Here is a 114,776-nt window from a genome sequence, read left to right as displayed (position 1 = left end):
CTTGGTCTCCTGGTAGACGTACGACTTGTTGGCCGAGCCGCCGCCCTTGGCCATGAAGAGGAACTTGTACGCGTCGGGCTGCCCGCCCGGGTCCTCGGCGTAGAGCTCGATCTGCGCCGGCAGGTTGGAGCCGGTGTTGCGCTCCTCCCACATCGTCAGCGGCGCCAGCTGCGAGTAGCGCAGGTTGAGCCGGGTGTAGGCCTCGTACACCCCGCGGGCGATCGCCTCCTCGTCGGTGCCGTCGGTCAGCACGTGCCGGCCGCGCTTGCCCATCACGATCGCGGTGCCGGTGTCCTGGCACATCGGCAGCACGCCACCGGCCGCGATGTTGGCGTTGCGGAGCAGGTCGAGCGCGACGAAGCGGTCGTTGGGCGAGGCGGCCGGGTCATCGATGATCGAGCGGAGCTGCGTGAGGTGGGCCGGGCGCAGAAAGTGCGCGATGTCGTGCATCGCCTCGGCGGTGAGCTGCGTCAGCACCGCCGGCTCGACGGTCAGAAAGCGCCGGCCGCCGGGGCCGTTGACGACATCGACTCCCTCGTCGCTGACCAGGCGGTACTCGGTCTGGTCGGCACCGGTGGGTAGCAAGGGAGCGAAGGAGAAGGCGGCGGCGCTGCTCATGAGCGGCAAGCCTAGGCCAGCGCCCGCGGTCCGTCCCACCCGGTCACTGCGCCACCGTCGATCGGTCCCGCTCTCTCACTTGCCCTGCCCGCAGAGGGGTTCCTTGGGGCCGTCGCAAAGCGAGGTATCGGCAGGGGTCGGGTCGCCGCCCGACGAGCCCGGTGGGGCGACCCCGTTGAACGGAATGAAGCCGATCTCGCGCTGCGCCCCGATGATCATGCCGGTCGGCCCGACGGCCAGGACCTTCGCCGACGACCGCACGTCGGCCAGCGTGCGTCCGTTGGCGGGTGAGAGCGCCACGATGCGGTCCGGGTCCTCGGGCGCGACGATCGCCGCGAACCGGGTGATCGCGGCGCCCGCCTTCGGGTCGGCCGTCGCGAAGCTCCAGCGCGCCCGCTTCACCCCGAGCTCGTACGAGGTGACGGCCTTGCCGCCGGACGGGCGCACGAGCGCGTACTGGTCGTCGACCGCGAGCAGCTTGTCTCCGTGGCCGCCGAGCCAGAGCACCCGTCCGTCGTACGCGTCGAGCACGGCCTCCCGCCCGTCCGCGGTCACGCCGACGATGACGTTCTGCCCGCCGGCGGGGTCCTCCCGCTGCGCGCATCCGGCCCCTTCGGCGGTACGCAGGTTGACCGCCTCGTGCCGCCACACCTCGCGCTGAAGCGCCGGGTCGGTGGCGACGACCGTGAAGTAGCAGGTGCCGTCCGCCGACCGGGCCTGCACCCGGATCACCCGGCCGCCCACCACCACGTGCCGGTCGTGGCGGTCCGGCTCGAAGTCCTGCACGACCCGGCCGGCCGCGGTGTCGACGACGCGCACGTTGCCGTCGATGGGAAAGCCCAGCAGCGACGGCATCAGCACCGGGCCGCCGGCGCCGCCGTCGACCCGGCGGGTGTTGAGTGGCTTGGCGTCGAGCAGGTCCGGGTTGTCGGCGAAGAGCACGAACCCGACGCCCGGCAGGTCTACCGTCCACATCGGACTGCTGCCGCGCGGCTCCCAGGCCGACAGCTGGCACTCCTTCGCGTCGTCGCAGTGCACGTCGAGCAGCGCGTTGCGGTACGTCCACACCGCCACCGCCCGCTTGTCGGTCCGCCGCACCGCTCCGGTGAGGGGGTCGAGCACCTCGTACCCCTTGGTCAGCAGCTCGCCCACGACGACGACCGAGTCGAGGCCCTCGCCGGCGACCGCCGCCCAGTCTTTGTCCCGCTCCCACAGTTGAGCACCCGAGCTGATGCCGCGCGCCTCGACCGACGTGCGGTGTTCGACCACGACCGCGTTGCCGGCGAACGTCACGCTATTTGGCCCACTGCCGAGCCGCTGCTGCCAGGCGACGCTCGGCGTGGAGAGGGGTTGGCTGGCGCTGACCCACTCCCAAATGCCCGGAAAAGGGTTCCAGGTATTAGTGCTAACCAGGATGACCAGCACAATCAGGGCGGCGACGATCCACCCTGTCCTGCCGCTGGCCGTCCCTTTCGCCACGCCGCCACGGTAACGACACGCGGGATCTAAGCCCGAGAGCGCGATCCGTCCGTGTCGATCCGATTTGAGGTGATCTTCCCGTAAGCGATCTGGGGCGCTGGCGCCTCGCGGAAACCTGTAACACTGTCCGCGTGACGCAACCGTCCACCCCTCCGTCCGCGCCACAGCAGGCAGGCTGGCAGCTGCCACCGCCGCCCTGGGCCACGCCGCCGCTGCGGCCGCCACCGCCGGCGCCCGCGCTGAGCCCCGCCGGGCAGCCGCTCGCGACGTTCGGCGACCGCTTCTTGGCGTACCTGATCGACTACGCCGTGTTCTTCGGCATCGCGCTCGTGCTCGCGGTCCCCGCCGTTCTGATCCTCTTCCTCACCGTCGCGCCAGACTTGTTCGAGGTGCAGCCCGACGGCACCCCGGTCGACCCGAGCTTCATGGAGTTCTTCGTCCCGCTGCTGCTGATCGAGGCCGGCCTCGTCCTCGTGCTCCTGCTCGTGTCGTACGGCTACTACGTGGAGATGCTCTTCCGCGGCGGGCAGACGCTCGGCAAGCGCGCGCTGAAGATCAAGGTCGTGCCGCTCGCCTCGGACGCGAAGCTGACCCGCGGGATGACGGCCAAGCGCTGGCTGGCCGGCTACGTCGCCGCCAGCTTCCTTCCGGGCTTCATCTACGTCGACGGACTGTGGCAGCTGTGGGACAAGCCATACCAGCAGTGCCTCCACGACAAGTTCGCCGCCACCGTGGTCGTTAAGGTTCCAACGTGAGCGAGCGAACTGGCGCGGCGGCGTCTGGACGGAGCCGCCCCGCCGACGAAGTCGGGGTTTCGGGGTGGCGAAGGAAGACGTCGCCTTCAGCGCCGCGTGAGCGGGCGAACCCGGAGGCAGAGTGAGCGTCGCACCTGGCTGGTACAAAGACCCGGCTGAACCGAACACCCAGCGTTACTGGGATGGCGAAGGCTGGATAGGCGATTCGCTGCCCGCGGACGCTACGCCGCCGCCGGGCCCGCCCCCGGTGGCCCCGCCGCCGCCCCCACCCCCGCCCGCGGCGCCGACGACACCGGCACCGCCACCGGCCCCGGCCGGGCCGCCCGCGGCTCCCGCTCCCCCGCACAATGGGGCGTTTCCGCCGGGCGCCCCCGGCCCTCAGCCGTGGCCGCCGATGACGCCGCCACCGCCCGGCATGCGGCCGCCACCTGGCTACCCCTACCCACCGCACGCGTATCGGCCGCCCGCCCCACCGCCCCGCCCGCACGGCCTGCGGATCGCCTCGCTCGGCCCGCGGGTGGTCGCCCGGCTGATCGACATCGGCATGGTGCTGCTGCTCAACGTGCTGGTCAACGGGTGGTTCATCTACCGCTGGATCCAGGAGTACGAGCCGGTGTTCCGCGAGTGGAACCGCCGGGTCGAGGCCCGCGAGCCGCTCCTGCAAAACCTGCCCCAGCCGGGCGGGCAGGCAGACGCCCTCCAGGTCGCCATCTTCATCATCGGCGTCGCGCTCTGGTTCGCGTACGAGGTGCCCGGCACGGCCAATACCGGTCAGACGCTCGGCAAGCGCATCATGCGGATCAAGGTGATGCGGGTGGAGAGCACCGAGCGGATGGGCTTCGGCCGTTCGCTGCGCCGGTGGAACCTCATGGGTTTGCCCACGTTCCTGTGGTCGTGCTTCTGCATCGGCTTCGTCCTTCAGATCGTCGACTGCATCTTCCCGTTCTTTGACCGGCCGCTGCACCAGGCGCTGCACGACAAGTCCGCGCAGACCGTCGTCGTCGAGGTGCCACAGACCGCGACCGCGGACGCACCTGGAGGTACCCAATGACCAAGTTGACCCGCGCCGACCTCGAGGCGTTGCCCAGCTACGTGCCCGGCCGCAGCCCGGCCGACCTCGCCCGCGAGCTGGGCCTGCCCGAGGCGATCAAGCTGGCCAGCAACGAGGTGCCGTACGGCCCGCTGCCCGGCGTGGTCGAGGCGATCACGGAGGCGGCCGGTGGCGTGCACCGCTACCCGGACATGGGCGTGGTGGCGCTGCGGGCGGCGCTCGCCGAGCGCTACGACGTGGCACCGGAGCGCATCGCCACCGGCTGCGGCTCGGTCGCCCTCTGCGAGCACCTGGCCCGCGCCACCTGCCTCCCCGGTGACGAGATCCTCTACTCGTGGCGCTCGTTCGAGGCGTACCCGATCATCGCCGCCACGACCGGTGCGGCGAGCGTGCGCGTCCCCAACACCGCCGGCCACGGCCACGACCTGGCGGCGATGGCGGCCGCGGTGACCGACCGCACCCGGATGATCCTGGTCTGCAACCCCAACAACCCCACCGGCACCTCCGTCCGCCGCGCCGACCTCGACCGCTTCCTCGACGCGGTGCCGGACGACGTGCTGGTGGTGCTCGACGAGGCCTACCGCGAGTTCGTCACCGACCCGGACGTGCCGGACGGCCTGCGGGTCTACGGTGACCGGCCCAACGTGGCGGTGCTCCGCACCCTGTCCAAGGCGTGGGGCCTCGCCGGCCTGCGGGTGGGCTTCCTGGTCGCGCAGCCCGAGGTGGCCGCCGCCGTACGCAAGGTGGTGACCCCCTTCTCCACCAGCGCGGTCGCCCAGGCCGCGGCGCTCGCGGCGCTGGAGCAGCACGAGGAGGTACAGCGCCGCTGCACGCTCGTGATCGCCGAACGCGACCGGCTCGGCGAGGCGGTGCGCAAGCTCGGCGTCGACGTGCCCGACAGCCAAGCCAACTTCATCTGGCTCCCGCTCGGCGACCGGTCCGCCGCGTTCGGGGCGGCCTGCGAGTCGCGCGGCGTGATCGTGCGCCCGTTCCCCGGCGACGGCGTGCGGGTCACCGTCGGCACCCCGGCCGAAAACGACGCCTTCCTAGCCGCGGCGGAGGCAGCCCTCTAGAGAGCGTCCGGCGCCGGGTAACTTCGGCCACAGAGATTGAGCTACCGCGATGTCCGTCGTGGTCCGGACCGCTGCTCCCGCGGCCTCACCCATCCGCCGCTGGTCACGCCCACCCCACCGACCTGGCCGGCCCCTTGCGGGCCCGGCGAGCTCCCCCTGGAGCGTGCGAGGCCGCGCGGACCCAATGCCACTCGCCGCAAGTCGACCATGGTCTGGCTCACCCTCGCGTTTGGTCGCAGTCGCCCCTCTTACCTCGGCGGATGCGCGGCCCGCGGTGCAGGGGTGTTTGCCTACGATGCCTGCCGCCGAACAGCCGGCGAGAGATTGGAACAGGGCCTTCGTCGCCCTGAGTAACCGCCGCCATCGTGCACGCTGCCCAAGATTCGAGATCCAGGAGAGTTAGGGCGCCATATCAACCCCAACTCTCCTAGCATCTCGAAGTTCTTACCCGAGCCTGCTGACGCCGCGTCACGGACGGTGGGGAATTGGGTCTAGACCACCGCAGACGTCGCGGTAGCTCAAATCTCGATTTTGCTCCGCTAGCTCCGGTCGACGGGGAGGTAGGGCTCGCGCCACATCGGCCAGACCGGGGCGCCGTCCGGCACGGCGAACATCTCGCCCGTGCGGTAGCCGTGCCGGGCGTACAGGTCGCGGCTGGGCGAGCTGCTCGCCTCCAGGTAGGCGCCGATGCCGGCCGCGTCCAGGCGGGCGTGGTGGTGGCGCAGGAGCATCGAGCCTATGCCCTCGCCCCGGCGGTCGGGGTGCACCGCCAGGTAGGTCAGGTGGTGGTGCGGCCGGCGGGGGTGATGTGCGGCGAAGAGCTGGTCGAGGGTGCGAAACCTGTCGGTCCACTGGCCGCACGCCTTCAGGAGCCGCTCCTCGTAGTCGGCCGGTGCGGGGAGGCGCCGGTCGTGCGGCAGCCACACCGCGACACCGAGCCGGTCGGCCGTCACGTGCACGTAGCCGTAGCGCATCGCGTGCTCGATGTGGATGCGGACCTGGCCGTGCAGCACCGCCCACCGCTCCGGCCGCCGGGGCACGAGCCAGACCGAGACGGCCAGGTGCTGGAACGAATCGGTGATCAAGTCGATGATGGCGTCGACGTCGCCGTGGTCGGCTCGCACGATCGACAGGTGCCTCAACGGCGTTCTCCCCCGATTTGGGCTTAATTATTGAGAACAGAACGCAGCGACTCGTGCACCGGGCGTAAGGCAGTTGACATATGCCAATTCACCCGGTAGCCACACCAGAATGCACCTAACACACATGCAACGCAACTCCCGTTTTGATTCGCGGACGACCTTGGTGGCGCGCCGTGGATAGAGGTGCGAAACTCGCGGTCGTGTCTGGAAGCCCTACAGTTCGCCGCCGTCGCATCGCCCGCGAACTCCGTCACCTGCGCGAGCGGGCCGGCATGAACCTCGAGCAGGCGGCGCGCCAGCTCGATATGTCCAAAAGCAACCTCTCCCGGATTGAAAACGCACAGATCGGGATAAAGCCCCGCGATGTGCGCGCGGCTCTGGCTTTGTATCAGGTGACCGGCACAGACGCCGAGGCGCTGATCGACATCGCCCGCGGCGCCCAGCAGCGTGGGTGGTGGCAAAACTACAGCGATGTACTTCCCGTCTGGTTCGAGTTTTATGTCGGCCTTGAGGCGGAAGCCGCCGCAGTTTGGACTTATGAGGCCGAAACGGTGCCAGGCCTCATGCAGACCGAGGATTACGCGCGTGCCGTTTACCGGCTCACCGCCGGCGAGGAGGACCTCGACCGCAAGGTCGCGGCCCGCATCCGCCGGCAAGAGGTACTGCACCGGGAAAATCCCGTCGAGTTGTCAGCAGTACTCAACGAAGCGGTTCTCTTGCGCTCAGTGGGCGGCCCCGAGGTCATGAGCCGGCAACTCGACCATCTGGCAGACCTATCGGAGCTACCTAACGTAACTATTCAGGTACTGCCTTTTTCCGTTGGTGGCCATCCGGCAATGACAACACCCTACGTGATCATAAGCTTTCCCGACGCAGCCGACGAGCCGGTCGTCTATCTCGAGAATTTGACAAACGGACAAGCCTTGGAAGAGCAGGATCACGTGCGCGGGTATACACTCGTGCACGAGAGGCTGCGCAAAATGGCGCTCGGTCCCGACGAATCGACTGCCTGGATTCGCAAGGCTTCTCGCAACCGTCCGTAATCAATCTAGGGACAAGGGGTGCGGAATGGCCGCCCTGGACCTGACCCGTGCCGCGTGGTTCAAGAGCACGCGCAGTAGCGGGAACGGCAACTGCGTTGAGGTCGCGATCCTCGACCGCGGGGTCGCGGTGCGCGACACGAAAGACCGGAGCGGACCGGTGCTGCTCTTCACGCCGGCCGAGTGGGACAGCTTCGTCGCTGGCACCAAGAACGGGGAGTTTGATCTTCACAGCTGACGACTGAACTGCACAACCGCGCGGCCTCTCCGATTCCCTAGGGGGCCGTAGTTTGCTTTTCGGGGGCACCTTACCGGGTGCCCCCGTTTGCTTGCTGTCGGTAAAGGCTTTCTAGGTGCGGGCGAGGATTACCGGCAACGCACCAAAATACTCATCCGCCTCATCGGCATCAGCGTTGTCAGCCTTGACCAGCCGCTCTACCGCGACGAAGCCGTCACCGGCTCGAACCAACCCCGGTTGCCAGTCGACGCCTTCCCGTCCGTACGCGAGCAGGAAGCGTGACTTCTCTCTTCCGGTCGCCGGATCGAGAGTGACGAGGTCGCAATTTTCAGTTAGCACATGCACGGATCCGGACTGCGCGCCGAGCAGTTCTGCGGAGCCGTCTCCACGCCACCGCCACACTTCCGCACCGCCGCGAAGAGCGCGTGCCACCATGTCGCCGCCGACGTACGTCACGCCGACCTCGCCGGCCAGCATGGCACCCGGTGGGTCGAGGGCGGGGGCGGCCGTGACCGGTGTCTTGCCGGCCGCGTCCGGCTCGCCCAGGAGCCAGCCGCGCGATCCGGCGGCGTCGAGCGTGCGCAGGGCGGTGCAGGCGGACTGGGCCGGCGCGCAGCCGAGCGGCTCCACCTCCAGCGCGGCACCGGCCGACGGCGGCTCCCACCGACCCTGCATGCGGCCGGTCGCCACGTCGTAGAACTCGACCGCCGGAGCTGTCCCACACGTGTCGGTGGTGACGAACCGCCCACCTGCCGTCGTGAACCCGCCCTCGCGGCAGTCGGCCATCGGCGTGCGCCACAGCTCCCGACCGGTCGCGATGTCGAGGGCGCGCAGCTCGGCGGCGTCGCGCACGAGCACGCGGCCGCCGGCGGTGTACAGCCCTTCGGGCTCGTAGACGGTCTCGGCCCCGGTGCTCCCGCCCTTGTATCCGGACTTTTCCGGCGGCTTGCCGGCGGTCCGCCAGGTGACCTTTCCGGTGCGGGCGTCGAGTGCGACGACATCGCCGTCGGACCAGCGCCCGACAACCGTCGTGCCGGCCGCTACGACCCCCAGAAGCTCCTGTGGCCACCGGCGGTAGGACCAGTACGGGGTGCGCTGCGTGCGCGCGTCGACGGGCCCGTCGGCGCGCACCTGTCGGGTGGCGGCGTAGATGCGCAGCCGGCCGTCGACGATGAGGGGTGCGGCGGGCAGCGAGCCGATCACGCCGGGCTGCGCGGCCGGCGCCGCGGGATAGGCGGTCGTGGCGACCGTGACGGTCTCCGCGGGTGCCAGCACGCGGTAGGCGACCACGCCGCCGACGGCAATGACACCGGTGGCCGCGACGGCGACCGCGCCCACGCGGATCCAGGTCGATGGTCGGATGCCCACGCCGGGCAGGTTACCTAACCTAGGCAGCCGCGGGCCGAACGGCGGCGGTGGCCAGGTCGGTGAGATCCTGCCGCAGCGCGCCCTCGACGGTGCGCGCGGCGAGGCCACCGAAGACCAGGACGAGCAGGCGGCCGCCCGGCGCGGAGGGCGCGCCCTCCTGCACCACCGTCACCGCGGTGCCGCCGCGGTGGCGGCCGACCTCGACGGGTGTAAGCGTGTACGTCATCCGGTAGTCGGCGCCGATCCCGGGCGAGGCGACCACGAAGCGGGTCGGCGGGTCGCACCGCAGCACCGTGAACTCCTCGGTCACCTGCACGTCACCCGGCATGGTGCGGGTCTCCCGCCACACGGTGCCGGGCGCGAAGGGCCCGGGTGTCATCACCTCGATCGCGTCCACAGTGGAGAGCCAGGCGGCCCGCGCCGGCAGGTCGGTGAAAACCCGCCACACGCGCGTCGCCGGAGCATCGATCAACCGCGTAACCGCCACCGTGGACATAGCGCCTCCCCCGACGGTTTACGGTACGCCCGTCACCCCCTGTATCCCAGCCAATTACCCGACAACGTCGATGTCTATTGGTAGCCACCGTTGACCAGGCCGAGGCGGATCAGGTCGGTGAGCGGCTCCACGACGCTGCACGAGCCGAAGCCGATCCAGAGTGGACGCGGCCGGTCGCGCAGCGAGCGGGCTGGCTCGATCAACGGCACCGGATCGGTCGCGGCGAGCAGCTCGGCCACGTCGGCCACCTCGGCGCCGTCGACGGCCGCGGCGGTGGCGACCAGCACGTTGAGAAACCCGTGGTGCACGAACCCGGTCTCCGGGTCGGTGTGCCGGATCGCGTGGTGCAGCCCGGCCGTGAGCTTGAACGGCAGCTCCCGGTCGCGGCAGGCGCAGACCACGGCGGCCAGCTCGACCGGAGTGGGGAAGAGCTCCGCGGCCAGCCCACCGGTGCGAAATTTGGCGGCCACCGCCACGCCGCTCGCCCGCGCCTGGGCGGCCGTGTCCAGGGCGGCCAGCAGGCCCCAGGTGAGCGGGATCTCCGCGTACCCGGTCAGGGACGGCCGATCGGCGAGCACCGCGAGCAGCCGGCGCAGGCCGGGCTCCGGATCCTCGCCACGCTTGGCGACCGCGACCTCGACCTGCCCGATGGCCAGCCGCGCGTCGGCGGCCTCGATGGCGGCGGGCAGGGCGTCGACGCCGGCATCGCCGATGAGGCCGACCTCGACCCGCTCGCCGGGCTCCAGGAGGCGGGCCGCGTCGGCCAGCGACGACGAGGGCAGCAGGAGACCGCCGACGAGTTCGGCGTACCACGCCGCGCGGTGCTCACGATGCCCGATGATCGCCTCAGGCAGCGGCGCGCTCCCCGGTGGGAACACGGCGGCGTCATCCACGAGGCGAGTGAAGAGCGCCGGAATCAGTCCGGTTGACACGAACAGAGAACCTAATGGACGCTACAAGGAGCGGACAACACCGTCCGATAATCGGACGCTATCGGCCGGTGAACAGGACATAACGGAGGGTAGGACATGCCCTACTACCGGAGTGTGGGGGACATCCCGCGCAAGCGACACACGCAGTTCCGGCAGCCCGACGGCAGCCTGTACGCCGAGGAGCTGATGGGTCAGGAGGGCTTTTCCTCCGACTCGTCCCTCCTCTACCACCGCCATCTGCCCACGGCGATCGTGGCGGCGGAGGAGCACGACCCGCCGGCCTGGACCCGTACGGCCAACCGGCCCCTCAAGCCCCGCCACCTGCGCACCCACAAGCTCGACTCGGGCGGCGCCGACCCGGTGCTCGGGCGGCAGCCGCTGCTGGCCAACGACGACGTGCGCATCTCGTACGTCGTGGCCGACCGCCCCTCCCCGCTCTACCGCAACGCGATCGGCGACGAGTGCGTGTACGTGGAGTCGGGCACCGCCCGGATCGAGTCGACGTTCGGGTCGCTCGACGTGGCCAGCGGCGACTACGTGCTGATCCCGACCTCGGTGATCCACCGCATCGTGCCCACCAGCGACCTCGTTCGCCTGCTCTCCATCGAGGCCACCGGACACATCGGACCGCCGAAGCGCTACCTCTCGGTGCGCGGCCAGTTCCTGGAGCACTCGCCGTACTGCGAGCGGGACGTGCGCGGCCCCGACACACCGCTGCTGGTCGAAGGCACCGACGTGGAGGTGTACGTCCAGCACCGGCGCGGCTGGACCCGCTACGTGTACGCACACCACCCGTTCGACGTCGTCGGCTGGGACGGCCACCTGTACCCGTGGGCGTTCTCGATCCACGACTTCGAGCCGATCACCGGGCGGGTGCACCAGCCGCCACCGGTGCACCAGACGTTCCAGGGGCCAAACTTCGTGATCTGCTCGTTCGTGCCCCGCAAGGTCGACTACCACCCGCTCGCGATCCCCGTGCCGTACAACCACCACAACGTCGACTCGGACGAGATGCTCTTCTACACCGGCGGCAACTACGAGGCGCGGCGCGGCTCCGGCATCGAACAGGGCTCGATCTCGCTGCACCCGGCCGGCTTCACGCATGGGCCGCAGCCGGGCGCGCCCGACCGGGCGATCGGGGTCGACTACTTCGACGAGCTGGCGGTCATGGTCGACACGTTCCGGCCACTCGACCTCTGCGCGCCGGCACTGTCCTGCGAGGACACCGGTTACGCCTGGACCTGGGCCGGCCGCACCACGGGGTAGGACACCCCAAGCAGATGGCCCGGGCCGCGTCAGCTGCGGACCGCCGCTCCCGCCGGAGACCGCGCAGGCCGGCGGCTCGCGGGGCGAGCCGAGATCCCCGGCCTCCGCTGCCACGCCCGCGGTGCAAGACCGGACTGCGGGACCAGCGGCGGACGGGTGAGGCCGCGGGAGCGACGGTCTGGACCACGGCGGACGTCGCGGTAGCTCGAATCTGTCTTGTGGGTCTTCAGCCCATGCGGGTCAGGAGGGTGAGTCCGGCGACCGCGGAGAGGATCGCGAGCACGAGCGGCCAGGGTGTGCCGATGAACGCGTAGAGCAGGATCAGGCACGGGCCGGCCGCCACGGCGAGCGTCGCCAGCCGGCCGGCGCGGCCGCCGAACCTGTCGCCGCGCGGAAGCCGGCCGACGAGCACACCGAGCGCGAGTAGGCCGATGCCGCCGAGCACGCCCGCCAGCAGCCGGGAGCCGGCACCGCCGGCCGCCGCCACGAACGCCACCAGGATCGCCGTCACCAGGCTGTGTGCGGCACCGAAGACCACCAGCGGCCGGATCCGCTCCACGGGACGCTTGACGGCTGGCTCGGGCGCCGGCTGGAAGGTCGGCATCGGCTGGAACACCGCGGTCTCGGAGACCTTCTCCAGCGCGCGGGCGTAGCGCCGGCGGTCGAGCCGCACGATGCCCGGCTCGCCGGCCGCCTCGGTGAGCGTGGGATCGAGCTGCAACGCCTCGTGGTAGGCCCGCTCGGCCAGCTCGAAGCGCCCCAGGCGGCCGGCCACGAGCGCGAGCACGAGGTGGGCGAGCGGGTCGCGGGGTGCGAGCTGCGCCGCCCGCCAGGCCGCGTCGATGGCGATCTGGCCGTTACGCGAGTCGGCGAGGACCGCGGCTGCGCTGCGCTGCGCGTACGCGTCGGCCGGACCGAGCCGCAGGATCTCTTCGGCGACGGCGGCGGCCTCCGCGAACCGGCGCAGGTCGGTCAGCGCCATCGCCCGGCTCACCAGCGCCGGCAGGTCACCGGGAGCGCCGGCCAGCGCCGCGTCGGCGGCCTGGAGTGCCTCGGCGGGCTGGTCGGCGGCGAGGTGGACGTTGGCCAGCGTCGCGTACGCCGCGGCGTGGTGCGGATCTAGCGCGAGCGCGTCGGCCAGCTCGCCGGCGGCCTCGTCGTAGCGGCCCAGATCGGCCAGGAGCGCGGCACGCTGCACGTAGCTGTCCGGGGTGGCGTCCCGGTCCGACGGCGCATCGCTGGGCACGAGGCCGAGCCTACGTCAGCGTGGGTAGACCACGGCCACCGCGAGACCGGCCAAGCCTTCACCCCGACCGGTGAGGCCGAGCCCGTCGGTGGTGGTGCCGGAGACCGTCACGGTGGCCGCCACGGCCGCCGAGAGCGCCGCCTCGGCCTCGGCCCGGCGCGGACCGATCTTCGGCCGCACTCCGACGACCTGGATCGAGACGTTGCCGATCTCGAAGCCGGCGGCGCGTACCCGTCTGGCGGTCTCGGTGAGCAGCGCGACACCGGAGGCGCCGGCCCACTCAGGGCGGTCGGTGCCGTAGTTGCCGCCGAGGTCGCCGAGACCGGCGGCGGAGAGAAGCGCGTCACAGGCGGCGTGCGCGGCCACATCGCCGTCCGAGTGCCCGGCCAGGCCGTCGACGCCGGGCCACTCCAGGCCGGCCACCCAGCACGGCCGCCCGGCGGCGAACGCGTGTACGTCGGTGCCGATGCCCACCCGAGGAATGATCACTCTAGGAGCTCCAGGAGCAGCTCGGCGACGGCCAGGTCGAACGGTCTGGTGATCTTCAGGGCGTGCTCGTGGCCGGGGACGCAGGTCACCGGCACCCCCTGCTTTTCCACCAGGCCGGCGTCGTCGGTGAGGGACGCGGCGGCGCTGGCGTGCGCGGCGGCGAGCACCGACCGGCGGAAGCCCTGCGGGGTCTGCACGGCGCGCAGCGCGGACCGGTCGACCGTGCCGAGGACCACACCGTCGGCGCCGACCTCCTTGACCGTGTCGACCACCGGCAGCACCGGAATGACGGCGGGGTTGCCGGCCCGCACGGCGGCCGCCACCGACTCGACGAGCGACGGCGGCGCGAGCGCCCGGGCGGCGTCGTGCACGAGGATGATGTCGGGCCCTTCGGGCACCGCGGCGAGGGCGGCGGCCACCGACTCCTGCCGCTCCGCCCCACCCGCCACGACGATCACAGGAGCCACCGGTGCGAGCAGGGCGCGCACCGCCTCGACGTCGGGCGGTGGCGCGGCCACCACGATCGCGCGCACGGACGGTGCGGCGGCCACTCGACGGATGGCGTGCACGAGCATCGGCTCGCCGCCGAGCTGGCGGAGAGCCTTGGGCCCACCGGCGCCCAACCGCACGCCGGCGCCGGCAGCAGGAACGAGGACCGCGACGTCACCGCGCGGATTGAGCTGCGCGGTCACGTCGCGGTCCCCGTGGAGAAGGTTGTAACGGGTCAGCCGGAGGATCAGGCCTCGGTGAGCACCTTGTCGAGGAGGATCTCCGCCTCGTCCTTGGTGCTCTTTTCCGCAAGGGCGACCTCGCCGACGAGAATGTCGCGAGCCTTGGCCAGCATGCGCTTCTCGCCAGCCGACAGGCCCCGCTCCCGCTCCCGCCGCCACAGGTCACGGACAACCTCGGCCACCTTGAGCGGGTTGCCAGAGGCCAGCTTCTCCAGATTCGCCTTGTAACGCCGCGACCAGTTGGTCGGCTCCTCGGTGTGTGGAGCGCGGAGGACGTCGAAGACCTTCCCGAGGCCTTCCTCGCCAACCACCTCGCGCACGCCAACGATCTCGGCATTCTCGGCGGGCACCCGCACCGTCAGGTCACCCTGAGCGACCCTGAGGACGAGATACTGCTTTTCCTCGCCCTTGACGACCCGAGTCTCGATTGCCTCGATGAGTGCGGCCCCGTGGTGGGGGTAAACAACGGTCTCGCCGACACTGAAAACCATAGGTTCGAAACCCCTTTCGCTGTGTCTAGGGTAACACGCTCAGGCACCGATGTCCCGTCCCGGTCCTGACCGTTAGCGCAGCTCAGGGGCCCTGTGAGAGGCCTTTCTCCAGCTTGACAAGAGGATTCCATCGACCATCCGCCACGCAGAGTAACTCTCAAATCAGCAATGCGCGACGCCGGCCGGCGCTTCCGGACGCACGGTAAGGACCGGTGCCCCCTAGCGGTCCCACCCCTCGGTGCGAGACCCTAGAGGTTGACCCCGATCGACTTCGCGGCGTGCCGCTGGGGGGATATGGGAATCGTGGGCGACGGCAATGGTGGCACCCCGTCCGATGGCGGCGGACGCCCCGAAGGCGTGCCCGACCTGCCCCCGGAGTGGGGCACCGTGGTCATTCCCGACGACCTGAGCGCGCTGGCCGAAGAGTCCGCGGCGGTGCGCAAAGACCTGCGCCGCCAGGCCCGCCGAGACACCTGGCGACGGCGGCTCGGCTGGCCGGTCCGCGGCGGGCCCAGCCGGTCCTCTCTGCGCATCCCTTTGCTGATCATGGCGGTCGCGGTGCTCGCGACCCTTACCAGCCTCTTCGCGGTCACCTGGCCGGGCCGGCAGCAGGTGCCGCCGCCCGCCATCCGCCAGTCCGGCAGCGCCCCAGCGCCGACCCGCACGATGCCGGCGCTCGACCTCATCGACGTCGACGGATCCCCGGTCTCGCTGCGCGGCCTTCTGCCGGCCGCCGTGATGCTCACTGACGGTTGCGACTGCGCGCGGCTGATCGCCGACACCGCCGCGGCGGCGAAGCCGGGAGTCACCGTGGTCACCGTCGCGAAGACGTCCGCGCCGCCGCCGCGCGCCAGCACGCCCCGCGCGCCGGGGACGGGTGCCACGAGCATCCGCACGCTCGCCGATCCGACCGGCGAGCTTCGCGGGAGCCTCCAGCTCGGCACGCAGGGCACCGGCCAGGTGGCCACCGTGCTGCTGGTCGCCCGCACCGGCGAGATCGTCTCCACGGTGCCGGCGGCGTCGACCATCGACCAGTTTCGCGGAGACCTCGCCAAGCTCGGCTGAGCCACCAGGGCCTAGTCGACGTCGATGACCTGGAAGCCGACGTCGGCCGGCTCCGGACCGGGCCGGCGCACCGAGATCACCACATGGTCGCCCGCCGACACGAAGGCGAACGCGCTGAGATTGCCCTCGCAGTCGACCCGTTGGTGGACGTCACCCTCGACCGTGCCCCGGATCAGCACCGAGAGCTCACCCGGCCCGAGGCAGACGAACTGGAGCCGGTACTCGCCGTCCTTTTCCGACGGGACCTGCATCGACTGCGCCGTCTCGGGCTCGATGCGGCCGACCTCGCGGCGCACCGTGTTGTCGAACTCGGGCAGGAAGCTCTCCAGATCGTTTTCCACCTGCTCGGGCGCGATCTCCTCGGGCACCACGACCGGCGGGATCGCCTGGGGCGGCTCAGCCCCGATCTCCGGAGCGGCCGCCACCCACCAGGCCACCCCGGCGGCGAGCACCAGGGCGGCGCCAGCGCCCAGCACAGCCAAGCTCAGGCGCCCGTCCGTCCGCTCGCTCACTGCACCTCCGGGTTTGCTCGCTCGCGCGGCGCTGAAGGCGACTCGCTCGCTCACGGGGTGACTGTAGCGGCTGGCGCCGATGTCAGGTGTGCTCCAGAAGCGTCGCGTACAGCGTCAGGCCGGGGCCGAAGGCCAGCGCGACCACCCATTTCGGCGGGTCGGTCCGCTGCCGCATCGCCTCCAGGATCAGCAGCACGGTGGGCGAGGAGCAGTTGCCGTACTCGGAGAGGGTGGCGCGCGAGTCGCCGAGGGCCGTGGCCGGGAGGGCGAGCTCGCGTTCCACCACGTTGAGGATGCGCGGCCCGCCCGGGTGCACCGCCCAGCCGTCCACATCGGACAGCGTGAGGTCGTGCCGGGCGAGCAGGTCGTCGACGAACCGGCGTACGTGCATCGACAGCACCTGCGGCACCCGGGGCGAGAGGCCCATCCGGAAGCCCAGGTCGGTGACGTCCCAGGTCATGTGGTCCACGGCCGAGGTGTCGGTGACCGAGGCGACCTCGCGGACCGTGTACCCGCCGGTGCCACCGGGAAGGAGCACGGCGGCGGCCGCGGCGTCCGAGAAGAGCGCGTGGGCGACGATCTGCTGGGTGTCCACCCGCGCGGACGCGGGCTGTAGGTGCAGGCTCGTCAGTTCGTTGCAGAGCACCAGCGCCGGGCGGCCGCGGGCGGTCACGAAGTCGGCCGCCGCCCCGATCGTCGGCATCGCCGCGTAGCAGCCCATGTGCCCCACGAAGAGCCGCTGCGTGTCGCTCGCCATGCCCATGTCGCGGGCGAGCAGGATGTCCAGCCCCGGCGTGACGTAGCCGGTGCACGAGCAGACCGCGAAGAGCCCGATGTCGCCGGCGGAAACACCCGCGTCGACGAGCGCGCGGTCGACCGCTTCCTTGCCGAGCGGGAGAGCCTCGATCAGGTACCTCTGCATGCGGCGCTCGGTCGGCCAGCCGGACACGTCTTCGATCAGCGGGTTGGCGACCGCGTGGCGGGTGCGTACGCCGGCGTTGGCGAAAATCCGCTCGGCGAGCGCGCGGGTGCTCCCCGAGTAGTGGCTGGCGAAGAAGCCTCGCCACAGCTCGTCTTGGTGGGCCTGTGCGGGTACGGCGATCCCCAGGCCGGCGATCGTGGCTGGGCTCACCATCGCGGGTTGGTCCCCTCGCGGTCCGGGTCGCCGCCGATCGCCGCCACACCCAGCCAGTCGGCGCACACGTCGGAGGTGGCCGGGTGCAGCGAGCCGCAGCGGGCGTCGCGGTAGAGGCGTTCGAGCGGATGGCCGCGGCGGGTGGCCGAGGTGCCGGCCGCCTCCAGCATCGACGCACCGACCTCGGCCGCGGTGGTGCCGGCCAGCAGCTTCGCGCGCCACACCCAGCGGTTGGTCTCCTCGGCGCCGGGCTCCTCGTCGACCCGGCGGGCGGCCTCCGCCACGACCAGGCGGGTGGCCGCCACGGCCGCGTCGGCGCGACCGATCCGGGACCGCACCGACGGCAGCTCGGACACGCCGCGCTTGACCACGTGCGCGACCGCGGCGTCGACGGCCGCCTGCGCGACGCCGACGTACACGGCCGCGTAGCTCGCGATCAGCCAGTGCGGCATCAGCTGGGCGACGACGAGCGCCAGCCCTTCGACGCCGCCGAGCAGGGTGTCTTCCGGCACGACGGCGTCGATGTGCAGGTCGTGCGAGGCGGTCGCGCGCATGCCGAGCGAATCCCAGGTCTGCTCCACCCGCAGCCCGTCCACCGTCGCCGGCACCAGAAACTGCGACACCACCGACTGGTCGGTGGCGCTGCGCGCGGCTACCAGGTAGGCGTCGGCGTGGCCCGCGCCGGAGCAGAACGTCTTCGCGCCCTTGATGTGGTAGCCGCCGTCGACCGGCTCGTAGATCGTGGCGAGCTTGGAGAGGCGGGAGCCGGCGCCGCGCTCGCTCATCGCCACGCCGTACCACGATCCGGCGGCCGCGCCGGCCAGCATCCGGTCGCGCGCGGCCAGCGCCTCGTCGGATACGCCCAGCGACTCGGCCACGTCTTCGTTGACCGCGCTCAGGGCACCGGTCACGGAGGCGTGCATGTTGAATACGAGGGCGGTCGCCCCGTTGCCCCGGGCCAGCTCGTAGGCAACGGTCGCGTACTCCGCGAAGCCAGCCTCCCGACCACCCAGCCGGCCCGGCACCATCAGCCCGAACAGCCCCGCGGCTCGTAGGTCGGCGAAGTCGTCGACCGGAAACGTGCCGTCCCGATCGTGTTCCGCCGCCCGCGCCGCCAGCCTCGGCGCCAACCGCCGCGCAGCCGCTATCGCGTCACCCGCCATTGCCTGCCCCTCTCCTGGGCGCTAGCCCTTCTTGATGCCCCGCCCCTGGTAGAGAATCGCGGCCGACCAGGTCGGGACGATCCGGCCGCGACCACCACCAATCCCGGCCAGCCAGGCGACCAGCCCTGGCACGCTCGGGCGTACGCCGCGAACGGCGAGCGCCACCCCGTGCCGAGCGCACTCGCGCTCTAATACCCGCGGATCGACGAAGAGTGCGGGGTCGTGCAGGCCGCGTGGTACGCCGCGGACGCGCTCGGCGAGCGTCACGGCGACGAGCCGGCTCAGCGCGGTGGAGTTGAGGGTGTCGAGCACGAGCAGGCCACCGGGACGCAGCACGCGGCACGCCTCGGCGACGGCGCGGGGTAGGTCCGGGACGTGTTCGAGGATCTCGCCCGCGACCACGACGTCGGCGCTGCCGTCGGCGAGCGGGAGGGCGCCGGCGTCGGCCCGGACCGGCGTGAGGCCGTGGTCCGCGGCGTGCTCGAGCGCGGACGTGGTGAGGTCGAGCCCGATGTGCCGGTAACCCTTTCCGTGCAGGTGCGGGGTGAGGAGCCCGCCACCGCAGCCCACGTCGGCGAGGATCGCGCCCGGTCGCGACGCCGGCGGCACGAGCCGCGCGCGGGCCTCGGCCAGCCAGTGCAGGATCGCGAAGGCGCCTTCGGGCCGCCACCATTCCCCGGCAAGATCGTCGTACTGCCGGGGATCATTGCGCGGCAGGATGCGCATGGGTTCGAGCGTGGCACGACTCCCCGGTAACGGCCAGACTTCCCGGTATGCGTAAGCCGTGGGCTCTCCTGCGCGCCAGCCACCCGGAGCCGGGTGCGGCCGTGACCGTCGCCGCCACCCTCCTCGCCATCGGTGCCGGCCACAGCGCCGCCGGTGCCGCCCTGGTCGGCCTCACCGTCCTCGCCACCCAGCTCGCCGTGGGCTGGACCAACGACTGGCTCGACGCCGAGCGGGACAGGGCGGTGGGGCGCACCGACAAGCCGCTCGCCGCCGGTGCCGTGAGCCGCCGCGCGGTGGGCATCGCCGGTCTGCTGGCCGCCGCCGCGACCCCGCTGCTCGGGCTCGCGTCCGGGCTGCCGGCCGCGGTCACGATTACGGCGGCCCTGGTCAGCGCGCTGCTCTACAACTGGCCGCTCAAGTTCACGCCGGCCTCGGTGGTGCCGTACGCGTTCTCGTTCGCGGCGCTGCCAGCGTTCGTCATCCTGGCTCTGCCGGACGCGCCCCGGCCGCCGCTGTGGATCGTCACCGCCGGTGGCCTGCTCGGCGCCGGCGCGCACTTCGCCAACGTGCTGCCCGACCTCGACGACGACGAACGCACCGGCGTGCGCGGGCTGCCGCACCGCATCGGGCCGGTCTGGTCACGCGCGGCCGCCGCCGGGCTGCTCTTCGCGGCGACGGTCACCCTCGTCTTCGGCCCGCCCGGACGCCCCAGCTGGTACGGCATAGCGGCCGTCGCCGCCGCCGTCGTGGTCCTACCCGCGGGGTGGTACGCGGGCCGCCTCGCCTCATCCCGCGGCGCCCGCCCGGTGGCGGTCTTCCGCGCTGTGCTGGTCGTGGCCCTGATCGACGTCCTGCTGCTCGTCACCAGCGGTCGTGTGGTCTGAGCCGGCGTTCGTCCGACACAAGTGGCGGGCCAGGCGCGAACGGGCGATCACGGGCAACTACGCTGGGCCCCGGTCAGACACGACAGGGAGGACCGACGTGAGGCGCTCGATGACGCTGCTTGCCGGCGCGGCCGTGATGACCGCCCTGCTGGCATCGGGGTGCGGCGCAGGACAGATCGCCGAGACGGCCGAGCAGGTGCCGGCGGTGCCTGGTGCCAACGGCCAGGTCGATGTGCCCGGCGGCACCGTGTCGGTCCGCAACGCGATGGTCGTCTACCACGCCGGGGGCTACGAAAAGGGCGAGGACGCCCCCCTTGAGCTGCACATCTTCAACGACACGGACAAGCCGGTAACGGTGACCGTGACGAGCGAGTCGGCCGAGTCGGTCTCCCTCGTCGCGGGCTCGAAGGGCACACCGTCGCCATCGGCTTCCCCCTCGGCCTCCCCGACGCCCACCACGTCGCCCACACCCACCGCCACGGCGACCGCGACGGCGACCGCGACGGCGACACCGAGCGGCACACCGACCGCAGAGCCGACGCCGAGCGCTGAGCCGACGCCGAGCGAGGCGCCCGCGCGGCCCGTGACGATCGAGATCGCCGCCGGCAGCTTCGCGGTGCTCAGTCCGAACGGCACGCAGTTCGTCCAGCTGATCGGGCTCAACGACGAGCTGACCGGTGGCAAGAGCGTCAAGCTGACCTTCGACGTCGGCGGCGCCACGCTGCCCTTGGAGGTGCCGCTGGGCGTGCCGCTCACGCCGGTGCCCCGGGGCTCGGCAGAGCCGGGCGAAGGCGAGCACTGAGCGCCTTTTCGTCGTACCCGCTGGTTAGCGTGCCCGCGTGACGACGTCGAGATCGATCCCGCGCGGCCCGGCCAAGGCCCGCCCCGCGGCGCGTGAGCCGCGCCCGGCGTATGAGTGCGACGCCTGCGGGCACCAGCCACCCAAGTGGGTCGGTCGCTGCCCCGAGTGCGGTGAGTGGGGTTCGGTCGTCGAGTCCACCGTGACCGGTCCGATGGCGGCCGGGCGCGTGGTCAGCTCGCGGATGCCGGCGGAGCCGGCCCGGCCGATCGCGGAGATCAGCGCCACGCCGGCCCGGGCCCGCCCCACGGGGGTGACCGAGCTCGACCGGGTGCTCGGCGGTGGCCTCGTGCCCGGCGCGGTCGTGCTGCTCGCCGGCGAGCCCGGCGTCGGCAAGTCGACGCTGCTGCTCGACGTCGCCCAGCAGTGGGCGGCCGGCGCGGGCAGCCCGTCGCTCGTGGTCAGCGGCGAAGAGTCGGTGAGCCAGGTGCGCCTGCGGGCGGAGCGGATGGGCACGCTCCACGAGCAGCTCTACCTCGCCTCCGAGAGCGACCTGAGCGCCGTGCTCGGCCACCTCGACGCGGTCCAGCCCGGCCTGCTGGTGCTCGACTCCGTGCAGACCATCTCCATGCCGGGCACCGAGGGCGTGCCGGGCGGGGTCACCCAGGTGCGTGCGGTCACCGCCGCGCTCGTCGCGGTCGCCAAGGAGCGGGGCATCGCCACGATCCTGGTCGGCCACGTCACAAAGGACGGTCAGGTCGCCGGCCCCCGGGTGCTGGAGCACCTCGTCGACGTCGTCCTGCACTTCGAGGGCGACAAGCACTCGTCGCTCCGGCTCGTGCGCGGGGTGAAAAACCGGTTCGGCACCGCCGACGAGGTGGGCTGCTTCGAGATGCACGAGAGCGGCATCTCCAGCCTGCCCGACCCGTCCGGCCTCTTCCTTACCCGGTCCAACGAGGCGGTGCCGGGCACCTGCGTGACCGTCGCGATGGAGGGGCGCCGCGCGCTGGTCACCGAGGTGCAGGCGCTGATCGGCGCGGCGGTGCCCGGCTCACCCCGGCGCACCGTGTCCGGGCTCGACAGTGCCCGCCTCGCCATGGTGCTGGCCGTCCTCCAGCGCCGCACCGACAGCCTCAAGCTGCACGACCGCGAGGTCTTCGCGGCCACGGTCGGCGGCATCCGCGTGGTCGAGCCGGCCGCCGACCTGGCCGTCGCGCTCGCCGTGGCCTCCGGGGGTCTCGACCTCGCGGTCGCGCCGCACCTCGTGGCGATCGGCGAGGTGGGGCTCACCGGAGAGGTCCGCCGCGTGGGAGCGGTCCCGCGGCGGCTGGCCGAAGCGGCTCGGCTCGGCTTTACGTTCGCGCTGGTGCCGGCGGGTTGCGGGCCTGACGCGACGGGCGTGCGCACCAAGGGCATGCGGGTCGTCGAGGTGGCAAATGTGCGGGCAGCGCTACAGTGGGCGGCACGCGCCTCTGCCGAGTAGCGTCACGCGTCAGATTCTCGACGTCACGCTACGGATCTGCCGCCGAACCGCAACAGCACAGGTCGGATGACGGTCCGTAGACTGTGCCCGTGCCGATCGACCGCGATGCGAATAGAACCGCCGCCGCCAGCCTGGCCGGCCGCGCGGGCGTGGTCGGCTCGCCCGCGCGCACTGTCAGCGCTGGAGCGGCCGCCCCGCCCGGCCCGGCAGCCGGCCCAGCCCCGGGAGGTGATCCCCTGCGCGCCAATCTGGCGTTGATGGCGCCAGGCACCGCCCTGCGCGACGGGCTGGAGCGGATCCTGCGGGGCCGCACCGGCGCGCTGATCGTCCTCGGCTACGACAAGGTGGTCGAGTCGCTGTGCACCGGCGGCTTCCCCCTAGACGTGGAGTTCTCGGCCACCCGCCTGCGCGAGCTGTGCAAGATGGACGGTGCGGTCGTGCTCTCCAGCGACGGCACCCGCATCGTGCGCGCCGCGGTGCACCTCATGCCCGATCCGTCCATCCCGTCCGAGGAGTCGGGCACGCGTCACCGCACCGCTGAGCGGGTCGCCAAGCAGACCGGCTTCCCGGTGATCTCGGTAAGCCAGTCGATGCGCATCATCGGGCTGTACGTCAACGGCCAGCGCCACGTCCTCGACGACTCGGCCGCGATCCTCTCCCGGGCCAACCAGGCGCTCCAGACGCTGGAGCGCTACAAGCTGCGGCTCGACGAGGTGTCCGGCACGCTCTCCGCGCTGGAGATCGAAGATCTGGTGACCGTGCGCGACGCGGTGGCCGTGGTGCAGCGCCTCGAGATGGTCCGCCGGATCGCCGACGAGATCGCCGGTTACGTGGTGGAGCTGGGCACCGACGGCCGGCTGCTGGCCCTCCAGCTCGACGAGCTGATGGCCGGCGTCGACGCCGACCGCACGCTCGTCATCCGCGACTACCTGCCGGCCGGGCGCAAGGCCCGCACGCTCGACGAGGCGCTTGTCGAGCTCGACCTGCTGACGGCCACCGAGATGATCGACCTCGTGGCGGTCGCCAAGGCGATCGGCTACCCGGGCGCCTCCGACTCGCTCGACGCGGCGGTCAGCCCGCGGGGGTTCCGGCTGCTGGCCAAGGTGCCCCGCCTGCCCGGCACCGTCGTCGACCGCCTGGTGGGCCACTTCGGCAGCTTGCAGCGCCTGCTCGGCGCCACAGTCGAAGACCTACAGGCCGTCGACGGAGTCGGCGACGCGCGGGCGCGCGGTGTCCGCGAGGGCCTTTCCCGCCTTGCCGAAGCCTCGATCCTGGAGCGCTACGTCTAAACCCGCTCTGCTATGTGAGCGTGAGCTTGACCGGGGTGCTGAGGTCGGTGCCCAGCCGGCCGAAGACCTGGTATTCGCCAGGGTCGGGGGCTTTGCCGGTGGCCGCGCCGTTTTGGCAGCCGGTGCTCTGGCGACCGTTCCAGGTGGCCTGAAACGCCATCTCGTGGTCGGGCGGGAAGGGCTTTATCTCCGAGCCGCGGAAGGTGCTGCACCGGTCGGACGACCAGATGACCTGCGCGCCCTTCTTGATGTAGATCTCCTGCTCGTCCGGGCCGACGTCGCGGTCGCACTGGCGGTTGGACTCATTTTTGATCCGCAGCTTGATCACGATGGTCTGGCCGGCGGGCGCGTTGGTGAGGCTCGGCGCCGCCGTGACCTTGATCTCGGCGTCGGTGCAGCCGCCCGCAGGTGGCTGGGCGGGTGCGCCGGTCGTGGCTGCGGGCGGCGCGACCGGCGCGCCGGTGGTGGGCGCCTGGCTCGGCGGCGGCGTGGCCGACTGCTCGGTGTCCGGTGCGGCCGGTGCCTCGCTGGTCTTGACGGTCGGGGTGCTGGTGGCGCTGGTCTTGGCCGCCCCGGAGCCGCCACCGCCACGGCACGTGGTGAAGAGCACCAAGAGGACGATGAACAGGGCACCGAGCACAATGGCGCGACGCCGCCAATAGACGGCGGAAGGAAGGGGACCAACCGTCAGTCTCATGATGCCCTCACGGTATAGGGGTGGACCGCGAGGATCCTGGCGACGCGCCGCCCTACAGGTAAACCTTGCGTTGGTGGATCGCGTGGGCGCCGGCGACGCGGTCGAGAAAGAGGCGGCCGGCGCAGTGGTCGATCTCGTGCTGTAGCGCCCGTGCCTCGAACGCGTCGGTGGTGAGCCGCACCTGCGCGCCCGTGCCCGGGAGCGCGGCCTCCACCACCACCCGCGCGGCGCGCTTCACGTCGCCGGTCAGGTCGGGCACCGACATGCAGCCCTCACGGCCTGGTCGCCAGCGGCTCGCCTCGACCACCTTGGCGTTGCAGAGGGCGAACGCGCCGTGCACCGTGGCCGCCTTCGGATGACCGGTGACGTCGACCACGAAGACCTGCGCGGAGACGCCTACCTGCGGCGCGGCCAGGCCCACGCAACCGGGCGAGACACGCATCGTGGCCATCAGGTCGGCGGCGAGGCGCACAACCTTCGGGTCGCTGGGGTCGACCTCGGGGCCGGGCCGGCTCAGCACCGCGTCGGGTGCGGTCACCACCGGCAGCACCTCGCCCGGGTCGCCGAGCGCGTCCGGAGTCCAGCCGTGGAACGGACCTGTCACAGGACATCCGTCTCCGTGGGGCGGAGCGTGACCTCGACGTCCATCCCGGCGGCGACCTCGGCCAGCCGCTTGGCGACCCGGTCGGCCGTGCCGGCCGGGAGGTCCACTTCGGCGACGAGCACGTAGAGCGGGCCGGTCAGCCGGGTGGTGAGGTCGGTGATGTTGGCGCCGGCCTCGGCGAGCACGCGGGTCACGGCCGCGACGATGCCGAGCCGGTCGGCACCGTGCACGCTCATCAGGTAGGGCTCGCCCGCGGCGGCCGCCTCGACCTCGCTGCCGACCTCCCGTACCGTCGCGAGCAGCCGGCCGTCGGCGGCGAGTGGGCCGAGCGCGGCCTCGACCTCGGCGGCACCGGGACCGCTGCACACCAGCGTCCACGTGAAGTGGCCGCGCAGGCGAGTCATCGTCGAGTCGGTCAGGTTGGCGCCGAGCCGGGCGAGGGCCTCGGAGACGTCCGCGACGATGCCCGGACGGTCCTGGCCGATCACGGTGATCGCAAGCTCGTTCACGGGTGGGAGTCTGCCCCATGTGACCGGTCGTGGCAGGATCGACCCGCTGTTTGCTGGTGGTGCTCGTCGCGTCGCGGGCCCGCGACGCGACGAGCACCCGCCTTGGGAGTGGAATGCCTGAGACCGACCTGGCCGACGCGGCCATCGAGTGGTTTGACGCCAACGCCCGCGACCTGCCGTGGCGCGCGCCGGGCACCACCGCCTGGGCCGTGCTCGTCAGCGAGATCATGCTCCAGCAGACGCCGGTGGCGCGGGTACTGCCGGCGTACCACGCGTGGCTGGCGCGCTGGCCCGAGCCGGCGGCGCTCGCGGCCGACACACCCGCCGAGGCGATCCGGATGTGGGGACGGCTCGGCTACCCCCGCCGGGCGATGCGGCTGCACGAGTGCGCGCTGGCGATCGTGGCGCGGCACGGTGGCCAGGTGCCCGCCGATCTCGACGCGCTGCTCGCGCTGCCGGGCGTGGGGGCGTACACCGCGCGGGCCGTGGCGGCGTTCGCGTACGGGCAGCGGCAGCCGGTGGTGGACACCAACGTGCGGCGGTTCGTGGCCCGGGCCAGCCGCGGCAAGCCGGACGCCGGCCCCAGCACCACGCCCGCCGACCTGGCCGACACCGAGGCGCTCCTGCCGGTCGAGCCGGGCCGGGCGGCGCGGGCGAGCGCGGCGTTCATGGAGATCGGTGCCGTGGTGTGCACCGCGCGGGCGCCACGCTGTACGGACTGCCCGGTGGTGGAGCTGTGCGGCTGGCGGGCGGAGGGCCGGCCGGCGCCGACCGGTCCGACTCGCCGGCCGCAGCAGTACGCGGGCACGGACCGCCAGGTTCGCGGGCTGTTGCTGGCCGTGCTGCGCGAGGCGCACGGGCCGGTGCCAGCGGAGCGGCTGGACCTGGTCTGGGCGGACGCGGTGCAGCGTGACCGCGCACTGCGGAGCCTGCTCGACGACGGCCTTGTGTCGACGGCCGGCGAGGGCCGCTACGCGCTGGCCGGCGAGGCATAGCAAAGGGGCGGCCCCTCTCGGAACCGCCCCTTTTCGAACCTGTCTTTACTCAGCTGCCTCAGCGGCGCTGCCGAGGTCGGCGGGCACCGCGTCGGGCACCTCGACCGGCTTGTCCGCACCGCGGAACACGAGCTTGGACTTGTCGACGTCGGCCGGGTCGCCCTCGCAGTCGACGACCACGATCTGGCCCGGCTTGAGCTCGTTGAACAGAATCCGCTCGGAGAGGTTGTCCTCGATGTCCCGCTGGATCGTGCGACGCAGCGGCCGAGCACCAAGCACCGGGTCGAAGCCCTTCTTCGCCAGGTACCGCTTGGCGTTGTCGGTCAACTCCATGCTCATGTCCTTGTTGCGCAGCTGGGTCTCGATCCGGGCGATCATGATGTCCACGATCTCGAGGATCTCGTCCTCCTTCAGCTGGTGGAACACGATCGTGTCGTCGATCCGGTTGAGGAACTCCGGCCGGAAGTGCTGCTTGAGCTCGTCGTTGACCTTCTGCTTCATCCGCTCGTAGTTGGACTCCGAGTCTTCGGATGCCTGGAAGCCCAGCGAGACGGCCTTGGCCACGTCGCGGGTGCCCAGGTTGGTGGTCAGGATGATCACCGTGTTCTTGAAGTCGACGATGCGGCCCTGACCGTCGGTCAACCGACCATCTTCCAGGATCTGGAGCAGCGTGTTGAACACATCCGGGTGAGCCTTCTCGATCTCGTCGAACAGCACCACCGAGAACGGCCGCCGGCGCACCTTCTCGGTCAGCTGACCACCCTCGTCGTAACCGACGTAACCGGGAGGCGCACCCACCAGCCGGGACACCGTGTACCGGTCGTGGAACTCGGACATGTCCAGCTGGATCAACGCGTCTTCGCTGCCGAACAGGAACTCCGCCAGCGCCTTGGACAGCTCGGTCTTACCCACACCGGACGGACCGGCGAAGATGAACGAGCCCGAAGGCCGCTTCGGGTCCTTCAACCCGGCCCGGGTACGCCGGATGGCCTTGGAAACCGCCTTGACCGCGTCTTCCTGACCGACGACCCGCTTGTGCAGCTCGTCTTCCATCCGCAGCAGCCGGGAAGTCTCCTCCTCGGTCAGCTTGTACACCGGGATGCCGGTCCAGTTGGCCAGCACCTCGGCGATCTGCTCGTCGTCGACCTCGGACACGACGTCGAGGTCGCCGGCCTTCCACTCCTTCTCCCGCTGCGCCTTCTGACCGAGCAGCTGCTTTTCCTTGTCACGCAGCTGGGCGGCCCGCTCGAAGTCCTGCGCGTCGATCGCGGACTCCTTGTCGCGGCGCACCTGGGCGATCCGCTCGTCGAAGTCACGCAGGTCTGGCGGCGCGGTCATCCGGCGGATGCGCATGCGGGCACCGGCCTCGTCGATGAGGTCGATCGCCTTGTCCGGCAGGAACCGGTCGGAGATGTAGCGGTCGGCGAGCGTCGCGGCCGCCACCAGCGCGGCGTCCGTGATCGAGACTCGGTGGTGGGCCTCGTAGCGATCACGCAAACCCTTGAGGATCTCGATGGTGTGCGCCAGCGAGGGCTCACCAACCTGGATCGGCTGGAAGCGCCGCTCGAGCGCCGCGTCCTTTTCGAGGTGCTTGCGATATTCGTCAAGCGTCGTCGCGCCGATGGTCTGGAGCTCGCCGCGGGCCAGCATCGGCTTGAGGATGCTCGCCGCGTCGATCGCGCCCTCGGCGGCGCCGGCGCCGACCAGAGTGTGGATCTCGTCGATGAAGAGGATGATGTCGCCCCGGGTGCGGATCTCCTTGAGCACCTTCTTGAGGCGCTCCTCGAAGTCACCGCGGTAGCGGGAGCCGGCGACCAGCGCACCGAGGTCCAGCGTGTAGAGCTGCTTGTCCTTGAGCGTCTCGGGCACCTCGCCCTTGATGATCCGCTGGGACAGGCCCTCCACGACGGCGGTTTTGCCCACGCCGGGCTCGCCGATCAGGACCGGGTTGTTCTTGGTGCGGCGGGAGAGCACCTGCATCACCCGCTCGATCTCCTTCTCGCGCCCGATGACCGGGTCGAGCTTGCCCTCGCGGGCCGCCTGGGTCAGGTTGCGACCGAACTGGTCCAGCACCAGGGAGGTCGACGGGGCGGCCTCGCCCGCGGCGGCGCCGGCCGCGGCCGGCTCCTTGCCCTGGTAGCCGGACAGGAGCTGGATCACCTGCTGGCGCACCCGGTTGAGGTCGGCGCCGAGCTTGACCAGCACCTGGGCGGCGACGCCCTCACCTTCCCGGATCAGCCCGAGCAGGATGTGCTCCGTGCCGATGTAGTTGTGACCGAGCTGCAACGCCTCACGCAGCGAGAGCTCAAGGACCTTCTTGGCCCGCGGCGTGAACGGGATGTGCCCGCTCGGCGCCTGCTGACCCTGGCCGATGATCTCTTCCACCTGCTGGCGGACGCCCTCCAGGGAGATGCCGAGGCTCTCCAGAGCCTTGGCCGCGACGCCCTCACCCTCGTGGATGAGACCCAGCAGGATGTGCTCCGTGCCGATGTAGTTGTGGTTGAGCATCCGGGCTTCTTCCTGAGCCAGGACGACAACCCGTCGCGCTCGGTCGGTGAACCGCTCGAACATGCCCTCGTGCTCCTCACGTGCCGTGCGCCATGATCTTGGCGGGGCCAGCGCCGGGGACGCCCCGTCGGAGCGCCCGTGTCAATACTCTATCGCCGCGGACCGACTCTGCTTGTGCCGTGCGTGCCGGACTGGCCCACGTCCGCGACCTTTTCCCCAACTGTGCGCCCTGGAGCGCTGTTTCCCCGACCCGACCGCTACGCGGAGAGCGAAATCCACAGCTCACCCATGCGGTCATCCACAGCCTGTGGACAACAGTGTCCACCTGTGGACAACGGGGGTGGGATCGACGGGTCACGGTCCGGCGACAGATGCGACCCGTACCGGGTAGGCAACGCCACGGGCCTCCGGCGAATTCCGGCCGAATTCGCTGGAGGCCCGTGGGGCTGCCCGCGGGGAGCCACCCCGCAGATGCGGGCGGGCCCGCGGCGCGCACTGCGCCACGGGCCCGTTGCCGGGTCCGGTCGCGACGGCGAGGCTCAGCGGCCCGCCTTCGCGTGGTACTCGTCGACGATCTCCTGCGGGATCCGGCCCCGGTCGGAGATCTCCTTGCCTTCCTTCTTCGCCCAAGCGCGGATCGCCTTGTTTTGCTCGCGATCGGCCGCTGCTCCACCACGACCACGCGCGGCACGCCCACCGACCACGACACCGCCGCGCCCGATCTTTGAACCGGCCGCCGCGTATGGGGCGATTGCCTCCCGCAATTTGTCGGCGTTCTTCTTGGACAGGTCGATCTCGTACTGAACGCCGTCGAGCGAGAACTTGACGGTCTCGTCCGCGTCGCCGCCGTCGAGGTCGTCGACCAACTTGTGAATGATCTGCTTGGCCACGGGCCGCTATCCTTCCGAGCAGGTTCCTCCCGCAAACAAGAGAACAATAGCTTGGAAGACGCTCCACCCGTCAATAGGATCGAAGAAATCTACTCGGGGCGGACCAGCGGGTAGAGGATGGTTTCCCGAATACCCAGGCCGGTGAGCGCCATGAGGAGCCTGTCGATTCCCATTCCCATCCCGCCGGACGGCGGCATCCCGTATTCCATGGCCCGGAGGAAGTCTTCGTCCAACCGCATCGCCTCGTCGTCACCCTTCGCCGCCAACTGCGCCTGTCGCACCAGCCGTTCGCGCTGCTCAACGGGATCGACCAGCTCGGAGTAGGCGGTGGCGAGCTCGACGCCGAACGCGTACAGGTCCCACTTCTCGGCGAGGCCGGGCTGGTCACGATGGGCCCGGGTCAGCGGCGACGTCTCCTCCGGGTAGTCCATCACGAAGGTGGGGAGCACGAGGTTTGGTACGACGAGCTCCTCGAAGAGTTCCTCGGCGAGTTTGCCCGGCCCCCACTTGGGCGACACGGGCAGATTGTGCTTCTCTGCGTACTGAACCAGCCGGGCCATGTCCGTACGGACCGTTACCTCCTCACCGAGGGCCTCGGAAAGAACCCCGTAGAGGGTGACGGAGCGCCACTGACCGCCAAGGTCGTACTCAGCGCCGTCCGCATGCGTAACAACATAGGACCCAAAGGTCGCACGCGCGGCTTCCTGTACCAACTCGCGGGTCAGCGTGGCCATGGTGTTGTAGTCGGCGTACGCCTGGTACGCCTCCAGCATCGCAAACTCGGGAGAGTGCGATGAGTCAACTCCCTCATTCCGGAAGTTGCGGTTGATCTCGAAGACTCGTTCGATCCCACCAACCACACAGCGCTTCAGGAATAGCTCTGGTGCGATTCGCAGATACAGATCAGTATCCAACGCATTGCTGTGAGTTACGAATGGCCGGGCCGCGGCGCCACCGTGCAGCAACTGAAGCATCGGTGTCTCGACCTCGAGGAAGTCTCGTGAGTGAAGCGAGTCACGCAGGCTTCGCACCACCGTGGCCCGGGTGCGGACCGTCTCCCTCGCCTTCGGGCGCACGATCAAATCGACGTACCGCTGGCGGACCCGAGCCTCTTCACTCAATGGCCGGTGCGCCACGGGGAGCGGGCGGAGCGCCTTGGCCGTCATCGTCCACGTGTCGGCGAGCACGGAGAGTTCACCCCGGCGGCTCGTAATCACCTCTCCGGTGATGCCCACAAGGTCACCTAGATCGACGAGGCGCTTCCAATCTTCGAGCCGCTCGGTGCCGACCCGATCGAGCGAGAGCATCGCCTGGAGCTCGGTGCCGTCGCCGTCCCGCAGGGTGGCGAAACACAGCTTGCCGCTGTTGCGGATGAAGATGACGCGCCCGGTCACGGACACCGTGTCGCCGGTGGCCGTATCGGTGGGCAGCTCGGCGTACCGCTCCCGGATCTGCGCGAGCGTGGCAGTACGCGGGTAGCCCAGCGGGTACGGCTCCACCCCGTCGGCGAGCATGCGGTCCCGCTTGGACCGGCGCACCCGCATCTGCTCGGGTAGGTCCTCGGCGGGGTCAGCGGCGGCAGGAGTCGACTCAGTCACGGCACAGCTTTCTCAATTAAAGGCGAACGGATTCGCCACGAGGGTACTCGTAACCGGGCTTTGGGTACCGTCGATAACCGATGGCTGATCAAACTCAGGCCCTGTCGTTCGGGGCCGCCGCGGCGGAGTACGACCGGTTCCGACCCAGCTACCCCGTCGAGGCGGTGCGGTGGGCGGTGGGCAAACCGCCGCCGGCCGAGGTCGTCGACCTGGGCGCCGGCACGGGCAAGCTGACCCGGGTGCTCCTCGCGGCCGGATACAAGGTCACGCCAGTCGAGCCGGACGAGGGCATGCGCGCCCAGCTCACGGCTTCGAGCGAGGGCGAGGGCGAGCGCGTGGCCGCGGTGGCGGGTTTCGCCGAGTCGGTGCCGCTGCCGGATGCGAGCGCCGACGCGGTGGTGGCCGGGCAGGCATACCACTGGTTCGACCGGGAGCGCGCCCACCCGGAGATCGCCCGGCTGCTCCACCCGGGAGGCCGCTTCGGCGCGATCTGGAACCATCGCGACGACCGCGAGCCGTGGATAGCGGAGCTGTCCCGGATCACCCACGACACGCCCGACAACCGGGGCAACTTCGACCCCGAGCCGACCGTCGAGCTGGAGCTGAGCGACATGTTCGGGCCGACGGAGCGCAAGGAGTTCACGCACCACGAGACGCGTACGCCGGAGAGCCTCGTCGCGATGATCTCGACCCGGTCGTACTTCCTCACCTCTACCCCGGAGCGGCAGGCCGAGATCGTGGCGGGTGTGCGCGAGCTCACCGCCACCCATCCCGACCTCGCCGGGCGGGAGAGCTTCGAGGTGCCGTACCGCGTGATCGTCTTCAGGGCTCAGGTATTGCGCTCGTAGACCATGCGCAAGCCGATGAGCGTGATCATCGGCTCGTGGTGGGTGATCGTGCGGCACTCGTCGATCACGACCGGCGCCAGCCCGCCGGTGGCGATCACCGCGCGCAGCGGCCCCAGCTCCTCCGACATCCGGTTGATGATGTGGTCGATCAGGCCGGCGTACCCGAAGTACATACCCGCCTGTAGGCACTCCACAGTGTTTTTGCCGATCACCGAGCGCGGCTTCGCCGGCTCGACCTTGCGCAGCTGGGCCGCCCGCGCCGCGAGCGCGTCGAAGGAGATCTCGATGCCCGGCGTGAACGCGCCGCCCAGGAACTCGCCCCGGGCGCTGATCACGTCGAAGGTGTTGGTCGTGCCGATGTCGACGACGATCGAGGGCCCGCCGTAGATCGTGTACGCCGCAAGGGTGTTGACGACCCGGTCCGGGCCGACCTCCTTCGGGTTGTCGATCGCCAGCTGCACGCCGGTCTTCACGCCCGGCTCGACGATCACGGTGGGCACGTCGCCGTAGTAGCGGGCCAGCATCATGCGCAGCGAACGCAGCGCCGCGGGCACCGTCGAGCAGGCCGCCACGCCCGTGATCTCCACGGCGTCTCCGGCGAGCAGCCCGCGGTAGATAAGGCCCATCTCGTCGGCCGTCGAGCGGGCGTCGGTCTTGATCCGCCAGGAGTGGACCAGCTTGTCGCCGTCGAACGTGGCGAGCACCGTGTTGGTGTTACCGATGTCTATGCAGAGCAGCACGCGCTACCTCTTACGGGCGCAGGTCCAGGGCGATATCCAAGATAGGCGAGGAGTGGGTGAGGGCACCCACCGAGAGGTAGTCGACGCCGGTCGCCGCGTACTCCGCCGCGACCTCCAGGGTCAGCCCGCCGGTGGCCTCCAGCTCGGCCCGGTCGCCGACCGCCGCGACCACCTCGCGCAGCAGGTCGGGAGTCATGTTGTCGCAGAGCAGGAAGTCGGCGCCGGCCTCGACCGACTCCACCGCCTCGGCCACGGTGGTGACCTCGACCTGCACCGGGACGTCGGGGAAGAGCTCGCGCACCCGCCGGTACGCCGCGGTCAGCCCACCCGCCGCCAGCTTGTGGTTGTCCTTGATCATGGCGACGTCGTACAGGCCCATCCGCTTGTTCGTGCCGCCGCCGGCCCGCACCGCGTACTTCTCCAGCGCCCGCAGGCCAGGGGTGGTCTTGCGGGTGTCCAGCACGGTGGCCTTGCTGCCGGCGAGCACGTCGGCCCAGGCGCGCGTGTGGGTGGCCACCCCGGACATGCGGCAGAGCAGGTTGAGCGCCGTGCGCTCCGCGGTGAGCAGGGCGCGGGTGGGGCCGGTCACGGTGGCCAGCACCGCGCCGCGCGCCACCCGCTCGCCGTCGCGGGTCCGGCTTTCCCATCTGGTACGCGCGTCCACGTCCTCGAACACCGCACGCGCGACCGGCAGGCCGGCGACCACGCCGTCGGCGCGGGCGACGACGTCGGCGGTGTCCACCTGGTCGTCGGGGATGGTCGCGACGCTCGTCACGTCGAGGTGGGCCGGCCCGAGGTCTTCGTCGAGCGCGGTGCGGACGACGCGCGCCACATCGGCGGGATCGAGCCCGGCCGCGCGCAGGGCCTCCACAGTGGACTCGTTCACAGCTTCTCCCACGCCTCGGTGACCTCACCGTCCGGCCCGATGCCACCGAGCAGGTGGCCGAGCCACTCGTCGCTGGCCGCCGGGTGGTCCTCGCGCCAGTGGCAGCCGCGCGTCTCCTGCCGGGCGTACGCGGCCGCGACCAGCGTGGACGCCACGGTGAGCAGGTTTGTCGCCTCCCACGAGGCGGTGCGCGGGGTGCCGCGGGTGCCACCCAGGCGGGTCAGCTCCTTCGCCGCGGTGGCGAGCGAGTCGGCCGACCGAAGCACGCCGGCGCCCCGAGTCATCGCCTCCTGGAGCTGGACGCGTACCTCTTCGCCTACCACCCAGCCCGGCTCGCCACCCACCGCCGCCGGCTCGGCCCGCGGTGGGAGGTCGTGTGCCACGTCTTCGGCGATCCGGCGGGCGAACACAAGCCCTTCCAGCAGCGAGTTGCTGGCCAGCCGGTTGGCGCCGTGCACGCCGGTGCAGGCCACCTCGCCGCACGCGTACAGGCCGGGGATGGAGGTGCGGCCGCGCAGGTCGGTGCGGACGCCGCCGGAGGCGTAGTGCGCGGCCGGCGCGACCGGGATGAGATCGGTGGTCGGGTCGACGCCCGCGGCCAGGCAAGCGGCGGTGATGGTCGGAAACCGGTGCGGCACGTCCGGCAAATGGCGGGCGTCGAGGTAGACGTGGTCTGCGCCGGTGGCGAGCATGACCCGGTGGATGGCCTTCGCCACCACGTCGCGCGGGGCCAGCTCGGCAAGCTCGTGCTGCCCGACCATGAAGCGCCGGCCCTCGCCGTCGACAAGGTACGCGCCCTCGCCGCGCAGCGCCTCGGAGATCAGCGGGCGCTGGGTCTCGTGGATCTCACCGCCCACGAACGACGTCGGATGGAACTGCACGAACTCCACGTCGGTCACCGCCGCACCGGCCCGCAGCGCGAGCGCCACACCGTCACCGGTGGAGACGGAGGGATTGGTGGTCGCCGAGAAGATCTGCCCCATGCCGCCGGTGGCCAGCACGACCGCCCGGCCGAGGATCGCGCCAACACCGTCTTCGCTGCCCTCGCCGAGCACGTGCAGGGTGATGCCACAGGCCCGGCCGTCCGGCGCGCGCAGCAGGTCGAGCACCAGCGCGTGCTCGACGAGGCGGATCCACGGGTCGCGGCCGACCGCGGCGTGCAGGGCCCGCTGCACCTCGGCACCGGTCGCGTCCCCGCCCGCGTGCACGATGCGGTTGGCCCGGTGGCCCCCCTCGCGGGTGAGCATGAGCGACCCGTCCGGATTGCGGTCGAACTCCGCACCCAGCCGCATCAGCTCCCGCACCCGCAGCGGCCCCTCTTCGACCAGGACCTCGACCGCCGCCGGGTCGCACAGCCCGACGCCCGCGACGAGCGTGTCGGCGGCGTGGGCGGCGGGAGTGTCGAGCGGGTCGAGCACGGCGGCGATCCCACCCTGCGCCCAACGCGTGGACCCGTCATCGATATTGACCTTGGTGACGACGGTGACATGGAGGCCGGCCTCGCGCAGGTGCAGGGCCGCGGTCAGACCCGCGATGCCAGACCCGACCACCACGACGTCGGTCGTCTCGTACCAGCCAGGCTCGGGCGCACCGAGCCGACGCGGCACCACGGGCAGTGCGACATCCATCCGACCAGTCAACCACCGCACACCGCCGCACGGCCCAGACTGTGATCAGAGCACCAGTCAGTGCGACTCCACGATCCACACCTTGAAAGCCTCAGCTCCAAAGAATCGAGCTACCGCGACGTCCGCGGTGGTCCGGACCGTTGCTCCCGCGGCCTCACTCAAAGGGGTAGCCGCGACCAACGGCGGACGGGTGAGGCCGCGGGAGCAACGGAGAGCGACCACGACGGACGCCGCGGTAGCTCGAATCTTGAAATTGGGGTTGGGCTAGTTTTCGTACTGGATCGGCATGCCGTTGGGGCCCGCGCCCTTGAGGGAGCGGTTGACCTTGCGCTCGCTCAGCCAGAGGTAGCAGCGGACGCCGCGGTTGCCGCCCTTCCACTCGTCTTCGTTGCCGGGCAGCGAGACGACGCCGGTGCGGTACTTGAGGTTGCCGTCGTTGGGCACGCCCGCGTACTTGGCGATGATCTTCCGGCACTCGCCGTGGAGCTTGTCCCAGTCGGCGCTCTTGGTGGGGTATGGGCCGTCGGGCGCGACGTAGACGCCGACGAACTCGCTGTTGTGGTCTTTGTTGCAGGCGGCCGCCGGCATCGTGTCGATGCTGCTGTCCTTGGCGAGTTTGACCTGGTAGCAGCCGAGCGAGAGGGGCGAGGCCGACGCCAGCGCGCCCTTGACGCTGCCGCTGCGGGTGGTGGTGTCGCCGTTGTCCTCGATGTTGGTCACCTCGGTGACGTCGCACCGGAACCAGCGGGAGCCGCCCTCCCACGCCTGCGGCGACGGCAGCACGACGCCCAGCCGCAGCCGGCCGGTGCGCCAGTCGGCGCCCACGTACTCCTTGGTCTTGGTGTCGCACTCGGCGAAGGCGGCGCGGACCTCGGGCGACCCCTTCGCGGGTGGGGCCGATCCGCTGGCGGCGGCCCCGGTGAACTCGCCGACGAAGACGGTCTCGAGCCGGTGTGCGCTCGCGCAGTCGACCGGGTTGAAGGAGGAGAGGTAGGCCACCTCGGCGAAGTCGGCGCTGTGGCACACCTCGGCCGGCGGGACGAACGGCTTGGCCTCGCCCATCGCCGCCCAGTTGTTGGTCAGGTCGCCGTCGACGCCCGCGGGGTTGCCGCAACCGGAGAGCATCAGGGCGGTCGCGCCGCCCAACGCGAGCGCGGCGATCCACCGTCGTCGCATCCTGTGTCCTCCCCAAGGGCACTGCTGTCCGGACGGCCGAGCATACGTCACCCAGGCCAAATCCGACTTCCGGTGTACAACCGGCGAGTGACGTTCCTCAACGTTACGTCGGGGAGGCGATCTCGACAGCGACGTTGTCGATGAGTCGGGTGCTGCCCACCCAGGCGGCGACGAGCATCCGGCCCGCACCCGCGGCCGGCGCCGGGCCGAGATCGGGCCCGGTGAGGACCAGGTAGTCCAGCTTGGCCGTATCGGAATCGAAGGCGGCGCGGGCCGCGGCCTCGGCGTCGCCTCCCCGCGCCGCGGCCTCGGCGCCGGCCCGCAGCGCGGCCGAGAGGCTCAGCGCGGCCTGGCGCTCGGCGGGGGCCAGGTAGCGGTTGCGGCTGGACAGGGCGAGGCCGTCCGGCTCGCGGACCGTGGGCACGCCCACGATGTCGACCGGCACGTCGAGGTCGCGCACCATCCGCCGCACGAGGGTGAGCTGCTGATAGTCCTTTTCGCCGAAGAACGCGAGGTGTGGGCGGGTGACCTGGAGGAGCTTGAGCACGACGGTGAGCACCCCGTGGAAGAACCCGGGTCGGCTCGCTCCCTCCAGCCGCTCGCCGAGCGGGCCGGGATTGACCCGGACCATCGGCTCACCGGAGGGGTACATCTCGGCGCGGTCGGGTGCGAAGACGAGGTCGACGCCGGCCTCCGCGCAAACCGTGAGGTCCGCGTCGAGGGTGCGGGGGTACCTGTCGAAGTCCTCGTTCGGCCCGAACTGGAGCGGGTTGACGAAGATCGTGGCGATCAGGTGGTCGGACCGCTCGCGCGCGGCCCGCAGGAGCGCGCGGTGCCCCTCGTGCAGGGCGCCCATGGTCATCACGACGGCCACGGTGCCCGGCATGGCGGCCCGGGCCGCGGCCAGATCCGCCCGGGTGTGCACCAGCGTGGTCACGGGATCCCCGGGGAAACGTGGAACGAAGCGGAGCGTTTTTCGGGGTGCATCAAGCTCCCACCTCTTGGCGCGGGTTGGCGAGGACGTCGAGGAGGCGTTCGGCGTCGAGCGGGCGCAGGCGGCCCGCGGCGATCGCGCGGTCGGCGGTGCGCCGGGCCATCGCGACGTACGCGGGAACGGAGTCGGGCGCGACGGCCGCCAGCCGCTCCAGGTGACGGGCCACGGTGCCGGCGTCGCCCCGGGAGACCGGGCCGGTCAGGGCCGCGTCGCCGTGCCGCAGGGCATTGTCGAGGGCGGCCCGCAGCAGCGGCTCGAGCACGCTCTCCGGGTGGACGACACCGGCGTCGCGGAGCCGGTCGGCCGCCTCGTTGACGAGCGTGACCAGGTGGTTGGCGCCTTGCGCGAGCGCCGCGTGGTAGAGCGGCCGGTCGGCCTCGGCCACCCACTCCGGGGTGCCGCCGAGGTCGGCGACGAGCCGGGTGGCGAAGGGACGGAGCTCGGGTGGGGCGGTCACGCCGTACGCGGTGCCGGGCAGCCGGGACAGGTCGTCGCCGGTGCCCGCGAACGTCATCGCGGGGTGCAGCGCCAGCGTCCGGGCACCCTTGGCGGCGGCCGGCTCCAGCACGGCGAGCCCCTGCGCGCCCGAGGTGTGCGCCACGACCTGACCAGGCAGAAATGGCAGGCCGGCCACCAGGGGGCCGAGCGCGTCGTCCGGGACGGCGACGAGCAGCAGGTCGGTGGCGGCGCGGGCGACGCCGGCGGGTGACAAGCGGGCCGTGCCGGGAAGGAGGCGGGCGACGCGTGCGGCCGAGGCCGGCGACGAGCCGGAAGCCGCGGCGACCGTGTGGCCCGCGCGGGTGAGGGCCGCGCCCAGCACCGCGCCGACGCGCCCGGCCCCGATGACACCGACGATCATGACGTTGATCCAGTCCTCGTGGGATTAGGTACCGGTCAACGTCAGTATGCGTCCAGGCGAAGTCGCCTTCACACACTGTGTGAAGGTTTTCACGAGGGGCGCCGTAGGGTGTGGATCGTGAGGTGGCGGGACGCGATGGAGGACGCCCTCTACGGACCCGGCGGCTTCTTCGTCACCGGCGCGCCGGCCGCGCACTTCCGGACCAGCGTGCACGCCTCCCCGCTCTTCGCCTCGGCGATCCTCCGCCTTGTGGCACACGTTGACCAGGCGCTCGACCACCCCGAGCGGCTGGACGTCGTCGACGTTGGCGCCGGCCGCGGCGAGCTGCTTTCCGCACTGCTGCACTCCGCGCCGCCGTCGCTGGCCGGGCGGCTGGCGTTGACCGGTGTGGAACGCGCGGCCCGGCCCTCCACGCTCCCCGCGTCCGTGGCCTGGTGCCCCGAGCCGCCGACGGGTGTCGTCGGGGTGCTGCTGGCCACCGAGTGGCTGGACAACGTGCCGCTCGATGTCGTGGAGGGTGGCCGCTACGTGAAGGTCGACCGCGCCGGGGTGGAGTCACCCGGCGACCCGGTCGCCGCGCCGGACCTCGAGTGGCTCTCCCGCTGGTGGCCGGACTCGCCTCGGGCCGAGGTGGGTGCGTCGCGCGACCGGGCGTGGGCCGAGGCGGTGGCGGCGGTGGAGCGCGGGCTCGCGCTGGCGGTCGACTACGGCCACCTGCGCGGCGAGCGGCCGGCGTTCGGGACGCTGACCGGATATCGGGCGGGCCGGCAGGTGCCACCGGTACCGGACGGGACCTGCGACATCACCGCGCACGTGGCGATGGATTCGGTGGCCGAGGCGGGCGGGTGGCCGTACACCCTCGTCTCGCAGCGGGTGGCACTCCGCGCGCTCGGCGTCGACGGCACCCGGCCGCCGCTCGCGCAGGCCTCGACAGACCCGGCCGCCTACGTGCGGGCGCTGGCCTCCGCGTCGGCGGCCGCCGAGCTGACGGACGCCGCCGGCCTGGGCGGCCACTTGTGGCTGATACACCCGGTCGCCATCGACCCGTCGTGGCTCACGAACGTGGGACTATGACGGGCATGACTGAGCTAGCTGGCGCTCGCTCCGCTCGCGCGGGTCATGCGCCCTTTGTGCCGCCCTGTAGCCGCCAGTCGCTCCGGTCGCTTCGCTCCCTCCGCTTCGTGTCGGCTGCGGGCGGCGGCGCATGACCGACCTGCGTGAGGTCACCGTTGGCACCGGGGCCGGGTTGGACACCGCGGACATGGTGCTCAACATCGGGCCGCAGCATCCGTCTACGCACGGCGTGCTGCGGCTCAAGCTCGTGCTCGACGGTGAGCGGGTGGTCTCCTGCGAGCCGATCGTCGGATACATGCACCGGGGCGCGGAAAAGCTCTTCGAGGTGCGCGACTACCGGCAGATCATCGTGCTGGCCAACCGGCACGACTGGCTGTCCGCGTTCGCCAACGAGCTCGGCGTGGTGCTGGCCGTCGAGCGGCTGATGGGTCTCGAAGTGCCGGAGCGGGCGGTCTGGCTGCGCACGGCGCTCGCCGAGCTCAACAGGGCGCTCAACCACCTCATGTTTCTGGGGTCCTACCCGCTGGAGATCGGCGCGATCACGCCGGTGTTCTACGCGTTTCGCGAGCGGGAGACGCTTCAGACGGTCATGGAGGAGGTCTCCGGCGGCCGCATGCACTACATGTTCAACAGGGTCGGCGGCCTGAAGGAAGAGGTGCCGGCCGGCTGGACCAGGCGGGCCCGCGCCGCGATCGGCGAGGTGCGCCGGCGGCTCCCGGACCTCGACAACCTCATCCGCCGCAACGAGATCTTCCTGGCCCGCACGGTCGGCGTGGGCGTGCTCACGGCGGCCCAGGCCGCGGCCTACGGGGCGTCCGGGCCGGTCGCGCGGGCGTCCGGGCTCGACTTCGACCTGCGGCGCGACGAGCCCTACCTGGCGTACGGCGAGCTGGAAGTGCCGGTGGTGACCCGCACGGCGGGCGACTGCCACTCGCGTTTCGAGGTGCTGCTCGACCAGGTGTACGTGTCGCTCGACCTCGCCGAGCGGTGCCTGGAGCGGGTCGACCAGATCACCGGGCCGGTCAACGTGCGGCTGCCCAAGGTGGTCAAGGCGCCGGAGGGGCACACGTACGCCTGGACCGAAAACCCGCTCGGCGTCAACGGCTACTACCTCGTGTCGCGCGGGGAGAAGACGCCGTGGCGGATGAAGCTGCGCACCGCCTCGTACGCGAACGTGCAGGCGCTCAGCACCCTCATCCCGGGCTGCCTGGTGCCCGACCTGATCGCCATCCTGGGCTCGATGTTCTTCGTGGTCGGCGACGTCGACAAATAGCGCTAGCGGTAGCTCTCGTCCTCGTCGCGGTATCGGCGGCGGCGACCGACCGGCTCGCGCTCCGGCGTGCCCCACTGCTGGCCCCACGAGGTGGTCGGCTCGATGCCGCCGGCCGGCAGCGCGCCAGCCGGGCCGGGCCGGGCCCAGCGCTCCTGCGACCAGGAGCTGTCTTGCCCGCCGCCCTGGTAGCCGCCGCGATCCTGGTAGCCACCGCCACCCCAGCCGGACTCGGCACGGTAGTCGTCGGGGCGGGGCTCCTCGCGGCGGACCGCGGCCCAGCGGTCTTCGATCCGCATCTCGCTGCCCAGCTCGTCGTGGTGCATGGCGGCCCGCCGCTCACCCATGCGCACCTCGCGGCCGCGGTCGTCACTGCGGACCGAAGCCCACCGGTCGCCCGCGCGCATGCCGGACCAGCCACCGCCGTCGCCCGCGTCAGTGTCACCCCGCTCGTACGGCCGGGGGCGGCGACCGTCGCCGCCACCGCGCAGCCGCTGGTCGGTCCACGACTCCTCTTCGGGCTCGGCCGCGCGGCGACTGCGGGCCGGTGCCGGCGGGGCGGGTGGGGCGGGTGGGGCGGACGCGGACCAGTCGCCGTGTGACCCGTTGGACCCGTACGACCCCGAGTCGCCGTAGCCGCTGGAGCCGTACGCGGTGCCGCCGTAGACCCGGCCGCTCGCGTCGGCGTCGTCGCCCTGGTCGACGATCGTCTGCCGGGTCGTGACCTGCACCGTCTCGGTGTGCCGGACCACGCCGGGAACCCGGGCCCGGCCGCCGGCCTGGCCGGTCGCCGACGGCTGCGGCGGCATCGGGATCGAGGCGTGCGCGACCACGGGGGGCGCCTCCTGTTGGGCGTATCCGGCCCGCTCGTAGCCCGCCTGCTGTGGCGGCTCGGCCTGCGCCCGACCGGCGTCCAACTGCATCTGCACGCGCAGCGCCTGCACGTTTTCGTGCAGGGCCTGGAGCTTTTCCCCGAAGGCCCGGTGCGTCGCACGTGCGGCAGTGGCGATGTCGTTGCGGACATCGCCCCGCAGGGAATCGATCTCTTCCAGCAGCGTTTCTTCCAGGTCGATGCGCACGGTCTCGGCATCGCGCCGCAAAGTTATGGACACGCCGATGAGCACGACGGAGAACACGGCGAGGACGGCGGCCACCCGGAGCACCCCAGCGCTCTGGCCCACCAGCAGCAACAATGCCGCCAGCGGCGCCAGGCCCACCCCGACCCAGAACACCACAGTGAGCAGCTGCCGCCCCGGCCGCTCAGATGGCGGTGCGGAGGCCGGCATGGCTGTGGAGCCTACCGATACTTCCGGGTAATCGGAACGGCCGGTCCCGGAATCCGGGGACGGGCCTTCCGCGGACGGAACGGTCACATGAGCACAACGAGGAAGTGGGGCCAATCACCCCGAGTCACCCCGAAACTCCGCGATTCGTACCACCCCGGAGGGCCCAAATGGCGGAACGGTGCGGGAATGGCTTCCCGCACCGTTTCGGTAAAGACGTTGTGGAACGTGGATCAGCCGGCGGCCAGCGCACCGTCCGAGGAGAACACAAGGCCGACGCTGATCGTGCCGGTGGTGAGCGCCGACTTGGTCTGCGGCCCACCCGCGTCGAGCGAGCTGAACGAGCCGGCCTTGAAGGCGTAGACCTCCTCGAGGCCCTTCTGGCACTTGGGCCGCTGCGGGCACTCCGGCGGCCCACCGAGGATCGTGGCGGTGCCGGAGCACTTGGCGGCCAGGTCGGAGAGGGTCTTCAGACCGTTTTTGTCGGCGAACTCCTTGGTGACCGCGAAGGCGTTTTGATCCTGCGCCGCCGACGGGGTGCCGAAGGTCAGGCCGACCTTCTGACCGACCGTCTTCAGACCTTCCATGGTCTTGTCGAGGTCGGGCGAGGAGATCGCGGCCGCGCTCGCGCCGTTGACCTTGCCGTTGAGGAAGTCGGCGAGCGTCGCCGCGTACTCCGGAACGACCTGGATCTCGCCCTTTTCCAGGGCCGGCTCGTACAGCTCGCGGTTACCGATCTGCTGCACCTTGGCCTGGTAGCCCGCCGCCGTCAGCACGATCCGGTAGAGCTCACCGAGCGTCTGGTTTTCGCTGAAGTTGGCCGCGCCGATCGTGATCGGGCCACCCTGACCCTTGGCGATCCCCGTGGTGAGTGAATTGGCGGAGGCGAACTCCTCGGCCGCCACCTTCGGGGTCTTTCGGTCGACGTCGACCGCCTTGTTGAGCTCGATCAACTTGGTGGTGTCGAGGGCCGCCGAAACCTTGTCGAGTGCGGCTATCAGCTCCGGCTTGGACGCCTTCGCGTTGATCGCCGGCACAATGTTGTCAGTGTTTTGCAGCTTTTTGTCGTCTTCGAGGACAACGAGCTGGCTGCCCGCCGCTGGCGCGCAACCGGCATCACCGCCGGCGCTGGCCGGAGCCTCAGTGCCCGATGATCCTTCATCCCCGCACCCCGCGAGGATCATGCCTCCGGCGAGAGCGCTTACCGCGCCCAACACCAGACGTGTACGTGCGCGCAAAATTCTGCCCGCCTTCCGTGTCCCGGCGCGACCCTCTGCGGGCCGGCCGCGTGTCTGGCGGACGACGGTCTGGTGCCGCCCGCGCGTTCAGCCAACATCTTGACAGGGGGGACCGACAACAAACCGCGATTGTTGTCACCGAGTTGAAAGCTTCAGGCGTTTCCCGTCGCGGCCGCCGCGCGGCGGGCAGCCCGGCCCCGGACCCGGCGCAACGGCTTGGGCGTGACCACCCGCTCCACGACCGCGAGGACCGCTTCGACCACGATCGCGAGCAACGCGACGAGGATGCCGCCGGCGAGGATCTGGCCGCCGCCGACCGAGATGCCAAGGCCGAACCCCGCGCTGATGATCTGGCCCAACCCGCCGCCGTTGACGAAGGAGGCCAGCGCCGCGGTCGCCACCACCTGGACCGACGCGGTGCGGAAGCCAGCGGCCAGGTACGGCACCGCGAGCGGCAGCTCGACCCGGCCCAGCACCTGCCAACCGGACAGGCCCATGCCGCGCGCCGCGTCGCGCGCCTCGGGGTCGATGGACCGGACACCGGTGTACGCGTTTGCCAGCAGCGGCGGCACCGCGAAGACGGCGAGCGCCACCACGACCGGCGGCTTGCCGAAGCCGAGGAACGTCAGCGGCAGGATCGTGAGCAACGCGATCGTGGGTATGGCTAGTGTCAGGTTGGAGATCATCACGACCGCGCCGCCGCCCCGGCCCGTGTGGCCCAGCCACATGCCGATCGGCCAGGCGACCACGCAGCCCAGCGCCACCGCCGCCGCCGAAATCCACAGGTGCTCGCCGAGGCGGTCGAGGATGCCGCCGGGGTTGGTCCAGTTGAGCGGGTCGTTGAGCCAGGTCATCGCCTGCTGGATCGGATTTTCGGCCCTCATCGCACGGCCCTCCGGCTCCACGGCATCAGCAACCGACCCACGGTCGCGAGCAGCAGGTCCAAGACGAGCGCGAGCCCGACACACAGCACCGCGCCGGTGAGGATCTCCGCCTTGTAGAAGTTGTTGCGGAAGCCCGTCAAGATCAGGTCACCGAGTCCGCCGTACCCGATCAGGGCGCCGACGGTCACCAGCGCGACCGTCGACACGGTGGCCAGGCGCAGACCGGTGACGATGCCCGGCAGCGCGAGCGGCAGCTCGATCCGGAGCAGCCGGCCCCATCGCCCGTAACCCATCCCCTGTGCGGCGTCCCGCGTGTCTGGCGGCACCTGGTTGAGCCCGGCCAGCGAGTTTCGGACGATCAACAACAGCGCGTAGAGAACGAGCGCGATCAGCACCGACGCCGAGTTGGTCGTACCGACGTACGGCGCGACGAACGCGAGCAGTGCCAGCGAGGGGATGGTGTACAGAATGCCGGACAATGCAAGAATCGGCCCGGTGAGGGGGCGGTACCAGTACGCGACGACGGCGAGCGGCACCGCCACCGCCGTGGCGATCAGCATGGCCTCGGCCGTCAGCGTCGCGTGCTCCCGCAGCGCGGCCAGGATGGTGTCGGAGTTGTCCCGCACGTACTGCCAGGAAAACCAGGGGTTTCCCGGGCTCTCCTGAAGAGCGAGCCGGAAGGACATACGTGGACGTTACCGCGAGCGCCGACGACTCGGCGGATAAGAAGGCCGCGCCGATAGAACTTGTCGGGATTCGAAAGCAGTATCCGGACGGTACGGTCGCCGTGGGTGACCTCAGCCTGGAGGTACGCGCCGGCGAGCTCATGGTCCTCATCGGACCCTCCGGCTGCGGCAAGTCCACGGTGCTCCGCATGATCAACCGGCTGATCGAGCCCACGGCCGGCAAGATCCTGCTCGACGGCGAAGACGTCACGCGGACCGATCCGGTCCAGCTGCGCCGCCGCATCGGATACGTCATCCAAAACAAAGGCCTCTTTCCCCACCAGACCATCCGGGCCAACGTCGGCACCGTGCCGCGGCTGCTCGGTTGGCCGCGGGCGCGGATCCGCGAGCGGTCGGACGAGCTGCTCGAGCTGGTCGGCCTCGACCCGGCGAAGTACGGCAAGCGATACCCGCAAGAGCTCTCCGGCGGCCAGCAGCAGCGCGTCGGCGTGGCCCGCGCGCTGGCCGCCGACCCGGTCGTACTGCTGATGGACGAGCCCTTCTCGGCGGTCGACCCGATCGTGCGCGCCCGGCTCCAGGAGGAGTTCCTGCGCCTACAGGCCGACGTGCGCAAGACGATCGTGCTGGTCACCCACGACCTCGACGAAGCGGTGCGGCTCGGCGACCGGATCGCGGTGCTCTCGCAGGGCGGCAAGTTGGAGCAGTACGACTCGCCCGCCGACCTGCTCGGCCGGCCGGCCTCCCCGTTCGTCCGGGAGTTCGTCGGTGCCGACCGGGGCATCCGGCGGCTCGCGGTCACGCCGGTCACCCGCGACATGCTCGAGCCGCTCACCGGCGACGACGGCGCGCACCCGGCCGCCGAGCTCGGCACCTCGCTCTACGACGCCCTCGCCACGATGCTGGTGGCCAATTCGGACTACCTGCGGATGACCGAGGGCGGCAAGCCGGTCGGCCTGCTGACCCGCCACCGCCTGCTGAGCATCGACTACCCCGCGGAGCAGTGAGTGAGGGAGTTGGCGCGGCGGCGTCCGGACGTACCCGCCCCGCCGACGAAGTCGGGGTTTTGGGGTGGCGGAGGAAGACGTCGCCTTCAGCGCCGCACGAGCGAACGAACCAGAAGACAGTGACGTCGAAGGACCCCCGCATCGGCAAATGCGAGGGCCCTTCAACCGGGGAGGGATAAGGAAAACGTCAGGTTGCTCGGCCGCGATAGCCACCCAGGCAGGCGATGCCGATGATCCAGCCGACGAACAGGCCGTACGTCGCGCCGGAGCCGGCGGCCTGGAATGCGCCGAGCAGTGTCGGGTTGGAGTGGATCAGCGCTGCCAGGAGCGAGGCGAAGGCGCCGGCGAAGACGTATGCGGACCACCCGGCGAAGAACTGGCTGAGTGTGCCGCGAGCCCGGGCCAACTGCGAGCCGGGCAGTGCGTAGAGGAATAGCGCGGTGAGGACGACCACGAGGATCGCCCGCAGGTTGGTGGAGAGGAGGTCCCGCACCGGCTCGTCCGAGTCGAACCGCCAGGCAGGCCAGGCGAGCAGTCGCAGGAACCAGCCGCCCGCCGTGTTCGCGTTGGTGTTGTCCTCGACCCAGTCCCCGTACCAGGGACTGCCGAAGACCAGGACCAGGATGAGCGCGGCAAGCGTGCCCGCGCCCGTCGTGGTCTTGTAACGGGTGGTGGTAAGAGCCATGGCGCCATAAATTCCCAACGCGCCAGGACACTCAAACCTATCGTTATTTCGCTGTTTCGTCCGGATGCTTCAGCAGGTAGTCGATGAACGCGGCACGCAGCAGCGGCTCGGTCTCGGGGTCGTACCCGTGCCCGGTGAACTCCCGCCAGAGCGCCACGGCCTCGTCGATCGTCGGGCCCACCGTGTTGGGCGCACCGTCCAGCGAGCTGGCCTCGTCGGAGTCCGGCAGGTGCTTCAGCACGGACCAGAAGAAGCCCACGTCCATGCGGCGGCGGGCGCGGGCGAAGGCCCGCTCCCGAAGCTCCTCTGTGGACAGGGCATCCAGCTCAGCGAACGTGGCCTCGGGCATACCGCGAGCTTAGCGGCCGCCGGTGCCCCACCGATCACTGTCCCAGGGGTCCGTACGCGCGGCGGCGGTCGACTGGGTCGGCAGTGGCGATGCCCAGGAGTCGGTGCGCCGGGTGCTCCCCCACCCCGACGAGGGCGGGTCGGGCTCGGTCCACTCTTCGTCGTCGAAGTCGTCGCGGGAGCGGGGCCGGCCGTAGTTCTCCACGATCCGGGTCACGACCACGCCCAGGAGCAGGACACCGCCGGCGATCGCGAGGCGGGAGATGTCCCAGTCCATCGCGTCTTCGTACCGGAGGAAGAGGGTGACCAGCACGGCCGCGAGGATGGTGCCGAGGACGCCGCCGCGTCGGCCGTAGGCGCTGGCCCCGCCGAGCAGGGCGGCGCCGAGCGCGAACGCGGTCCAGTCGATGCCGGGCGACGGCGCCACGGGCGCGTCCTGGCCGGCGACGAGGAGGATCCCGGCCACCGCGGCGAGCGAGCTGGAGAGCACCAGCGCGCCGCCGGCCAGCACCGCCGCCGCGCCGCCGCGCCGTTGGGCCGGGTCGCTGATCGGCCGGAACCGGCCCACCGCCCGCCGGACCGGCTTGATCATGCCGATCAGCCCGCCGAGCACGGAGACCGCCGCGACGCCGCCGAAGATGTACAGGGCCTGGCCGGTCGGGTCGTAGTCGCCCTGTAGGTCGACCGGGCCACTGCGCTGCTGGATGAAGACCATCGCGGCCAGCGCGCCGGCGAGCGTGACCGCCCAGGCCGGCACGTGGAAGACACCGACGACGATCGCCATCAGCAGACCCAGGATGCCGGCGGCGACCACGGCTTCGGCGGTGGCGATGAACACGCCCCGATCGCCCTGCTCCGCGAAGTGCAGCGCGGCCCCGACCGCGATCGGGCCCAGGGCCAGGTTGGGCACGCTGGCCCGGAGGGTGAGGCTGGCTCCGATCGCGAGCAGTCCGAGGCCGGCGGCGAGCACGAGCAGCTGGTCGAGGGCGGTGCCGCGGAGGGCGTCGGAGTCTTCCCGGTAGAGCAGGAAGCCCAACGCGCCGGCCGCCACGAGCAGGAGGACCTCCCAGACCACGTGTACCGCCATGCGGTCGCGCCCGGGGTCGCCGTGCGACGGGTCGTCGAAGACGTCGTCGAGCTCGGCCTGGGAGACGGCGCGGCGCTGGGTCAGCTCCATCGCGTCCGGCTCGCGAAACTCGTTTGCCACGGGAAAACTGCCGGTCTGGTAGGCGGGTGTGGTGCCGAACCCGGTGTCGGAGCCGAAGCGCGAGTCTTCCCGCAGGCCGCCGGTACCCGTACCGCCATTGTCTCGCCGACGGTAGGCCGGATCGTCGTACGCCATCTCGCGCGCCTCCTGTGGTCGTTCAGCCTGGCTTCACGCCGCCTAGCTGTACGGATCGGGACGCACGGCGGATTGAAGCCAGTCAGCCGCACCGTACTCGGCTCTACCGGGGCTCGTCACCCCCAGTGTCCGCCGCGAGGGCCGGGAGTCGCCCTACTTATCTGACGTATCGGATTCCTTGTCATCATCCGGGCGCTTTGGCACGCGGCAGGAGCGCTCCAGCCACAACGCGGCGCCGACCAGCGCGAGCGACGCCACCAAACCCGCGGTCGCGGCCGGAATGTCGTTGTCGGCCGCCCGGGTGCGCTCCAGGAACAGCCAGCCCACCAGCCCCGCGTAGAACCCGGCAAAGATGGCACCGGCCAGCGAGGACGCCTTGGCCAGCACGACGTATCGCGCCACGGCGAGCGGGTCGACGGGCTCCCGGCCCGGGCGCCGCTCGATCCGCTGCCGGGTATTGATCGCCAGATACGCCTCCAGCACGGCGAGCGCAGCCAGCGTCACGGTGGGCAACCACGGCAGGCTGGGAATGTCGCCGTAGAAGCTGCTGATCATCCACCACGCCACGGCCGCGGCCGCCAGGCCGGCCACGAGGAGCGTGGCGGGCCGGGTCGGACCCATTCGCGGCCCCTGCGGCGAGGAGCCGCGCGGTGGAGACTCCGGTTCCATCAGCTCGACTCTAACCGGAGGTCGGGCCGGGGGCTGATAGCGAGGGCGTCTGAGGCGAGCGGCTCGGCGTTGAGCAGGTCGGTGAGCCAGCCGTGGCCGGGCAGCTGGGCGTAGGGCTGGATGTCGATCCACGGCCGCAGGACGAACGCGCGCAGGTGGGCGCGGGGATGAGGCAGGGTCAGCTCGGGGTCGTCGCGGACCACCGGCTCACCCTCCTCGGACCAGACCGCGATCACGTCGACGTCCAGCGTGCGCGGGCCGAATCTGCGGTCCGGGTCGCGGACCCGGCCGGCCTCCTTCTCCAGCGCCCGCGCCCGCTCCAGCCAGTCGCGCGGGGTCGCGGCCGCGTCGTGCACCAGCAGGGCGGCGTTCAGGTACGCGGGCTGGTCGTCGTCGCCCCACGGCGGCGTCTCGTACACGCCGGAGGCGACCAGCAGCACGTCGTCGAGGGCGCGGACGGCCGCGCGGAGGTGCCCGAGGCGGTCACCGAGATTGCTGCCGAGCGACAGGACGGCCCGGGTCACGACCGCCGCCGGGTGATCGTGACCGCCACGTCGGCGAACTCGTGCGGGATCGGCGCCTGGGGTTTGTGCACCGTTACGGTGGCCGCTCGCACCCGTTCGTCGGCCAGGCATACCTCGACCAGCCGCTCGGCGAGCGTCTCGATCAGATTGACCGGCTCGCCGCCCACCACTCCCACGAGGCGCTCAGCGAGCTCGCCGTAGTGGACCGTGTCGGCGACGTCGTCCGACCGGGCGGCCGGCGCGAGGTCGACCTCCAGCACGGCGTCGACCACGAAGTCCTGGCCGCGTTCGCGCTCGAAGTCGTACACGCCGTGGCGCCCTCGCGCGCGCAGCCCGGAGAGAGCTATCCGGTCAGTCATCGGCACCGGCCAGCCGGGGTGCGCCGGAGGCCGCCCATACCTTGAGCGCGTCGGCCGTGCCGCGGACGTCGTGCACGCGCACACCCCAGGCGCCGGCCGCGACGGCCAGCACGCTCGTGGCGATCGTGGCCGCCTCACGCTCGTCGGCGGGGCGCGGAGCGCCGTCCGGACCGGCCAGCAGGGCGCCGAGGTAGGACTTGCGGCTCGCCCCGAACAGCAGCGGGTAGCCGAGCGTGAGCAGCTCGCCCAGGCGCCGGGTGAGCTGCCAGTTGTGCTCCGGCTTCTTGGCGAAGCCCAGCCCGGGGTCGATAACCAGCCGGTCGGGGTGTACCCCGGCGGCGAGCGCGTGGTCGACCCGCTGGCCCAGCTCGGCGCGGACCTCGGCCACCACGTCACCGTACGTGGCCAGATCCTGCATGCGCCGCGAATGCCCACGCCAGTGCATCAGAATCCACGGGCAGCCGGCCTCGGCGACGACTTTCGCCATCTCCGGATCGGCGAGTCCCCCCGACACGTCGTTGACAATCGCGGCACCGGCCTCCAGCGCCGCCGCGGCGACGCTCGCCCGGGTCGTGTCGATGCTCAGGGTTACGCCCGCCGCCGCCAACTCCTCGATGACCGGCAAAACGCGGCTGGCCTCGGTTTCCGCGTCGATCCGCTCGGCGCCGGGGCGCGTCGACTCGCCACCGACGTCGATGAGATCGGCACCCTGCTCGCGCATCTCAATCCCGTGTCGCACGGCGTCGGAACGGCGCACATAGCGTCCGCCATCGGAGAACGAGTCGGGCGTTACGTTCAGAACCCCGATCACGACGGGACGCGCCGACCGCAGAAGATCAACTGCTCCTGCGGCTGGGCGTGATTCTGTCACGAATAGACGGTACCGACCGGCGCTAGAAGGCCTGCTCGGCGCCCCTGGTTAGCACGTACGTTCGAAGACGGTTACCATCAGCCACGCCGGTACCACGGGCCACGAGCTTCGTAGCTTGGCAGAAAGGGGGGTGCCCCGTACGCTTTGCAATTGCGCATCATTCAGACGTCATAGCTTGAGGAGATAGGCTAAACCAGGACAAAACGCCCGGGAAAGTTCACCCGATCGTGGTGAGCACACAGACACAGAGTGATGGGGCGATCCGCCAACTCCCACCGTCGACGGACGCGCATCGGGGAGGTCTCTTCCAATGAACACCACAGAGCTCGTCACAGCGGCGTGGACCACCGCCACGCACGCCGCTGACGTGCTCGCTCTTATACCCGCGGCGGAGCCGGAGCCCAAGGGCATCGACACCGACGGTGTCGTCAAGTTCTTTGCCACGAACATCGCGCCGATCCTGCTCGCGGTGCTGGGCGTGATCTTTATCGGCCGGGCGAGCAAGGGCGAAATATCAAAGGTCCTGACCAGTTCGGCGATCGCGATCGTGGGCCTCGCCTTCATCGCCGGCGCGGCAACACTGTTCTTCGTCGGTGACTACATCATCAACCTGATCTTCGAGTAGGTTCGCGGGTTCACTTATGCGGCTGCGTACCGACGACGACATCTACCGGGCTCGCCTGGTCTACCTGGGCCCGCCCGGATACACCTTGCCCATCCACCTCCCGTACGCGCAGTACGGCGTCTTCATGCTGCTCGTCCCGCTGTTCATGTTCATTCATTACCTCTTCACGTTCGACGTGGAACTGTTCCCGGCATGGGAGATCGCGCTCGCCGTCGTGACGACGTCCTTCATCTTCAGGTACGTCGATCCCGACCGTCCCGCGCGCATGGTGGTGCGCACCGCGCTCACCGACTGGCGGCGCACGCGCGAGCCCGCCACAGAGCAGCGCGACCCTCGTCTGGTCGCGACCCGGATCCGGGTCCGGGAGGAGCTTCTATGAGCGGGAGGCGGGGTCCCCGCGGAGATGTGGAGCAGCGCGAAGCGCGGCGCAGCGTTTTCGTGGGGTGCAGTTGTGAGGCTACGGGCCTTGACCACGACGGTGGACGAGCGCCGAACAGCGGAGCGTGGTGGGCACAGCGCGACAACCGAATTCTTATGTGCGGAGCGATGGCATGACCCCACCCTCCACACCGGGCACCCCTCGTCCGGTCGGCATGCCGGCCGACACGCGTAGTAACGGTGCGCGACCATCTGACTACCCGGTGTCAGAGCCGGACGAGGACGCCGATGACCTGATCACCAGCCCCGACCACGGCGCGGTCGCGGTCTTCCAAGCTCCCCAGGCGCCGCGCGGCCGGCCCGGCGCACCCAGCCCGCAAGGCCGCGGTGACGGCGAGCACGCGGATATCGACTCGCCATTCCTCGACCTCTTCTCCGGCTCCCCGTCACGCCCCGCGCCACCCCGCGCCGCCACCCGCGCGCCGGCAGCCCGCCGCGTGGCCGAGCCGCCGCGCCGGCCGGTCGAGCCGCCGCCCGCTGTCGAGCCTTCGCGGCGGCCCATCGAGCCGCCGCCCACCGAGCCGTTCACCAATGGCGTGGGCGGGCACGGGATCGGCGCCGAGCCGACCGTCGCGCCGCCGCGTGATGGTGACGCGCAGCCGGTACCAGATGAGAAAGCTGGACCACCGGTTGCCATGCGGTCGCCGACGCGCGCCGACCGGCCCCCACGCCATGCGGCTCTTGAGCCCGAGCTCGAGCCGGTCAACCTGCCGGCGGTGCGCGAGCCCGCGGCGGAGCCCCCGGCCCGGCGCCCGCCGGCCGAGCCGGCCACCCGCCGGCGGCCGGAGGAGCGGCGACCGCGCGAGGAGCCGCCACCGCGCCCCCGCAAGGAGGTCAGAAAGCGGCAGGATCTCGCGCCGCGTACCAAGCCGGTCCGCCCGCCGAAGATCAAGTTTGCCGACCGCGACCCGGCCGTCAACCTGGCGATCACCGAGATCGCCGGCCACCTCACCTTCACGCCCAACACCGTCACCGCCTGGTACTGGCTGCCGGAGGTGCGGTGGGCGTTCCGGCCGGACGCCGAGCGCGAGGCGCTGCTGTCGGCGATCTCCGAGCAGTACGCGGGCCTCGCCGGCTTCCGCCTCCACCTGCGCCGCACGACCCGCCCGTTCCCGGCGGACGAGTGGGCGCGCACGCTCGACACGCACACGCCGCACCCGCTCGGCGGCGTGCCCGGCGCCACCTCCTGGTCCGACCACCTGGTCAACGCCCAGCGCCACCTGCTCTCGGTCAACCACGCGGAGGGTCAGACATACCTCGGCGTGACGTTTGCCCGCCGCAAGCTCGGCGACTCGCTGGTCGAGCGGCTGCTACGCGCCTTCGGCAGGGGTGTCTCCGAAGGTGAGCGGCGCAAGCTGGGGCGCACGGTGGAGCAGTTCGACGAGGTGCTCGGCGCCTTCGGCATGCGCGGGCGGCAGGTCGCGCCGCACGAGCTCGAGTGGCTGCTGTACCGCTCGGTCGCGCTCTGCATGGCGCCGCCCACCGCGCTGTCGCCGGTGACCGACGGCCAGTGGGAGCGCGGCGACCTGCTCGCGCTGACCGAGCAGATCGAGCGCTACCGCACGCCGTACGGGTCGACCGTCAAGCTGGTCAACCGCATGACCGGCGAGGAGCGCCACGTCGCCGTCCTCGCCGTCGGCCGGATGGAGCCGCTGGAGATCCCCGAGCGGCACGAGCCGTGGATGCACTTCCACGAGCGCCTGCCCTGGCCGATGGAGCTGTCGTCCAGAGTGGATGTGCTGGGCTCGGGCGACTCGTTCAAAAACCTCGAGCACCGGCTGCGGATGATCCGCTCGCAGCAGCTCGACTACGCCGAGCACGGCATCGACGCCCCGCCCGAGCTGGAGCGCCTGGCCAAGCGCGCCCTGGTCATCGGCGACGAGATGACCACCGGCCTGCCCGTCGAGTCGGCCCGCGCGCACGGCTGGCACCGCATCGCCGTCGGCGGCCGCACCCGCGAAGAGTGCCTGGAGCGGGCCCGCCGGCTCATCCAGCTGTACTCCCGCGAGCTGCGCATCTCGCTCCAGCACCCGAAAAACCAGGACTGGCTGGCCCGCGAGTTCATCCCCGGCGAGCCGGTCGCCAACACCGGGTACATCCGCCGGATGCCGGTCAAGCTGCTCGCCGCCGCGCTGCCCCAGGCGGCGTCCACAGTGGGCGACCGCCGCGGCGACCTCATCGGGCGCACCGCCGGCACCTGCCGCCGGCCGGTCTTCCTCGACCTGCACTTCCCGATGGAAATCCGCGAGCGCTCCGGCCTCAGCGTCTTCGTCGCCGAGCCGGGCGGCGGCAAGTCCACCCTGCTCGGCGCGCTCGGCTACCTCGCCGCTCGCCGAGGGGTGCAGGTCACGCTGCTCGACCCGTCCGGCCCGCTCGCCCGGCTGGCCCAGATGCCGGAGCTGCGGCCGTACTCCCGCGTGCTCAACCTGACCGGCTCCGAGCACGGCACGCTGGCGCCGTACTCGCTGATCCCGACGCCGCTAAGGTCCGAGTTTCCGAGCGGGCCGACCGGCGACCGCGAGTTCGAGATCGCCGTCTCCAACTCCCGGGCCGAGCGCCGCATGCTCGTGCAGGACATCTGCTCGATGCTCGTGCCACCGCAGGTCGCCCGCGAGGCATCCACCGCCACCCTGCTGCGGCACGCCGTGCGCCAGGTGCCCGCCGAGGAGACGTCCACACTGGACGACGTGGTCGCCTGCCTGGCCGGGCTCGACGACGACAACGGCAAGGAGCTGGCCAACCTCCTGCTCGACACCGCCGAGATGCCGCTCGCCCTCCTCTTCTTCGGCCGCCCACCCGAAGGTCTCCTAGGTGCCGACGCCGCGCTCACCGTCATCACGATGGCCGGCCTCCGCCTCCCCGACCTCAAAATCGAGCGCGAGTACTGGTCGGCCGAAGAGGCACTGGCCCTGCCGATGCTGCACACCGCACACCGGCTGGCCGTCCGCCGCTGCTACGGCGGCTCGATGTCGTCCCGCAAGATGGTCGGCCTGGACGAGGCGCACTTCATGGAGGGTTGGCGGTCCGGCCGGTCGTTCCTGGTCCGCCTGGCCCGCGACTCCCGAAAGTGGAACCTGGCGGCGCTGGTGGCCTCGCAAAACCCACGCGACATCCTCGGGCTGGACGTGCAAAACCTGGTCTCCACCGTCTTCGTCGGCCGTATCGCCGAAGACGTGGAGATCGCCTCCGAGGCCCTGCGGCTGCTGCGGGTGCCGGTAAACGACGGGTACGAGGCAACCCTGGCCTCACTGTCCAACGTAGACACATCATCAGCGTCACGGCTGGGCTTCCGGGAGTTCGTCATGCGAGACGTGGATGGGCGCGTGCAGAAGGTCCGAGTCGACGTGTCGTACGTGGAGGGGCTGCTCGACCACTTGGACACGACCCCAACAGGCACGACGGCACCGCAGTCCAACCTGCCCACCGGCGCACCCGACGTGGAGGTGTGAAGTGGTAAGGCGGGCGACCGCACTACTTCTCGCCATGATGGTCGCGGCCGCGACTTCTCTGGTGTGGCCTACGCCGGTGTCGGCAGGCCCCGCTCCGGTAATGCAGGCCCCCGGCGACCTCTGCACGACGCAGGAGTGGCAGGTCGACTTCCGCGCCTGCGTGGACAAGCTCGCCGACGTGGCCGCGGAGCGCAAGCAATGCCTGAAGGCGCCGACGGCCGGCACCCCTGACTCAGGGCTCGCCGGCTGGTTTGCCAGCCGTCCCGAAGCGTCGAAGATGAACGGCCCGAAGGGCCTCTACACCGATTACGGATACGCCGGCTACAGCTACACCACGTACGACGTAGACAACGGTTGCCTCGCGACACTGACACATCCCGAGTACAAATTTACGACCACCATCGCCAACGGCGAATTCATGATCGCGACCGCGATCATTGGAGCATCGAACGCCCTACGAGAGCGGGCATGGAACCCCGAGTCCATGTGGGGCTGGGCCGACCCGCTCGTGGAGCAGGCGACAAAGGCGGTCTACGAAAAGGTCTTCAGCGTCTTCGGCATCGTGACACTCGGCGTGGTGGGGTTGTATCTACTCTGGCGGTCGCGCCAGGCGGACATGAGCAACGCCATGACCACCGCCGGATGGGCGGTGCTCGTCATGGTGGCGGTGACCGCGTTGGCGGCGTGGCCGGTGAAATCGGCGAACGTGGCGGACGCGACGCTGGTGGGCACGCTTGGCGTGGTCCACGACGCAGTCGGACCGCGCGCGAAAGATCGGCCGCCGGGCGAGTGCCGCCTGGGCAACCCCGAGGCGTGCACAGATCATCGACCACCCGCGGTTCGGGCGAGTGACACCGCCACCGAGACGATGCTCTACCGCAACTGGCTGCGGGGGGTATTGGGATCGGCGGACAGCGAAACGGCCAAGAAGTACGGTCGCGCCCTCTATGACGCAAAATCGCTCAGCTGGCGGGAGGCCGAGCGCCTTCGATCAAACCCGAAGGATCGGGACGCCACTTTTGCCGCCAAGAATGACCAATGGATGAAGGTCGCCGAGCAGATCAAGACCGAAGACCCCGAGGCGTATGAGTACCTCCAGGGCACCAAGGACATGGAGCGGATCGGCGCTGGGTTCATCGCGGTCCTGGCCGCTCTCCTTTTCGCGATGTTCGATCTGACAGCTTCCCTGCTCGTCCTCCTCGGGTTCCTCATCTTCAGGTGGGCGGTGATCGCGGCCCCGATCCTCGGCACCGTCGGTCTCATGCGCCCGGCGAGCGCCGGCCTCCGTCGCCTGGCCAACGCCGTGGTGGCCGCCGTCTTCAACATCGCCATCTTCGGCACCGGAGCAGCCATCTATCTGTTCGCCGTCGATCTGATCATGAGCACCCCGACGCTGCCCGGCTGGCTACAGGTGGTGCTGGTTTGGTTGTGCGGCGTTGTGGGTTGGCTCCTGCTCCGGCCATACCGGCGGATCACCCAGCTCGGTGGCAAGGACAGCTCCGCGGCCATCACCTCGGCCGGCTCGTGGCACCGCCGGTTCTTCCGGGACATGCGGGAGGCCGCCAAGCTCAACGTCTCCGAGCCGGGCGGCACCGCGGAGCCGCAGGGTGGCAAGCGGCGGCAGACCGTCGTCGAACAGACCAGGCTCCGGCCGGAGGCGCGCGACGAGGATCCTTCGCACTCCAGCACTCCGCGTCCGGACGGCCGGGAACGCGCAGACGAGGCGACCGGACCGGAGCCGGCTCCGTCCCGCACAGAGCGACCGGCACCGTCGCGTCGGCGCCGCACGACCGAGTGGGTCGAGCCGGACCTGCCGGAGCGTCCGCCGTCCTACACCATTTACCGTCCGGGCGGCGAGCCGGCCACCGAGCCGGCGCCTGCGCCGACCCCTCGGATACGCGCAGAGGCGAGGTGACGGACGGTGCGCCGGGCCGCCCAGCTTGTCGCGCGTGGGCTCCTGCGTTCCCGCGTGGGGGTGGCCCTGGTGCTGGCCATCGTCGTGCTCGGCGTGGTGGGTGCCGCAAAGCTCTTCTCGGGCTCGGCTGGAGCTGAGCCGGGACTCAACGGGGCGCCCGAGCAGCCGATTCTCACCGTCTCCGCCACGATCGCCGACGACGGCCTCGCGTCGCCGGAGCCGACGCCCTCGCCGAAGATCAGCCCAGGGACAGCCGTACCGGCGACTGTCGCCGAAGCGTTCGGAAGTGCCTGGGTCAACCATCGCGATGTGACCGCGGAGGAGTGGTACGCGGGGCTCCTTCCGCATTGCACGGAGACGCTGGCCAAGAAGCTGGCCGGGGTGGATCCGGCTGGTGTGCCCGCGGACCGAATCACCGGCGAGCCGGTCCTGATCCCCTACGCCGACCAGATCGTGGATGCGACGATCCGGGTCGACTCCGGGCTGCTGCGCCTGCGCCTCACGTCGGTCGACGGTCGCTGGCTGGTTGACGGCATCGACTGGGAACGCGCATGACCGACGGACTGATGGGCGGCGCCGGTGAGGTGCGACGACCGGCGCGCCGCGTCGGCCTCGCCGTGGCGATCCTCGCCGCGCTCGCGCTCCTCTGCTGCGGCGGTGGTGTCGGTTCCTACCTGCTCACCGACGACGGCGGCACAGACGACAGCGTTTTCAGCAACGCGTTCGGGTGCGGCGAGGGCGGCATCATCGACGCGTCGAAGCGGATGCCAAGGGTCGGCGCCTACGGTGACGCCCAGGTCCGCAATGCCGCGATCATCGTGAACGTCGGTTCGGACATGCGAGTGCCGTTTCGCGGCTGGGTCATCGCGGTGGCGACGGCGATGCAAGAATCGGCGCTGTCGAATCTGCCCCATCTCGGCGCCCGAAACGACCACGACTCGGTCGGCCTGTTTCAGCAGCGCCCGAGTCAAGGCTGGGGATCCGCACGGCAGCTCCAAGATCCCAAGTACGCGTCCCGGAAGTTCTACGAGAAGCTGCTCGCCGTCGAGGGGTGGCAGCAGATGGCGCTGACCGACGCGGCACAGCGGGTACAGGTGAGCGCCTACCCCGACGCCTACGCGAAGCACGAGCCGATCGCCACCCAGATCGTCAACCTGCTGACCGGCGGTGCCGGCCGGGCGGCTGGCAACAGCACCAAGGCGCGGTGCGCCACCGGCGGTGAGATCGCCGCCTCCGGCTGGACCGTGCCCGTGCGGGCCCTCGTCGTCTCCGGCTTCCGCACCGCGGAGCGTCCCGACCACGACGGCGTGGACCTCGGCGCTAGGCGGCACACGCCGATCCGCGCCGCTGCGGCGGGCCAGGTGATCACGTCACGTTGCGACACCGACCCGTCCGGCAGCCTGTGCAACCACGACGGTTCACCTTCCACGCCCGGCTGCGGCTGGTACGTCAAGATCCGGCACGCGGGTAACTTCGTGACTATGTACTGCCACATGGTGGTCCGTCCAAAGGTGAGGGTTGGGCAGATGGTCGCGGCTGGCCAGGAGCTCGGCTTCGTCGGGACGAGCGGTCACTCGTCCGGCCCACACCTGCACTTCGAGGTCTACGATGCCAGCAAAGGTGACAAGATCAACCCGGTCGACTTCATGCGGAACGTCGGCGCTCCCCTCGGCGGCAATCCATGAGCCGGGAACGCCGTCCGGATCCCTTTGCGGAAAGGCCTGACCGTGCAGTGCATCCACCAAAGTCGATCATCCCGCTACCGGCTCTGACACAGGACGATCTCCGCGGCCGGCGGGCCATCGTGGGCGCGCCCGGTCTCGGCTGGCGGTATGACCTTCGGGCCGACGAGAAGGTTGTGCAGGGCAGCCGCACGTACGTCCCCGTCATACCGGAGCAGGACTGGTACCGGGCAGAACTGGAACAGGTGGAGGTCTTCGCTCCGCTCGTGCCGGTGGATCGGGTGTGGATAGAAAGGTTGAGCCTCCCCCAGGACAGCGACATACGGACAGGCGGCGACGCCCGGCGTCTCGTGTCTCTTGATGCCCCACCAGAACAGCACCCAGCTCACGCCGTCGATTCATTAAGAATTGCCGGCCGCCGGCTGGTTCAGGTCATCGATGGCGTCGAACGCCGCGATCTCCGTGCGGTCACGGAGACCTACACAAGTGCCGATGGCGAGATCTGCATTAGAGTAGCCGCAGAACTCGAATGGTATCGCTGGGTCTGGAGTGGACAGCATCCCAAGACGCTTGAAGTGCCCGCTCACCTGCTCTGGGTTGAGTAACCCGGTCAAAGTTTCGTGGCGCCACAGACACGCCATCCGTCCTGATCGACTAGGTTGAACCGCCAATTCGCCCAGTCACTCTCCGTGCCGTCTGAGATCGTCCAGCTTATCTCAGTAGTTACCGTAGGGCGTCCCTGCGATTCTTGGACCACCAGACTGCCCCACGATACAACGATCTGAATCGAGTACTGCCGCTCTCGCGTCTCTATGTCCTGTCTAAGGAGACGAATTGCTGCCAGTTTTTCCCCATCACCGCAGGCATATAAGCTCGCCCGGGTGTCGTTGCGTTCTACAAATAGAGCACGAAGGTAGTTCGAAACCGCGACGTCGGGGGAGCTGCGGTCTGGTTCTGTCGCGTCGCGGTAGGCGAGAAAGGCTACCCCCGCCCCACCCGTGCACAACAGCGCGACAGCGCCGGCGATCAACATCAGCACCAGGCGGCCTACGCGGACGTGGGTGCCGCTTCCGCCAAGTGCAGCCGTCGACGGCGAGGCCGGCTGCGCCGGTGGTGCGGAGGGGCGAGAAACGTCCACGCACCGAGGTTAGCCGGCTACCCACGCCGCTGGCGGAAGGCTGGGCTGGCCACCCCGGCGCGGTGGCGCCAACGGTGAGAGCGGACCATTCGGGCATTGAAACCTGTCCGAGCGGAGCGTGCCCGGCAACAGGCCCAACCGCGTCCGCTAAGAAGGGGGCGGGCTGGGATACCGTCTCTGTCCGAGGGAGGTGAGCGGCGGTGCCTAACGCCAAAGCACAGCTGAGCCAGGCCGCCGCCCTGCATCGGCAGGCTGCTGCCACCGTTATGGCCGCGGCGGGGGCCTTGGAGCGGTTTCAGCCGGCGCCACCCGACCTGAGCGAGCAGCATGAGCTGGCCGAGCGGCTGCGGGCCGCGGCCGCCGCGCTTGTGCCGGGGTGGTTGGGGGCGCCGCTGGACGCCCAGTCCGAGGACACTCCGCTCGGTGGGCCGCGCCTGCCGCAGTTCGTGCGGGTGGGGATGGCGCAACCTCTTGACGACGCGCGGTTTCCGGCGATCGTTCCGCTGCTGGGTGCTGGCCACCTGACCGTCGACGCGGATGCGCGTGACCCTCGGGTGGCGGGGCTCTTGCGGGCGTTGTTGCTTCGGCTGCTGGCGGCTTCGCCGGCCGGGTCGTTGCTGGTGCGCGCCGTCGACGCGGCGGGCGCGGGGCTGGTCTTCGGGCCCTTCGCGGCGCTCGCGGATGCCGGGCTGATGCCGCCGCCGGTCACCGACCGCACGGGGCTGCGGGCTGTCCTGGCCGAGGCGGAGCAGTGGGTGCGTCCGGCGCGGCCGGCCACCGCGCGGCACTCCCGGCGGGATCGCACGCTGTTGTTGGCGATCGCCTCGCTGCCGGAGCTCACCGAGGGGGGCGACCTGGCGCGGATCGCCGCGCTGGCGCAGCACGGGCCGGAGGCCGGCCTGCACCTGATCGTGGCGGGCTGGCCGCCGCCACCGCTGACCGAAGACACCACGCAGCCGCCGCTGCCGCGGACCACGACGATCACGTTGCGCAACCCGCACGCGATCGTCGGTGATCCGCCGGCCGCGCGGTATGGGAGCAGCGTCGAAAACAAGGGGCTCAACGCGCCGGTTTTCCTGGACGAGGATCCGCCGGCTCATCTCTTCGAGCGGGTCTGCCAGGAGCTGGCGGAGCATTCGGCGACGCGGTCGCGGCTCACGCTCGCCGACGTGTTGCCCGACGCCGACCTGTGGGCCGACGACTCCGCCGAGGGGGTGGCGACCACGGTGGGGCACGACGGTGACACGGCCGTCACGTTGCAGTTCAACGATCTCACTCCACATTGGATGATCGGCGGGCGGTCCGGCGCCGGAAAGACCGCATTCCTGATCAACGTGCTTTACGGGCTTGGCTTCCGGTATTCGCCTGCCGAGCTGACCCTTTACCTTCTCGACTTCAAGGAAGGCGTGTCGTTCGCCGAGTTCGTGCCTAGTGTGCGAGACAAGACCTGGCTGCCGCACGCGCGCGCGGTCGGCGTCGAGTCCGACCGGGAGTACGGCGTGGCCGTGCTGCGCGAGCTCGACGCCGAGATGACGCGGCGCTCGGTCGCCTACAAGCGTGCTGGCGTGACGCGCTTCAGCGACCTCCGCCAGCAGCGGGCGATGCCGCGGATCATCTGCGTGATCGACGAGTTTCAGGTGCTGCTCGCCGGCAGCGGCCCGCTGACCAGCGAGGCGGTGAGCCTGCTGGAGTCACTGGCCCGCAAGGGCCGGTCGTACGGCATCCACCTCGTGCTCGCCAGCCAAACAGCGCTAGGCGTCGAGGCGCTCTACGACAAGCGCGACTCGATCTTCGGCCAGTTTCCGGTGCGGGTGGCGCTGCCGGGCGGCGGCGACGTGCTCGAGCCGACCAACGACGCGGCGGCCGGCCTGCCGCTCGGCACCGCGGTGGTCAACACCGCCGGCGGGCTGGGCGGCCCACGCGGCGCGACCCGGGGGCATGAGCGGACCATCCGCTTTCCCGACCCGCACGCCGACCGGGCCACCCTCGACTCGGTGCGGCGGCGCCTCTGGGAGGCACGCCCGGAGGCGTCGAAGGCGCCGTCGTTGTTCGAGGGCTACGCGCACCAGTACCTCGACGACGACCCCACCTACCGCGCGGCGCTGGTGACGACGCCCGCACGACCATCGGCGCTGGTGGGGCGGGTGATCGACGTTCCACTGTCGACAGCGACCTTCCCGCTGGACGCCTCGCCCGGCCGCCACCTGGCCGTCCTCGGGCCGAGCACCTACGGCGCCGACGTGCTCGACGCCGCCGCGCGCAGCCTGGCCGCACACCACCCGGCCGGCACGGCGCGCTTCGTGGTGTCCTCGCTGGTGGCCGACGGCGACGCGACGGCGCGGGCACTCACCGACCATCTCGCCGAGACCCAGAGCGCCGAGCTTGTGAAGGCCGCACAGTTGACCCGGGCGTTCGAGGCGGGCGAGCCGGCATATCTGGTCGTCTTCGGCATGGACGCGATCGGCCGTGGCGCGCTGCCGCGCGACTTCCTGCGCGAAGGTCCTGGCCAGGGCGTGCACCTGCTCTCGTGGTGGCGCGGGCTGCGCCGGTTCACCGACGAGGTCGGAGGCAGCAGCGCGGCCCGCGAGGAGGTGGCGGGGATGGTCTTCCTCAACGTGCCCGGTGCCGAGGTGTCGCTCCTTCTCGGCCAGCAGGTCGACTGGCAGCCGCGCCCCAACCGCGCGCTCCTGCACGATCGCCACGCCGACCGCACCACCGTGATCGTCCCCTTCGTCCGGCCGGAGCGCGACGAATGAGGTCCCACGACGAAGCCTGGAACGAGTACGTCGCCGCCGCGCAGCGCCTCGACGCCGTCCGCCGTGGGGTGGCCGCCGTCGCGGGCGAACGCGAACAGGCGGTGCGTGCCGCACACGACGAGCTCTCCGGGGTACGCGCTCGGCTGGCACCGCAGCGGGCCAAGTTGGTGGCGCAGGGTGTACCAGATGCCGCCTTGCAGCCATCGCCCGCGGAGGTGGCCGATGCCGCGCAGGCCATGGCGGGTGGACCCGCCGCGGTGCTCGCGGCGCTCCGCCATGCGCGCGCCACCGCGAACGCCGCGGACGAGACCGAGCTCGGCCGGCGGCCGGTGGGTCCGCGCGGGGAGACGCCCGCGTGGCTGCGCAACCTGATCGTCTACGGGCCGTTCGCGGTCGTGGTGCTGATCGTGCAGCTGGCCCTCTACGTGACCGCCGACACCGACGTGGTGCTCTACGCCGTCCTCTGTGGACTGACGATGCCCTTGGCGGCGTTCGGGCTGGGCTGGCTCACGCTCGGCCTCGCGTTCGTGCCGCCGCCGGGCGACAAGATCGACCGCACGCCGATCTTCGGCCTGGCGGTGTGCTTCGCGCCGATCGTCGCCACCTGCATGGGTGTCGGCCTGCTCAACCTGGTGGGATAGGCAGCATGCCGAGTGTCGAAGAGGTCAAGGCGCAGGTGTCGGCGTCGGTCGACCAAACCAACCGCGCGATGGCGAGCCTCCGCGGTGTGACCGATCAGCTCGACGAGGCGCTGGCCCGGCTGCGGCTGACCGCGGTGGGCGCGGTGCACCCGACGGTGCTGGATGCGATCTCCCGGCTCGAGCAGGCGAAGCAGCGGCTCGACGAGGCACACACGCTCGCGCGGGGCGCCATCGACTCCGCCGACCGCTTCCGCGCGATCATCTAAGAGCAGATTGCCCGGTCCGCGTCAGTGGCGGACCGCCGCTCCCGCCGGAGACCGCGGAGGCCGGCGGCTCGCAGAGCGAGCCGAAATCCCCGACCTCCGCTGCCATGCCCGCGGTGCAAGACCAAACCGCGTGACCAACAGCGGACGGGTGAGGCCGCGGGAGCAACGGTCTGGACCACGACGGACGTCGCGGTAGCCCACTTTTTGAAATTGGTTTTGGGGGCTCAGCTCGCCATGATGAGGCTCATCGCCTCGGCGCGGGATTTGGCGTCACGCTGGAAGAGGCCACGTACGGCCGAGGTGATGGTTTTCGCGCCGGCCTTTTGTATGCCGCGCATGGCCATGCACATGTGCTCGCACTCCAGCACCGCGATCACACCGCGGGGTTGGAGCTTTTCCATCAGCAGGTCGGCGATTTGCGAGGTCAGCCGCTCCTGCACCTGCGGGCGCCGGGCAAACACCTCGACGAGCCGGGCCAGCTTGGAGAGGCCGGTGATACGGCCGTCTTCGCCCGGGATGTAGCCGATGTGCGCGACGCCGCGGAACGGCAGCAGGTGGTGCTCGCACAGCGACATCACCTCGATGTCGCGGACCAGCACCAGCTCTTCGTGGTTGGCCTCGAAGGCGGTGGTGAGCACCTTCGCCGGGTCGACCCGCAGGCCGGCGAACAGCTCCGCGTAAGCCCGGGCGACGCGCGCCGGCGTTCGTTGCAGGCCGTCGCGGTCCGGATCTTCGCCGACCGCGATCAGGATCTCGCGTACGGCCTTTTCGATCCGGGCGAGGTCGACGGAGTCCTCCACCGGACGGCCGCTCAGCTTGCCGTCGACAAGTCGGGCCGCCAGATAGTCCAGGACGTCGTCGCCGTCGCCATCAGGCTCGGTCGACGACGCCCCGGAGTAGGGCTCGCGGCTCAGTGAGCGCCGTCCGAAGAAGAGTTGGGCGACGACCCGCCACCAACGGTCGCCTGCGCGCCGTCGGCCTGGGCCTGCACCTTCAGCGCCTCCTTCTCGCCCGGCGTGAGCACCGGCGGCTCGTTGGAGGGCTGGCGCTTGCCGAAGCCGTTGTACGGAGCCATCGGCGGGCGCTTGACCACGCGGGCGCAGATGCGGGCCATGTCGGTCTGGGAGATGGTCTCCTTCTCCATCAGCTCCAGCACGAGGCTGTCGAGCACGTCGCGGTACTCGACCAGGATCTCCCAGGCCTCGTCGTGCGCCAGCTCGATCAGCGCCCGCACCTCGGCGTCGATCTCGGCGGCCACGGCGTCGGAGTAGTCCTTCTCGTGGCCCATGGTCCGGCCGAGGAACGGCTCGTCGCCGCTCGTGCCGTACTTGACCGCGCCGAGCTTGGAGCTCATGCCGTACTGCGTGATCATCGCCCGGGCCAGCGCGGTGGCCTTTTCGATGTCGTTGCCGGCGCCGGTGGTCGGCTCGTGGAAGACCAGCTCCTCGGCCGCCCGGCCACCCAGCGCGTACGCCAAGGTGTCGATCATCTCGGCCCGGGTCTGGGTGTACTTGTCTTCAGTCGGCAGGACCAGCGTGTGACCCAGCGACCGGCCGCGGGACAGGATCGTCACCTTGTGCACCGGCGCGGAGTGCGGCAACGCGTACGCGACCAGAGCGTGGCCGCCCTCGTGGTACGCGGTGATCTTCTTTTCGTGGTCACTCATCACGCGGGTGCGGCGCTGGGGGCCGGCCACCACGCGGTCGATCGACTCTTCGAGGTTGTCGTTGGTGATCGCGCGCTTGTCGTGGCGCGCGGTCAGCAGGGCCGCCTCGTTGATCACGTTGGCCAGGTCGGCGCCGGTGAAGCCGGGCGTGCGGCGGGCGACCGAGTCGAGGTCGACGTCGGGCGTGAACGGCTTGCCCTTGGCGTGCACCCGCAGGATCGCCTTGCGGCCCTCCATGTCGGGGCTGTCGACGGCGATCTGCCGGTCGAAGCGGCCGGGACGCAGCAGGGCCGGGTCGAGGATGTCGGGCCGGTTGGTGGCCGCGATCAGGATGACCCCGCCCTTGGTGTCGAAGCCGTCCATCTCGACGAGCAGCTGGTTGAGCGTCTGCTCGCGCTCGTCGTGACCGCCGCCCATGCCGGCACCGCGGTGGCGGCCGACGGCGTCGATCTCGTCGACGAAGACGATCGCCGGCGCGTTGGACTTGGCCTGCTCGAACAGGTCGCGGACCCGGGAGGCACCGACACCGACGAACATCTCGACGAAGTCGGAACCGGAGATCGAGTAGAACGGGACACCCGCCTCGCCGGCGACCGCTCGGGCCAGCAGCGTCTTGCCGGTGCCGGGCGGGCCGAAGAGCAGCACGCCCTTCGGGATCTTGGCGCCGAGCGCCTGGTACTTGGCCGGGTTTTGCAGGAAGTCCTTGATCTCGTGGAGCTCCTCGACGGCCTCTTCCGCGCCGGCGACGTCGGCGAACGTCGTCTTCGGCGTGTCCTTGGTGATCATCTTCGCCTTGGACTTGCCGAAGTTGAGCACCCGGGAGCCGCCGCCCTGCATCTGCGACATGAAGAGCAGGAGCAGGATCACCAGCACGGCGATCGGCAGGAGGTTGACCAGCAGGGTCAGGAAGACGTTGTCTCCGGACACCTCGGTGTTGACCGGACCCGCGATCCGCCCGGCGTTTTGCGCCTCGAGGATGTCATTCCAGATGTCGTCGCCGACCTCGTACGGGTACTGCGCCTGGATCTTGTCGGTCTCCGTGTCGCCGAACTTCGCCCTGCTTTGCAGGTCGAGCTGGAGCGTCTGCTCCTTGTCCTTGAAGACCGCCTTCTTTATGCCGCCCTTCTCATTGAGCTGTTCGAGCGCCACAGAGGTGTCGACCTTGTGGTAGCTCGGGCCGCTGGTGAAGAACGAGCTGAGCGCAATCGCACCGATGATCACCAGGATGATCCAGACCACCGGGCGGCGGAAGAAACGCGTACGTTCCATACTGTTGTCGAGCGCCGAGGCGCCCGGACCCTCCTGATCGACGTCCTGACCGTCTGACTACGTGTGCCGCGGGATCACGGCCGCCGCTGCCGCCTCGTCGGCGATCGCGACACTCGATCTCGTGTGTTCGCCTCAGCGCCGACGAGCCACGCCATCGGTCATTCGAAGGTACACCCCGCAGGGCAGGCTGCGGCCCCCGGATCAGGCCCCGCACTAGCAAACTACGCAAACAAGGCGCAACGTCGCTACCCCGTGAGGCGTTTGCGCAGGTAAATGGGCTTTCTGAGAGTAGCCTGTGCGTTCACGCCCGCGCGTAGACCTCGGGCTTGAGGACGCCGACGTACGGCAGCTCCCGGTAACGCTCGGCGAAGTCCAGCCCGTAGCCGACCACGAACTCGTTCGGGATGTCGAAGCCGACGTACTTGACCGGGATCGAGACCTTCACCGCTTCCGGCTTGCGGAGCAGCGTGACCACCTCGACGCTCGCCGCCTTGCGGGAGGCCAGGTAGCGCAGGAGCCAGGAGAGTGTGAGCCCGGAGTCGACGATGTCCTCAACCACGATCACGTGCCGCCCGGCGATGTCGCGGTCGAGGTCTTTGAGTATGCGCACGGTGCCGGACGAGGTGGTGCCCTGGCCGTACGAGGAGACCGCCATGAACTCGAGCTCGGCGGCGGGCCCGTGCCGGCCCAGCGCGCGGGCGAAGTCGGCCATGAACATCACCGCACCCTTGAGCACGCAGACAAGCAGGAGTCCGTCTTCGACCGTGGCGTAGTCGGCGGACACCTGCTTGGCCAGCTCTGCGGTTTTTTCTCGGATCTGCGCTTCGGTGATGATCACTCGATCGATGTCGGCGTCGTACCAGGAGCCGTCGGTCATGGCCTAAGACTGCCCCATCCAACTCCCCGACTTTCGCGCGGGTCAGCGGCTGTTAGAGCAGCCGGGGGCGGCTGCGGCGGCGCCCGCTTTCGGAGGGCTTCCAGTCCGCGGAGTCGCGGCTGTCGGAGGTCCACCCGAAGATGGAGGCGATCGCGAGGACGACGAAGAACAGCAGGAGTACGAAGAGTTCCATGGCGGCTCAACCTTTCCCGAAGGTCGTGTTGCTCTCTTTTGAGGTCTGCCGCCGGTGCGCACCGGGCTTATGTAAGTAGTCTCCGCCAGACCTGCCCCTTAGCACAGTGGCAGCAATGCCATTGACCCTTAAAATCCTGCCAACTCCGTAGTAGGGTGGCAGCATGCTTCGCAACGTCGCCGTGATCGTGTTCGACGGGGTCGCCGCCTTCGAGCTGGGAGTGCTCTGCGAGGTCTTCGGCACCGACCGGACCGACGACGGCTTCCCCGGCTACCGCTTCGACGTGTGCAGCGCGGACGGCAAGCCGGTATCGACCAAATCCGGCTTCGAGATCTCGCCCGCCTCCGACCTGACGCCGGTCGAGACCGCCGACCTTGTCGCGGTGCCGGCGCACGGCGACGGCTTCTCCATCCCGCAGGACGTCCTCGACGCCCTGCGCCGGGCGGACGCACGGGGTGCCTACGTGATGAGCGTCTGCTCCGGGTCCTTCGTGCTCGGCGAGGCGGGGCTCCTCGACGGGCGGCACTGCACCACACACTGGAAGTACGTGGACGAGCTACAGGAGCGCTTCCCGAAGGCGCAGGTGCATTGCGACTCGCTGTATGTGCAGGACGGCAATCTGCTCACCAGCGCCGGCACGGCTGCGGGCATCGACGCCGCGCTGCACCTCGTGCGGCAGGCGCACGGGTCCGCGCTGGCCACCAAGATGGCCCGCCGCATGGTCGTGCCGCCGCACCGCGACGGTGGTCAGCGGCAGTTCGTCGAGGCGCCGATGCCCAAGACCCCCGAGGCGGCCACGCTCGAGCCGGTGCTGACCTGGCTGATGACCCACCTCGACGAGGCGGTCACGGTCGACGACCTCGCCGCGCGGGCACACATGGCGCCCCGCACGTTCGCCCGCCGCTTCCGCGCCGAGACCGGCACCACGCCGCACGACTGGCTGACCAACCAGCGGGTGCTGCTCGCCCGCCGGCTGCTGGAAGACACCGACCTGGGCGTCGAGGCGATCGCGACCCGGGCCGGCTTCGGCGACACGGCGACGATGCGCCACCACTTCACCCGCCGGGTCGGTGCCACGCCACAGGCCTACCGGACCACGTTTCGCGAGCGCGAGCCCGCGGCGTAGTCACGGGCGCCAGCCGCCCGCGGGCAGCACCACCTTGATGTCCGTGGTGGCGACCGACGTGCCCGGGATCGTCGACGCGGTCATCCGGGTGGCGATCCGGCCGGAGCCGGGCACCGCGCCGGTGACCTGCACGGTGTACGAAGCGGTGGCGGGCAGCGTGCTGGCCACCCGCAGGTCTCCGGTGGGGAGCTTGGCGGCCAGCTGACCGGCGCTGCCGTCGGCGTTTTCCGCCCCGACCACCACCGGGCGGCCCGCGACCGCCCGCGGCGGCGCGGCCGGGTCGTACGCGAAGACCACGTCTTCCACGCCGTTGGCACCGAGCCACACCTGGAAGTGGAGGCTGTCGACCTGCCACTCGACCACCACCCAGGCGGAGACGCCGTCGGTCAGGCGGGCCGCGCGGATGCTCCTTTCGCGGCTGCCGCTGAAGTCGGTCCAGAACGGCGCGAGCACGTTGTTGGGACGGGCCACGTCGGGCAGCCGGCCGGGCCGGGCCCCGGCGGCGCCGGCCGCGTCACCGACGACCAGGTAGCCGTTGGCGTCGACACCGATCGACTTGTACGCCTTGCCGCCGTAGACGAACTCCGGCACCTCGTACGTGACCATGTCGCGGTCGCCGACCTTGGTGGGTACGACGCCGTACTGCTCGAGCGGGCGGTAGCCGGAGCTCGTGACCGGCTTGAGGGTGGGGGTGCCCGGGCGGGCACCGGGCACGACGAGGCCCCGCCGCACCGCCGAGCGGGCGCCGGTCTTCGTCGCGCCGCCGACTCCGCTCACGGTCAGGTGCTCGTCGACCACCGTCTCAAGGTCGACGGTGGCGTCGGCCAGGGAGACGTTGCGGGCGGTGATCGTGCACGGCGTGTACGCCCGCCACCGCACCGCCGCCGAGGCGCAGTCACTTGCCAGCGTCACGTTGCCCGCCTTGGGGGTGAACGCGACCGGCAGGTGCAGCGTGGGCAGGCCGGGCCGGGTGGGATCGAGGCGGACCTCGCCGGTGTACCGCCCCTCGGGCGCGGTCGACGTGACAGTGATCCGCAGGTCGACGGCCTTGCCCGGCGCGACAGTGAACACGCTCGGTGTGACTGTGATCCGGCTCTTCGCCGGCGCGCTCACGGACGCCAGGTAGGTCTGTGCCACCTTCGTCACGTTCTTCGCGGTGCGGACGGTGGTGAGCTGGCCGGGCATCGTGGGCGCGTACACCGACGGAAGGTTGAGGTGCACCGCGCCCGCCGGGTCGGCGCCCAGCGCCAGCATCCGGCCGGCCGACTCGTCGAAGGTCAGCCCGGGGTCACCGGCCACCGCCAGGTCGATCCGACCGCTGCCCCGGTCGTACGGGCCGGCCCACGTCTTTCCGTCCTCTTTGCGCACCGCCGTGCGCGCCGTGGTCATCAGGGCGGACTTGACCTGTCCGGGCGTCCAGTCGCGGTGCAGTGCCTTCAACAGGACCGCCGAGCCGGCGACGTGCGGCGCGGCCATCGACGTGCCGGCGATGGCCTGGAAGAGCTCGCCCGGCGGCCCGCCGTCCGCCGCGGCCGGCGTGGGTGTGTGCCCGGCGAGGACCTGCACGCCCGGCGCGGTGAGGTCGGGCTTGATGGCCGGCCCGCCCGGCCCGCGCGCGGAGAACGCGGCGAGCACGTCGGCCTTGCCCCGCTCCGACCGCCCGCCGGTGAACGTCGCGGTGACCGCCGGGTTGGCGGCCATGAACGCGGCGAACCGGGTGCCGTCGGCGAGGTGGACGGTCGGGAGCCAGTGGCTGTCGGTCTCCACGTCGGCGAGCGACGGGTTGTAGAGGATCATGCCGACCGCGCCGCCCTGCACGACGTTGTAGCCCTTCGCCGCGCGGGCGTTGCCGCCGCGCTGGCAGGCAACGATCTTGCCGGCGAAGATGCCCCGATCCGCGGGGGCCTCGCAGAGCGCGCCGCCGGTGTACCCGGAAACGCCGCCGGCCAGGACGACCGGCGTGTCGGCCTCGACCCCGGCGGTGATCGAGGCGCCCTTGAGCGTGAGCTGCTTGCCGCCGGCCCGCAGCCGCAGCGTGGCGTTGAAGTCGCGGGTGCCCGTCGATGCGCCGACGGTGGTGACCCAGGGCGAGGTGTGGTTGATCGTCGCGGCACCGGGGCCGGAGTTGCCCGCCGACGCGGCGACGAAGACGCCCGCCGCGTACGCATCGAGGAAGGCGAGCTCGACCGGGTCCTTGTACGGGTCGGTGCCACCGGAAACCGAGTAGTTGAGCACGTCGACGCCGTCGGCGACCGCCTGCCCAACCGCGCGGGTGATGTCCGAGCCGTATCCGCCGGCCTCACCGAGTGCCTTGTAGACGGACACCCACGCGCCCGGCGCGACACCCTGCACCGGCCCCCGCTCGACGCCGAGCAGCTTGGCCGAGGTGACCACGTTGCCGGCGGCGGTCGACGCGGTGTGGGTGCCGTGGCCGCTGCTGTCGCGGGCGGTCCGGTACTCCTCGTCGTCGTGCCGCGACAGGTATGTCTCCAGGAACGTCGCGCCGCCGATCAGCTTCTTTCCACACCGGAACGGATCGGCGGCCGGGGTCAGCGGGTTGTCACCGAAGTCGCAGGGGCGCACCGAGCCGTCGGCGCGCGCCGGCGCGGCGCCGAGGTGGCCCTGGTCGGCGAAGGACGGGTGCTCCGGCCAGGCGCCGGTGTCGATCACGCCGACCAGCACGCCGCGCCCGGCGTTGCGGTCGCCGCCGACCTTCGGGTACACGCTTGTCGCGCCGATGAACGAGGTGTTGGGGTCGGCGAGCGGCTGCCGCAGGTCGTCGCGCTGCACGGCGACCACACCGTCGATCGCCAGCAGGTCGTCGACCCGGTTGGCCGGCACGGTGGCGGAGACGCCGCCGTAGACCACGCGCAGCCGCTGCCGCACCTCGGCACCGGGGACCCGCTTGCCCAGGTCGGCGATGAACCGCTCCTCGCGCGCGGCCAGATAGTCCTCGTAGGACCGCTCGGCGGCACCTCGCGCCAGCTTGGCGCGGGTGCGGGACGGGCTGGTGGCGGCGAAGCCGGGCACTCCGCCCGCGTACGTAGCGACCGGGTCGTGGTCGAGCTTGACGACCACCGGGACCCGCTCCGACTCCTCGCGCCCCAGGAGGGCCGGGTCGGTCTCGGCCAGCCGGCTGGTCGGCGCGGCCTCGGCGGTGACCCGGCCGGTCGGCTGGATCGCGGTCGCGGTCAGTGGCGGAGGCTCGGCGGACGCGGGCGCGCCCCAGGCGAGCGGCGGCACGAGTGCCACCGCGACGACTGCCCGGAACCACTTGTGTCGACGCATCCCCGCTGCCCTCTCCACGCACCAAGGCTTTCATGGTGCCTGGAAACTTCAAAGACGGCACGGCCGTCAGTAGCCGACGGCGCAACCATCCGCGCGCGGTTCCGAGCCGGCCACGTATCCGCCATCCGGCAGACACCAGATCGCCTGGCCGTACCCGAAGGTGGAGGGCTCGCGTTCGACGGTGATCTCGTGCCCGCGGCGCTCCAGCTCGGCGATCGCGTCGGCGCCGGCCAGGCCGTCCTCGACGAGCACCGCCCGGCCGGACTGCCAGTACCAGCGGGGTGCGCCGAGCGCCGCCTGCGGGTCCAGGCCGTCCACGGTGGACGTGATCACCTGGAGGTGACCCTGCGGCTGCATGTGCCCGCCCATCACCCCGAACGGGCCGACCGGTGCCCCACCACGGGTGAGGAAGCCCGGGATGATCGTGTGGAACGGGCGCCGGCCCGGCCCAATACCGTTCGGGTGATCCGGCTCGGCGCGGAAACCCAGGCCGCGGTTTTGCAGGCCGAAGCCGTAGCCCGGCACGGCGACGAACGACCCGAAGCCCATGTAGTTGGACTGGATGAGGCTGACCATCAGCCCGTCCGCGTCGGCGGCGCACAGGTAGACGGTGCCGCCACGAGCCGGCTCGCCGGGCGCCGGGACCGCGGCCCGTTCGCCGATCTCGGACCGGCGCGCGGCAAGGTACTCGGGGTCGAGCAGCGCCGACGGCGGCACGGTCGCCCGATCGGGGTCGGCCACGTAGGCGAACGCGTCCGCGAAGCCGAGCTTCATCGCCTCGATCTGCCAGTGCAGGCGCTCGGCGGCCGGCAGCGCGGCAAGGTCGACGCCGTCGAGGATGCCCAGCGCGACGAGCGTGGCCACGCCCTGGCCGTTGGGTGGCAGCTCCCAGACCTCGTGCCCGCGATAGCTGACGGAGATCGGATCGACCCAGCTTGACGCGTGTGCCCCCAGATCAGCGGCGGTGATCAGCCCACCGGTCCGGGCGGCGTGGTCGGACAGGGCGGCGGCCACCGCACCGGTGTAGAACGCCTCCGCGCCGGTCTCCGCGATCAGCCGCAGCGTGCCCGCGGCGCCGGGGTTCGCCCAACGCTCGCCCGCCCTGGGTGACCGTCCACCGTCGACCGTGAAGATCCGGCCCCACTCGGTGTACTCCGGACCGGACATGCGCGCGTACTGCGCCACCGAGCGGGCCCAGGCGCGGGCGATCTCCGGCGAGACCGGGTAGCCACGCTCGGCGTACGCGATCGCGTCGGTGAAGAGGTCGGCGAAGGGCAGCGCGCCGAAGCGGGCGTGCAGGTCGCGCCAGCCCGCCGGTGCGCCCGGCACGGTGACCGGCAGCCAGCCCCGCTCCGGCATGCCGCCCGGCACCCGGTCGGCGGTGAGGGCGGCGGGCGAGCGGCCGGAGGCGTTGAGGCCGTGCAGGCGGTTGCCGTCCCAGACGATCGCGAACAGGTCTCCGCCGATGTCGTTGGAGCCGGGCTGCACGACGGTCAGGGCGACGGCGGTGGCGATCGCCGCGTCGACCGCGTTGCCGCCGCGCCGCAGCACGTCGAGGCCGGCGGTCGCGGCGAGCGGCTGGCTTGTGGCGACGACACCACGCGGGGCGTACAGCGGCTTGTGCCGGTGAATGATCACCTGATCAGGGTGCCCCGCCGGGCCACGGGAAGGCCACCGGGCAGATGCACCGGGCCCTGACCACGCCACGCGACGACGAGCGCGTCGAGCGCCGCGACGTGGCGGTGGGAGAGGGCCGCGGGCGGTGCGCCGCGCTCACGGGCCCACGCGTGCAGCACGCGGGTGCGTACGGCGTCCGGCAGCCGCTCCAGCTCGCCGACGTCGAGGGCGCCCTCCAGGCGGCGGGCCCGCTCCAGCGCGGCCGCCGCGATCTCGTCGAGCGCCGCGGCGTCGGCGGCGAGCAGGGGGGCCGTCCGGGCCAAGTTGTCGACCACGCCCGCGCCGAGCGCCTCGACAAGGGCCGGCAGCGCACTGGACCGGACCCTTGCGCGGGCGTACGCCGGGTCCGCGTTGTGCGGGTCGTCCCACGGGCTGAGGCCCAGCGCGGCGCAGGCCTTGCGGGTCTCGTCGCGGGAGACGTCGAGCAGCGGGCGCAGCAGGGCCACGCCGTCCACCTCACGCCGGCTCGGCATGCCGGCCATCCCGCGCGGCCCGGATCCGCGCGCCAGGGCCAGCAACACGGTCTCCGCCTGGTCGTCGCGGGTGTGCCCGAGCAGCACCGCGCTCGCACCCAGCCGGGTCGCCGCGGCGATCAGGGCCGCGTAGCGCGCGTCTCGGGCGGCCGCCTCCGGACCACCCTGGCCGGACACGGTGACGGTCGCGACCTCCACCGGCGCCAGGCCGGCCGAGGTCGCCCAGGACGCCACGGCGGCGGCCCGCTCGGCGGAGCCGGCCTGAAGCCCGTGGTCGACGGTCACCAGCCCAGCCGCCAGCCCTTCGCGCGGGGCGACGAACGCGGCCGCCGCCGCGAGGGCCAGCGAGTCGGCACCGCCGGAGCAGGCCACGAGCACGGTGCCGCCCATCCCGCGCAACGCCTGCCTGACCGCGGTGCGGACGGCGGCGACCGGCGGCGCGAGCGCGGCCATGTACGCCGGGTCAGCCGGCCTGGGGGTGGACCCGCGCCACCCAGGCGTCCGGGTCGCCCAGCTCCTCGACGCGGGGCAGGGTGAGCGGCGAGCTGAAGACCTTGTTGAAGCCGGCCATGCCGACCCGCTCGACCACCCCGTGCACGAACTTGCGACCCTCCGCGTACTGCCGCATCTTCACGTCGACGCCGAGCAGCTTGCGGATCGTCTTTTCCAGCGGGGTGCCCCCCTCGCGGCGCCGGTTGAACTTGGATCGGATCTGCTCGACGCTCGGGATCACCTCGGGGCCGACGCCGTCCATCACGAACTCGGCGTGCCCTTCCAGCAGCGTCATCAGCGCGGTGAGCCGGTCGAGGACGGCGCGCTGCCCGGGGGTCTGCACGAGGTCGAGCACGCTGACCCGGCTGTCGGGGTTGCGCACCGCCTCGGAGAGGGTCGCGACGCTGCGGCGGATCCGCTCGAGGAAGTGCTCGCTGCCCGCCTGCGAGGCATCGACGAAGGCCTGCACCTCGCCGAAGAAGTGGCCACGCATCCACGGGACCGAGGTGAACTGGGTGCGGTGGGTGACCTCGTGCAGGCACACCCAGAGCCGGAAGTCGCGGGAGTCGGCCTGGAGCTTGCGCTCGACCTCGACGATGTTGGGCGCGACGAGGAGCAGCTGGCCGGGGTCGGAGGAGAAGACCTCGTACTGCCCGAGGACCCGCCCGGAGAGGTAGGCCAGCACGGTGCCGGCCTGCACGCCGGTCAGGCGCGAGCCGATGGCGTCGGTGAACACGCCCGGCTGCTTGTCACCGGCCAGCCGGCTCACCAGCGGGGTGACCACCTCGCGGAGGCCGGCGATGTTGATCGCCGCCCAGTCTTTGCGGTCGACGACCTGCACCGGAGGGTGGGCGACCTGGGACCGCAGCCCCGTGTAGGAGGAGACGATCTCCGCCGCCTCATCGGTCAGTCGCCGTAGATCGGCGACGACGTCGGTGGCCTCGTCGTACGAGACTCTCGGGCCCGCCTTGCCCAGCGCGCCCGCGGTGGCGGCGGCCAGGTCCCAGTCCACGAACTGCGCCATCACCCCAAGGTACTCGGACTACCCACAACCGCATTTCGCCAACGCGTTGGCGATCTTGTCGAGGCCGGCCTCGGCGCGGTCTTTGCCGACCGGCACCTTGTCGGCCAGCACAGCGAATGCCAGCAGGCGGCCGTCGGCGGTGGTCACCACACCGGAGATGGCGTTGACCCCGGCGAGCGTGCCGGTCTTGGCCCGGACCACGCCGGCGCCCACCTTGCCGTCGGCGGCGGGATTGCGGTAGCGCTCACGCAGCGTGCCCGACCAGGCGCCGACCGGCAGGCCGGCCAGCAACCCGGCCACCTCGGGGTGCGAGCCGCTGGCGGCGAGCCGCAGCACGCCGGTGAGGACCGAGGGGGTGAGCCTGTTCTTCCGGGACAGGCCACTGCCGTCCGAAAGCGCGATCTCCGCGGCGGGCAGGCCGAGATCCGCGAGTACGGCCTTTGTGGCGGCCGCGCCACCCGCGTACGACGCGGGCAGGTCCTTGGCGAGTGCGACCTGCCGGGCCAGCGACTCGGCCACCACGTTGTCGCTGTCGACCAGCATGATCTCGACGAGGCGGAGGATCGGCGGCGACTCCACCTTGCCCAGCTCGGTGCCGGGCGCCGGTGCGGTGCCGGCCGCGGCCTGGGTGGTCTCGGGGCTGGGCGTGGCGGTCGCGTCGGCCGCACCCGGCGCGCCGGCCGGTGCCTTGCCGCGGGTCACCGCCGACGCCTTCAGGCCGAGGGCCCGTGCGAACGCCTGGCCCGCGGCGAGGTCCGGCTGCGAGTAGCGCTCGGCGTACCCGTGGGTGATCTTGGGGTTGACCCGCGCACCGTTGGTCATCAGGGCCGTGGTCGCCGCCCCGAACCCGCCGGTCGGCACGTCCGGGTCCCAGCTCGGCTCGAACGCCGGGCCGGTGAACAGCGTCGAGTCGACGACGACCCGCGTCGGTGCGGCCCCGCCGAGGGCGGTCTTGACCTGCTTGGCGAGCTGGTCGAGCCGGCCCGCGCCGGCGTAGGTGCCAGTGGCGCCGGCCGACAGCGTCGCGTCGCCGCCGCCGATGATCACCACCTCGCCGGGCTTGGCGCCGGCGACGACCCGGGTCGGGATCCGGTAGGCCGGCCCGCGCGTGGCCAGCACGGCGGCGGCGGTGGCCAGCTTGGTGGTCGAGGCGGGTGTGGTCGGCACGTCGGGACCGCGCGAGTACAGCTGGTCGCCGGTCGCCGCGTCGACCACCGCGATATTGAGGCTGCTGCCGAGCCCGGCGGCGGCCACGACCGGGTCGAGCGCCGCCTTCACGCCCGCGGCGGTCGGCGCCGGGATGTCGGAGGCCGAGGCGACGAGCACCGGAGCGGGCGGCGGGTCGGGCGTCTCGGGGGCGGCCGCGGTCGCGGTGGGCTCGCTCGCGTCGCCGCCCAGCCACTCGTCGACCGGGCCGGGGCGGACGATCGCCGCGCCGGCCACGAGCCCGGCGAGGAGCAGCACGACCACGATGAACGTGGCCAGCAGGCCGCGCCGCCGCTTCTTTTCCGGCGGCCGCGCGCCACCCTCCCCGGGCGGGAGTGCGGGCGGCGCCGGCTGCGGCTTGTGCGGCGCGGACGGCGGGGGGAAGAAGGAGGGCAGCCGGATCGTCTGGGTCTGCTCGGGCGGGGTCACCGGCAACCGGATGGTCTCGTCTCCGGGGCCGTGCTGTGAATCTTGCCTCCCCACCGGCCCCTCCTCATTCGTGTCATCCGGTCTAGGCGACGATACTTGCGTCCGAACACTATGCGGCGTTCGCCAGCCCGATCTGATGGGGCAACATCACGACACTTGGGCGGCGAGATTGGGGAGCGTGAGATGGATTTCGACGTAACGGTTGAGATCCCCAAAGGTCACCGAAACAAGTACGAGGTGGACCACGTGACCGGCCGCATCAGGCTGGACCGCACGCTCTTCACCGCGACGCAGTATCCGGCCGACTACGGCTTCATCGAGGGCACGCTCGGCGCTGACGGCGACCCGCTGGACGCGCTGGTGCTGGTGCAGGAGCCGACCTTCCCAGGCTGCCTCATCCGGTGCCGCACCATCGGCATGTTCCGGATGAAGGACGAGAAGGGCGGCGACGACAAGGTCCTGTGCGTCCCGTTCGAAGACCCGCGGCAGGAGCACCTGCGCGACATCCACCACCTGGGCGAGTTCGACCGGCTGGAGATCCAGCACTTCTTCGAGGTCTACAAAGACCTCGAACCGGGCAAGTCGGTCGAAGGTGCCACTTGGGTCGGGCGGACGGAGGCCGAGGCGGAGATCCGCGCCTCCTACCGGCGGGCCCAAGACGCGGCGGCCGAGGGCGAAACGTCCCACTGACGGATATCCGACTGCCGTCGCCTCACAGGTCGCGGACGGCGGCGTAGAGGTCGAGCACCGCGCACGCGACCGGCACCACGCAGACCACGAGCGCCGTATCCAGCACGTCGGCCGCCCGGCCCAGGTAGGGCGAGGGCGGCCGATGCGCGTACGCGGCGGCGGCGAGCGCCGCGAGCGTGCCGCCGGCCGCGACCGCGAGGAGCATCGGCTCGTCGCCGGTGGCCAGCAGGGCGGCGCCGGCCGCGACCGCACCGCCGAGCCCGGCGGCGACAAGGGGCACGCGGTGGTGCACGGCGGCGAACAGCCGGGCGCGCAGCAGCAGGCCGGCGGCCGCGACCCCGACGAGCAGCCGGCCGGCGAGGCCGCCGGTGGTGACCAGGACCGCGGACGCCGCGACGGCGAGGACCGCGAGGCCGGCCAGCAGACCGGTGAGGATCTCCTCGGTGCGCTCCGCGGCCACCTCTACACCGGCCGGGTCCGGCGGCGAAGTGACCGGCGATGTGACCGGCGGCAGCGGCAACCGGCCGAGGCGGATCGCGAGCAGCGGCAGGGCGCCGACTCCGCAGGCGAGCACGGCCAGCAGGACGGCGGCCGCACCGTGCGGCGTGAGGCCGCCCAGCGCGGCCAGTGCGGACAGCCCGCCGAGCAGGCCGGCCGTGCCCCCGGCGACGAAGACCCGCAGGTGGGCCGCCACGCCGGCGGCGCCGAGGAGGGACGCGACGAGCAACGCGGCCGAGCCGGCCAGCGCCTGCGCCGGACGTCCCGACCCGGCCAGCAGCGCGCCGGCCGCGAACGCGTACGGCAGGGCGTAGCCGGCGAGGGCGGCGCCGGTCAATCCGTCGCGCCGCGCGCGTGCCACCACCGCGCCGGCCACGAGCAGCAGCGCGGCAACGACGGCCGGCACGAGATGCCACGGTGGCGTGGCACGCACCGCGGCGGCGAGCCCCAGCGCGAGCGGCGCGCCGGCTGCCGCCAGGCCGGCGACCCGCGTGGCGCCCGGCGACCAGGAAGCGCCCCGGCGTCGCGCGCCGTCCGCGATCGCCTCGACCACGTCGTCGTACGCCGGCTCGGCCCACCGGACCCGCGCGGGCAGCAGGAAGAGCAGCTCCCCGTCGCGTACCCCCTGGGGCAACAAAGCTTGACCAGCCGACAACGCCGCGCCGTCCGCGCGGCGCAGGATCCATCCACCGTGCCGCTCGCCGTCGTCGGCGAGCCCGTCACCGGCGTGCCGCAGCACCTCCGGCAGCAACTCGGCCACCGGCACCTGCTCGGGCAGGGCGACGTCGAGCCGCCGCCGTGGCGTACTGATCGTGACCCGGGCCAGTCCGGCAGTCATCGAGGGTCCTCCATTCCGCGCGAGTTTACCTACGATGTGCGTCTGGGAGGTGACCCATCGTGGCGACTGTCCCCTTGCGACGGTCGGCCCGCAGGCCGGCACCCGAGATCCCCTCCGGCGAGTTGCACGTGGGGCCGCCGCCGGAGATCCCGCAGGTGGCTGGTGCCCGCTGGCAGCAGCTCATGGTGGTGCTGCCGATGCTCGGCGGCGGCGTCGCGATGGCGATGCTGATGGGGCGGGGCGGCGGGCCGTACTCGTACGTCGTGGGCGCGCTCTTCGGCGTCTCCTCACTGGCGATGCTCGCCTCCTGGGGCGGCGCGGGCGGGCCGAAGAAGGCCGAGATGATGGCGGCCCGCCGCGACTACCTCCGCCATCTGGCCGGCCTCCGCCGCCGGGCCCGCGAGACCGTCGCGCGCCAGCGGGCCGGGCTCGCCTACCGCCACCCGGAGCCGGAGCGGCTGTGGTCCACTGTGGCCAGTCATCGGCTGTGGGAGCGGCGGCCTGCCGACCCGGACTTCGGGGTGGTACGCGTCGGCGCCGGCCCGCAGGCGCTGGCCACCCCCCTGGTGCCCCCGGTCACCCGCACGCCCGACGACCTCGAACCGATGACCGCCGGCGCGCTGCGGCGCTTCCTCGACGCGTACTCGGTGGTGCCCGACCTGCCAGTGGCGCTGTCGCTGCGCGGCTTCGCCCGGATCCACCTGCGCGGCGACGCGTCGGCGCTGGTTCGCGCGATGGTCATGCAGCTGTCCGTCTTCCACGCGCCCGACGACCTGCGGATCGCGGTCTGCGCCGGGCCGGAGCGGCGGGCCATATGGGAGTGGGTCAAATGGCTGCCGCACGCCCAGCACCCCACGCGCACCGACGCGCTAGGCCCGGTGCGGCTCGTCGCCGGCTCGGGCCCGGAGCTGGAGCGGCTGCTGGGCGACGTGGTGGGGAGCCGGCCGCGGTTCGCCGGCGGCGCGGCGAGCGAAGGGCCGCACGTGGTCGTCGTGCTCGACGGCGCCTCCTGGAGCCAGGATGGCGGCATCGACGGAGTGTCCTTTCTGGACCTCGACGATCCGCCGCCGCGCCTGCTCGATCCGTCGACGCTTGTGCTGTCGGTTGGCGAGGACGGGCACCTGCTCGTCGACTCCGGCGACGGCCCGGCCGGCATCGGGCACGCCGACGGGCTGACGGCGGTGGAGGCGGAGGCGGTGGCCCGGCGGCTCGCGCCGTACCGCCTCGCGGCGCCCGCCGACGCCGAGGAACCGCCGGCCGCGGCCGAGCCGGCACCGGCCGAGCTGCTCGGCCTCGGCGACCTCGACGCGCCGCCACCACCCCGGGGCTCTGCTGGCTGGCTCGCTCCGCTCGCTTCGGCCCCGGATGCCGGCTCAATCCGAGCTGGCCGCTCCGCGCCCAGGTCCGGGTTGAGCCAGCCCCGGGCCGCACGCGACCGCCTGCGCGTGCCGATCGGCGTCACCCCCGCGGGCCGGCCGGTCGAGCTCGACCTGAAGGAGTCGGCGCAGGACGGCATGGGCCCGCACGGGCTGCTCGTCGGCGCTACCGGATCGGGCAAGTCCGAGCTGCTGCGCACGCTCGTGCTCGGGCTCGCCGCGACGCACTCCTCCGAAGAGCTCAACTTCGTGCTCGTCGACTACAAGGGCGGGGCCACGTTCGCGGCGCTCGACCGGCTGCCGCACACCGCCGCCGTGATCACCAACCTCGCCGACGAGCTGCCGCTGGTCGACCGCATGACCGACGCCCTCAACGGCGAGATCGTGCGCCGGCAGGAGCTGCTGCGGCGCGCGGGCGTGTCCAACGTCCGCGAGTACGGGAAGCTGCCTTACCTGCTGCTCGTCTGCGACGAGTTCGCCGAGCTGCTCGCCGCCAAGCCCGACTTCATCGACCTGTTCCTCCAGATCGGACGGTTGGGCCGCTCGCTGGGCGTACACCTGCTGCTCGCCTCGCAGCGGCTCGAGGAAGGGCGGCTGCGCGGGCTGGACACCCACCTGTCGTACCGGATCGGGTTACGCACGTTCTCGTCCCTTGAATCGCGATCCGTGCTGGGCGTACCGGACGCGTACGAGCTGCCCCGCTCACCCGGCCACGGGTTCCTGAAGGCGGGCACCGAGCCGCTGGTGCGGTTCAAGGCGGCGTACGTCTCCGGCCCGTTCCGCCGCCCTGGCGACCGGCTGCCGGCGGCGCGAGCCGGGCGTCCCCGGGTGCTGCCGTACGGCACCCACTACGTCCCGGCACCGACGCCGGCCACGCCACCCGCCGAGGGCGGCCCGAGCCTGCTGGAGCTGCTGGTCGAGCGGCTGGCCGGGCAAGGGCCGCCGGCACACCGGGTGTGGCTGCCGCCGCTGTCCCGCCCGCCCGCACTCGACGAGCTGCTCGGCTCGGTCGGCAGCGACCCGGCCCGCGGCCTCACCGTCGCCAACCCCGACCTGCGCGGCGCGCTCCAGGTGCCGGTCGCCGTGATCGACAATCCGTTCGAGCAGCGCCGCGACGTGCTGTGGCTGGCCCTCGACGGCGCGGCCGGCCACGTCGCGGTCGTGGGCGGGCCGCAGAGCGGCAAGTCGACCGTCCTCCGCACGCTGCTCTGCGGCCTCGCGCTCACCCACTCGCCCACCGAGGTTCGGATCTACTGCCTCGACTTCGGCGGCGGCTCGCTCGCCCTGCTCCGCGACCTGCCGCACGTGGGTGGGGTGGCCGGGCGGCTGGACGCCGAGGCCGTACGGCGCACGGTCGGCGACGTCGCCGCCCTCCTCGCCCAGCGGGAGTCGGGCGCGCCGGTCGACGGCCACGTCTTCCTGGTGGTGGACGGGTGGGCCACCCTGCGTGGCGACTACGACGACCTGGAGCCGATGGTCACCGACATCGCCACCCGTGGGCTCTCCTACGGGGTACACGTCGTGGCCGCCGCCTCGCGCTGGATTGACTTCCGGCCGCCGATCCGCGACCTCTTCGGCTCCCGCGTGGAGCTGCGGCTGGGCGACCCGACCGACTCGCTCGTCTCCCGGCGGGCCGCGCTGACCGTCCCGGAGAAGGTGCCCGGACGCGGCATCACGGCCGAGGGGCGCCACCTGCTCACCGCACTGCCGGCGCTCTCCGCGCTCGACGGCGACCCGGCCGCACTGGTGCGGGCCATCGCGGCCGGCTGGCCCGGGCCGCCCGCGCCCCGGGTGCGACTGCTGCCGCCGGTCCTGCCGTACGACGACCTTGACCTGTCGAGCGGGGCCGGCCTCCGGTTGCCGATCGGCATCGCCGAAGCCGACCTGCGGCCGGTCGATGTGGACTTCGGCAGCGACCCGCACCTGCTGCTCTTCGGCGACGCGGAGTGCGGCAAGTCGTCGTTCCTGCGGGCGCTGGCCACGTCGATAACCCGCCGCTTCGCGCCGGAGCAGGCCCGACTGATCCTCGTCGACTACCGGCGCAGCCTGCTCGGCGCGATCGACTCCGATCACCTGATCGGGTACGGCACGACGGCCGCCACCACCGGCCAGCTGATCGAGTCGGTCGACGGCTACATGCGGCGGCGCCTGCCCGGGCCGGACGTCACGCCGCAGCAGCTGCGCGACCGGTCGTGGTGGACCGGGCCGGAGCTGTTCGTGCTGGTGGACGACTACGACCTCGTCGCGGCCGCACCGGTCAACCCGCTGCTGCCGCTCGTCGAGCACCTGCCCCAAGCGCGCGACGTCGGCCTGCATCTCGTCCTGACCCGCCGGTCGGGCGGCGCGTCCCGGGCGCTCTACGAGCCGGTGATCCAGCGGCTCCGCGAGCTTGCGTCACCCGGTCTGGTGATGTCCGGCGACAAAGAGGAGGGTGCGCTGGTCGGCGGCGTGCGGCCGGAGCCGCTGCCGCCGGGCCGCGGCCGCCTGGTTACCCGCCGCGAGGGGGTCCGGCTGGTGCAGCTCGCCTACCTACCGACCGTTCCGTGATCCTTTGTGTCAGCCTTAGATCTTTTCGGGGTGGACCCAGTGGACACATCGACGCGGTAACCTGCGTCGTACGACTGCGCCCGGAAGAGGGACAGCGACTCGGCGGCGGCTGGCTCGTTGTCCACAACTGGAGGCCACACTGCCATGAGCCTGTCGCGCCATCAGCGAGGCGCCGCTCCGAGGTTCGCCGGGGCGGCGTTGGCGACTGTCGCGGCACTGGCTGGCGCCCCCGCTCCGGCGGGCGCGGCGGCGGCATCCCCGGCCCCCGGGGCGGCGGTGGCGGTGGCGGAAGGCCAGGCGCCGATCCCGGCCACGGCCTCCGGTGCCGGCGGCGGCGTCCCCACGACCGTGGTGCGGCGCGACCAGGTGCGTGAAGAGCAGTGGCAGCTCGGCGAGCTGCGGGCCACCCACGCGTGGCGCCACTCGACCGGTGACGGCGTGACCGTCGCGGTGGTCGACTCCGGTGTGGACGCCGGCCACCCCGACCTCACCGGCCAGGTGCTGCCCGGCATCGACCTGGTCTCCGGCGGCGACGGGCGCAACGACCCGGTGGGCCACGGCACCACGGTCGCCGGGCTGATCGCCGGCCGCAATGACGACGATGACGGTGTGGAGGGCCTCGCCCCGCACGCCAAGATCCTGCCGGTGCGGGTGCTCGACGCGGAAAACCGGTACGACGACGCACTCATCGTGGCAAAGGGCGTGCGCTGGGCGGTCGACAACGGCGCCCAGGTCATCAACCTGTCGCTCGGCGGCAGCGGCACAAGCCCCGCCCTCGCGGCCGCGCTCGACTACGCCTTCGCCCGCGACGTCGTGGTGGTCGCCTGCACGGGCAACCACTCGGCCGACCCGGCGCCAGCGGCCGGGCAGACCCGCCCGGCCACCGAGGTGTGGTACCCGGCTCGCGAGCCCGGCGTCCTGGCCGTCACCGGCCTGGAGCGCGAGACCGAGGGCCTCTGGTCCGGCTCGATCACCGGCTCCGCCACGGTGCTCTCCGCCCCGGGGACCGGCCTGGTCGGCGCCCGCCCCGGTGGCACGTGGAAGGTGCAGGGCACAAGCTTCGCGGCCCCGCTGGTCAGCGCGACGGCGGCGCTCGTCCGGGCCAAGTGGCCTCAGATGTCCGCGGCCACCGTCGTCAACCGGCTGATCACCACCGCTAGCGACCTCGGTGCGGTGGGCCGCGACGACCGCTACGGCTACGGCCTGGTCGACCCGGTCGCGGCGCTCACCGTCGGGGTGTCCACCGTGGAGCGCAACCCGCTCGACACCAACGCCCCGCACGGCGTGGCCGGCTTCGGCGCGGCGCCCGGCGTGGCGGCGACGACGACCGGCGAGACGAGCGCCGACCAGCCGGTCGGTGGGCGCGCGCAGGGCGCACACACCGACTGGCAGGCCCAGCCCGCCAGCGAGCCCGAGCACTCCAAGCGCGGCTGGGCGATTGCCTTCGGCATCCTGGTGACGCTGGTCGCGGCCGCCGCGGCCATCACCTTCCGCCGCCGCGTCCGCTCCTGACCCTCGCTTTTGACAGATTTACCCGGGTCCGCGTCACTTACGGACCGCCGCTCCCGCCGGAGACCGCGGCGGCCGGCGGCGAGCTGGCGCTCACCGAAACCCCCGACCCCCGCTGCCACCTCCGCGCGCCCAGCCCCCAAGAGGGCAGCCCTCTTGGGCGTGGCATGGGTCTGGGCCACGACGGACGTCGCGGTAGCTCAAGTCTTCCGTCTTGTTTGGAACTGGTTTACGTGCAGTCGCCTGTCGTGGTGGCGCGGGTGCGGCTCTGGCCGGCCGTCGCTACCGGGGCGGCTTCCTGGGCGGTCACCGCGAAGCCGGTGTTTCGGTCGTCGGCCGCCGCCGCGAAGATGACGCCCAGCACCTGGCCGTTGGTCGCGACAAGCGGGCCGCCCGAGTTGCCGCTGCGGACCAGCGCCCGGATCGTGTAGATCTCCCTGGTCACGTCGCCGGCGTTGTAGATGTCCGGGCCGGTGATGTCGCCGACGTCGCGTACCCGGGCGGACTGGGCGTTGTAGGGCCCGTCCAGCGGAAAGCCCAGCACGATCGCGTCCGCGTTGGTCGGGGCCTTGCGGGGCGCGAACGGCATGACCGGCGCGTCCAGGCCGGGCACGTAGATCACCGCGAGGTCGCGGTCGGGGTCGTAGACCGTGACGCGGCCGTCCAGCCGCTCGTCGCCGAGCTCGATCGTCACCGACCTTGTGCCGGCGACCACGTGGGCGTTGGTCATGACGCGTTCGGGGGCGTACACGAAGCCGGAGCCCTCGATGCGCCGCGAGCAGCTCGGCGCCGAGCCGAGCACCTTGACCACCGACTGGCGTGAGTTGACCACCACGCGCGAGTTGGCCAGGCGGGGGTCGGGTGCGGCGACCTCGCGGGCGCGGGTGGGCGCCAGGTTGCCGAAGACCTCGGGGAAGCCACGGGTGTCCACCGTGTTTCGCAGGGCGTCGGAGAGCGCCTGGGCCTGCTGCGGCATGACCCTGTTGACGCCGTCGAGGAGGGCGCTGTTTCGCACCGAGCTGGCCAGCCAAGGCAGCGACGACGAGCCGAGCGGCACCGCCACAAGCCAGGCGACCAGCAGCACCGCGACCACCGACACGAGCGCACCGCCGGCGTCGTCGAGCTTGCGGCCGGTGGGGCTGGTGATGGCGTGGCGCAGGTGCGTGCCCAGCCAGCCGGCCAGCGCCTGTCCCAGCACCGCGAGTCCGAAGATGGCGATCAGCGACACGACGACGCGCACGGCGTCGTCCGCGAACTGCCGGGCCACCAGTGGGCCGAGCTGTAGGCCGATCAGCGCGCCGCCGAAGAAACCGGCGAAGGACAGTGCCCCAATCACGAATCCCTGTCGGTATCCGCTGATCGCGAACAACACCATAAGTAGGACAAGAGCGACATCGATGGCGGACACCCGTCAAGGGTACGGGGACCCGGCCAACGCTGAGCACGACTCGCGGCCAATGCGGCGCGAACCCGGGGGTCAGCCCCAGGGCCGGCAAGGCCCGAGTGACGAGGGCCCTCCGGGGCGCCCAGCGTGCGCAGCCAGCTCAGCCGACGTCGTCTCCGGCGGACGGCGTGGGCTGCGGCGCGGGCGCGGGCAGGTCGGCGATCCGGTCGCGCGGCCACGGGCGGGCCCAGCCGCCCATCTCCAGCAGCGCCGACAACACCCCCGCGGTGAACCCCCAGACGAGCATCCCGCCCACCTGGAACGCCGGCCCCATCCAGCCGCTGGGGTGCCGCAGCATGAGCCTGTTGTCCGGGTCGACGAGCTCGGCCACCGGCAGGCGGGCCACCCGCGCCACCTCGGCCGGCTCGCGCGGGTGTACCTCGTGCGGGGTGTGCCACCAGGCGAGCACCGGCGTCACCACGAAGTCGCTGACCGGGATCCACAGCGGCGGGAGCTGGGCGAGCACGGTGACGCTCTCCGGCCGCAGGCCCACCTCCTCGTCGGCCTCGCGCAGCGCGGTCGCGGCGGCGTCGACGTCGTCGGGATCGCTCGCCCCGCCCGGGAAGGCCGGCTGGCCGGCGTGGGTGCGCAGCGTCTCGGCCCGCTGGAGCATGAGCACGTCGGGCTCGCCATCCTGCTCACCGAGGAGCACGAGCACGGCGCTGGCCCGGCCGCCCTCCTCCGGCGTGGGCAGCCGGGTGAAGTCTTCGACCCGGGCGGTGCCGAGCCGGTCGAGCAGCGGCTCCAGCCACGCCGGCGCCCCGTTGGGCTCGGGCGGGGCCGCCGGGGAAACGTGGAGCGAAGCGGAGCGTTTTTTCGGGGTGCTACTCATGGCAGCGTCACCCCGAGGTGTTTCGCGGCCAGCGTCGCGAGGGTCGCGTCGTCGAGCGCGCTGGAGTTGTAGAGGTGGCGCAGCCGGCCGTCGCGGTCGACGAAGAGGGTGGCCGGCAGGACGGTGATCCCGAGCTCAGCGCGGAGGCGCTCGTCCTCGTCGAAGAGGTTGGGGTACTTGACCCCGAGGTCGGTGGCCAGGCTGCTCGCCGCCGAACGCCTGTCGCGGGTGTCCACCCCGACGACCGTGACCTTGCCGGCGGCCCGCTCGGCGAAGCGCTGGAACGCGGGCAGCTCCTCCCGGCACGGGCCACACCACGAACCCCAGAGGTTGACGACCGCCGGGCCGCGGATCGCGCTCACGGTCACATCCTGCCCACCGGTGAAGCAGGGCAACGCCACCTCGGGCAGCGCCTTACCCTCACCGGCGAGCGTGACCGGCACGGCGGCCGGCGGAGGCACGGTCAGCGCGGCGCAGTCGGCGAAGGGCGGCGGCTCGGGGGTCGGCGGCGCCTCGTCTGACCCACCACATCCGGCGACAGCCAGCACGAGCGCCAGGGCTGCCGCTTTTAGAGAACCCCTCACGGTGTATCCGGTGCCACCATCGCCTGGGCGGGCACCAGCTCCGGGTCGACGCCGGCCGCGACGGCGAGCTCGCGGGCGCGCGGGCCCTTGAGCAGCTTGGCCGCGGCGACCGCCTCGGTCGGACCCGTCCCATACGACGGGCAGAGCTTGGCCAGCGTGCACGCGCCGCAGGCCGGCTTGCGGGCGTGGCAGACCCGCCGGCCGTGGAAGATCACGCGGTGGGAGAGCATTGTCCAGTCGCGCTTGTCGAAGAGCGCGCCGATCGCGTGCTCGATCTTGACCGGGTCGCTCTCCGCGGTCCACTCCCAGCGCCGCACGAGCCGCTGGAAATGCGTGTCGACCGTGATGCCGGGCACGTCGAACGCATTGCCGAGGATGACGTTGGCCGTCTTGCGCCCGATGCCGGGGAGCTTGACGAGCTCGTCGAGCGTGCGGGGCACCTCGCCGCCGTGCCGCTCGACCAGCGCCTGCCCGAGCTTCATCACCGAGTCGGTCTTGTTGCGGAAGAAGCCGGTCGGCTTGAGCAGCTCCTCCAGCTCCGCCCGATTGGCCGCCGCGTAGTCGGCGGCGTTGAGGTAGCGCGCGAAGAGCTTGGGCGTGACCTCGTTGACCCGCACGTCGGTGGTCTGCGCGGAGAGGATCGTCGCCACGGCGAGCTCCAGCGGGGTCTCGTGGTCGAGCTCGCAGTGTGCGTCGGGGTGGGTCTCCTCCAGGATCCGCCCCATCTTGCGCGCGCGACGCTTGCGCGAAAGGTCACTCTCTTCACGGGCCACGCGCGAAGCCTACGCCCGCCCACCGACAGCTCAGGCCGCCCCGTGCGGGGTGATCTTTCCGGTGCCGTCCACGCTCGCGCCGGTGGCCGGGAAGTCGGCCGCGCTCAGCCGGGCCACCGCCACCGCGCCGCGGTGGTCGTTGTCGATGGCGGGCTTGCCGCCGGAGTCGAGGTAGGTCGAGATGAGCTGCCCGCCGCCCCAGCTGCCGTTGGCGGTGAGCGAGACCTTGAGCACCCCGCCCAGCCCCAGCACGCCGGTCTTGTTGAGCGTGCCCGCGCCGCCGGCGAAGTTGCCCAGGCTGTACGCGATCAGGCGCCCCTTGTAGAACTCCATCGCCCGCAGCACGTGCGGCCCGTGCCCCACGATCAGGTCGGCTCCGGCGTCGACCATGGCGCGGGCGAACTTGATCGGGTCGCCCCGGTTTTCCCCCAGGTACATCTCGGTGCCCGGCTTGACGTGGGTCATGGCCGCACCCTCGGCGCCCATGTGGACCTGCACGACCACGATGTCGGCCAGGCCCGCGGCCTTCTTCACCACCTCGGCCGCCGCCTCCACGTCGACCAGCGGGTTGGACCACGGATACGAGGAGAAGCCGGCCACGCCCACCCGCACGCCCTCGACGTCCATCACGGTGATCTCGTCGGGCGCGCCGGTGTGCTCCAGCCCGTGCTCCTCCAGCGCCCGCTGGGTGTTGCGGAAGCCGGCCGGCCCGTAGTCGTGACCGTGGTTGTTGGCCTGGTTGAGCAGCTCGAACCCGGCCTCCTTCAGGTGCCCGGCGTACGCCGGCGGCACCCGGTACTGGAAGCACTTGTTGGACGTCGGACCGCACTTGCCGGCGCCGGTGTCTTCGGTGATCGGCTCCTCGAGGTTGCCCATCACGAGGTCGGCCTTGAGCGCCCCGCGCACTGCCGCGAAGAAGCCCTTGCCGCCGTTGGGCGGGAGCCTTCCGGGCGCGTTGCCCATGATGATGTCGCCGGTCGCGGACATCGAGATGGTGCGGGGCGGACCCTCGCCGCGGGGCGCCGCCGCCCGGCCGGAAGGCTCGGCGAGCGCGCTGTCCCGCCACTGCGGGGCGGGCGTGGAGTCGCCGGTCACGACGAGCGCGAGCACCCCGCCGCCGAGCAACAGCGCCCCCATCGCGAGCACGACGACGAGCGGCCACAGTCGGCCGCTCGCGGGAGTTCGCTTTCGAGGGGGCATCGCCCCGCGACCATACCCTCCCCGCGCCAGCCGGACGACCTACCGAAGCCGGTCTGACCAGGGCATTCCGGACCCCCGGCCGGTGCCGCCGCCGGCACGTACCGCCGTGTGGACGGCTCGGGCCAGCGGCGCGCCCCACTCCGAGCGCGGGCCGCCGTAGGCCGCCTCCGGACCGTCCGGCGGGCAGAGGACCGAGACCGCGTCGGTCGAGGTGCCCGTGGCGGGCAGGCCGAGGTCCCACAGTGCCTGCGCCTTCGCCTCGGTGGCCGTGGCGACGGCGTTGACGAGTGCGGCGGGCGAGAGGCGGACGGGCAGGCACACGACGATGTTGACGGTGCCCGGCCCGGACGCCGCCGCGGCGGGCGGGGCGGCCGCCCAGATCGGGTCGCCGAGCCCGACCGTGGCCCACACCCGCACGCCACCCTCTTCGGCGGAGACGACCTCGGCCACGTCCACGCCGGTGAGCAGCCCGACGCCGGGGCCGCCGAGGCGCTCCCGCGCGGCGAGCTCGGTCAGGTGGACGTCCGGGTCGTCCCGGCGGTACGACATCGGCACCGTCGCGTTGACGATCCAGTGACGCACGCCGATCCCGCCGCCGAGCGGGGCGGACGAGATCGCGAGCAGCGGCACGGCCAGCCGCCACACCAGCAGGGGAATGTCCAGCCCGTCCTCGCGGCGGGCGGTCAGCGTCGGCTCGGCGGACATCCATCGCACTCTACGGCTCGCCGATCAAGTTTCCGGGGGTGCACGCCCGATCCCCGCCCTGGTGCGCCTAGACTTACTGCGCGCGTCGACACGCTGGCGAGGCCGCTGGCGGGTGTGAGTATGCGCAGGCGGAGGTGCGGCGATGGATGAGGTGTTGGCCCGCAGCGGGATCTTCCAGGGTGTCGACCCCGAGGCGGCGGAAGCGCTCGCCAAGGAGATGGAGACGATCGAGACCCGCAAGGGCGAGGTCGTGTTCAACGAGGGCGAGCCCGGCGACAGCCTCTACATCGTGCTGTCCGGCAAGATCAAGCTCGGTCGGCGCGCCGCCGATGGTCGGCAAAACCTCATCTCCGTCATGGGTCCGTCCGACATGCTCGGCGAGCTGTCCCTCTTCGACCCCGGCCCGCGCACGGCCACGGCGACGGCGGTGACCGACACCCGCCTGGCCCGGCTGCGCAAGCAGGCGCTGCGCCCCTGGCTCAACAACCGGCCCGAGATCGCCGAGCAGCTGCTGCGGGTGCTGGCGAGGAGGCTGCGCCGGACCAACGACGCGCTGGCCGACCTGATCTTCACGGACGTCCCCGGTCGCGTGGCGAAAAACCTGCTCCAGATGGCCGGCCGCTTCGGCACCCGCGACGGCGGCGTGCTGCGCGTGACGCACGACCTCACCCAGGAGGAGCTGGCCCAGCTCGTCGGCGCCTCTCGCGAGACGGTCAACAAGGCGCTGGCCGACTTCGCCTCCCGTGGCTGGCTGCGGCTCGACGGCAAGAGCGTGATCATCCTCGACCCGGAGCGCCTGGCCCGCCGGGCCCGCGTGTAGGTACGGCCCCCGAGCCTCCTCGCATGGGGTAAGCGGAGCCAAAACAAGCAGGCTTGACTGTTTGTTTGGTACCGGGCAGGCTGTGGGTGTGCCGGTACGCATGCCGCAGCAGGAGCGCAGTCGCGCCACCCAGGCCCGCCTTCTCGAAGCCACCGTCGACTGTCTCGTCGAGCGGGGCTGGTCCGGCACCACCACCACGGTCGTGGCCGCGATGGCGGGCGTCTCGCGGGGCGCGCAGCTGCACCACTACCCGACCAAGGCGTCGCTGGTGATGGCCGCCGTCGAACACCTTGCCGAGCGCCGCGCCGAGGAGATCCGCACCGAGGCGGCCGCCCTCCCACCTGGTCCGCAGCGGCTCGACGGGGTGGTCGACATGCTGGCCGCCGCGTTCACCGGACCGCTCTACGTGGCCGCGCTCGAGGTGTGGATCGCCGCCCGCACCGACCCCGAGCTGCGCGCGGCGCTCGTCCCACTGGAGGCGCGGGTCGGCCGGGAGATGCACCGGCTGACCGTCGAGCTGGTCGGCGCCGACGAGCGCACACCCGGCGTGCGCGAGGCCGTGCAGGCCACCCTCGACCTGCTCCGCGGCCTCGGCGTGGCAAACCTGCTCTCCGACGACACCGCGCGGCGCACCGCGCTGCTCGCCGCCTGGAAGCGGCAGCTGGCCACCCTTCTGTGACGCGGAGGCACGCATGTCCATCCTCGCCGGACTCCTCGTCGACCTCGCCGACGAGTCGGCCGATCTCGACGCCCGGGTCGGTCCGCTCCCGGAGGCGCACTGGACGCGGCTGACCCCGGCCGACGGCTGGACGATCGCCCATCAGATCGCCCACCTCGCCTGGACCGACCACATGGCGAAACTTGCCGCCGCGGATCGCGACGCGTTCTGGGCGGTGCTCAACAACACCGCGTTCCAGGATCCGGAGCACTTCGTCGACCGCGGCACTGAGAGCTTCCTCGCCCCGCCGGCCGAGCTGCTCGACCGGTGGCGGACCGGGCGCGCGGCCCTCGCCGACGCGCTCGCCGCCGCGCCGCCCACCGCCAAGCTCCCCTGGTACGGCACGTCGATGTCGCGCGCCTCCATGGCGACCGCGCGGATCATGGAGACCTGGGCGCACGGCCAGGACGTCGCGGACACGCTCGGCCACCGCCGACCGCCGACCGAGCGGCTTCGGCACATCGCGTACCTCGGCTTCCGTACCCTTGAACACAGCTTCCGGGTGCACGGCCGGGAGGCGCCGGCGGTGCCGGTCCGGGTCGAGCTGGTCGGGCCTTCGGGCGTGTGGGAGTTCGGGCCACCGGAGGCGACCGACCGGGTGGTCGGGCCGGCGCTCGACTTCTGCCTGCTCGTCACGCAGCGGCGACACCGGGCCGACCTGGCACTCGTCGCGACCGGGCCGGTGGCCGACGAGTGGCTGGACATCGCGCAGGCGTTCGCCGGCCCGCCCGGCACCGGTCGCGAGCCCACCGGCGCCCGATCATGATCCGCATCGGCAACGCCTCGGGCTTCTACGGCGACCGTTTCTCCGCCTGGCGGGAGATGCTCGAGGGCGGCCCGCTCGACGTGCTCACCGGCGACTACCTGGCCGAGCTGACCATGCTGATCCTCGGCCGCGACCGGCTCAAGGACCCCGCGCTCGGCTACGCGCGCACGTTTCTGCGTCAGATGGAGGAGTGCCTCGGCCTGGCCGCCGAACGGGGCGTGCGCATCGTGACCAACGCCGGCGGGCTCAACCCCGCGGGGCTGGCCACCGCGCTCCGGTCCCTCGCCGCCCGGCTCGGCCTCTCCACCACCATCGGGTACACCGAGGGCGACGCGCTCGACCATCCCGGTGCGCTCGCGGCAAACGCGTACCTCGGCGCGTTCGGCATCGCCTCCTGCCTCGACGCGGGCGCCGACGTCGTGGTCACCGGCCGGGTCACCGACGCCTCGCTGGTGGTGGGGCCGGCGATCGCCCACTTCGGCTGGACCCGCGACGACCTCGACGCGCTCGCCGGCGCGACGGTCGCCGGGCACGTGCTGGAGTGCGGCGCGCAGGCGACCGGTGGCAACTTCGCGTTCTTCACCGAGTTGCCCGACGGCGGGCGCCGGCCGGGCTTCCCGATCGCCGAGGTGCACGCCGACGGCTCGTCCGTGATCACCAAGCACCCCGGCACCGGCGGCGCGGTCACGGTGGAGACGGTCACCGCCCAGCTCCTGTACGAGATCGGCGCACCGGCCTACGCGGGCCCGGACGTGGTGACGCACCTCGACACCGTCCGGCTCGCACAGGAGGGCCGGGACCGGGTGCGGGTCACCGGGACCCGCGGCACGCCGCCACCGCCCACCCTCAAGGTCGGCGTGGCCAGCGTCGACGGCCACCGCAACGCGATGACGTTCGTGCTCACCGGCCTCGACCTCGACGCCAAGGCCGCCCTGGTCCGCACCCAGCTCGAAGACGCGGTCGGCAAGGAAGGTCTGACGTTCACCCGAACCGGCGACCTCCTGCACGCGGCGATCCACGACGCCGACCCGAAGCGGGCCGGCCGCGCGTTCTCCAGCGCCGCGGTAGAGCTCGCCCTGGCCTCCTACCCGGGTTGCACCCTGACGTCGCCACCGTCCGACGGCACCCCCAACACGGTCTTCTCCGCCGCGGAGACTCCGCAGGCTCCTCATTGGGCGATCCACCCCGACGGCACCCGCGTGGAGATTCCTCCGCCCGCGAACACTCGGGAGTTGATCAAGGAGACGGGGCGCGTACACGACCTCACCGATCCACCGCGCGGGCCGCTGGGCACGCGGTCGGGCGACAAGGGGGCCGACGCCAACATCGGGGTCTGGGCCCGCCACGCCGAGGACTATCCGGCGCTCATAGGGTGGCTGACCAGCGAGAAGCTCGCGGAGCTCCTGCCCGAAGCAGCGGGGCATCCCATCGAGCGATACGAAATGCGTAATTTGTGGGCAGTCAACTTTGTGATCCGCAGCCTCCTCGCGCGCCGGGATCCCCTTGATCCACAAGGGAAAGCGCTGGGAGAACGGTTGCGGGCCCGGATCCGTGTCGCAGCGGGTGAGCCACTCGTTACGACGGAAGGCAGTAACGACATCGCGAGACAGATGGGGGTCTGAGCCATGGCCGTCCTGGACACCGCCATCGACCCGCGCAACCCGTCGTACTTGGAAAATCGCAGCGCGATGCTGGAGCGGCTCGCGGAGCTCGACACCGCGCTCGACGCCGCGCGGGGTGGCGGCGGCGAAAAGTACGTGACCCGCCACCACGCGCGCGGCAAGCTGCTCCCCCGCGAGCGGATCGAGCTGCTGCTCGACCAGGACGCACCCTTCCTGGAGCTGTCACCGGTGGCCGCGTGGGGCACCGACTTCCCGGTCGGCGCGAGCGTGGTGACCGGCATCGGCGTGGTCGAAGGCGTCGAGTGCGTGATCATCGCGAACGACCCGACGGTGCGCGGCGGCGCGGTCAACCCGTACACGCTGAAGAAGACCCGCCGGGCCGGCGAGATCGCGCTGGCCAACCGCCTCCCGATGGTCAACCTCGTCGAGTCGGGCGGCGCCGACCTGCCCAGCCAGGCGGAGATCTTCATCCCGGGCGGGCAGGTGTTTCGCGACCTGACCCGCCTCTCCGCGGCGCGCATCCCGACGCTGAGCGTGGTGTTCGGCAACGCGACGGCCGGCGGCGCGTACGTGCCCGGCATGTCCGACTACACGATCATGGTGCGCAACCAGGCCAAGGTCTTCCTGGCCGGCCCGCCGCTCGTGCGCATGGCCACCGGTGAGATCACCGACGACGAGTCGCTCGGCGGCGCCGCGATGCACGCCTCCCGCTCGGGTCTGGCCGACTACATCGCCGAGGACGAGCGCGACGGCATCCGGCTGGCCCGCCAGTGCGTACGGCGGCTGAACTGGCGCAAAGCCGGCCCGGCCCCGCGGATCGCCGCGCCGCCGAAGTACGACCTCGACGACCTGCTCGCGGTGCCCAGCGCCGACCTCAAGGTGCCGTTCGACCCGCGCGAGGTGCTGGCCCGGGTGCTCGACGGCAGCGAGTTCGACGAGTTCAAGCCGGCGTACGGCACCGCGCTCGTCACCGGCTGGGGCGACCTGCACGGCTATCCCGTCGGCGTGCTCGCCAACGCGCGCGGCGTGCTCTTCTCCGACGAGGCGCAGAAGGCGGCCCAGTTCATCCAGCTCGCCAACGCCTCCGACACGCCGCTGCTCTTCCTGCAAAACACGACCGGCTACATGGTCGGCACCGAGTACGAGCAGCGGGGCATCATCAAGCACGGCGCGCTGATGATCAACGCGGTGGCCAACTCGACCGTCCCGCACGTGACCGTCAACCTCGGCGCTTCGTACGGCGCCGGAAACTACGGTATGTGCGGCCGGGCCTACGATCCGCGCTTCCTGTTCAGCTGGCCCAACGCGAAGTCCGCGGTGATGGGACCGGCCCAGCTCGCCGGGGTGCTGTCGATCGTGGCGCGGCAGGCGGCCGAGGCCAAGGGTCAGCCGTACGACGAAGACTCCGACAAGGCCATGCGCACGATGGCCGAACGCCAGATCGAGTCGGAGTCGGCCGCGCTGTTCCTCTCCGGCCGGCTGTACGACGACGGCGTGATCGACCCGCGCGACACCCGGACCGTGCTGGGGCTGTGCCTCTCCGCGATCCACAGTGGACCGATCAAGGGCGCCGAGGCCTTCGGCGTCTTCCGGATGTGAGGTGGCCGTGATTCGACGACTGTTGGTCGCCAACCGGGGCGAGATCGCGCGGCGCGTCTTCGCCACCTGCCGCCTGATCGGGATCGAGACGGTGGCCGTCTACTCCGACGGCGACGCCGACTCGCCGCACGTGGCCGAGGCGGACTACGCGGTGCACCTGCCCGGCAACGCGCCCACCGCCACGTATCTGCGGGGAGACCTGCTCGTCGCGGCGGCGCGCAAGACCGGCGCGGACGCGGTACACCCGGGTTATGGGTTTCTCGCGGAGAATGCGGAGTTCGCGGCGGCCGTGGCCGACGCGGGCCTGACCTGGGTGGGTCCGCCCTCCAAGGTCATCAAGATGATGGGCTCGAAGATCGAGGCCAAGACGCTGCTGGCCGACGCCGGCGTGCCGATGCTTCCCACCTACCTCGACCCGGACGAGGTCACCGAGTTTCCCGTGCTGGTCAAGGCCTCCGCGGGCGGTGGCGGCCGCGGCATGCGGATCGTGCGTGACGCCGAGTCGCTCGGCGAGGCGGTCGCCTCGGCGCGGCGCGAGGCGGCCAGCGCGTTCGGCGACGGCACAGTCTTCCTGGAGCGGTACGTCGACAGGTCCCGCCACGTCGAGGTGCAGATCTTCGCCGATACGCACGGCAACGTGGTGCCGTTCGGCGAGCGGGAGTGCTCGATCCAGCGGCGGCACCAGAAGATCATCGAGGAGACGCCCTCGCCGGCCGTCACGCCCGCGATGCGCGAGGAGCTGTGCGCCGCGGCGATCTCGGCGGCCCGTGCCGTCGGATACGTCGGCGCCGGCACCGTCGAGTTCCTGCTGGCGCCCACCGGCGAGTTCTACTTCCTGGAGATGAACACGCGGCTCCAGGTCGAGCACGCGGTCACCGAGTGCGTTTCCGGCTTCGACCTCGTGCAGCTCCAGCTGCTCGTCGCCGAAGGCCTGCCGCTGCCGATGGCCGGCGCCGCCCCGATCCGTGGCCACGCGATCGAGGTGCGGCTCTGCGCCGAAGACCCGGCCTACGCCTGGCTCCCCTCCACCGGTACCCTCCACCGCCTGCGCGTGCCCGAGGTGGCGGCCGAGTTCCGCCCGCTCGTGCAGCCGGGGCTGCGGCTCGACTCCGGGGTGCGGGACGGCTCGGTCATCGGCGTCCACTACGACTCGATGCTGGCCAAGCTCATCGCCTGGGCACCCACCCGCCACGAGGCCGCCCGCCTCCTCGCCTCGGCGCTCACCCGCTCCCGCATCCACGGCGTCGTGACCAACCGCGACCTGCTGGTGCGGGTGTTGCGCCACCCGACGTTCCAGTCCGGCGACATCGACACCGGCTTCCTCGACCGGCACCAGGAGGTATTCGCCCCGCTGCTGTCCTCTGTGGACGCGGTCCGGGTCTCCTGCCTGGCCGCCGCGCTCGCCGAGTCGGCCGCCCGGCGCGAGTCGGCCGCGGTGCTGCGTTCGCTCCCGTCCGGGTGGCGCAACGTGCCCTCCGGCTCGCAGACCACCGTGTACGACGGACCGGCCGGACCGGTCGAGGTCGGCTACCGGCTCGACCGCGCCGGTGAGCTGGCCAACTGGTGGGTACGCGCGGTCGACCCGGAAGAGCTCGACCTCGCCGGCCTGGGCCAGCCGCCGGTCACCGACGACCACCCGCCGGTCGCCCTGGTCTCCGCCGCGCCCGGCCGCGTCATCCTCGACGTGAACGGGATCCGCCTCTCCCTCGACGTCGACCGCGTCGGCAACGTCTCCTATGTAGACAGTGCGGAGGGCTCGGTCGCCCTCACCGAGCTGCCCCGCTTCCCCGAGCCGGAGTCGGAGCTCGCCGAGGGCTCACTGGTCGCCCCGCTGCCCGGCGCGGTCAGCCGGGTCCTGGTCACGCCCGGGCAGCGGGTGGACGCCGGCGAGCTGCTCATGACGCTCGAGGCCATGAAGCTGGAACACCCCGTACACGCCCCGGCCGCCGGCGTCGTCGCCTCGGTCCCGGTGAGCGCGGGCGCGCAAGTCGACACCGGAGCGGTGCTGGCGGTCCTCACCCCGGAGTAGGTGCCATGTTCGAACTCACCCCTCAACAGGCCGACCTTCGCGACGCGGTCTCGGCGCTAGGCCGCCGCTACGGACACGAGTACTTCGTATCCAAGGCCAAGTCCGGCGCGCACACCACCGAGCTGTGGTCGGAGGCAGGCAAGCTCGGCTACCTGGGCGTCAACGTCCCCGAGGAGTACGGCGGCGGGGGCGGCGGCATCACCGAGCTGGCCATCGTCTGCGAGGAGCTGGCCGCGGCCGGCTGTCCCCTCCTGCTGCTCGTCGTCTCACCCGCGATCGCGGCCACGGTGATCGCCAAACACGGCACGCCCGACCAGCGGTCGGCATACCTGCCCGGCTTCGCGGACGGCTCGCTCAAGGTCGCCTTCGCGATCACCGAACCGGACGCCGGCTCCAACGCCCACCGCCTGGCCACGACCGCCCGCCGCGACGGCGACGACTGGCTGATCTCCGGCCGAAAGTGCTTCATCTCGGGCGTAGACGAGGCCGCCTACGTGTTGGTGGTCGCCCGCGTATCGACCGGCGACCGCTTGGAGCCCGCACTCTTCCTCGTCCCCACTTCCTCTCCCGGTCTCCAGGCCAGCAAGCTGGAGATGGAGATCGTGTCGCCGGAAAACCAGTGGCTGCTCTACCTCGATGAGGTACGCGTGCCGGCCGACGCCCTGATCGGCGGCGTGGAGGCCGGCCTACCCGCCCTCTTCTCCGGCCTCAACCCCGAGCGCATCACGGTCGCCGCGATGGCCGCCGGCACCGCCCGCTACGCCCTGGCCCGCGCCTCCACCTACACGGCCACCCGCCAGGTGTGGGGCCGCCCGATCGGCGCGCACCAGGGCGTGTCGCACCCACTCGCCCACGCGGCGGTGCAGGTCGAACTCGCCCGCCTGATGATCGCCAAGGCGGCCGCCCTCTACGACGCCGGCCGCGACGTGGAAGCCGGCGTCGCCGCCAACATGGCCAAATACGCCGCCGCCGACGCCGCCGCGCTCGCCGTCGACACCGCCATCCAGGTACACGGCGGCAACGGCATGACAACCGACTACGGCGTGGCGACCCTGCTGGGCGCGGTCCGCGCCGGCCGGATCGCCCCGGTCAGCCGCGAGATGATCCTCAACTTCGTCGCCCAACACGTACTCGACCAGCCAAAGTCGTACTAGCCCACATTCTCAGGACGCGCCTTGGCACCGTTCGCTCCTATTCGTCTGAGTGCATGCGGGTCGCCATCTACGCAAATTGCAAAGCGAACTTGCGGTCCGGATTTGCGCCATCTGATGCACTTGCATCCTGGGACAGGTCCCTGCATCCGCGAGTGTACACTTGCAGCCAGGCGCCTCTCTCGGGCGGCGCCCGCACTCCTGCCAAGCGTTCCTAGCGAAAGCGGGGAACGCGGAGATGCTGAACAAAAGAACAGCCGTGATCGTAGTGATCATCTCGGTTGTCGTTGTTGTGGCAGCCGTGTTGATCTATCCTCCAGCCGGTAACGCCTTTATCGCTGCGGGAACCATTGGCATGTTGATCTGGGTAGTCTGGGCCAGCGATAGCCAGCGGCGGCGCCGTCCTCGCCGGCCTAAGTACCAGCGGAAACAGCGGATTCGATCACACTGACCGGCAAGTCAGGGGGGTCTCCCCATCTGGGGAGGTCCCCCATTGCTGTCCTCGGAGCTATCCATCCCGCCGTCCGACCCGCCGGTCACGGAAGCGGGCCAGACGGGGGCCGGGGGTACCGGTGCGAGGCCGCAAACCGACCGGCCGTGCCGATGCCTGCTGGGTGCCGCTCGCGTCTGGCCTGACCCGCTTGGGCTGCATGCACAAGACGTTAGAGGTCGCCTTCCAGATTCTTCCAACTGATCTGGGAGAACGAAACAAGGCTAGTCTCCGATGCTGGAGACTAGCCTTGACCTGCTGTTTCTCTGTCGGGGTGGCCGGATTTGAACCGACGACCTCTTCGTCCCGAACGAAGCGCGCTACCAAGCTGCGCCACACCCCGAGGCAGTGCCCGCGTAATAGTAGCCCACGGCCACAGCCGCTCAAACTTGGTATCGGGTCAGCGGGGGATCAAGGTCAGCAGCGACGCCTCGGGTGGGCAGGCGAAGCGGACCGGGGCCGTGGGGTGGGTGCCCAGGCCCGCGGAGACGTGGAGCCAGGCCTCGGAGCCGGGCCAGCGGAAGAGGCCCCTCGCCATCGAGCGGGGCAGGTCGCAGTTGGTGACCAGCGCGCCCACGAACGGGACGCGGACCTGGCCGCCGTGGGTGTGGCCGGCCAGTAGGAGGTCGAAGCCGTCGGCGGCCATGGCGTCCAGGATGTAGGGCTCGGGCGAGTGGGTCAGGCCCAGCCGCACGTCGACGTCGGCCGAGGCGCCGCCGGCGACAGAGGCGTAGTCGTCGCGTTCGATGTGGGGGTCGTCCACGCCGACGAGCTCGATCAGGCGGCCGCCGGCCTTGAGCGTGGTGCGGGCGTTGTTGAGGTTGGCCCAGCCGGAGCCGGCCAGGAGCTCGCGCAGCTCGGCGGCGGGGAGCTCGGCGCCGTGGCGGCGGTCGGACGTGCGTTCGTGCGTCGCGAAGTATCCGAACGGGTTTTTCAGCACGGGGCCGGTGTAGTCGTTCGAGCCGAAGACGAAGGCGCCCGGGTAGTCGAGCAGCGGCTGGAGCGCGTTGAGCACGCCCGGCACGGCGTCGGGGTGGGCCATGTTGTCGCCGGTGACGATGACCAGGTCGGGGTCGGTGCCGGCGAGGGCGGCCACCCACTCCTGCTTGCGCCGCTGGCCGGGCATCATGTGCAAGTCGGACAGGTGCAGGACGCGCAGCGGCTCGGCGTCGAGCGCGAGCACCGGCACGTCGTACCGCCGGAGGGTGAACATGTTTCGCTCAATGAGCGAGGCGTATGCCAGCGTGGCGGCGCCGGCGGCGGCCGTGCCCGCGGCGAGACCGAGCAATGTGCGCTTCCGCATGCCGCCCAGGGTAGTTTGACCCACCATGGGCACGCTCAAGGACACCCTCACGGCTGACATGCGCTCCGCGCTCAAGGCGCGTGACGAGGTCACCACGTCCACCCTCCGGATGGCGCTGGCCGCCGTCGGCAACGCCGAGGTCGCGGGCGACAGCAAGCGCGAGCTGTCCGACGAGGAGGTGCTCGCGGTGCTCGTCAAGGAGGCGAAGAAGCGCCGCGAGGCCGCCGTCGCGTTCGCCGACGCCGGGCGCGCCGAGCAGGCCGCGAAGGAGACCGCGGAGGGCGACGTGCTGGCGCGCTACCTGCCCAAGCAGCTCGGCGACGAGGAGCTGGCCGAGCTTGTCTCGGGGGCGCTCTCCGCCGGCGGGTTCAGCGGGATGGGGCAGATGGGCCCGGCCATGAAGGCGGCACAGGCCGCGGTGGCCGGTCGGGCCGAGGGCGGTCGGGTGGCCGCCGAGGTACGCCGCCAGCTGGCTGGCTGACGGTCCCCGCGGACAGAAGAGCGGGCGCCCCGCGAGGCGCCCGCTCGACAAATACTCGCGTCTAGTTTCTGGGTGGCGGGAAGATCGGCCCTCGTCCTGGGCCGCGGGTCCCCGGCGGGTTGCCGGGCTGCTGGCCGCCCTTGCCATTGCTGACCTGGATGCTCACGATGCCGCCCTTGATGGTGCGGCCGTCGGGGCTGGTGCCGGCGGCGGTGCCCGCGGGGCAGGTGGAGTTGACCTGGACGTTGTCGACGAAGACCTCGAAGCCGGCGCTGCGGAGCGTCGAGCGGGCGTCGTCGAGCGTCTTGCACTTGACGTCCGGGATCCTGCGCTGGTCGCCCTCGACGATCTTGCCGGTCGGCGGCGTGAACTGCTGCGACGGCTTGCCCTTCATCGCGTCGCGGACGGTGCTCCAGACCGCGTCGTTGACCTCGTCGTGGGTGAAGTGGGTGCTGGTCTGTGCCCAGTCGGGGTCGGCGATGATGCCGGCGACCATGAGCTGCTTGGTGCCGACGATCAGCGAGGCGGTCTTGGCGCTGTCGGTGGTGCCGCTCTTGCCCATGATGGGCTTGCCGATCTCGGTCTTCGCCTGCCGGGCCGTCGCGCCCTGGCACTTGGAGGTCGAGGACCGGTCGCCCACCGGGCACCGCGCGGCGTCGGCCGCGGCCCGTGCGGCCTCGGTCTTGATCCGCTGCTCGCAGCGCGGGTTGGCGATGTCGAGCTTGTTGCCATCCTGGTCGACGATCTCTTGCACCGGGATCGGCTCGCAGTACTTGCCGTCGGCGGCGATCGTCGCGTACGCGTTGGCCATCTCCAGCGGGGTGGCCGAGGAGACGCCGAGCGTGAAGGCGCCCCACTGGTCGGCCGCGGCCTTGTTGTTGGCGATCGCGGCGTCGCTGCTGGCCCGGAACTGGATGCCCATCTTCTTGGCCGTCTCGACCACGTTGGCCGCGCCGGCGCGCTCCTCCAGCGGCACGAAGTACGTGTTGATCGACTGCCCGAACGCGGCCCACATGTTCATCGGGCCGTAGCCCTTACGACCGGCGTTTTCCGGGCAGTACTTGTTGGAGTTGGGTGGTGGGCAAGCCGCCGGTGAGCTGGAGTCGATGATGTACTTCGACGGGTACGGCGAGACCGTGTTGATCGTCGTCTCGAGCGGGTAGCCACGCTCCAGCGCCGCCACCATCGTGAACAGCTTGAACGTCGACCCGAACTGATAGCCGCTGATGTCGCCACCACCGCTGAGCAGCGGGTTGGTGGTGTTGGGATAGGTGCCGCGGATGCCCTTCCTCTTCTTCGCCGGGTTGGAGGAGATCTTGTTTTGCGGCTTGGCGGGGTCGTCGAGCTTGAACACGCGGTTGACAGCGAGTGCGCGCACCCGCCCACTGCCTGGCTCGATGCCGGCGAGCATCAGCGCGTTCTTGTTGTTGGTCTTGAGATGCTTGTCGATATTGGCCCTGGCCACCTGCTGGGTCTTCACGTCGAGCGTGGTGACGATACGGTAGCCGCCGCTCTTGAGCCGCCGCTCCCGGTCGTACGACGTGGCGCCGAACGTCTCCTGCTCCATCCACCAGCGGTAGAAGAAATCGCAGAAGAAGCCCCAGTGGTTTTTGCTGGTGGCGACGCAGCCGTTGGGCGTGCGCTTGTCCTTGACCTTGAGCGGCACCTTCTTCGCGGTGGTGGCCTGCTCGGGCGTGATGGCCTTGGTCTCGACCATGTTGTCGATCACGTAGTTCCGCCGGTCGAGGGCCTGCGGCTTGCCGGCGGGCGTGGTGGGGTCGAACGCCGACGGCGCCTTGACCATGCCGGCGAGCAGCGCGGCCTCTTCGACCTTCAGATCCTTGGGGTACTTGCCGAAGTAGACCTGGCTGGCGGCGAAGATGCCGTAGGCGCCCCGGCCGAAGGGTGCGATGTTGAGGTAGCGCTCCAGGATCTCGTCCTTGGTCATCTCCTTGTCGAGCTGGAGCGCGTACTTCATCTCGCGCAGCTTGCGCGCGTTGGTGTCTTCGGTGGCGGCGACGACGTCCTGCGGGTGGGTCGCCGAGTAGGCGATCAGCATGCGGACCAGCTGCATCGTCAACGTGGACGCACCCTGGGTCGTCGCACCGGCCGAGTTGTTGGCCACGAAGGCGCGGGCGATGCCCTTGGCGTCGACACCGTTGTGGGTGCGGAAGGTGTGGTCCTCAGCCGCGATGATCGCTTCCTGCATGATCGGGGCCACGTCCTTGAGTGGGACGTCCCGCCGGTTCTCGTCGTACATCGTGGCGATCAGCGTCTTGTTGTCCGACGCGTAGACATATGTCATCTGCGGCGACCGCTTCACGGTCAGCTCGCTGGGCAGGCGGTCGAAGGTCTCCGCCCCAGCCTTGGCCGCCAGGCCCGACATCGCAACCGCGGGGAAGGCCGCGGCGGCCACAACCACGCCCGCCAGGAGCCCGCAGATCAGCAGCGATGCGGCGTTCGCAAAAATGTTGTGATCACGCTTCCGCATCCAGGTCACCTCGCCAGGGTACGGGACCTCGCAACGATCGGCCGTCCCGCGTGTCAGCCCCCGACCTACGCCGAAACTTGTCGGACTTTCGGGCATGTCCTGCGGGCACTGGCCTCGTTGTGCTAGACGCATGACCCCCTGCGTGCGGATGCGTTCTGCCGATGTTGAGTTTGACCCACGTGCGGGACACTTAGCTCGCGTTTTCGCAGATCGCCGCCGGGTAAGCCTGATCTCGGTCGCCTGGAAACAGACGGACCGTCGTGGTTTTGATGGATTTGCCAGACAACGTTGCGTAATCGTACGACTACAGAGCATGATGGTCCGGCGAGTACTGCACGTCACTCGCTGGAGTTCCGGGGGGAGTGCCAGCGAGTGGCCGGGGGGAATCCGGCCGGGCACGGGTCGGGGAAGCGGACTGCAAGGGGGGACGTGGACAGATGGGGATGATCACAGACTGGCCGAGCATGGCTGCGTGCCAGAGCGGCGACCCTGACGCACTCTTCGTACAGGGCGCAGAGCAGAACGTGGCGAAGCGGATTTGCCGCAGCTGTCCGGTGCGTTACGAGTGCCTAGCCGACGCGCTCGACAACCGCATCGAGTTCGGTGTGTGGGGTGGCATGACCGAGCGTGAACGCCGGGCGCTCCTGCGCCGCCATCCGCAGGTGGACAGCTGGCGGAAGATGTTCGAGGCGGCGCTGCGCGACAAGGAAAAGGTGCTGGTCACGGCCGGCTGAGAGCGTCACCAACCGTACGCAGCCCGTCGACGTCGTGCACGTCGGCGGGCTGCGCTGTCACCTCCACGGTCGGCACCGCGGGGTAGGCGTCGGTGAAGACGGCGGCCACCCGCCGCTCGCGTACCCCCTGCTCGGCGAGCGCCGCGTGGACCCGCAGCGCGTCGGCGGTGGCCTCGTGGCCGCCGGCCTGGTCGAGCTTGCCGGCCGCGGCCAGGCTCTGCTGCGCGGACAGCCCTTCGACGGCGGTGCGGTGCACCCTGTTGAGCACCAGCCCGGCGAGCGGCATGCGCTCCTCGCCGAGCCGCCCGGCGAAGTAGGCGGCCTCCCGGATCGCGTCTGGCTCTGGCGCCGCGACCAGCAGAAACGCGGTCTCGCGTGCCTGGAGGATGCGGTACGTCTCCTCGGCGCGCTGGCGGAAGCCGCCGAACATCGAGTCGAGCGCCGCGACGAAGCCGGACAGGTCGGTCAGCAGCTGCGCGCCGAGCACCTTCTGCACGACCCGGGAGAACATCCCGAACGAGGCCGTGACCAGGCTGAACATGCTCCGACCGCCGGCCCGGGCGGGTGCCAGCAGCAGGCGCAGCATGCGGCCGTCGAGAAAGCGGGAGAGCCGCGCGGGCGCGTCGAGGAAGTCGAGAGCCGAGCGGGACGGCGGGGTGTCCACCACGATCAGATCCCACTCGCCGCGGGCGTGCAGCTGGCCCAGCTTTTCCATCGCCATGTACTCCTGGGTGCCGGAGAACGTGGAGCTCATGGCCTGGTAGAAGGGGTTGGCGAAGATCTCCGTGGCGCGGGCCGGGTCGGTGTGTGCGAGCACGACCTCGTCGAAGGTCCGCTTCATGTCGAGCATCATGGCGTGCAGCTCGCCACCGCTCTCCTCGGCGTCAATGCCCTTGACCTGCCGCGGTGTGTTGTCGAGCTCGGTCAGGCCGAGCGACTGGGCGAGGCGGCGGGCCGGGTCGATCGTGAGCACGACCGTGCGCCGCCCGTGGCGCTCGGCGGCGCGCAGCCCGAGCGCGGCCGCCGTGGTGGTCTTTCCGACTCCGCCCGAGCCGCAGCAGACGATGATCCGCACGTTGCGGTCGGCCAGGATGTGGTCAACGTCCAGCCGCCGGCCCGCGTGATCGGAAGACACCGACCGAGCGTATCCGGGCTGCCTCAACGCGTGCCCAGTAACTCAGCCGCCAGGGTGTCCAGCGCGGCGCGGTCGATCCCCCCTGGGAGGAGGGGCAGCTCCACCGTCGGCTGACCCACCTCGGCCAGCTCGACGCGGAGCGACTCCTCCAACTCACGGCGGGTGAGGTGTGCCTTGGCCTCGGCGTAGAGCCCGGCGACCGTCGCCCGGTCGGCGGGCAGGCCGGCCGCGGCCAGCCCTCGGCGCAGCTCGGCCTGACTGACCTTGGTGCCGGTGAGCAGGGGCGGGCGGGTCGCGTTGACGATGACCTTGCCGATCGGGATGCCGAGGCTGTTGAGCTCGCCGATCGCGTCGACAGTCTCCTGCACCGGCATCTCCTCCAGCAGCGTCACCACGTGCACGGAGGTCATCGGCGAGCGGAGGAGCGCGGCCACGTTTTCGCTCTGCGTCTTGATCGGGCCCATCTTGGCCAGCCGCGCGGTCTCGGCCGTCACGTTGAGGAAGCGCCCGATCCGGCCTGTGGGCGGCGCGTCGAGCACGACCGCGTGGTACACCCGGCGGCGGTCGGCCGTGCGGGTCGTGGCCTCCTTGACCTTGCCGGTGAGCAGTACGTCCCGCAGGCCGGGCGCGATGGTCGTGGCGAAGTCGATCGCGCCGAGCTTGCGCAACGCCCGGCCGGCGGCGCCGAGCTTGTAGAACATGTCGAGGTACTCCAGGAGAGCCAGCTCGGCGTCGACCGCGAGCGCCCGCACCTCGCCGCCGTCCGGGGTGCCGGCGACCCGGCGCTCCTCGTACGGCAGCGGGCCGAGCCCGAACAGCTCGGCGATGCCCTGCCGCCCCTCGACCTCGACGAGCAGGGTGCGGTGTCCGCCGGCGGCCAGGCCAAGTGCGAGGGCGGCGGCGACCGTCGTCTTACCGGTGCCACCCTTGCCGGTCACGACATGGAGACGCGCCGGCCAGGCCGGATTGACCTGGCCGGGGACATGTTCGCTCGCCCGCACGCTCCGAGCGTAGTCCGATCACCTAACGGGTGATCAGCTGCCGATCTCGCAGACGAACCAGCCGGTCTTCTGTACCACCGTGAACTTGAACTGCTGCTCGGCGACCTTCTCGTCGCTGGTGGTCATCGTGACCTTGACCGAGACGGTGGCGCTTTCGGTGTCCTGGTTGTCCACCTTCGGCTCGTCCCACTTGTAGCGGGGGCTCTTGTACTTGGTGGAGTTGGCCTTGACCTCGTCGACCTTGGCGGTCAGCGCCGGCTCGTCGCGGGACTCGGCGCACACCGAGTCGTTGGCCTTGGTGGCGTCCTGGTCCTCGTAGACGGCCTTGAGGAAGTTTTGCACCGCGGCCACCGGCTCGGCCGCGCCGTCGTTGGGCTCGGTGTTTCGCATGAGCAGCACCGCGGCCGTCACGCCGCCGCCGCAGAGCACCACGGCGATCGCCGCCACTACCAACAGGATCATCGGCGTGCGGGACTTCTTCCGCGGCGGTGCCGGCATGCCCGGGTAACCCGGCTGGGCGTACGCCGGGTCGGTCGGGTAGCCAGGAGGAGCCTGTGGGAACCCGGCGTTCGGCGCGTACGGCTGGCCGGAGGTCGGTGGCGCGTACGGCCCGCCGGACACCGGTGCGGGGTAGGGCTGGCCGGGCACCTGCCCGGGGTAGCCGGGCTGCTCCGGCGGCGGCGCGTACGCCGGCTGACCGGGCGGGGGATAGCCGGGCTGGCCGGAGACCGGCTGCCCCGAGACCGGCTGGCCGGAGACCGGCTGACCAGGCACGTAACCCGGCTGGCCGGACACGGGCTGACCGGGCACATAACCCGGCTGCGGCGCCGGGGCCCCGTAGCCGGGCTGGGCGGGCGGGTAACCGGGCTGCGGATAGCCGGGGTCGGGTGCGGGGTAACCCGGCTGCGCCGCCTGCGGGTATCCGGGCGTCGGCGGGTAGCCCGGCGTCGCGGCGGGCGTCGTGTATCCGGGCGGCGGGTAACCGGGCTGCTGCTGCGGCACCACCGGCTGCGCGGGAGGCGGCGGCACGATCGGGTGCGCCGGTGGCGGCGGCACGGCCGGCTGCTCCGGCGGATCGGTGGGTGCGGCGGCGAACGGGTCGACGGGTGCCGGATATCCGGGCGCCGAACCTTCCTGATGCTCTCCGGCGCCACCGTTCGGCGGTTGCGTCATTGGTATCCCCCAGGCCCACGGTCGCAGTGTGCCCGTCAGGGTAGCGCCCGCTGGCGAACCGCCGAAGACCCACCGGGAGTGCCCAGCGGAGAGCGCCGCCAGTCCGCCGGTTAGGGTGCCGGCATGCAGAAGTGGGAGTACGCCACCGTGCCGCTGCTGGTCCACGCCACCAAGCAGATCCTCGACAACTGGGGTGAGGACGGCTGGGAGTTGGTGGCCGTCGTGCCGGGCCCCAATCCGGAGCAGCTCGTGGCTTACCTCAAGCGCCCGAAGGCAGCCTGACGTGAACGACCCGTACGCGAAGCTGGCCGAGCTGGGCCTGACGCTGCCCGAGGTCGTGCCCCCGGTGGCCGCCTACGTGCCCGCGGTGCAGTCGGGCAAGCACGTGTACGTCTCCGGTCAGGTGCCGATCGCGGACGGCAAGATGCTCGCCACCGGCAAGGTCGGCGGCGGTGTCTCGCCCGAGCAGGCCAAAGACCTGGCCGAGCGGTGCGCGCTCAACGCGATCGCCGCGATCGACGCGCTCGTCGGCCTGGAAAACGTGGCCAAGGTCGTCAAGGTGACCGGCTTCGTGGCGTCGGCGGAGGGCTTCACCGGCCAGCCCGGCGTGGTAAACGGCGCCTCCGAGCTCTTCGGCGCCGTCTTCGGCGAGGCCGGCCAGCACGCCCGCAGCGCGGTCGGTGTCGCCGAGCTGCCGCTGGGCGCGCCCGTCGAGGTCGAGGTCATCGTCGAGGTCGCCTGAGCAAGGGCACAGGTGTAAGCGCCCGAGGCTGAGCGTTACCTGAGTGAAAGCCCTCCCTGTCACACTCGCGCCGTACGATCGCTGGCATGGTGGGGCATGTCACCGCGCCCGCGGCGGCGCTGGCCGACCGGTTGCCGGAGTGGGTCACGCTGGTGCGCGCCCCCAACCCGGGGCCGATGACCCTCGACGGCACCAACACCTGGGTGCTGCGGGCGCCCGGCGCCGAGCGTTCCGTGGTGATCGATCCGGGCCCGCTCGACGAGGGGCACCTGCGCGCGGTCGCCGATACGGGGCCGGTCGGCGGGGTGCTGGTCACCCACGGCCACCCCGACCACGTCGAGGGGCTCGCCCGGTTCGTGGAGATCACCGGCGCGGGTGACGACCCCGGAGATCTTCGCATCACCCACTTGCCTACGCCCGGTCACACCGCCGACTCGGTCTGCTACCTCGCGGAGGCTGAGGGTGAGCGGGTGATCTTCACGGGCGACACGATCCTTGGGCGCGGCACCACGGTGGTGGCATGGCCCGACGGCGATCTCGGCGACTATCTGGCAAGTCTGGAGAAGCTGTCCGGGTACGACGGCGTCGCGGCCCTGCCCGGTCACGGCCCGGCGCTGGCCGACTGCGGCGTGGCCGCCCGGTTCTACCTGGCACACCGCCGCGCCCGCCTTGACCAGGTCAGACAGGCGGTATCAGAGGGCGCGCGGAGCGCGCAAGAGGTCGTGGCGAAGGTCTACGCGGATGTGGACCCGTCGCTGTGGCCCGCCGCCGAATGGTCCGTGCGCGCCCAACTCGCGTACCTCGGACACGGCGACGGGGAATCGACTTCGGGCTCGGTGTGGTTGGACTCACCGTGACTTGCCCGGTGTGCGGCACCGTTGCGGTGCCTGGCGCGCGTTTCTGCCACAACTGTGGCGCGGCGTTGCCGGCCGCTGCCTCGCTTCCGGCCGCCGAGCGGCGCGTGGTCACGGTCCTTTTCGGCGACTTGTCCGACTTTACCTCCTGGTCCGAAGACCTCGACCCGGAGCGAGTCGGCGCGGTAACCGACCGTGTGCTCGCCGCGCTGGCCGGCGCGGTGAAGACGTTCGGCGGGCACGTCGACAAGCTCACCGGCGATGGGATCATGGCGGTCTTCGGCGCGCCGGTGGCTCACGAAGACGACGCCGAGCGGGCGGTCCGGGCCGCGCTGAGCATGCAGCGGGCGGTCCGCCGGGTGCTCGACGACGAGCGGGGCGGCGGCGCGCCGCTGGGCCTGCGCGTCGGGCTCAACACCGGCGAGGTCGTCGCCGGCATCCAGGCCGCGATCGAGTACACGGTCATCGGCGACACCGTCAACACCGCCGCCCGCCTGGCCGACGCCGCCGCGGTGGGCGCGGTCTACGCCGGCGCCCGCACCTCCGCGGCCACCCGCCACGTCGCGTCGTGGCGCGAGCTGCGGCCGCTGCGGCTCAAGGGCAAGCGCGAGCCGGTCGCGGCGTACGAGCTGCTGGGTCTCCACGACGCCCCGGGCACCCGCTCCGGCGTCGGCGACGAGGCGCCGTTCGTGGGGCGCGAGGCGGAGCTGGGCCGGGTGGCCGGTCGCCTCGCCGAGGTGATCGAGAGTGCCGAGCCGCGCGTGCTCGTGCTGACCGCCGAGGCCGGCATCGGCAAGAGCCGCTTCGCGTCCGAGGCCGAGCGGTTCGCCGCGGGATACGACGTGAGCGCCGGGCGATACACGACCACGACCGGCGCCCGGGTGCTCTCGGTGCGCTGCGCCGCGTTCGGCGAGCGCCGCCGCCTGGCACCCCTCGCCGATCTTGTGCGCGCCGCGATCGGCCTGCCGCGCGACTCGGCCACCGCGGTCACCCGCCCGGTCGTCGAGGAGCGGCTCAAGAGACTTGGCCAGCGCCTCGGCCGGTTCCGGTCCGATCCGCCGCCGGTCGCCGTCGAGCTCCTGCTCGCATTGATGGGGTACGGCGAGACGCCCACCGCACACGGTGTGCCGGCCGGGGTCGCGGAGTGGACGCCGGACACCGCCGCCCCCGACGTCGAGGCCACGCCGATCGCGGTCGCCCAGCTGCTCAGCGGGTTGGCCGGCGAGGTGCCGCTGCTGGTGATCGTCGACGACCTGCACGACGCCACGCCGGAGACGATCGAGGCGCTGGGCGTGACGCTGTCCCACCTCACCGGCCCGGTGCTGGTGCTGGTGCTGGGGCGGCCCGAGCTGGTGCGCACGGCCGGCGCGCTGACCCGGCTCGCCGACGCCGAGGTGCACCCGCTGCCCCCGCTGCGCGGCGCCGACGCGGCCCGGCTGCTCACCTCGTACCTGCGCGGCGGGCGGCTGCCGCAGGCCGACACCGACCGGCTGCTCTCCACCGCGCAAGGCAACCCGTTCTACCTGGCCGAGCTGGTCACGCTGCTCATGGAGCGCGGGGCGCTCACACCGGTGGCCGGGGCCAGCGGCACCTGGCGGCTGGCGCCTGGCTCGCTCGGCAGCCGGCTGCTCTCCCGCGACCTCGCGGCCGTGCTGGCCGCCCGCATCGACGCGCTGCCGGCCGACGCGCGGGCCGTGCTCCGCGACGCCGCGGTGATCGGCGACAACGTGCCGGAGGGCACCCTCGAGGCGCTGCGCGAGCGGCGGGCCGGCCGCGACGGGCGCCCGACCGCGGTGGCCGCCGTCGAGCTGGAGCGGGCCGTCGACGAGCTGCTTCAGCGGCGCATGCTGCGGCGCACGCGCGACGGGTTCGCCTTCCCCACCCCGCTGATGCGCGAGGCGGCGTACGCGGGTATCGGCAAGGCCGACCTCGCCGAGCGGCACGCCACGTTGGCGCAGTGGGCCGCACCGGCACCCTCCGCGCTCCCGGCCGGGCGGGTCGCCCGGGTGGGTGGCTTCGGCGGGATGACCCCGGCTGACCGCGACGCGTTCGTCGCCGCGCATGTCGAGCGGGCCACGGCCCTGGCCGACGCGGTAAGCCTCCGGCCCGACGCGGTGGCCCGCATGGTGATGCCGCTCGGCGTCGCCGCGCTGGGCCGGGCGGCGCGCCGCTCACTTGCTATGGGCGAGCCGACGCTGGCCGTCGAGTACGCCGAGCGGGCGGTCAAGCTGGCCGGTGACGGGCTGCCGGCCGCCGACCGCCTCGTGCTGGCCCGGGCCCTGCTCCAGACCGGGCGGGCCGGCGACGCGCTGGCCTACGCGGAGAAGCTCTCCGCCAACTCCAGCGACGACGCGGCCGTCCGGGCCGGCGCGCTGCTGGTCATCGGGCGGGCCCAGCGCGTGCTCGGCGAGCCCGACCGCGCGCTGCAGGCCTGGCAGGAGGCCATGCAGGTGGCCACCGAGGCCGGCCTGCCGGGCCCGCGCGCCGAGGCGATGCGGCGGCTGGGCATGGCCGACTACCTGCGCGGGCGGCTGGGGCAGGCGAGCAGCCGCTTCGCCGGGGCGTACCAGGTGGATCTCGCCTCGGGTGACCGCCTCGGCCAGGCCTGGTCGCTCCAGGATCTGGCCTGGGTGACCACGACGCGGGGCGACTTCGCCGGCACCGACGCGGTGCTCGGGCGGGCGGCGCGGCTCTTCGCGGAGCTGGGCGACCCCACCGGGCGGGCGTGGCTGCGCGGCACGACGGCCTTCGCCCGGCTGCTGGCCGGGCGGCTGGGCGAGGCGCGGCGGCTGGCCCGGGTCTTCCTGCCGTTCGGCGAGCGGGTCGGCGAGGCGTGGGCGGTGGGCACGCTACGGGCGGTCGAGGCGTTCGCCGCGGCCGAGCTGGGCGACCTCACCGAGGCCGACCGCGGCGCCCGCCGGGCCTACCGCGACTTCGACGCGGTCGCCGACGACTGGGGGCGCGGCTTCGCGCTGGTGGTGCGCGGGGCGATCGCCCGCGGGCTGGGCGAGTTCGAGCACGCGATCGACCTGCTGACCGACGCCCTGTCGTATGCGGACCGCATCGGGCACCCGCTGCTGACCGGCATGGCCGGCACCACGCGCGGGTTCGTGGCGCTCGACAGCGGCGACGTCGAGGCCGCCGCCCGTGACGCCCAGGCCGTGATGACGAAGGTCGAGCCCAACAACCCGCTCGCGCCGGCACAGGTCGGCCCGCGCGTGCTGCTGGCCCGCGCCCGGCTCGCCGAGGGCGACGCGGCCACCGCGATCGGGCTGCTCGCGCCGATCGCCACCGCGGCCACGCGCCCGGGAGTGGCGGGATCCGACGCGACTGGCGCCGGCCGCTCGGGGCGCCCAGCGAGCGCGACCAGCACGGCGCCGGGGCTCCTTTTCTCCCGGCGGCAGGCCCTCGCGGCGTACGCGGCGGCGCTGCTCGCCGAGGGCCAGCAGCCCCAGGCGCTCGACTGGGCCCGGCGGGCGGTGGCCGCGCCGGCCGAAGACGTGCGCAGCTGCGTGGTCGCCGCCGAGGTGCTCGCGGAGTCGCTCGCCGCCAGTGGCCAGCGCGAAGAGGCACTCGCGGCGGCCGACGAGGCGGTGCGGCACGCGTACGGGACGCAGCGGGTGGCCGAGCGAGCGGGAGCGGACGCGGTGCGGGAGCGGCTCGGCCGAGTGTCTTCGGTACCTTCTAACCCGTGACCGAGAGGGCTCCGAGTGCGCTGCCGCTGCCGGTGGTGCCGGGCCTGTCCGGATTGTCAGTGCTTGCCCGCGGTGGGTACGCCACCGTGTACCGCGCGATCCAGGAGTCGGTCGCCCGCGAGGTCGCCGTCAAGGTGGAAAACCGCACGCTCGACAACGAGCGTGACCAGCGGCGCTTCCTGCGCGAGGCGCGGGCGGCGGGTCGCATGTCGTCGCACCCGCACGTGGTCGACCTCTTCGACGCCGGCGTGACCGCCGACCAGCACCCATACCTGATCATGGAACTGTGCGACGGCTCGTACGCCGACCGCATGCGCGACGCCCCGCTCGAGCCGTCCGAGGCCCGCGAGGTGGGCATCAAGATCGCCGACGCGCTGGCTGACGCGCACCAGCTCGGCGTGCTCCACCGCGACGTCAAGCCGGCCAACATCCTCCGCTCCCGCTTCGGCGAGCCGGCGCTCGCCGACTTCGGCCTCGCGATCCTGGCCGAGACCCGCGACTCGTCGGTCACGCTAGAGGTGCTCACGCCGGCGTACGCGCCGCCGGAGATGTTTCGCCACAGCGCGCCGTCGCCCTCCGTCGACGTGTACGCGCTCTGCGCCACCCTGTACGCGGTCATGCGCGGCAAGCCACCACGCTGGCGCGAAGACCGCAACCCGAGCCTGATCACGCTGATGGAGCTGTTCAACCAGCCCATCCCGGACCTTCCCGGCGTGCCGCGCGGGCTGATGGAGGTGCTGCGGCACGGCATGGCCAACGAGCCGGAGTCGCGCCCGTCGGCCGAGCAGCTGCGCGACATGCTGAGCGGGGTGTCGCTGACCGAGCCGCCACGCGGTGTGTACGTCTCGCGCTCGTACACCCCGCCGGTGGCGCCCGCCTCGCCCGCCGTCCCCGCCTCGCCCGAGCTCGCCTCGCCGAGCCCGGCGTATCCGGTTTCGCCCGGTGTCGGGACCGGGCACGCCGGCCACTCCGGGCCACCGCCGAGCCATATGCGCGCGCCGGCATTCGTCCCGCCGCACGACAACACCCCGACGGTCGGCACCAGCCGGCGCCGCGGCCTTCAGTGGATCATCGGTGGGGTCGCGGCGTTCGCCCTGCTCGCGGCGGTCAGCGCGACCGCCTGGTACGTCGCCGGCCGCCCCGACCCGAACCCCAGCCCCACGGCCCAGTTGCCGACAAGTGGCGCCCCGCTCCCGTCGCTGGCCGGCGGTGCGCTGCCGGGCTGCCTGCTACCCCTCGCCGGCGGCCGCTGCCCCGAAGAGCTGGAGTGCTACGGCCCGGCCGACTCCGACGGTCCAGGCATCCGGGCGCAGCGCGTCGACTGCAACAGCCGGCACACCTGGGAGGCGTACGCGGTGGGTGACCTGCCCGCCGGCGCCGACCCGGGCGAAGTCGCGGACCAGCCGGCGGTCAAGGCGCTGTGCACGGACAGCACGTTCCTGCGCACGACGCTGCTCATCTCCGCACAGGGCTGGGAGTTCGAGGTGCTGCGACCGGACGGTGACCGTACGTTCCGCTGCCTGGCGGGCAAGGGCCGAAACGCCCTCCAAGGCCCGACGCTGGCGCGGTAGCCGAGGACGGTTGATGGGTCGACTGTCGCGCCCGCGCGCGTTCGAGCTGCTGCCCTGGCTGCCGACGGTCGTCGGCGTGGTCGTGTTGGTCGGCCTGCTCGTGTTCGCGCTCGTGAGCCTGCGCCCGGACGACCG

At 71.6% G+C, this 114,776-nt stretch carries 103 protein-coding genes and 1 tRNA gene (2 of these 104 cut by a window edge); 45 read left to right on the top strand and 59 right to left on the bottom strand.

The genetic code is table 11. The features are described 5' to 3' along the window. Both AC5L36_RS02910 and AC5L36_RS02905 read right to left on the bottom strand, forming a co-directional pair. Positions 1–618 carry the 5' end (the start) of a fumarate hydratase gene (locus AC5L36_RS02910; RefSeq protein WP_441220098.1) on the bottom strand. Its footprint begins 1,050 nt before the window's first position, so only the first 618 of its 1,668 coding nucleotides appear in the window; the start codon lies at positions 616–618; the stop codon falls past the left edge of the window. Between the two features lie 75 nt (positions 619–693). After that, positions 694–2,097 (bottom strand): PQQ-binding-like beta-propeller repeat protein, encoded by a 1,404-nt coding sequence (locus AC5L36_RS02905; RefSeq protein ID WP_441220097.1) that lies wholly within the window; start codon positions 2,095–2,097, stop codon positions 694–696. A gap of 131 nt (positions 2,098–2,228) precedes the next feature. Here AC5L36_RS02905 and AC5L36_RS02900 point away from each other — a divergent pair, with 131 nt between their 5' ends. From AC5L36_RS02900 to hisC, 3 genes are all read left to right on the top strand, one after another. After that, positions 2,229–2,852 (top strand): RDD family protein, encoded by a 624-nt coding sequence (locus tag AC5L36_RS02900; protein WP_441220096.1) that lies wholly within the window; start codon positions 2,229–2,231, stop codon positions 2,850–2,852. Between the two features lie 121 nt (positions 2,853–2,973). Beyond that, the gene (locus tag AC5L36_RS02895; protein WP_441220095.1) at positions 2,974–3,903 is read left to right on the top strand and encodes an RDD family protein; all 930 of its coding nucleotides are present in this window, start codon (positions 2,974–2,976) and stop codon (positions 3,901–3,903) included. Then, on the top strand, positions 3,900–4,976 hold the full coding sequence (hisC, locus tag AC5L36_RS02890) for a histidinol-phosphate transaminase (RefSeq protein WP_441220094.1): 1,077 nt from the start codon (positions 3,900–3,902) through the stop codon (positions 4,974–4,976). The genes AC5L36_RS02895 and hisC overlap by 4 nt, the downstream gene beginning before the upstream one ends. A 539-nt stretch (positions 4,977–5,515) precedes the next feature. Here hisC and AC5L36_RS02885 read toward each other — a convergent pair. After that, positions 5,516–6,118, bottom strand: coding sequence for a GNAT family N-acetyltransferase (locus tag AC5L36_RS02885; RefSeq protein WP_441220093.1), 603 nt, complete (start codon positions 6,116–6,118; stop codon positions 5,516–5,518). A gap of 200 nt (positions 6,119–6,318) precedes the next feature. On the opposite strand from AC5L36_RS02885, the gene AC5L36_RS02880 reads away from it, so the two are divergent. Both AC5L36_RS02880 and AC5L36_RS02875 read left to right on the top strand, forming a co-directional pair. Further along, positions 6,319–7,161: a helix-turn-helix domain-containing protein gene (locus AC5L36_RS02880; protein ID WP_441220092.1), complete on the top strand. Its 843-nt coding sequence runs from the start codon at positions 6,319–6,321 to the stop codon at positions 7,159–7,161. A 25-nt stretch (positions 7,162–7,186) separates the two neighbouring features. Then, positions 7,187–7,396: a DUF397 domain-containing protein gene (locus tag AC5L36_RS02875; RefSeq protein WP_441220091.1), complete on the top strand. Its 210-nt coding sequence runs from the start codon at positions 7,187–7,189 to the stop codon at positions 7,394–7,396. A 111-nt stretch (positions 7,397–7,507) separates the two neighbouring features. On the opposite strand, the gene AC5L36_RS02870 is transcribed toward AC5L36_RS02875, so the two are convergent. The 3 genes from AC5L36_RS02870 to AC5L36_RS02860 all read right to left on the bottom strand — a co-directional run bounded on the left by AC5L36_RS02870 (position 7,508) and on the right by AC5L36_RS02860 (position 10,192). Beyond that, the gene (locus tag AC5L36_RS02870; protein WP_441220090.1) at positions 7,508–8,764 is read right to left on the bottom strand and encodes an outer membrane protein assembly factor BamB family protein; all 1,257 of its coding nucleotides are present in this window, start codon (positions 8,762–8,764) and stop codon (positions 7,508–7,510) included. 19 nt (positions 8,765–8,783) lie between these two features. Next, entirely contained in the window at positions 8,784–9,260 is a 477-nt protein-coding gene (locus AC5L36_RS02865; protein ID WP_441220089.1) for an SRPBCC family protein, read from the bottom strand. Positions 9,261–9,334: 74 nt separating this feature from the next. Beyond that, entirely contained in the window at positions 9,335–10,192 is an 858-nt protein-coding gene (locus AC5L36_RS02860; protein WP_441220088.1) for a hypothetical protein, read from the bottom strand. A 96-nt stretch (positions 10,193–10,288) separates the two neighbouring features. On the opposite strand from AC5L36_RS02860, the gene AC5L36_RS02855 reads away from it, so the two are divergent. After that, a complete protein-coding gene (locus tag AC5L36_RS02855; RefSeq protein WP_441220087.1) occupies positions 10,289–11,458 on the top strand; it encodes a homogentisate 1,2-dioxygenase in 1,170 nt (389 codons plus the stop codon). A gap of 226 nt (positions 11,459–11,684) precedes the next feature. Here the strand turns inward: AC5L36_RS02855 and AC5L36_RS02850 are convergent, their stop codons facing one another. The 4 genes from AC5L36_RS02850 to AC5L36_RS02835 are packed head-to-tail and all read right to left on the bottom strand — an operon-like array spanning position 11,685 to position 14,415. Continuing rightward, entirely contained in the window at positions 11,685–12,704 is a 1,020-nt protein-coding gene (locus AC5L36_RS02850; protein WP_441220086.1) for a tetratricopeptide repeat protein, read from the bottom strand. A 15-nt stretch (positions 12,705–12,719) separates the two neighbouring features. Continuing rightward, positions 12,720–13,193, bottom strand: coding sequence for a 2-C-methyl-D-erythritol 2,4-cyclodiphosphate synthase (gene ispF, locus AC5L36_RS02845; protein ID WP_441220085.1), 474 nt, complete (start codon positions 13,191–13,193; stop codon positions 12,720–12,722). Beyond that, the gene (ispD, locus tag AC5L36_RS02840) at positions 13,190–13,885 is read right to left on the bottom strand and encodes a 2-C-methyl-D-erythritol 4-phosphate cytidylyltransferase (RefSeq protein WP_441220084.1); all 696 of its coding nucleotides are present in this window, start codon (positions 13,883–13,885) and stop codon (positions 13,190–13,192) included. The genes ispF and ispD overlap by 4 nt, the downstream gene beginning before the upstream one ends. Before the next feature lie 44 nt (positions 13,886–13,929). Further along, on the bottom strand, positions 13,930–14,415 hold the full coding sequence (locus AC5L36_RS02835) for a CarD family transcriptional regulator (protein WP_091551228.1): 486 nt from the start codon (positions 14,413–14,415) through the stop codon (positions 13,930–13,932). A gap of 303 nt (positions 14,416–14,718) precedes the next feature. On the opposite strand from AC5L36_RS02835, the gene AC5L36_RS02830 reads away from it, so the two are divergent. Further along, positions 14,719–15,480 (top strand): hypothetical protein, encoded by a 762-nt coding sequence (locus AC5L36_RS02830; RefSeq protein ID WP_441220083.1) that lies wholly within the window; start codon positions 14,719–14,721, stop codon positions 15,478–15,480. 11 nt (positions 15,481–15,491) lie between these two features. Here the strand turns inward: AC5L36_RS02830 and AC5L36_RS02825 are convergent, their stop codons facing one another. The 4 genes from AC5L36_RS02825 to AC5L36_RS02810 form a co-directional block, all read right to left on the bottom strand. After that, a complete protein-coding gene (locus AC5L36_RS02825) occupies positions 15,492–15,992 on the bottom strand; it encodes a DUF6023 family protein (RefSeq protein ID WP_441220082.1) in 501 nt (166 codons plus the stop codon). A gap of 82 nt (positions 15,993–16,074) precedes the next feature. Further along, positions 16,075–17,127 (bottom strand): type III polyketide synthase, encoded by a 1,053-nt coding sequence (locus AC5L36_RS02820; RefSeq protein WP_441220081.1) that lies wholly within the window; start codon positions 17,125–17,127, stop codon positions 16,075–16,077. Continuing rightward, a complete protein-coding gene (locus tag AC5L36_RS02815) occupies positions 17,121–18,290 on the bottom strand; it encodes an acyl-CoA dehydrogenase family protein (protein WP_441220080.1) in 1,170 nt (389 codons plus the stop codon). The genes AC5L36_RS02820 and AC5L36_RS02815 overlap by 7 nt, the downstream gene beginning before the upstream one ends. A 21-nt stretch (positions 18,291–18,311) precedes the next feature. Next, complete coding sequence (locus tag AC5L36_RS02810) at positions 18,312–19,016, bottom strand: methyltransferase domain-containing protein (protein WP_441220079.1); 705 nt, start codon at positions 19,014–19,016, stop codon at positions 18,312–18,314. Between the two features lie 47 nt (positions 19,017–19,063). Between AC5L36_RS02810 and AC5L36_RS02805 the strand changes: the two genes are divergently transcribed. The 4 genes from AC5L36_RS02805 to disA all read left to right on the top strand — a co-directional run bounded on the left by AC5L36_RS02805 (position 19,064) and on the right by disA (position 23,471). Then, on the top strand, positions 19,064–19,900 hold the full coding sequence (locus AC5L36_RS02805; RefSeq protein WP_441220078.1) for a UbiA family prenyltransferase: 837 nt from the start codon (positions 19,064–19,066) through the stop codon (positions 19,898–19,900). 97 nt (positions 19,901–19,997) lie between these two features. Next, positions 19,998–20,702, top strand: coding sequence for a hypothetical protein (locus AC5L36_RS02800; protein WP_441220077.1), 705 nt, complete (start codon positions 19,998–20,000; stop codon positions 20,700–20,702). Positions 20,703–20,739: 37 nt separating this feature from the next. Beyond that, on the top strand, positions 20,740–22,182 hold the full coding sequence (radA, locus tag AC5L36_RS02795) for a DNA repair protein RadA (protein WP_441220076.1): 1,443 nt from the start codon (positions 20,740–20,742) through the stop codon (positions 22,180–22,182). 89 nt (positions 22,183–22,271) lie between these two features. Continuing rightward, positions 22,272–23,471 (top strand): DNA integrity scanning diadenylate cyclase DisA, encoded by a 1,200-nt coding sequence (gene disA, locus AC5L36_RS02790; protein ID WP_441220075.1) that lies wholly within the window; start codon positions 22,272–22,274, stop codon positions 23,469–23,471. A gap of 10 nt (positions 23,472–23,481) precedes the next feature. On the opposite strand, the gene AC5L36_RS02785 is transcribed toward disA, so the two are convergent. The 3 genes from AC5L36_RS02785 to AC5L36_RS02775 are packed head-to-tail and all read right to left on the bottom strand — an operon-like array spanning position 23,482 to position 25,281. Then, entirely contained in the window at positions 23,482–24,168 is a 687-nt protein-coding gene (locus tag AC5L36_RS02785) for a hypothetical protein (protein WP_441220074.1), read from the bottom strand. Positions 24,169–24,220: 52 nt separating this feature from the next. Next, positions 24,221–24,772, bottom strand: coding sequence for a peptide deformylase (locus AC5L36_RS02780; RefSeq protein WP_441220073.1), 552 nt, complete (start codon positions 24,770–24,772; stop codon positions 24,221–24,223). Continuing rightward, complete coding sequence (locus tag AC5L36_RS02775) at positions 24,769–25,281, bottom strand: glycine cleavage system transcriptional repressor (protein ID WP_441220072.1); 513 nt, start codon at positions 25,279–25,281, stop codon at positions 24,769–24,771. The genes AC5L36_RS02780 and AC5L36_RS02775 overlap by 4 nt, the downstream gene beginning before the upstream one ends. Positions 25,282–25,394: 113 nt before the next feature. Here AC5L36_RS02775 and AC5L36_RS02770 point away from each other — a divergent pair, with 113 nt between their 5' ends. Continuing rightward, positions 25,395–26,276, top strand: a complete 882-nt coding sequence (locus tag AC5L36_RS02770) for an HhH-GPD family protein (RefSeq protein WP_441220071.1) — start codon at positions 25,395–25,397, stop codon at positions 26,274–26,276. Positions 26,277–26,321: 45 nt separating this feature from the next. Here AC5L36_RS02770 and AC5L36_RS02765 read toward each other — a convergent pair whose 3' ends face one another. From AC5L36_RS02765 to lysS, 3 genes are all read right to left on the bottom strand, one after another. Further along, positions 26,322–28,847 carry an ATP-dependent Clp protease ATP-binding subunit gene (locus AC5L36_RS02765; RefSeq protein ID WP_441220070.1) on the bottom strand — a complete coding sequence of 842 codons (2,526 nt, stop codon included), beginning with the start codon at positions 28,845–28,847 and terminating at the stop codon, positions 26,322–26,324. Positions 28,848–29,323: 476 nt separating this feature from the next. Further along, positions 29,324–29,674, bottom strand: a complete 351-nt coding sequence (locus AC5L36_RS02760) for a histone-like nucleoid-structuring protein Lsr2 (RefSeq protein WP_173057610.1) — start codon at positions 29,672–29,674, stop codon at positions 29,324–29,326. An 89-nt stretch (positions 29,675–29,763) separates the two neighbouring features. Further along, positions 29,764–31,218 (bottom strand): lysine--tRNA ligase, encoded by a 1,455-nt coding sequence (gene lysS / locus AC5L36_RS02755; protein ID WP_441220221.1) that lies wholly within the window; start codon positions 31,216–31,218, stop codon positions 29,764–29,766. 134 nt (positions 31,219–31,352) lie between these two features. Here lysS and AC5L36_RS02750 point away from each other — a divergent pair, with 134 nt between their 5' ends. Next, positions 31,353–32,120, top strand: coding sequence for a class I SAM-dependent methyltransferase (locus tag AC5L36_RS02750; protein ID WP_441220069.1), 768 nt, complete (start codon positions 31,353–31,355; stop codon positions 32,118–32,120). On the opposite strand, the gene AC5L36_RS02745 is transcribed toward AC5L36_RS02750, so the two are convergent. The 6 genes from AC5L36_RS02745 to AC5L36_RS02720 all read right to left on the bottom strand — a co-directional run bounded on the left by AC5L36_RS02745 (position 32,102) and on the right by AC5L36_RS02720 (position 38,403). Continuing rightward, positions 32,102–32,860, bottom strand: coding sequence for a type III pantothenate kinase (locus AC5L36_RS02745; protein WP_441220068.1), 759 nt, complete (start codon positions 32,858–32,860; stop codon positions 32,102–32,104). The genes AC5L36_RS02750 and AC5L36_RS02745 overlap by 19 nt on opposite strands. 10 nt (positions 32,861–32,870) lie before the next feature. Beyond that, positions 32,871–33,746 (bottom strand): carboxylating nicotinate-nucleotide diphosphorylase, encoded by an 876-nt coding sequence (gene nadC / locus AC5L36_RS02740; RefSeq protein WP_441220220.1) that lies wholly within the window; start codon positions 33,744–33,746, stop codon positions 32,871–32,873. Beyond that, positions 33,743–35,374, bottom strand: coding sequence for an L-aspartate oxidase (locus tag AC5L36_RS02735; protein ID WP_441220067.1), 1,632 nt, complete (start codon positions 35,372–35,374; stop codon positions 33,743–33,745). Before AC5L36_RS02735 ends, nadC begins: the two co-directional genes overlap by 4 nt. Before the next feature lie 264 nt (positions 35,375–35,638). Next, positions 35,639–36,550: a septum formation family protein gene (locus tag AC5L36_RS02730; RefSeq protein WP_441220066.1), complete on the bottom strand. Its 912-nt coding sequence runs from the start codon at positions 36,548–36,550 to the stop codon at positions 35,639–35,641. Between the two features lie 103 nt (positions 36,551–36,653). Next, complete coding sequence (gene panC, locus AC5L36_RS02725) at positions 36,654–37,487, bottom strand: pantoate--beta-alanine ligase (protein WP_441220065.1); 834 nt, start codon at positions 37,485–37,487, stop codon at positions 36,654–36,656. Between the two features lie 49 nt (positions 37,488–37,536). Beyond that, complete coding sequence (locus AC5L36_RS02720) at positions 37,537–38,403, bottom strand: Rossmann-like and DUF2520 domain-containing protein (RefSeq protein ID WP_441220064.1); 867 nt, start codon at positions 38,401–38,403, stop codon at positions 37,537–37,539. Between the two features lie 135 nt (positions 38,404–38,538). Between AC5L36_RS02720 and AC5L36_RS02715 the strand changes: the two genes are divergently transcribed. Both AC5L36_RS02715 and AC5L36_RS02710 read left to right on the top strand, forming a co-directional pair. Next, positions 38,539–39,477: an SAM-dependent methyltransferase gene (locus AC5L36_RS02715; RefSeq protein WP_441220219.1), complete on the top strand. Its 939-nt coding sequence runs from the start codon at positions 38,539–38,541 to the stop codon at positions 39,475–39,477. A 130-nt stretch (positions 39,478–39,607) separates the two neighbouring features. Further along, the gene (locus tag AC5L36_RS02710) at positions 39,608–40,750 is read left to right on the top strand and encodes an NADH-quinone oxidoreductase subunit D (protein ID WP_441220063.1); all 1,143 of its coding nucleotides are present in this window, start codon (positions 39,608–39,610) and stop codon (positions 40,748–40,750) included. Between the two features lie 2 nt (positions 40,751–40,752). Here the strand turns inward: AC5L36_RS02710 and AC5L36_RS02705 are convergent, their stop codons facing one another. The 4 genes from AC5L36_RS02705 to AC5L36_RS02690 all read right to left on the bottom strand — a co-directional run bounded on the left by AC5L36_RS02705 (position 40,753) and on the right by AC5L36_RS02690 (position 44,838). Next, on the bottom strand, positions 40,753–42,033 hold the full coding sequence (locus AC5L36_RS02705) for a hypothetical protein (protein ID WP_441220062.1): 1,281 nt from the start codon (positions 42,031–42,033) through the stop codon (positions 40,753–40,755). A gap of 230 nt (positions 42,034–42,263) precedes the next feature. Then, on the bottom strand, positions 42,264–43,067 hold the full coding sequence (locus AC5L36_RS02700; RefSeq protein WP_441220061.1) for a glycine betaine ABC transporter substrate-binding protein: 804 nt from the start codon (positions 43,065–43,067) through the stop codon (positions 42,264–42,266). 353 nt (positions 43,068–43,420) lie between these two features. Further along, positions 43,421–44,152, bottom strand: a complete 732-nt coding sequence (locus tag AC5L36_RS02695; protein WP_441220060.1) for an ABC transporter permease — start codon at positions 44,150–44,152, stop codon at positions 43,421–43,423. After that, positions 44,149–44,838: an ABC transporter permease gene (locus AC5L36_RS02690; RefSeq protein ID WP_441220059.1), complete on the bottom strand. Its 690-nt coding sequence runs from the start codon at positions 44,836–44,838 to the stop codon at positions 44,149–44,151. The genes AC5L36_RS02695 and AC5L36_RS02690 overlap by 4 nt, the downstream gene beginning before the upstream one ends. Before the next feature lie 2 nt (positions 44,839–44,840). Between AC5L36_RS02690 and AC5L36_RS02685 the strand changes: the two genes are divergently transcribed. Beyond that, entirely contained in the window at positions 44,841–45,842 is a 1,002-nt protein-coding gene (locus AC5L36_RS02685) for an ABC transporter ATP-binding protein (protein WP_441220058.1), read from the top strand. A 187-nt stretch (positions 45,843–46,029) separates the two neighbouring features. On the opposite strand, the gene AC5L36_RS02680 is transcribed toward AC5L36_RS02685, so the two are convergent. The 7 genes from AC5L36_RS02680 to folP all read right to left on the bottom strand — a co-directional run bounded on the left by AC5L36_RS02680 (position 46,030) and on the right by folP (position 50,640). Beyond that, entirely contained in the window at positions 46,030–46,527 is a 498-nt protein-coding gene (locus AC5L36_RS02680) for a hypothetical protein (protein WP_441220057.1), read from the bottom strand. 43 nt (positions 46,528–46,570) lie between these two features. Then, complete coding sequence (locus AC5L36_RS02675) at positions 46,571–46,876, bottom strand: hypothetical protein (RefSeq protein WP_441220056.1); 306 nt, start codon at positions 46,874–46,876, stop codon at positions 46,571–46,573. Between the two features lie 9 nt (positions 46,877–46,885). After that, positions 46,886–48,217, bottom strand: coding sequence for an ABC transporter permease (locus AC5L36_RS02670; RefSeq protein WP_441220055.1), 1,332 nt, complete (start codon positions 48,215–48,217; stop codon positions 46,886–46,888). 153 nt (positions 48,218–48,370) lie between these two features. Beyond that, complete coding sequence (locus AC5L36_RS02665; protein ID WP_441220054.1) at positions 48,371–48,838, bottom strand: DUF3180 domain-containing protein; 468 nt, start codon at positions 48,836–48,838, stop codon at positions 48,371–48,373. Positions 48,839–48,885: 47 nt separating this feature from the next. Next, on the bottom strand, positions 48,886–49,410 hold the full coding sequence (folK, locus tag AC5L36_RS02660) for a 2-amino-4-hydroxy-6-hydroxymethyldihydropteridine diphosphokinase (protein WP_441220053.1): 525 nt from the start codon (positions 49,408–49,410) through the stop codon (positions 48,886–48,888). After that, a complete protein-coding gene (gene folB / locus AC5L36_RS02655) occupies positions 49,407–49,769 on the bottom strand; it encodes a dihydroneopterin aldolase (RefSeq protein ID WP_441220052.1) in 363 nt (120 codons plus the stop codon). The genes folK and folB overlap by 4 nt, the downstream gene beginning before the upstream one ends. Beyond that, positions 49,762–50,640 (bottom strand): dihydropteroate synthase, encoded by an 879-nt coding sequence (folP, locus tag AC5L36_RS02650; RefSeq protein ID WP_441220051.1) that lies wholly within the window; start codon positions 50,638–50,640, stop codon positions 49,762–49,764. The genes folB and folP overlap by 8 nt, the downstream gene beginning before the upstream one ends. A gap of 310 nt (positions 50,641–50,950) precedes the next feature. Here folP and AC5L36_RS02645 point away from each other — a divergent pair, with 310 nt between their 5' ends. The 10 genes from AC5L36_RS02645 (at position 50,951) to AC5L36_RS02600 (ending at position 63,550) form a co-directional block, all read left to right on the top strand. Then, positions 50,951–51,265: a PIN domain-containing protein gene (locus tag AC5L36_RS02645; protein ID WP_441220050.1), complete on the top strand. Its 315-nt coding sequence runs from the start codon at positions 50,951–50,953 to the stop codon at positions 51,263–51,265. Positions 51,266–51,281: 16 nt separating this feature from the next. Next, positions 51,282–51,644, top strand: a complete 363-nt coding sequence (locus AC5L36_RS02640) for a hypothetical protein (RefSeq protein WP_441220049.1) — start codon at positions 51,282–51,284, stop codon at positions 51,642–51,644. Between the two features lie 172 nt (positions 51,645–51,816). Next, positions 51,817–55,152, top strand: a complete 3,336-nt coding sequence (locus AC5L36_RS02635; RefSeq protein WP_441220048.1) for an ATP-binding protein — start codon at positions 51,817–51,819, stop codon at positions 55,150–55,152. Between the two features lie 34 nt (positions 55,153–55,186). Continuing rightward, a complete protein-coding gene (locus tag AC5L36_RS02630; RefSeq protein ID WP_441220218.1) occupies positions 55,187–57,067 on the top strand; it encodes an MFS transporter in 1,881 nt (626 codons plus the stop codon). A 60-nt stretch (positions 57,068–57,127) separates the two neighbouring features. Beyond that, positions 57,128–57,622, top strand: a complete 495-nt coding sequence (locus tag AC5L36_RS02625; RefSeq protein ID WP_441220047.1) for a hypothetical protein — start codon at positions 57,128–57,130, stop codon at positions 57,620–57,622. Further along, a complete protein-coding gene (locus AC5L36_RS02620; protein WP_441220046.1) occupies positions 57,619–58,752 on the top strand; it encodes a M23 family metallopeptidase in 1,134 nt (377 codons plus the stop codon). The genes AC5L36_RS02625 and AC5L36_RS02620 overlap by 4 nt, the downstream gene beginning before the upstream one ends. Next, positions 58,749–59,354 carry a hypothetical protein gene (locus AC5L36_RS02615; RefSeq protein ID WP_441220045.1) on the top strand — a complete coding sequence of 202 codons (606 nt, stop codon included), beginning with the start codon at positions 58,749–58,751 and terminating at the stop codon, positions 59,352–59,354. The genes AC5L36_RS02620 and AC5L36_RS02615 overlap by 4 nt, the downstream gene beginning before the upstream one ends. Before the next feature lie 799 nt (positions 59,355–60,153). Beyond that, complete coding sequence (locus AC5L36_RS02610) at positions 60,154–62,643, top strand: FtsK/SpoIIIE domain-containing protein (protein WP_441220217.1); 2,490 nt, start codon at positions 60,154–60,156, stop codon at positions 62,641–62,643. Further along, positions 62,640–63,284: a hypothetical protein gene (locus AC5L36_RS02605; RefSeq protein WP_441220044.1), complete on the top strand. Its 645-nt coding sequence runs from the start codon at positions 62,640–62,642 to the stop codon at positions 63,282–63,284. Before AC5L36_RS02610 ends, AC5L36_RS02605 begins: the two co-directional genes overlap by 4 nt. Before the next feature lie 5 nt (positions 63,285–63,289). Beyond that, positions 63,290–63,550 (top strand): hypothetical protein, encoded by a 261-nt coding sequence (locus tag AC5L36_RS02600; protein WP_441220043.1) that lies wholly within the window; start codon positions 63,290–63,292, stop codon positions 63,548–63,550. 224 nt (positions 63,551–63,774) lie between these two features. On the opposite strand, the gene folE is transcribed toward AC5L36_RS02600, so the two are convergent. From folE to AC5L36_RS02580, 4 genes are all read right to left on the bottom strand, one after another. Next, positions 63,775–64,392 carry a GTP cyclohydrolase I FolE gene (gene folE, locus AC5L36_RS02595; RefSeq protein ID WP_441220216.1) on the bottom strand — a complete coding sequence of 206 codons (618 nt, stop codon included), beginning with the start codon at positions 64,390–64,392 and terminating at the stop codon, positions 63,775–63,777. Positions 64,393–64,460: 68 nt separating this feature from the next. Further along, complete coding sequence (ftsH, locus tag AC5L36_RS02590; protein WP_441220042.1) at positions 64,461–66,485, bottom strand: ATP-dependent zinc metalloprotease FtsH; 2,025 nt, start codon at positions 66,483–66,485, stop codon at positions 64,461–64,463. A gap of 301 nt (positions 66,486–66,786) precedes the next feature. Continuing rightward, complete coding sequence (gene hpt / locus AC5L36_RS02585; protein WP_441220041.1) at positions 66,787–67,362, bottom strand: hypoxanthine phosphoribosyltransferase; 576 nt, start codon at positions 67,360–67,362, stop codon at positions 66,787–66,789. 52 nt (positions 67,363–67,414) lie between these two features. After that, positions 67,415–67,555: a hypothetical protein gene (locus tag AC5L36_RS02580; protein WP_441220040.1), complete on the bottom strand. Its 141-nt coding sequence runs from the start codon at positions 67,553–67,555 to the stop codon at positions 67,415–67,417. 163 nt (positions 67,556–67,718) lie between these two features. Here AC5L36_RS02580 and AC5L36_RS02575 point away from each other — a divergent pair, with 163 nt between their 5' ends. Continuing rightward, positions 67,719–68,681: a GlxA family transcriptional regulator gene (locus tag AC5L36_RS02575; protein ID WP_441220039.1), complete on the top strand. Its 963-nt coding sequence runs from the start codon at positions 67,719–67,721 to the stop codon at positions 68,679–68,681. Here the strand turns inward: AC5L36_RS02575 and AC5L36_RS02570 are convergent, their stop codons facing one another. The 5 genes from AC5L36_RS02570 to dacB all read right to left on the bottom strand — a co-directional run bounded on the left by AC5L36_RS02570 (position 68,682) and on the right by dacB (position 77,105). Beyond that, complete coding sequence (locus AC5L36_RS02570) at positions 68,682–71,969, bottom strand: S8 family serine peptidase (protein WP_441220038.1); 3,288 nt, start codon at positions 71,967–71,969, stop codon at positions 68,682–68,684. Positions 71,970–72,035: 66 nt separating this feature from the next. Further along, positions 72,036–73,607 carry a gamma-glutamyltransferase family protein gene (locus tag AC5L36_RS02565; RefSeq protein ID WP_441220037.1) on the bottom strand — a complete coding sequence of 524 codons (1,572 nt, stop codon included), beginning with the start codon at positions 73,605–73,607 and terminating at the stop codon, positions 72,036–72,038. Continuing rightward, positions 73,604–74,572, bottom strand: coding sequence for a tRNA lysidine(34) synthetase TilS (gene tilS / locus AC5L36_RS02560; RefSeq protein ID WP_441220036.1), 969 nt, complete (start codon positions 74,570–74,572; stop codon positions 73,604–73,606). The genes AC5L36_RS02565 and tilS overlap by 4 nt, the downstream gene beginning before the upstream one ends. Before the next feature lie 10 nt (positions 74,573–74,582). After that, positions 74,583–75,635, bottom strand: a complete 1,053-nt coding sequence (locus tag AC5L36_RS02555; RefSeq protein WP_441220035.1) for a zinc-dependent metalloprotease — start codon at positions 75,633–75,635, stop codon at positions 74,583–74,585. Positions 75,636–75,653: 18 nt separating this feature from the next. After that, positions 75,654–77,105, bottom strand: a complete 1,452-nt coding sequence (dacB, locus tag AC5L36_RS02550; RefSeq protein ID WP_441220215.1) for a D-alanyl-D-alanine carboxypeptidase/D-alanyl-D-alanine endopeptidase — start codon at positions 77,103–77,105, stop codon at positions 75,654–75,656. Positions 77,106–77,453: 348 nt separating this feature from the next. On the opposite strand from dacB, the gene AC5L36_RS02545 reads away from it, so the two are divergent. After that, positions 77,454–77,960, top strand: a complete 507-nt coding sequence (locus tag AC5L36_RS02545) for an inorganic diphosphatase (protein WP_441220034.1) — start codon at positions 77,454–77,456, stop codon at positions 77,958–77,960. Between the two features lie 22 nt (positions 77,961–77,982). Here AC5L36_RS02545 and eccD read toward each other — a convergent pair whose 3' ends face one another. After that, positions 77,983–79,296, bottom strand: a complete 1,314-nt coding sequence (eccD, locus tag AC5L36_RS02540) for a type VII secretion integral membrane protein EccD (RefSeq protein ID WP_441220033.1) — start codon at positions 79,294–79,296, stop codon at positions 77,983–77,985. 59 nt (positions 79,297–79,355) lie between these two features. Between eccD and eccCb the strand changes: the two genes are divergently transcribed. Beyond that, entirely contained in the window at positions 79,356–83,219 is a 3,864-nt protein-coding gene (eccCb, locus tag AC5L36_RS02535) for a type VII secretion protein EccCb (protein WP_441220032.1), read from the top strand. Positions 83,220–83,363: 144 nt separating this feature from the next. Next, positions 83,364–84,731 (top strand): type VII secretion-associated serine protease mycosin, encoded by a 1,368-nt coding sequence (mycP, locus tag AC5L36_RS02530; protein ID WP_441220031.1) that lies wholly within the window; start codon positions 83,364–83,366, stop codon positions 84,729–84,731. Positions 84,732–84,957: 226 nt separating this feature from the next. On the opposite strand, the gene AC5L36_RS02525 is transcribed toward mycP, so the two are convergent. From AC5L36_RS02525 to AC5L36_RS02500, 6 genes are all read right to left on the bottom strand, one after another. Continuing rightward, on the bottom strand, positions 84,958–86,136 hold the full coding sequence (locus tag AC5L36_RS02525) for a MarP family serine protease (RefSeq protein WP_441220030.1): 1,179 nt from the start codon (positions 86,134–86,136) through the stop codon (positions 84,958–84,960). A 136-nt stretch (positions 86,137–86,272) separates the two neighbouring features. Beyond that, the gene (locus tag AC5L36_RS02520; protein ID WP_441220029.1) at positions 86,273–87,004 is read right to left on the bottom strand and encodes an NUDIX hydrolase; all 732 of its coding nucleotides are present in this window, start codon (positions 87,002–87,004) and stop codon (positions 86,273–86,275) included. Then, complete coding sequence (locus AC5L36_RS02515; protein ID WP_441220028.1) at positions 87,001–87,588, bottom strand: TlpA family protein disulfide reductase; 588 nt, start codon at positions 87,586–87,588, stop codon at positions 87,001–87,003. The genes AC5L36_RS02520 and AC5L36_RS02515 overlap by 4 nt, the downstream gene beginning before the upstream one ends. Further along, positions 87,585–88,361, bottom strand: coding sequence for an endonuclease III (gene nth, locus AC5L36_RS02510; RefSeq protein WP_441220027.1), 777 nt, complete (start codon positions 88,359–88,361; stop codon positions 87,585–87,587). The genes AC5L36_RS02515 and nth overlap by 4 nt, the downstream gene beginning before the upstream one ends. A gap of 30 nt (positions 88,362–88,391) precedes the next feature. Continuing rightward, positions 88,392–89,561: a CapA family protein gene (locus tag AC5L36_RS02505; RefSeq protein ID WP_441220026.1), complete on the bottom strand. Its 1,170-nt coding sequence runs from the start codon at positions 89,559–89,561 to the stop codon at positions 88,392–88,394. Between the two features lie 39 nt (positions 89,562–89,600). Then, positions 89,601–90,266, bottom strand: coding sequence for an adenosylcobinamide amidohydrolase (locus AC5L36_RS02500; protein ID WP_441220025.1), 666 nt, complete (start codon positions 90,264–90,266; stop codon positions 89,601–89,603). Positions 90,267–90,408: 142 nt separating this feature from the next. Here AC5L36_RS02500 and AC5L36_RS02495 point away from each other — a divergent pair, with 142 nt between their 5' ends. The 7 genes from AC5L36_RS02495 to AC5L36_RS02465 all read left to right on the top strand — a co-directional run bounded on the left by AC5L36_RS02495 (position 90,409) and on the right by AC5L36_RS02465 (position 98,974). Further along, positions 90,409–91,086, top strand: a complete 678-nt coding sequence (locus tag AC5L36_RS02495) for a Crp/Fnr family transcriptional regulator (protein WP_173057568.1) — start codon at positions 90,409–90,411, stop codon at positions 91,084–91,086. A 100-nt stretch (positions 91,087–91,186) separates the two neighbouring features. Then, a complete protein-coding gene (locus AC5L36_RS02490; RefSeq protein WP_441220214.1) occupies positions 91,187–91,765 on the top strand; it encodes a TetR/AcrR family transcriptional regulator in 579 nt (192 codons plus the stop codon). Positions 91,766–91,778: 13 nt separating this feature from the next. Then, positions 91,779–92,570 carry a TIGR03084 family metal-binding protein gene (locus AC5L36_RS02485; RefSeq protein WP_441220024.1) on the top strand — a complete coding sequence of 264 codons (792 nt, stop codon included), beginning with the start codon at positions 91,779–91,781 and terminating at the stop codon, positions 92,568–92,570. Then, positions 92,567–94,192: an acyclic terpene utilization AtuA family protein gene (locus AC5L36_RS02480; RefSeq protein ID WP_441220023.1), complete on the top strand. Its 1,626-nt coding sequence runs from the start codon at positions 92,567–92,569 to the stop codon at positions 94,190–94,192. Before AC5L36_RS02485 ends, AC5L36_RS02480 begins: the two co-directional genes overlap by 4 nt. A gap of 3 nt (positions 94,193–94,195) precedes the next feature. After that, positions 94,196–95,791: an acyl-CoA carboxylase subunit beta gene (locus AC5L36_RS02475; RefSeq protein ID WP_441220022.1), complete on the top strand. Its 1,596-nt coding sequence runs from the start codon at positions 94,196–94,198 to the stop codon at positions 95,789–95,791. A 7-nt stretch (positions 95,792–95,798) separates the two neighbouring features. After that, positions 95,799–97,820, top strand: a complete 2,022-nt coding sequence (locus AC5L36_RS02470) for an acetyl/propionyl/methylcrotonyl-CoA carboxylase subunit alpha (protein WP_441220021.1) — start codon at positions 95,799–95,801, stop codon at positions 97,818–97,820. A gap of 5 nt (positions 97,821–97,825) precedes the next feature. Next, entirely contained in the window at positions 97,826–98,974 is a 1,149-nt protein-coding gene (locus AC5L36_RS02465; RefSeq protein ID WP_441220020.1) for an acyl-CoA dehydrogenase family protein, read from the top strand. A gap of 756 nt (positions 98,975–99,730) precedes the next feature. Here the strand turns inward: AC5L36_RS02465 and AC5L36_RS02460 are convergent. Together AC5L36_RS02460 and AC5L36_RS02455 are read right to left on the bottom strand one after the other, a co-directional pair. Beyond that, positions 99,731–99,804 (bottom strand) — tRNA-Pro (locus AC5L36_RS02460). Positions 99,805–99,861: 57 nt separating this feature from the next. Then, positions 99,862–100,764 carry a metallophosphoesterase gene (locus AC5L36_RS02455; protein ID WP_441220019.1) on the bottom strand — a complete coding sequence of 301 codons (903 nt, stop codon included), beginning with the start codon at positions 100,762–100,764 and terminating at the stop codon, positions 99,862–99,864. A 25-nt stretch (positions 100,765–100,789) separates the two neighbouring features. Here AC5L36_RS02455 and AC5L36_RS02450 point away from each other — a divergent pair, with 25 nt between their 5' ends. Next, positions 100,790–101,245: a GatB/YqeY domain-containing protein gene (locus tag AC5L36_RS02450; protein WP_441220018.1), complete on the top strand. Its 456-nt coding sequence runs from the start codon at positions 100,790–100,792 to the stop codon at positions 101,243–101,245. A gap of 61 nt (positions 101,246–101,306) precedes the next feature. Here AC5L36_RS02450 and AC5L36_RS02445 read toward each other — a convergent pair whose 3' ends face one another. After that, positions 101,307–103,736, bottom strand: a complete 2,430-nt coding sequence (locus AC5L36_RS02445; protein WP_441220017.1) for a penicillin-binding protein — start codon at positions 103,734–103,736, stop codon at positions 101,307–101,309. Between the two features lie 437 nt (positions 103,737–104,173). Here AC5L36_RS02445 and AC5L36_RS02440 point away from each other — a divergent pair, with 437 nt between their 5' ends. After that, complete coding sequence (locus AC5L36_RS02440; protein WP_173040558.1) at positions 104,174–104,470, top strand: WhiB family transcriptional regulator; 297 nt, start codon at positions 104,174–104,176, stop codon at positions 104,468–104,470. Here AC5L36_RS02440 and bagB read toward each other — a convergent pair. Genes bagB through AC5L36_RS02425 form a run of 3 tightly spaced genes read right to left on the bottom strand, consistent with a single transcriptional unit; the run spans position 104,457 to position 107,779 of the window. Continuing rightward, the gene (gene bagB / locus AC5L36_RS02435) at positions 104,457–105,605 is read right to left on the bottom strand and encodes an ArsA family ATPase (protein ID WP_441220016.1); all 1,149 of its coding nucleotides are present in this window, start codon (positions 105,603–105,605) and stop codon (positions 104,457–104,459) included. The two genes, AC5L36_RS02440 and bagB, sit on opposite strands and share 14 nt — an antisense overlap. Before the next feature lie 23 nt (positions 105,606–105,628). Then, the gene (bagA, locus tag AC5L36_RS02430) at positions 105,629–106,606 is read right to left on the bottom strand and encodes an ATPase BagA (RefSeq protein WP_441220015.1); all 978 of its coding nucleotides are present in this window, start codon (positions 106,604–106,606) and stop codon (positions 105,629–105,631) included. A gap of 33 nt (positions 106,607–106,639) precedes the next feature. Then, positions 106,640–107,779, bottom strand: coding sequence for an Rv0361 family membrane protein (locus AC5L36_RS02425; protein ID WP_441220014.1), 1,140 nt, complete (start codon positions 107,777–107,779; stop codon positions 106,640–106,642). A gap of 123 nt (positions 107,780–107,902) precedes the next feature. Here AC5L36_RS02425 and sp36 point away from each other — a divergent pair, with 123 nt between their 5' ends. The 6 genes from sp36 to AC5L36_RS02395 form a co-directional block, all read left to right on the top strand. Next, the gene (gene sp36, locus AC5L36_RS02420; protein WP_265247995.1) at positions 107,903–108,061 is read left to right on the top strand and encodes a Sp36 family protein; all 159 of its coding nucleotides are present in this window, start codon (positions 107,903–107,905) and stop codon (positions 108,059–108,061) included. 1 nt (position 108,062) lies between these two features. Further along, positions 108,063–108,521, top strand: a complete 459-nt coding sequence (locus AC5L36_RS02415; RefSeq protein ID WP_441220013.1) for a RidA family protein — start codon at positions 108,063–108,065, stop codon at positions 108,519–108,521. 86 nt (positions 108,522–108,607) lie between these two features. Next, on the top strand, positions 108,608–109,378 hold the full coding sequence (locus AC5L36_RS02410; protein ID WP_441220012.1) for an MBL fold metallo-hydrolase: 771 nt from the start codon (positions 108,608–108,610) through the stop codon (positions 109,376–109,378). Next, positions 109,375–113,070 (top strand): adenylate/guanylate cyclase domain-containing protein, encoded by a 3,696-nt coding sequence (locus tag AC5L36_RS02405; RefSeq protein WP_441220011.1) that lies wholly within the window; start codon positions 109,375–109,377, stop codon positions 113,068–113,070. The genes AC5L36_RS02410 and AC5L36_RS02405 overlap by 4 nt, the downstream gene beginning before the upstream one ends. Continuing rightward, positions 113,067–114,641 carry a serine/threonine-protein kinase gene (locus tag AC5L36_RS02400; RefSeq protein WP_441220010.1) on the top strand — a complete coding sequence of 525 codons (1,575 nt, stop codon included), beginning with the start codon at positions 113,067–113,069 and terminating at the stop codon, positions 114,639–114,641. The genes AC5L36_RS02405 and AC5L36_RS02400 overlap by 4 nt, the downstream gene beginning before the upstream one ends. Before the next feature lie 13 nt (positions 114,642–114,654). Further along, positions 114,655–114,776: the beginning of a cellulose binding domain-containing protein gene (locus AC5L36_RS02395; protein WP_441220009.1), read on the top strand. Its footprint extends 529 nt past the window's final position; the window shows 122 of its 651 coding nt (coding positions 1–122); the start codon lies at positions 114,655–114,657; its stop codon lies off the right edge, out of view.

The organism is Phytohabitans sp. LZ39 (genome assembly GCF_059359075.1).
This window is presented reverse-complemented; position numbering and strand designations above follow the sequence as displayed.

Coding starts and splice junctions, on each gene's coding strand:
- AC5L36_RS02690 (WP_441220059.1), bottom strand. CDS start 44,838: ATGTCCTTCCGGCTCGCTCTTCAGGAGAGCCCGGGAAACCCCTGGTTT.
- AC5L36_RS02490 (WP_441220214.1), top strand. CDS start 91,187: ATGCCGCAGCAGGAGCGCAGTCGCGCCACCCAGGCCCGCCTTCTCGAA.
- AC5L36_RS02715 (WP_441220219.1), top strand. CDS start 38,539: ATGGAGGACGCCCTCTACGGACCCGGCGGCTTCTTCGTCACCGGCGCG.
- AC5L36_RS02615 (WP_441220045.1), top strand. CDS start 58,749: ATGAGCCGGGAACGCCGTCCGGATCCCTTTGCGGAAAGGCCTGACCGT.
- tilS (WP_441220036.1), bottom strand. CDS start 74,572: ATGGCCGCGCTCGCGCCGCCGGTCGCCGCCGTCCGCACCGCGGTCAGG.
- AC5L36_RS02875 (WP_441220091.1), top strand. CDS start 7,187: ATGGCCGCCCTGGACCTGACCCGTGCCGCGTGGTTCAAGAGCACGCGC.
- AC5L36_RS02750 (WP_441220069.1), top strand. CDS start 31,353: ATGGCTGATCAAACTCAGGCCCTGTCGTTCGGGGCCGCCGCGGCGGAG.
- lysS (WP_441220221.1), bottom strand. CDS start 31,218: ATGCGGGTGCGCCGGTCCAAGCGGGACCGCATGCTCGCCGACGGGGTG.
- AC5L36_RS02645 (WP_441220050.1), top strand. CDS start 50,951: ATGAACACCACAGAGCTCGTCACAGCGGCGTGGACCACCGCCACGCAC.
- AC5L36_RS02555 (WP_441220035.1), bottom strand. CDS start 75,635: ATGGCGCAGTTCGTGGACTGGGACCTGGCCGCCGCCACCGCGGGCGCG.
- AC5L36_RS02455 (WP_441220019.1), bottom strand. CDS start 100,764: ATGCGGAAGCGCACATTGCTCGGTCTCGCCGCGGGCACGGCCGCCGCC.
- AC5L36_RS02710 (WP_441220063.1), top strand. CDS start 39,608: ATGACCGACCTGCGTGAGGTCACCGTTGGCACCGGGGCCGGGTTGGAC.
- AC5L36_RS02680 (WP_441220057.1), bottom strand. CDS start 46,527: ATGGCTCTTACCACCACCCGTTACAAGACCACGACGGGCGCGGGCACG.
- hisC (WP_441220094.1), top strand. CDS start 3,900: ATGACCAAGTTGACCCGCGCCGACCTCGAGGCGTTGCCCAGCTACGTG.
- AC5L36_RS02600 (WP_441220043.1), top strand. CDS start 63,290: ATGCCGAGTGTCGAAGAGGTCAAGGCGCAGGTGTCGGCGTCGGTCGAC.
- AC5L36_RS02770 (WP_441220071.1), top strand. CDS start 25,395: ATGCCTGAGACCGACCTGGCCGACGCGGCCATCGAGTGGTTTGACGCC.
- AC5L36_RS02570 (WP_441220038.1), bottom strand. CDS start 71,969: ATGCGTCGACACAAGTGGTTCCGGGCAGTCGTCGCGGTGGCACTCGTG.
- sp36 (WP_265247995.1), top strand. CDS start 107,903: ATGCAGAAGTGGGAGTACGCCACCGTGCCGCTGCTGGTCCACGCCACC.
- AC5L36_RS02735 (WP_441220067.1), bottom strand. CDS start 35,374: ATGGATGTCGCACTGCCCGTGGTGCCGCGTCGGCTCGGTGCGCCCGAG.
- AC5L36_RS02810 (WP_441220079.1), bottom strand. CDS start 19,016: ATGCGCATCCTGCCGCGCAATGATCCCCGGCAGTACGACGATCTTGCC.
- AC5L36_RS02445 (WP_441220017.1), bottom strand. CDS start 103,736: ATGCGGAAGCGTGATCACAACATTTTTGCGAACGCCGCATCGCTGCTG.
- AC5L36_RS02500 (WP_441220025.1), bottom strand. CDS start 90,266: ATGTCCGCCGAGCCGACGCTGACCGCCCGCCGCGAGGACGGGCTGGAC.
- AC5L36_RS02670 (WP_441220055.1), bottom strand. CDS start 48,217: ATGGCGTACGACGATCCGGCCTACCGTCGGCGAGACAATGGCGGTACG.
- AC5L36_RS02675 (WP_441220056.1), bottom strand. CDS start 46,876: ATGCCCGAGGCCACGTTCGCTGAGCTGGATGCCCTGTCCACAGAGGAG.
- AC5L36_RS02705 (WP_441220062.1), bottom strand. CDS start 42,033: ATGCCGGCCTCCGCACCGCCATCTGAGCGGCCGGGGCGGCAGCTGCTC.
- AC5L36_RS02865 (WP_441220089.1), bottom strand. CDS start 9,260: ATGTCCACGGTGGCGGTTACGCGGTTGATCGATGCTCCGGCGACGCGC.
- eccD (WP_441220033.1), bottom strand. CDS start 79,296: ATGACTGCCGGACTGGCCCGGGTCACGATCAGTACGCCACGGCGGCGG.
- AC5L36_RS02820 (WP_441220081.1), bottom strand. CDS start 17,127: ATGGTGAGCCCAGCCACGATCGCCGGCCTGGGGATCGCCGTACCCGCA.
- AC5L36_RS02440 (WP_173040558.1), top strand. CDS start 104,174: ATGGGGATGATCACAGACTGGCCGAGCATGGCTGCGTGCCAGAGCGGC.
- AC5L36_RS02630 (WP_441220218.1), top strand. CDS start 55,187: ATGATGGTCGCGGCCGCGACTTCTCTGGTGTGGCCTACGCCGGTGTCG.
- hpt (WP_441220041.1), bottom strand. CDS start 67,362: ATGACCGACGGCTCCTGGTACGACGCCGACATCGATCGAGTGATCATC.
- AC5L36_RS02495 (WP_173057568.1), top strand. CDS start 90,409: ATGGATGAGGTGTTGGCCCGCAGCGGGATCTTCCAGGGTGTCGACCCC.
- folB (WP_441220052.1), bottom strand. CDS start 49,769: ATGACTGACCGGATAGCTCTCTCCGGGCTGCGCGCGCGAGGGCGCCAC.
- AC5L36_RS02425 (WP_441220014.1), bottom strand. CDS start 107,779: ATGACGCAACCGCCGAACGGTGGCGCCGGAGAGCATCAGGAAGGTTCG.
- AC5L36_RS02465 (WP_441220020.1), top strand. CDS start 97,826: ATGTTCGAACTCACCCCTCAACAGGCCGACCTTCGCGACGCGGTCTCG.
- AC5L36_RS02835 (WP_091551228.1), bottom strand. CDS start 14,415: ATGGTTTTCAGTGTCGGCGAGACCGTTGTTTACCCCCACCACGGGGCC.
- AC5L36_RS02805 (WP_441220078.1), top strand. CDS start 19,064: ATGCGTAAGCCGTGGGCTCTCCTGCGCGCCAGCCACCCGGAGCCGGGT.
- AC5L36_RS02720 (WP_441220064.1), bottom strand. CDS start 38,403: ATGATCGTCGGTGTCATCGGGGCCGGGCGCGTCGGCGCGGTGCTGGGC.
- AC5L36_RS02695 (WP_441220060.1), bottom strand. CDS start 44,152: ATGAGGGCCGAAAATCCGATCCAGCAGGCGATGACCTGGCTCAACGAC.
- AC5L36_RS02410 (WP_441220012.1), top strand. CDS start 108,608: ATGGTGGGGCATGTCACCGCGCCCGCGGCGGCGCTGGCCGACCGGTTG.
- AC5L36_RS02640 (WP_441220049.1), top strand. CDS start 51,282: ATGCGGCTGCGTACCGACGACGACATCTACCGGGCTCGCCTGGTCTAC.
- AC5L36_RS02730 (WP_441220066.1), bottom strand. CDS start 36,550: ATGCGACGACGGTGGATCGCCGCGCTCGCGTTGGGCGGCGCGACCGCC.
- AC5L36_RS02620 (WP_441220046.1), top strand. CDS start 57,619: ATGACCGACGGACTGATGGGCGGCGCCGGTGAGGTGCGACGACCGGCG.
- AC5L36_RS02665 (WP_441220054.1), bottom strand. CDS start 48,838: ATGGGTCCGACCCGGCCCGCCACGCTCCTCGTGGCCGGCCTGGCGGCC.
- AC5L36_RS02575 (WP_441220039.1), top strand. CDS start 67,719: ATGCTTCGCAACGTCGCCGTGATCGTGTTCGACGGGGTCGCCGCCTTC.
- AC5L36_RS02545 (WP_441220034.1), top strand. CDS start 77,454: ATGGATTTCGACGTAACGGTTGAGATCCCCAAAGGTCACCGAAACAAG.
- AC5L36_RS02605 (WP_441220044.1), top strand. CDS start 62,640: ATGAGGTCCCACGACGAAGCCTGGAACGAGTACGTCGCCGCCGCGCAG.
- AC5L36_RS02450 (WP_441220018.1), top strand. CDS start 100,790: ATGGGCACGCTCAAGGACACCCTCACGGCTGACATGCGCTCCGCGCTC.
- AC5L36_RS02520 (WP_441220029.1), bottom strand. CDS start 87,004: ATGAGTAGCACCCCGAAAAAACGCTCCGCTTCGCTCCACGTTTCCCCG.
- AC5L36_RS02505 (WP_441220026.1), bottom strand. CDS start 89,561: ATGCCCCCTCGAAAGCGAACTCCCGCGAGCGGCCGACTGTGGCCGCTC.
- AC5L36_RS02480 (WP_441220023.1), top strand. CDS start 92,567: ATGATCCGCATCGGCAACGCCTCGGGCTTCTACGGCGACCGTTTCTCC.
- AC5L36_RS02635 (WP_441220048.1), top strand. CDS start 51,817: ATGACCCCACCCTCCACACCGGGCACCCCTCGTCCGGTCGGCATGCCG.
- AC5L36_RS02765 (WP_441220070.1), bottom strand. CDS start 28,847: ATGTTCGAGCGGTTCACCGACCGAGCGCGACGGGTTGTCGTCCTGGCT.
- AC5L36_RS02610 (WP_441220217.1), top strand. CDS start 60,154: ATGGCCGCGGCGGGGGCCTTGGAGCGGTTTCAGCCGGCGCCACCCGAC.
- ftsH (WP_441220042.1), bottom strand. CDS start 66,485: ATGGAACGTACGCGTTTCTTCCGCCGCCCGGTGGTCTGGATCATCCTG.
- AC5L36_RS02485 (WP_441220024.1), top strand. CDS start 91,779: ATGTCCATCCTCGCCGGACTCCTCGTCGACCTCGCCGACGAGTCGGCC.
- AC5L36_RS02580 (WP_441220040.1), bottom strand. CDS start 67,555: ATGGAACTCTTCGTACTCCTGCTGTTCTTCGTCGTCCTCGCGATCGCC.
- AC5L36_RS02475 (WP_441220022.1), top strand. CDS start 94,196: ATGGCCGTCCTGGACACCGCCATCGACCCGCGCAACCCGTCGTACTTG.
- mycP (WP_441220031.1), top strand. CDS start 83,364: ATGAGCCTGTCGCGCCATCAGCGAGGCGCCGCTCCGAGGTTCGCCGGG.
- AC5L36_RS02855 (WP_441220087.1), top strand. CDS start 10,289: ATGCCCTACTACCGGAGTGTGGGGGACATCCCGCGCAAGCGACACACG.
- AC5L36_RS02785 (WP_441220074.1), bottom strand. CDS start 24,168: ATGAGACTGACGGTTGGTCCCCTTCCTTCCGCCGTCTATTGGCGGCGT.
- AC5L36_RS02815 (WP_441220080.1), bottom strand. CDS start 18,290: ATGGCGGGTGACGCGATAGCGGCTGCGCGGCGGTTGGCGCCGAGGCTG.